At 56.1% G+C, this 115343-nt stretch carries 108 protein-coding genes (1 of these 108 running past the window's edge); 48 read left to right on the forward strand and 60 right to left on the reverse strand.

The window, feature by feature from the left end; genetic code table 11:
• A partial coding sequence (locus VFU50_02300) for a cysteine dioxygenase family protein (protein HEU5231662.1) occupies positions 1–465 on the reverse strand: 465 nt, incomplete at its 3' end.
• Between the two features lie 74 nt (positions 466–539).
• On the opposite strand from VFU50_02300, the gene VFU50_02305 reads away from it, so the two are divergent.
• A complete protein-coding gene (locus tag VFU50_02305) occupies positions 540–1121 on the forward strand; it encodes a hypothetical protein (GenBank protein ID HEU5231663.1) in 582 nt (193 codons plus the stop codon).
• A gap of 3 nt (positions 1122–1124) precedes the next feature.
• Here the strand turns inward: VFU50_02305 and VFU50_02310 are convergent, their stop codons facing one another.
• The 8 genes from VFU50_02310 to VFU50_02345 all read right to left on the reverse strand — a co-directional run bounded on the left by VFU50_02310 (position 1125) and on the right by VFU50_02345 (position 11211).
• The gene (locus tag VFU50_02310; protein HEU5231664.1) at positions 1125–1811 is read right to left on the reverse strand and encodes an HD-GYP domain-containing protein; all 687 of its coding nucleotides are present in this window, start codon (positions 1809–1811) and stop codon (positions 1125–1127) included.
• Between the two features lie 15 nt (positions 1812–1826).
• The gene (locus tag VFU50_02315; protein HEU5231665.1) at positions 1827–3254 is read right to left on the reverse strand and encodes a S8 family serine peptidase; all 1428 of its coding nucleotides are present in this window, start codon (positions 3252–3254) and stop codon (positions 1827–1829) included.
• 115 nt (positions 3255–3369) lie between these two features.
• Positions 3370–4017: a zf-HC2 domain-containing protein gene (locus VFU50_02320; GenBank protein HEU5231666.1), complete on the reverse strand. Its 648-nt coding sequence runs from the start codon at positions 4015–4017 to the stop codon at positions 3370–3372.
• A gap of 141 nt (positions 4018–4158) precedes the next feature.
• On the reverse strand, positions 4159–7020 hold the full coding sequence (locus tag VFU50_02325) for a CHAT domain-containing protein (protein HEU5231667.1): 2862 nt from the start codon (positions 7018–7020) through the stop codon (positions 4159–4161).
• Complete coding sequence (locus tag VFU50_02330; protein ID HEU5231668.1) at positions 7017–7616, reverse strand: sigma-70 family RNA polymerase sigma factor; 600 nt, start codon at positions 7614–7616, stop codon at positions 7017–7019. Before VFU50_02330 ends, VFU50_02325 begins: the two co-directional genes overlap by 4 nt.
• Before the next feature lie 63 nt (positions 7617–7679).
• A complete protein-coding gene (locus tag VFU50_02335) occupies positions 7680–8693 on the reverse strand; it encodes an ABC transporter permease (GenBank protein ID HEU5231669.1) in 1014 nt (337 codons plus the stop codon).
• Positions 8687–9637: an ABC transporter permease gene (locus VFU50_02340; protein HEU5231670.1), complete on the reverse strand. Its 951-nt coding sequence runs from the start codon at positions 9635–9637 to the stop codon at positions 8687–8689. The genes VFU50_02335 and VFU50_02340 overlap by 7 nt, the downstream gene beginning before the upstream one ends.
• Positions 9634–11211: an ABC transporter ATP-binding protein gene (locus VFU50_02345; protein ID HEU5231671.1), complete on the reverse strand. Its 1578-nt coding sequence runs from the start codon at positions 11209–11211 to the stop codon at positions 9634–9636. The genes VFU50_02340 and VFU50_02345 overlap by 4 nt, the downstream gene beginning before the upstream one ends.
• 227 nt (positions 11212–11438) lie before the next feature.
• Between VFU50_02345 and VFU50_02350 the strand changes: the two genes are divergently transcribed.
• The gene (locus VFU50_02350; GenBank protein ID HEU5231672.1) at positions 11439–11732 is read left to right on the forward strand and encodes a hypothetical protein; all 294 of its coding nucleotides are present in this window, start codon (positions 11439–11441) and stop codon (positions 11730–11732) included.
• An 877-nt stretch (positions 11733–12609) separates the two neighbouring features.
• Here VFU50_02350 and VFU50_02355 read toward each other — a convergent pair.
• The 11 genes from VFU50_02355 to VFU50_02405 form a co-directional block, all read right to left on the reverse strand.
• Positions 12610–14082 carry a response regulator gene (locus VFU50_02355; protein ID HEU5231673.1) on the reverse strand — a complete coding sequence of 491 codons (1473 nt, stop codon included), beginning with the start codon at positions 14080–14082 and terminating at the stop codon, positions 12610–12612.
• Positions 14075–16213 carry an ATP-binding protein gene (locus VFU50_02360; protein HEU5231674.1) on the reverse strand — a complete coding sequence of 713 codons (2139 nt, stop codon included), beginning with the start codon at positions 16211–16213 and terminating at the stop codon, positions 14075–14077. Before VFU50_02360 ends, VFU50_02355 begins: the two co-directional genes overlap by 8 nt.
• Positions 16210–17217: an ATP-binding SpoIIE family protein phosphatase gene (locus VFU50_02365; protein ID HEU5231675.1), complete on the reverse strand. Its 1008-nt coding sequence runs from the start codon at positions 17215–17217 to the stop codon at positions 16210–16212. Before VFU50_02365 ends, VFU50_02360 begins: the two co-directional genes overlap by 4 nt.
• A 6-nt stretch (positions 17218–17223) precedes the next feature.
• Positions 17224–17631, reverse strand: coding sequence for an anti-sigma regulatory factor (locus VFU50_02370; GenBank protein HEU5231676.1), 408 nt, complete (start codon positions 17629–17631; stop codon positions 17224–17226).
• Entirely contained in the window at positions 17609–18007 is a 399-nt protein-coding gene (locus VFU50_02375) for an STAS domain-containing protein (protein HEU5231677.1), read from the reverse strand. Before VFU50_02375 ends, VFU50_02370 begins: the two co-directional genes overlap by 23 nt.
• Before the next feature lie 3 nt (positions 18008–18010).
• Positions 18011–18925 (reverse strand): STAS domain-containing protein, encoded by a 915-nt coding sequence (locus VFU50_02380; GenBank protein ID HEU5231678.1) that lies wholly within the window; start codon positions 18923–18925, stop codon positions 18011–18013.
• A gap of 495 nt (positions 18926–19420) precedes the next feature.
• Positions 19421–19837: a response regulator gene (locus VFU50_02385; GenBank protein ID HEU5231679.1), complete on the reverse strand. Its 417-nt coding sequence runs from the start codon at positions 19835–19837 to the stop codon at positions 19421–19423.
• A gap of 270 nt (positions 19838–20107) precedes the next feature.
• Complete coding sequence (locus tag VFU50_02390) at positions 20108–21601, reverse strand: radical SAM protein (GenBank protein ID HEU5231680.1); 1494 nt, start codon at positions 21599–21601, stop codon at positions 20108–20110.
• Positions 21602–21956: 355 nt separating this feature from the next.
• Entirely contained in the window at positions 21957–22133 is a 177-nt protein-coding gene (locus VFU50_02395) for a hypothetical protein (GenBank protein ID HEU5231681.1), read from the reverse strand.
• A 4-nt stretch (positions 22134–22137) separates the two neighbouring features.
• Positions 22138–22554, reverse strand: coding sequence for a DUF6677 family protein (locus tag VFU50_02400; protein HEU5231682.1), 417 nt, complete (start codon positions 22552–22554; stop codon positions 22138–22140).
• A gap of 179 nt (positions 22555–22733) precedes the next feature.
• Entirely contained in the window at positions 22734–24008 is a 1275-nt protein-coding gene (locus tag VFU50_02405) for a cation:proton antiporter (GenBank protein ID HEU5231683.1), read from the reverse strand.
• A 324-nt stretch (positions 24009–24332) separates the two neighbouring features.
• On the opposite strand from VFU50_02405, the gene pyk reads away from it, so the two are divergent.
• The 3 genes from pyk (at position 24333) to VFU50_02420 (ending at position 27602) form a co-directional block, all read left to right on the forward strand.
• Positions 24333–25874, forward strand: coding sequence for a pyruvate kinase (gene pyk, locus VFU50_02410; GenBank protein HEU5231684.1), 1542 nt, complete (start codon positions 24333–24335; stop codon positions 25872–25874).
• A gap of 547 nt (positions 25875–26421) precedes the next feature.
• Complete coding sequence (locus VFU50_02415) at positions 26422–26805, forward strand: RidA family protein (GenBank protein HEU5231685.1); 384 nt, start codon at positions 26422–26424, stop codon at positions 26803–26805.
• Positions 26805–27602, forward strand: coding sequence for an SDR family NAD(P)-dependent oxidoreductase (locus tag VFU50_02420; protein HEU5231686.1), 798 nt, complete (start codon positions 26805–26807; stop codon positions 27600–27602). The genes VFU50_02415 and VFU50_02420 overlap by 1 nt, the downstream gene beginning before the upstream one ends.
• A 151-nt stretch (positions 27603–27753) precedes the next feature.
• On the opposite strand, the gene VFU50_02425 is transcribed toward VFU50_02420, so the two are convergent.
• Positions 27754–28692, reverse strand: coding sequence for an MBL fold metallo-hydrolase (locus VFU50_02425; GenBank protein ID HEU5231687.1), 939 nt, complete (start codon positions 28690–28692; stop codon positions 27754–27756).
• A gap of 160 nt (positions 28693–28852) precedes the next feature.
• Between VFU50_02425 and VFU50_02430 the strand changes: the two genes are divergently transcribed.
• The 4 genes from VFU50_02430 (at position 28853) to VFU50_02445 (ending at position 34087) form a co-directional block, all read left to right on the forward strand.
• Positions 28853–29050 (forward strand): hypothetical protein, encoded by a 198-nt coding sequence (locus tag VFU50_02430; protein HEU5231688.1) that lies wholly within the window; start codon positions 28853–28855, stop codon positions 29048–29050.
• 48 nt (positions 29051–29098) lie between these two features.
• The gene (locus tag VFU50_02435; GenBank protein HEU5231689.1) at positions 29099–30370 is read left to right on the forward strand and encodes an FtsX-like permease family protein; all 1272 of its coding nucleotides are present in this window, start codon (positions 29099–29101) and stop codon (positions 30368–30370) included.
• A 324-nt stretch (positions 30371–30694) separates the two neighbouring features.
• Positions 30695–31408, forward strand: a complete 714-nt coding sequence (locus VFU50_02440) for an ABC transporter ATP-binding protein (protein HEU5231690.1) — start codon at positions 30695–30697, stop codon at positions 31406–31408.
• A gap of 231 nt (positions 31409–31639) precedes the next feature.
• Complete coding sequence (locus VFU50_02445; GenBank protein ID HEU5231691.1) at positions 31640–34087, forward strand: ATP-dependent Clp protease ATP-binding subunit; 2448 nt, start codon at positions 31640–31642, stop codon at positions 34085–34087.
• A 102-nt stretch (positions 34088–34189) separates the two neighbouring features.
• Here VFU50_02445 and VFU50_02450 read toward each other — a convergent pair whose 3' ends face one another.
• Positions 34190–34381 carry a hypothetical protein gene (locus tag VFU50_02450; protein HEU5231692.1) on the reverse strand — a complete coding sequence of 64 codons (192 nt, stop codon included), beginning with the start codon at positions 34379–34381 and terminating at the stop codon, positions 34190–34192.
• 475 nt (positions 34382–34856) lie between these two features.
• Between VFU50_02450 and VFU50_02455 the strand changes: the two genes are divergently transcribed.
• Positions 34857–35168, forward strand: a complete 312-nt coding sequence (locus VFU50_02455; protein ID HEU5231693.1) for a hypothetical protein — start codon at positions 34857–34859, stop codon at positions 35166–35168.
• Positions 35159–35443, forward strand: coding sequence for a type II toxin-antitoxin system RelE/ParE family toxin (locus tag VFU50_02460; GenBank protein HEU5231694.1), 285 nt, complete (start codon positions 35159–35161; stop codon positions 35441–35443). Before VFU50_02455 ends, VFU50_02460 begins: the two co-directional genes overlap by 10 nt.
• Positions 35444–35451: 8 nt before the next feature.
• On the opposite strand, the gene VFU50_02465 is transcribed toward VFU50_02460, so the two are convergent.
• A complete protein-coding gene (locus VFU50_02465) occupies positions 35452–37080 on the reverse strand; it encodes a glycosyltransferase (GenBank protein HEU5231695.1) in 1629 nt (542 codons plus the stop codon).
• A gap of 135 nt (positions 37081–37215) precedes the next feature.
• Between VFU50_02465 and VFU50_02470 the strand changes: the two genes are divergently transcribed.
• The 3 genes from VFU50_02470 (at position 37216) to VFU50_02480 (ending at position 41186) form a co-directional block, all read left to right on the forward strand.
• Positions 37216–38055 carry a hypothetical protein gene (locus VFU50_02470; protein ID HEU5231696.1) on the forward strand — a complete coding sequence of 280 codons (840 nt, stop codon included), beginning with the start codon at positions 37216–37218 and terminating at the stop codon, positions 38053–38055.
• Between the two features lie 384 nt (positions 38056–38439).
• Positions 38440–39939: an L-arabinose isomerase gene (gene araA, locus VFU50_02475; protein HEU5231697.1), complete on the forward strand. Its 1500-nt coding sequence runs from the start codon at positions 38440–38442 to the stop codon at positions 39937–39939.
• A 212-nt stretch (positions 39940–40151) separates the two neighbouring features.
• Positions 40152–41186, forward strand: coding sequence for an aldo/keto reductase (locus VFU50_02480; GenBank protein HEU5231698.1), 1035 nt, complete (start codon positions 40152–40154; stop codon positions 41184–41186).
• A gap of 11 nt (positions 41187–41197) precedes the next feature.
• Here VFU50_02480 and VFU50_02485 read toward each other — a convergent pair whose 3' ends face one another.
• Entirely contained in the window at positions 41198–41380 is a 183-nt protein-coding gene (locus VFU50_02485) for a hypothetical protein (GenBank protein HEU5231699.1), read from the reverse strand.
• A gap of 296 nt (positions 41381–41676) precedes the next feature.
• On the opposite strand from VFU50_02485, the gene VFU50_02490 reads away from it, so the two are divergent.
• From VFU50_02490 to VFU50_02500, 3 genes are all read left to right on the forward strand, one after another.
• A complete protein-coding gene (locus tag VFU50_02490; protein ID HEU5231700.1) occupies positions 41677–42096 on the forward strand; it encodes a metalloregulator ArsR/SmtB family transcription factor in 420 nt (139 codons plus the stop codon).
• The gene (locus VFU50_02495; protein ID HEU5231701.1) at positions 42093–42563 is read left to right on the forward strand and encodes an SRPBCC domain-containing protein; all 471 of its coding nucleotides are present in this window, start codon (positions 42093–42095) and stop codon (positions 42561–42563) included. The genes VFU50_02490 and VFU50_02495 overlap by 4 nt, the downstream gene beginning before the upstream one ends.
• A gap of 241 nt (positions 42564–42804) precedes the next feature.
• Positions 42805–43965, forward strand: coding sequence for an MFS transporter (locus VFU50_02500; protein HEU5231702.1), 1161 nt, complete (start codon positions 42805–42807; stop codon positions 43963–43965).
• Positions 43966–44251: 286 nt separating this feature from the next.
• Here the strand turns inward: VFU50_02500 and VFU50_02505 are convergent, their stop codons facing one another.
• Positions 44252–45568, reverse strand: a complete 1317-nt coding sequence (locus tag VFU50_02505) for an ABC transporter permease (protein ID HEU5231703.1) — start codon at positions 45566–45568, stop codon at positions 44252–44254.
• 285 nt (positions 45569–45853) lie between these two features.
• Here VFU50_02505 and dinB point away from each other — a divergent pair, with 285 nt between their 5' ends.
• Positions 45854–47101: a DNA polymerase IV gene (gene dinB / locus VFU50_02510; GenBank protein ID HEU5231704.1), complete on the forward strand. Its 1248-nt coding sequence runs from the start codon at positions 45854–45856 to the stop codon at positions 47099–47101.
• 105 nt (positions 47102–47206) lie between these two features.
• Positions 47207–49150, forward strand: coding sequence for an ABC-F family ATP-binding cassette domain-containing protein (locus VFU50_02515; GenBank protein ID HEU5231705.1), 1944 nt, complete (start codon positions 47207–47209; stop codon positions 49148–49150).
• A gap of 100 nt (positions 49151–49250) precedes the next feature.
• Here VFU50_02515 and VFU50_02520 read toward each other — a convergent pair whose 3' ends face one another.
• The 6 genes from VFU50_02520 to VFU50_02545 all read right to left on the reverse strand — a co-directional run bounded on the left by VFU50_02520 (position 49251) and on the right by VFU50_02545 (position 53731).
• Positions 49251–49421, reverse strand: coding sequence for a hypothetical protein (locus tag VFU50_02520; GenBank protein HEU5231706.1), 171 nt, complete (start codon positions 49419–49421; stop codon positions 49251–49253).
• Between the two features lie 192 nt (positions 49422–49613).
• Positions 49614–50357 carry a DUF2461 domain-containing protein gene (locus VFU50_02525; GenBank protein HEU5231707.1) on the reverse strand — a complete coding sequence of 248 codons (744 nt, stop codon included), beginning with the start codon at positions 50355–50357 and terminating at the stop codon, positions 49614–49616.
• A 115-nt stretch (positions 50358–50472) separates the two neighbouring features.
• A complete protein-coding gene (moeB, locus tag VFU50_02530; protein HEU5231708.1) occupies positions 50473–51636 on the reverse strand; it encodes a molybdopterin-synthase adenylyltransferase MoeB in 1164 nt (387 codons plus the stop codon).
• Positions 51637–51743: 107 nt separating this feature from the next.
• On the reverse strand, positions 51744–52028 hold the full coding sequence (locus tag VFU50_02535; protein ID HEU5231709.1) for a ubiquitin-like small modifier protein 1: 285 nt from the start codon (positions 52026–52028) through the stop codon (positions 51744–51746).
• 121 nt (positions 52029–52149) lie between these two features.
• Positions 52150–52602 (reverse strand): M67 family metallopeptidase, encoded by a 453-nt coding sequence (locus VFU50_02540; GenBank protein HEU5231710.1) that lies wholly within the window; start codon positions 52600–52602, stop codon positions 52150–52152.
• 163 nt (positions 52603–52765) lie between these two features.
• Positions 52766–53731, reverse strand: coding sequence for a cysteine synthase family protein (locus VFU50_02545; GenBank protein ID HEU5231711.1), 966 nt, complete (start codon positions 53729–53731; stop codon positions 52766–52768).
• A gap of 203 nt (positions 53732–53934) precedes the next feature.
• On the opposite strand from VFU50_02545, the gene VFU50_02550 reads away from it, so the two are divergent.
• Positions 53935–54393 (forward strand): hypothetical protein, encoded by a 459-nt coding sequence (locus VFU50_02550; protein ID HEU5231712.1) that lies wholly within the window; start codon positions 53935–53937, stop codon positions 54391–54393.
• A gap of 192 nt (positions 54394–54585) precedes the next feature.
• Here VFU50_02550 and VFU50_02555 read toward each other — a convergent pair whose 3' ends face one another.
• Complete coding sequence (locus VFU50_02555) at positions 54586–55380, reverse strand: rhomboid family intramembrane serine protease (protein HEU5231713.1); 795 nt, start codon at positions 55378–55380, stop codon at positions 54586–54588.
• A 28-nt stretch (positions 55381–55408) separates the two neighbouring features.
• Positions 55409–56851, reverse strand: coding sequence for a M28 family metallopeptidase (locus VFU50_02560; protein HEU5231714.1), 1443 nt, complete (start codon positions 56849–56851; stop codon positions 55409–55411).
• Between the two features lie 182 nt (positions 56852–57033).
• Between VFU50_02560 and VFU50_02565 the strand changes: the two genes are divergently transcribed.
• From VFU50_02565 to VFU50_02575, 3 genes are all read left to right on the forward strand, one after another.
• A complete protein-coding gene (locus VFU50_02565; protein HEU5231715.1) occupies positions 57034–57237 on the forward strand; it encodes a hypothetical protein in 204 nt (67 codons plus the stop codon).
• Positions 57203–57601: a hypothetical protein gene (locus VFU50_02570; protein HEU5231716.1), complete on the forward strand. Its 399-nt coding sequence runs from the start codon at positions 57203–57205 to the stop codon at positions 57599–57601. Before VFU50_02565 ends, VFU50_02570 begins: the two co-directional genes overlap by 35 nt.
• Before the next feature lie 251 nt (positions 57602–57852).
• A complete protein-coding gene (locus VFU50_02575) occupies positions 57853–58167 on the forward strand; it encodes a GIY-YIG nuclease family protein (GenBank protein ID HEU5231717.1) in 315 nt (104 codons plus the stop codon).
• Between the two features lie 122 nt (positions 58168–58289).
• On the opposite strand, the gene VFU50_02580 is transcribed toward VFU50_02575, so the two are convergent.
• Positions 58290–58490 (reverse strand): hypothetical protein, encoded by a 201-nt coding sequence (locus VFU50_02580; protein ID HEU5231718.1) that lies wholly within the window; start codon positions 58488–58490, stop codon positions 58290–58292.
• A 485-nt stretch (positions 58491–58975) separates the two neighbouring features.
• Between VFU50_02580 and VFU50_02585 the strand changes: the two genes are divergently transcribed.
• From VFU50_02585 to VFU50_02635, 11 genes are all read left to right on the forward strand, one after another.
• Positions 58976–59302 (forward strand): type II toxin-antitoxin system prevent-host-death family antitoxin, encoded by a 327-nt coding sequence (locus tag VFU50_02585; GenBank protein HEU5231719.1) that lies wholly within the window; start codon positions 58976–58978, stop codon positions 59300–59302.
• Positions 59303–59342: 40 nt separating this feature from the next.
• Complete coding sequence (locus tag VFU50_02590) at positions 59343–60284, forward strand: polysaccharide deacetylase family protein (protein ID HEU5231720.1); 942 nt, start codon at positions 59343–59345, stop codon at positions 60282–60284.
• A gap of 63 nt (positions 60285–60347) precedes the next feature.
• Complete coding sequence (gene tsaA, locus VFU50_02595) at positions 60348–60794, forward strand: tRNA (N6-threonylcarbamoyladenosine(37)-N6)-methyltransferase TrmO (protein HEU5231721.1); 447 nt, start codon at positions 60348–60350, stop codon at positions 60792–60794.
• 54 nt (positions 60795–60848) lie between these two features.
• Positions 60849–61403 carry an inorganic diphosphatase gene (locus VFU50_02600; protein ID HEU5231722.1) on the forward strand — a complete coding sequence of 185 codons (555 nt, stop codon included), beginning with the start codon at positions 60849–60851 and terminating at the stop codon, positions 61401–61403.
• 22 nt (positions 61404–61425) lie between these two features.
• Positions 61426–62049, forward strand: a complete 624-nt coding sequence (gene rdgB, locus VFU50_02605; protein ID HEU5231723.1) for an RdgB/HAM1 family non-canonical purine NTP pyrophosphatase — start codon at positions 61426–61428, stop codon at positions 62047–62049.
• The gene (locus tag VFU50_02610) at positions 62042–62800 is read left to right on the forward strand and encodes an alpha/beta fold hydrolase (GenBank protein ID HEU5231724.1); all 759 of its coding nucleotides are present in this window, start codon (positions 62042–62044) and stop codon (positions 62798–62800) included. Before rdgB ends, VFU50_02610 begins: the two co-directional genes overlap by 8 nt.
• Before the next feature lie 67 nt (positions 62801–62867).
• Positions 62868–63938 (forward strand): alpha/beta fold hydrolase, encoded by a 1071-nt coding sequence (locus VFU50_02615; protein HEU5231725.1) that lies wholly within the window; start codon positions 62868–62870, stop codon positions 63936–63938.
• A 71-nt stretch (positions 63939–64009) separates the two neighbouring features.
• Positions 64010–65302, forward strand: a complete 1293-nt coding sequence (locus VFU50_02620) for an amidohydrolase family protein (GenBank protein ID HEU5231726.1) — start codon at positions 64010–64012, stop codon at positions 65300–65302.
• Positions 65303–65460: 158 nt separating this feature from the next.
• Positions 65461–65790, forward strand: coding sequence for a PadR family transcriptional regulator (locus VFU50_02625; protein ID HEU5231727.1), 330 nt, complete (start codon positions 65461–65463; stop codon positions 65788–65790).
• Between the two features lie 8 nt (positions 65791–65798).
• Positions 65799–68444 carry an ABC transporter permease gene (locus VFU50_02630; GenBank protein HEU5231728.1) on the forward strand — a complete coding sequence of 882 codons (2646 nt, stop codon included), beginning with the start codon at positions 65799–65801 and terminating at the stop codon, positions 68442–68444.
• Between the two features lie 33 nt (positions 68445–68477).
• Entirely contained in the window at positions 68478–71144 is a 2667-nt protein-coding gene (locus VFU50_02635; GenBank protein ID HEU5231729.1) for an ABC transporter permease, read from the forward strand.
• Between the two features lie 172 nt (positions 71145–71316).
• Here VFU50_02635 and VFU50_02640 read toward each other — a convergent pair whose 3' ends face one another.
• The 7 genes from VFU50_02640 to VFU50_02670 form a co-directional block, all read right to left on the reverse strand.
• Positions 71317–71880 carry a hypothetical protein gene (locus VFU50_02640; protein ID HEU5231730.1) on the reverse strand — a complete coding sequence of 188 codons (564 nt, stop codon included), beginning with the start codon at positions 71878–71880 and terminating at the stop codon, positions 71317–71319.
• Positions 71881–71952: 72 nt separating this feature from the next.
• Positions 71953–74487, reverse strand: coding sequence for an AsmA family protein (locus VFU50_02645; GenBank protein HEU5231731.1), 2535 nt, complete (start codon positions 74485–74487; stop codon positions 71953–71955).
• On the reverse strand, positions 74488–75285 hold the full coding sequence (lepB, locus tag VFU50_02650) for a signal peptidase I (protein ID HEU5231732.1): 798 nt from the start codon (positions 75283–75285) through the stop codon (positions 74488–74490).
• A gap of 27 nt (positions 75286–75312) precedes the next feature.
• Positions 75313–76218 carry a signal peptidase I gene (gene lepB / locus VFU50_02655; protein ID HEU5231733.1) on the reverse strand — a complete coding sequence of 302 codons (906 nt, stop codon included), beginning with the start codon at positions 76216–76218 and terminating at the stop codon, positions 75313–75315.
• Positions 76215–77012, reverse strand: coding sequence for a ribonuclease III (rnc, locus tag VFU50_02660; GenBank protein ID HEU5231734.1), 798 nt, complete (start codon positions 77010–77012; stop codon positions 76215–76217). Before rnc ends, lepB (VFU50_02655) begins: the two co-directional genes overlap by 4 nt.
• 25 nt (positions 77013–77037) lie before the next feature.
• A complete protein-coding gene (locus tag VFU50_02665) occupies positions 77038–78009 on the reverse strand; it encodes a hypothetical protein (GenBank protein ID HEU5231735.1) in 972 nt (323 codons plus the stop codon).
• Between the two features lie 13 nt (positions 78010–78022).
• Entirely contained in the window at positions 78023–79675 is a 1653-nt protein-coding gene (locus tag VFU50_02670) for a tetratricopeptide repeat protein (GenBank protein HEU5231736.1), read from the reverse strand.
• Positions 79676–80250: 575 nt separating this feature from the next.
• Between VFU50_02670 and VFU50_02675 the strand changes: the two genes are divergently transcribed.
• From VFU50_02675 to VFU50_02695, 5 genes are all read left to right on the forward strand, one after another.
• Entirely contained in the window at positions 80251–80586 is a 336-nt protein-coding gene (locus VFU50_02675) for a PadR family transcriptional regulator (protein HEU5231737.1), read from the forward strand.
• Between the two features lies 1 nt (position 80587).
• Positions 80588–83347, forward strand: coding sequence for an ABC transporter permease (locus tag VFU50_02680; GenBank protein ID HEU5231738.1), 2760 nt, complete (start codon positions 80588–80590; stop codon positions 83345–83347).
• 162 nt (positions 83348–83509) lie between these two features.
• A complete protein-coding gene (locus tag VFU50_02685) occupies positions 83510–84013 on the forward strand; it encodes a response regulator (protein HEU5231739.1) in 504 nt (167 codons plus the stop codon).
• A 13-nt stretch (positions 84014–84026) separates the two neighbouring features.
• Positions 84027–84266 carry a hypothetical protein gene (locus VFU50_02690; GenBank protein HEU5231740.1) on the forward strand — a complete coding sequence of 80 codons (240 nt, stop codon included), beginning with the start codon at positions 84027–84029 and terminating at the stop codon, positions 84264–84266.
• Positions 84267–84648: 382 nt separating this feature from the next.
• Positions 84649–86136, forward strand: coding sequence for a sialidase family protein (locus tag VFU50_02695; protein ID HEU5231741.1), 1488 nt, complete (start codon positions 84649–84651; stop codon positions 86134–86136).
• A 101-nt stretch (positions 86137–86237) separates the two neighbouring features.
• Here VFU50_02695 and VFU50_02700 read toward each other — a convergent pair whose 3' ends face one another.
• Together VFU50_02700 and VFU50_02705 are read right to left on the reverse strand one after the other, a co-directional pair.
• The gene (locus tag VFU50_02700) at positions 86238–86555 is read right to left on the reverse strand and encodes a PilZ domain-containing protein (GenBank protein ID HEU5231742.1); all 318 of its coding nucleotides are present in this window, start codon (positions 86553–86555) and stop codon (positions 86238–86240) included.
• Entirely contained in the window at positions 86542–86817 is a 276-nt protein-coding gene (locus tag VFU50_02705; protein HEU5231743.1) for a hypothetical protein, read from the reverse strand. The genes VFU50_02700 and VFU50_02705 overlap by 14 nt, the downstream gene beginning before the upstream one ends.
• A 632-nt stretch (positions 86818–87449) precedes the next feature.
• Here VFU50_02705 and VFU50_02710 point away from each other — a divergent pair.
• From VFU50_02710 to VFU50_02720, 3 genes are all read left to right on the forward strand, one after another.
• Positions 87450–88340, forward strand: a complete 891-nt coding sequence (locus VFU50_02710; protein HEU5231744.1) for a hypothetical protein — start codon at positions 87450–87452, stop codon at positions 88338–88340.
• Between the two features lie 242 nt (positions 88341–88582).
• Complete coding sequence (locus VFU50_02715; GenBank protein ID HEU5231745.1) at positions 88583–89995, forward strand: beta-propeller fold lactonase family protein; 1413 nt, start codon at positions 88583–88585, stop codon at positions 89993–89995.
• Between the two features lie 62 nt (positions 89996–90057).
• Positions 90058–90906, forward strand: a complete 849-nt coding sequence (locus tag VFU50_02720; protein HEU5231746.1) for a glycoside hydrolase family 16 protein — start codon at positions 90058–90060, stop codon at positions 90904–90906.
• A 63-nt stretch (positions 90907–90969) separates the two neighbouring features.
• On the opposite strand, the gene VFU50_02725 is transcribed toward VFU50_02720, so the two are convergent.
• From VFU50_02725 to VFU50_02805, 17 genes are all read right to left on the reverse strand, one after another.
• Positions 90970–91767: an MIP/aquaporin family protein gene (locus tag VFU50_02725; GenBank protein ID HEU5231747.1), complete on the reverse strand. Its 798-nt coding sequence runs from the start codon at positions 91765–91767 to the stop codon at positions 90970–90972.
• 74 nt (positions 91768–91841) lie between these two features.
• Positions 91842–92585 (reverse strand): response regulator, encoded by a 744-nt coding sequence (locus VFU50_02730; protein ID HEU5231748.1) that lies wholly within the window; start codon positions 92583–92585, stop codon positions 91842–91844.
• Positions 92586–93347 (reverse strand): DUF4388 domain-containing protein, encoded by a 762-nt coding sequence (locus tag VFU50_02735; protein HEU5231749.1) that lies wholly within the window; start codon positions 93345–93347, stop codon positions 92586–92588.
• Positions 93344–93790, reverse strand: coding sequence for a chemotaxis protein CheW (locus VFU50_02740; protein HEU5231750.1), 447 nt, complete (start codon positions 93788–93790; stop codon positions 93344–93346). The genes VFU50_02735 and VFU50_02740 overlap by 4 nt, the downstream gene beginning before the upstream one ends.
• A complete protein-coding gene (locus VFU50_02745; GenBank protein ID HEU5231751.1) occupies positions 93787–94317 on the reverse strand; it encodes a chemotaxis protein CheW in 531 nt (176 codons plus the stop codon). The genes VFU50_02740 and VFU50_02745 overlap by 4 nt, the downstream gene beginning before the upstream one ends.
• On the reverse strand, positions 94317–95450 hold the full coding sequence (locus VFU50_02750) for a chemotaxis response regulator protein-glutamate methylesterase (GenBank protein HEU5231752.1): 1134 nt from the start codon (positions 95448–95450) through the stop codon (positions 94317–94319). Before VFU50_02750 ends, VFU50_02745 begins: the two co-directional genes overlap by 1 nt.
• A 3-nt stretch (positions 95451–95453) precedes the next feature.
• The gene (locus tag VFU50_02755; GenBank protein ID HEU5231753.1) at positions 95454–98639 is read right to left on the reverse strand and encodes a response regulator; all 3186 of its coding nucleotides are present in this window, start codon (positions 98637–98639) and stop codon (positions 95454–95456) included.
• Positions 98636–99505 carry a protein-glutamate O-methyltransferase CheR gene (locus tag VFU50_02760; GenBank protein ID HEU5231754.1) on the reverse strand — a complete coding sequence of 290 codons (870 nt, stop codon included), beginning with the start codon at positions 99503–99505 and terminating at the stop codon, positions 98636–98638. Before VFU50_02760 ends, VFU50_02755 begins: the two co-directional genes overlap by 4 nt.
• A 26-nt stretch (positions 99506–99531) precedes the next feature.
• Positions 99532–100974, reverse strand: a complete 1443-nt coding sequence (locus tag VFU50_02765) for a methyl-accepting chemotaxis protein (GenBank protein HEU5231755.1) — start codon at positions 100972–100974, stop codon at positions 99532–99534.
• A gap of 40 nt (positions 100975–101014) precedes the next feature.
• Positions 101015–101542, reverse strand: a complete 528-nt coding sequence (locus tag VFU50_02770; GenBank protein ID HEU5231756.1) for a chemotaxis protein CheW — start codon at positions 101540–101542, stop codon at positions 101015–101017.
• On the reverse strand, positions 101543–101902 hold the full coding sequence (locus tag VFU50_02775) for a response regulator (GenBank protein HEU5231757.1): 360 nt from the start codon (positions 101900–101902) through the stop codon (positions 101543–101545).
• Between the two features lie 20 nt (positions 101903–101922).
• Positions 101923–102621, reverse strand: coding sequence for a hypothetical protein (locus tag VFU50_02780; GenBank protein HEU5231758.1), 699 nt, complete (start codon positions 102619–102621; stop codon positions 101923–101925).
• Complete coding sequence (locus tag VFU50_02785; protein HEU5231759.1) at positions 102621–103997, reverse strand: hypothetical protein; 1377 nt, start codon at positions 103995–103997, stop codon at positions 102621–102623. The genes VFU50_02780 and VFU50_02785 overlap by 1 nt, the downstream gene beginning before the upstream one ends.
• The gene (locus tag VFU50_02790) at positions 103994–104365 is read right to left on the reverse strand and encodes a hypothetical protein (GenBank protein HEU5231760.1); all 372 of its coding nucleotides are present in this window, start codon (positions 104363–104365) and stop codon (positions 103994–103996) included. Before VFU50_02790 ends, VFU50_02785 begins: the two co-directional genes overlap by 4 nt.
• A gap of 182 nt (positions 104366–104547) precedes the next feature.
• Positions 104548–105945, reverse strand: a complete 1398-nt coding sequence (locus VFU50_02795) for a sigma-54 dependent transcriptional regulator (protein HEU5231761.1) — start codon at positions 105943–105945, stop codon at positions 104548–104550.
• The gene (locus VFU50_02800) at positions 105942–106325 is read right to left on the reverse strand and encodes a response regulator (protein ID HEU5231762.1); all 384 of its coding nucleotides are present in this window, start codon (positions 106323–106325) and stop codon (positions 105942–105944) included. The genes VFU50_02795 and VFU50_02800 overlap by 4 nt, the downstream gene beginning before the upstream one ends.
• A gap of 27 nt (positions 106326–106352) precedes the next feature.
• On the reverse strand, positions 106353–108692 hold the full coding sequence (locus VFU50_02805) for a PAS domain-containing protein (GenBank protein ID HEU5231763.1): 2340 nt from the start codon (positions 108690–108692) through the stop codon (positions 106353–106355).
• Between the two features lie 332 nt (positions 108693–109024).
• Here VFU50_02805 and VFU50_02810 point away from each other — a divergent pair, with 332 nt between their 5' ends.
• The 6 genes from VFU50_02810 to VFU50_02835 form a co-directional block, all read left to right on the forward strand.
• Positions 109025–109360 carry an energy transducer TonB gene (locus VFU50_02810; GenBank protein HEU5231764.1) on the forward strand — a complete coding sequence of 112 codons (336 nt, stop codon included), beginning with the start codon at positions 109025–109027 and terminating at the stop codon, positions 109358–109360.
• Between the two features lie 31 nt (positions 109361–109391).
• On the forward strand, positions 109392–111392 hold the full coding sequence (locus tag VFU50_02815) for a methyl-accepting chemotaxis protein (GenBank protein HEU5231765.1): 2001 nt from the start codon (positions 109392–109394) through the stop codon (positions 111390–111392).
• A gap of 17 nt (positions 111393–111409) precedes the next feature.
• A complete protein-coding gene (locus VFU50_02820) occupies positions 111410–111880 on the forward strand; it encodes a chemotaxis protein CheW (GenBank protein HEU5231766.1) in 471 nt (156 codons plus the stop codon).
• A 68-nt stretch (positions 111881–111948) separates the two neighbouring features.
• Positions 111949–112854: a protein-glutamate O-methyltransferase CheR gene (locus VFU50_02825; GenBank protein HEU5231767.1), complete on the forward strand. Its 906-nt coding sequence runs from the start codon at positions 111949–111951 to the stop codon at positions 112852–112854.
• Positions 112851–114947, forward strand: coding sequence for a chemotaxis protein CheA (locus VFU50_02830; GenBank protein ID HEU5231768.1), 2097 nt, complete (start codon positions 112851–112853; stop codon positions 114945–114947). Before VFU50_02825 ends, VFU50_02830 begins: the two co-directional genes overlap by 4 nt.
• Positions 114944–115343 carry the 5' portion of a chemotaxis response regulator protein-glutamate methylesterase gene (locus VFU50_02835; GenBank protein HEU5231769.1) on the forward strand. Its footprint extends 689 nt past the window's final position, so only the first 400 of its 1089 coding nucleotides appear in the window; the start codon lies at positions 114944–114946; its stop codon lies beyond the right edge, outside the window. The genes VFU50_02830 and VFU50_02835 overlap by 4 nt, the downstream gene beginning before the upstream one ends.

The raw sequence follows: 115343 nt of genomic DNA on the forward strand, positions 1-115343 counted from the left end.
GTTTAGCTCGGCTGGATTGAAAACGCGATGAACCGGCTCGATAGGATCTACCGAAACGGGATTTTCCTGGTTCATTTCCAGAATGTCAGTGGGTTCGATATTGCACTTGCCTGCCGCCTCGTCCTGCCACAGCACGCGATAGTTCTGAACTTTCAGTCGTCCGATTGGCGCAGCCATCCAGCAGTTTTGATCACGATGGTTGTGGATTGAGCTTACTTGCCCGACTTCCCAGCAAATCGCAATGAGTTCGTAGAGAGGCGTCTTATCGATGAGATTTCGCGTGTAGTGCTGGCGATCCCAAACGAGATATGGAGAAAGCGTCTCCGGATTCACCGGATGCATTCGCAGGAAGTTATGCACATCGTCGACTTTGTCGAACGCCGGAGCTGGTAGCTTCCGCAGTTCAGATGTGAACTCTTGAATCGAGACCAGGCTATGGGCCTTGTGCGTTGTCGTCGCAACCATCGGATTCACCTCCTTTATCGTCGGATAGAAGAGCCAGGCTTGATTAAACTGCGCGCCAAGCTTATACCACAGCCATGCTCCGGCGTTATCGCCTTGCTCTTGGCCTTTGGGTTTGCGGCGTTGTCATGCTCTTTGTTGCGTTTATCAGCGCCTCGATAGTCCGGCGGGGCATCCCGGCTTATGAGGCAGGGGCTGGAGCATATTCCACGCAATGGGAGTCGCTCCCGCTTCCAATTCCCTTATTGGTCCTCGACACATGCATCTTGATCCTTAGCTGCCTATCGCTGGAACTGGCACGCCGGCGATCGGCAGTGGCCTCCTCGCAAGCGCCAGTCAGGCAGAGCACGTCGGCGTGGATTTATTCAGCTATTGCTCTCGGCGTGGCGTTTTTAGCTGGTCAGGCAATGATTTGGCGGCTGCTGCAAGCTCATGGACTGGCGATGAGCACGAGCGCGCGTGTCGCGTTCTTTTACCTGCTGACCGAAGCTCACGCTATCCAGATTGTCATCGGAGTGCTCGCGCTTATTTGGATCGGCGCCCGCCAGACAAAGTGGACAGCAGTGGGACGGTACATCTCCGTCGATCTTGCAACGTGGTATTTCGCTGCGATGACCGTCTTGTGGGTGCTTCTGTTTTGCTTCCTGGTGTTTGTGTGACGCTTAGATAACGGCGGTGATGCTCGTTCCGGTAGCGGCAAAGACACCAGCCACTTCGAGTTCGGCGATTTCAAGGAAGCAGCGCAGCACGTTGGGATCGAACTGCGTTCCGCTACCTGCATTCAGACGGCGAATCGCTTCTCCGTGATCGAGCCCTTTGCGGTAGCAGCGATTTGAGATCATCGCGTCAAATGCATCAACGATCGACACGATACGAGAGCCCAACGGGATTTCCTCTCCCTTGAGTCCTCCGGGATAGCCTGCGCCGTCGTACGACTCGTGATGATGCAGAGCGAACAGACTGGCTTCTTCCAATCCAGGAAACAGCCGCAAGATCGACCAGCTGTACTCCGGATGCTTATTCATGATGGTCCGCTCGTCGTCTGTGAGTTTACTGGGCTTTTTCAGGATCGCATCGGGCACGCCGATTTTTCCGATATCGTGAAGCAATGCTGCGACTTCGTATTGGTAGAGACTCTCTTCTTCGATTCCCAGCCTGCGGGCTACGCGTACTGCCCATTCCGCCAAGCGAGTGCTGTGGACTCCGGTGTTGAGGTCTTTCAAATCGAGCAGTTGATTCAAGGCGCAGATGACTGCCGTGCGCATGGTCACCTGCTGCTCTTCGAGCTCTTTCACCCGAAGGAGCAGCGGGGACCACGAATCAAACGCCTGATGGAGGCTCATTCCCATGGACTTGTTCCCAAATTAGAACAGCCCGAGACTGTTCCGCCAGGCCTTGACAGCCTGATACGTGTCCAACACACCCGCACCAAACTGTGAGTACGGAATCTGCTGCGCGTGGCTCAGAGCCTGTGCGGCAGTCTGCTTGTTCAAGAGCAGCGGGTTCGACTGTGCCATCATTGCTACCGTCCCCGAGACCAGCGGCGCGCTGAACGATGTGCCCCATCCAGCCGCATAGGTGTTGAACGGATAGGTCGTCATCACCGCCTCACCTGGGGCTGACAGCCACACGGGAGGCGCTCCATAGTTCGAGAACGCCGAGGGCGTGTTGTTGTTCGACGTGGAGGCCACGTCGATCACGTTCGACAAACTCGCCGGATACACCGTCTCCATGCTGCCGTCATTGCCAGCAGAGGCTACGCAGATTACGCCATGATTCGTGGCGTAGTTAATGGCTGTGGCCAATTCTTGTGACGGGCTAGTGAAGTCGAAGCTCATGCTGATGATCTTCGCTCCATGGTTGACTGCGTAATAGATGGCACGCAGCACGTCAGAAGCGTATCCCGTGCCGGCCGAGTTAAACGCTTTTAGCGGCATGATCTGCGCTTTAGGAGCAACCAGGTGTACGATGCCGGCGGTCATGGTTCCGTGTCCAAATGCCGCGAACTGCGAGCCGTCGAGAACGCCTACCGTCGACTGATCGAGTACTCCGACAGTCGATTGATTCACCTGCGCCGGTTGTTGCGAGCCGTCGAGCACTCCAACTGTGGACTGGTTGATGTCGGCCATTTCCGATCCACCGGTCTGATTACGAGTGAAGTCGTATCCGTACACCAATTGGCTCTTTAAAACCGTATTATTCGGGTCGACACCGGTGTCGATGATGGCGACCTTCACACCGCTTCCAGTGGCGGCAAATGCAGATTGCGTCTGCGCTGTGTGGATAATCTGATTAGGCGTCTGCAGAACATAGCCTTCCCACACCGTCGCGCCGTAATAGGAAACCGGTGTCTTGTCGGTTAGGTATCCAGGCGTTGATCCGACCGTCGTTCCCTGCGTGTTCACCGCCTGATCTGGCTCGGCGTTGGTAATACCGGCTCCAGACAAAAGCTGGGTGAGGAAGACAACCGGGCTAAGCAGACTCGATGTAGTCACGACGAACAACTGTCCATCAGGATCGCCGATACCCTCAAGCACCTTGCAGCCGAACACGAGGCACGTGAGGTTCAGGCCAAGCAAGCCTTTTGTATCGCGAACAATGTATCGACTCGTCGGCAGCAGTCCGCCGCTGCCCAATAGACCGCCGAGAAGTTGTGCGTTGGCTTTCGGCGCGGGCGACGCGATCGCGAAGCCCGGTTGAACATAAACCGTGAACAGCGCCAGTACCAGAATGATGGAAATCCCCGCTTTGGATCTGCTGTATTGCTGAGCGAGTTCTTTCGAGCTCTTCATTTGCTTCTCCAGAGACACGTGTCTCGGCAAATCTCGAATGGGGATTACAGCGGGGAGGAAACTAAAGTCTATGTCCCGTATCGGCTCTTCGGCCAATTACGAAAGTAACCGATTCCTAGTTCGGACCTCGGCTTGGGTCCGATGGCCGCTTCCGTTCGCTAATGCCTGTAATCGGCAGATAAACCGGCGCCAGATTGCCAACCGTAACCGACAGCCGCAAATTGCTCTTCAGAGCGAATTCCAGATGAAACTCGCCATTCGTGTTGCTGATCGTGCTGGCCACGTTCTTTCGGCCATCGAGCAGCACCACCGGCACGCCAGAAACCGGGTGATTCGGATGTGCGCTGTCGAGCATCTGCCCCACCAGCGCCGCGCGTTCGGAGTTGTTCTCAGAATCGACGCGCATATCTACGTAGACCGTTCCAACTCGGTACAGCAACTGCCGGGCCGACGCGACAGAAGCTGCACGCGCGCCAGCAGCAACGGGTTGTGCCAGGCTGTCGAAGAGCAATTCAAACGCGGTGGTTGACTGCGGAATTCGGTTCTGCTCGCTCGCGAAGTACGCTTTCGCTATTTGGATAATTCCCGCTGGCGGCTCGTACGCTAGTTCGCTACCGCCAACACGCAGGACGTCGCGAAATAGCGCTACAGTTTGCGAGCAATCCGAGCAGCCATTCAGATGTTCGCGAACGGCGGCTATCTCGGCCTGCGGCAAGACCTCTCGAACGAATTCAACCAATTTTTCCTGCGCGATATGCTTCATCGTTTCACCATCCGTCCCAGCAAGGCCCTCTTTTCCCAGAACGTCAGTCAGGGCAAATCAGGTTTTCACTTATTACTGCCCATAAGGGCTTCCAGCCAGAGCTGAAATATAGGGGCAGAACAAAAAGTTTTGTTCCCCATTTCAACCCGAATACTTGCCCATCAGCACGAATGGAGCCCATTGATACGGATGGGGGTAGCTCTTTCTCACCGCTAGCATGGCTTCCCGCATTGCTGCCGCTTTCTGTTCGCCGCTCTGATAGCGCCGATAGAACTCGGCCATGAAGTCGGCTGTACTCTGGTCGTGGACATCCCACAAGCTGAGCAGTAGCGACTGAGCACCAGCTTGAAATAAGCCACGAGCTAACCCGATTAACTCGTCGCCTGCTGCCACTACGTTTAGGCCAGTGGCGCAACCACTAAGCGTGACCAGTTCAACGGGCAAATGGAGTTGATAAAGATCGTAAAGACTCAGATACGACTTTCCCATGCGAATCGACGAGAACATAGGACTGTCTTGCCGGAAATATCCATGGGTGGCGATGTGGACGAGCCGCGCGCTCGGGCCGGCGCTCTTCAGGATGTACTCGCTCGCGGCATTTCCAACAAACAGCTTCGGATGTGGAACGATGCCGCTTAATGCTCGCAGCTCATCCAGGATCGATGGCGCATTTTGATCCGGAACTCCCATAAGCAGCGCGGCGCCTGAAGTATTTACCTGGTTGTTTGCGCAAACCGCGTAGATGCTTGCACTGGGTGCATACGACACCGTGTGATCATCAATCAGGTAATGCTCACCATCGAATAGCGCATGAAAAGGTACATAGTGCAGAGCTGCGTGCGGCACAAAGAGAAGGTGCTTCGCATCGAGCCGGTCGCGAACTGGAGCGAGCAACTCGTCGTACAGCGCCTTCAAATGCGCGTTCGTGGATTGAATCAGAGAATCACGAAATGCCGTCGCGTATTCACTCCCAAGACGGAACTTCGATAACTGGAACTGCAGCAATCGGAGAACATTGCCAATGCGCGAAGCCAGCGTCACGGGAACGATCTGCAGGCGATCCCGTCCGAGAAGGCACGCAAGAATGCGATCTCCGATTTGAAAAAACTCAACAATCAATGTTTCCGGCGCGATTGCCGCGCGTATCTCGTCGATGGAAAGAGTGTTGCCGGCTTGCAGCGGCGCGCTCTCACCTGCAAGATTCGATTCCTGCAGCACGCGAATCAGATCGGTTTCCCGCGCACGAGCTTGTTCTTCTAATCGCCTGATGTGTTCCGGCGAGCGTTGCTCGGGGCGTAACTGCTCCAGTTCAATCAGGCTGTAGTACCAATTCAGTTCATCGCGCAAATTGCGCATGCGGCGCACAAGATCGCTTTGCCCGTGATCTTCTCCCGCCGTGTAAACGGGCTGAAGCATCTGGTCCATTAGCGTGCGCGATTTCGCTTCTTCGATGTAACCAAAGGCTTCGGCCAGCGAATCGGCGCTGTACTGTCCTCGCAGGCAAGAGTCGACCAGCAGCTCATAGACTTCAAGACGGTTCTTGAGGAAGGCCATCTTGAGATCTTGCCCGCGCAGATTGCCGCGCAGCGTCTCCAGCGCCTCCCTCGAAGTGCGGAAGCTCTCATACGCTTCTTTCCGACTTCCCGAACTGGAATGAATCTGTCCCATCAGCAGAAACGCCTGGTGCTTCAGAATCGGCGCCTGAATGCCTTTCACCTTCTCGATTGCTGCAGAGCATTCGCGATATGCTCCGGCAAGATCGCTAGTGCGTTGTGCGATGCGCGCCAGCAGCAATCGGCAGAGAACTGCTTTTCCGGAAAGCAGGGATGTATCAAAGAATTGCAACGCTGCTTTGGCCAATCGCCGAGCTTCGAACAGACGAGCCTCGTTGAAGAGCACGAGCGCCTGGTAGAGATCAATCAGAGAAGGCCAGACCTCATTCTTCTCCTTGACGAACATTTCACGCGAGCGCGTGAATAGCTTCAGGCTTTGAAATGCCTGGCCCTGCTGGCCCATGGCAATGGCTTCGAAGGCCATGCACTTCGCCGCTTCGTAGCCCATGCCCAGCTTGTCAAATTCGGCATAGCCCAGCCGTGCAAGTTCCGCGGCCTCAGAGCTGAGATTCAGTTCGAGGTAAAGCTCGGAGAGATCAAGATTGCAGAGGCCATAGTGATAGCGGTCGCCAACTTCGTCGCAGCGCAGACGAGTCGAGCGCAGCATATCGATGGCTCGACTGTATTCTCCGCGCAGGAAATAGAGATATGCGATGTTGTAGTCCGCTTGCGCGACCAGCAGCGGCATGTTGTGCTTCGTGCAGTAATCGTGCGTGTGCTGATAGCTGTCGAGTGCTTGCTGGAATTCGCCGAGGCTAATGAGACACACCGACAAGTTGCTCAGAACAGCAGCGATGCCTTCCGTATTCCCATGCTTGAGAACCACGTCATATGCACGGCGATAGCAGGCGAGCGCCTCAGAAAACCGGTCCTGCCGGTAAAACACGGTGCCGACGTTAATTTCCAACCGAGCTAAACGCAGCTCATCGCCGGCGGCACTAAAGATTTTGCGTGCGCGGTCGGCAGCGGCAAACGCCTGTTCGTACTCCCCAGAGAGCGTGAGCGGAAGAATCGAGACACTGAGAGTGCGTCCAAGCTCGGCGTTTTCGCCTAACTTCTCCCAGGCTGCAATTGCATACTTGTGCAGCTCGATCGAATCTCGATACTGACCCATCGCATACAGCGCGTTCGCTTTGTTCCGGGTTGCATAGGCGAGTGATCGTTCGTCACTGACAATCTGAGCAACCGCGACGGCAGCTTCTGCGAGTGACAGCGCCTGCTGGGTGTTGACGCGTACGCGTTCTCGCGCGGCATCGGCGAGTTGAATCGCGAATTCGGGCGAGAGATCTGATCGATGCTGCTCGATCAATTCCTGGCGCCGCGTTGCATCGGACGATTCCGCAAGCGAGCGCAGCAACTCCTCGCGTGCGCTGAATGCGGTAGCGCTCACCGGCGCCTCTTTCGCGCGAATCCCAGCGCTTCGAGCTGCTTGCGAAGTTTATCGAGGCAGCGTCCCCGGATGAAGCCAATGGATCCGGTGGCGAGTCCAAGCTCGGCAGCGATTTCGTTGTAAGGCCGCGCGGGAGATTCGAAGAACAACATGCGAATCATTTGCGCACACCGCGCCGGCACACCGCCGATTGCATCACGAAGAACTTGCTCGCGCTCGACTTCTTCAAGGATCCGGTCGGCTCCTGGACCGAGCGGCATGAGATCATCCGTGATTTCGTCATCAACAAACCGGCTCTGCTTGTGTTTCAAGCGCGCGCATTTGTGCAGCGTGGTTTGAATCAGCCATTTCGGCAGAGCGCGGGGTTCGCGCAGGCGAGACAACTCCGAATAGAGATCGACGCAAACAGCTTGGAAGATATCGTTCGCATCGTCGCGGGAGAGATTCCACTTGACGGGAATGGAATAGATCAGCTTCTTATACTTGTCGATGAGCGCACACCACGCCTCTTCGTTGCCGCCAAGGCACTCGCGCACTAGCCGCTCGTCATTCCAGACGCTCTGCTGTTCCCTTTCGGGTTTTGCTGTTGCAATCACTTGCTGAGCTTACTCCTTGTCGCGACAAGCGCCGTCGGCAGCCGTAACAAATATCTAGGTTCTCTACGCATAGGTCTTTCCCGCCTCGATACGTTCGACATCCAATACATCGGCAAGTGCAAAGTAAGAACCTGACACCAGCACCAGGGCGATAATCGGCGCCGCCATCCACCAATAAGAACTCATCACCTGAACGTGTTGAAACGCAGACAGCATATTTCCCCAGCTGGGAACAACCTCGTTCATTCCCAATCCGAGAAACGACAACGTCGCTTCAGCAGTGATGAATTGAGGCACGAGAATAACCGCCTGCGTGATGATGATTCCCAATGCTTGCGGCAACACGTGACGGCGCAGAAGGTACCATTCGGAAGCGCCAAACCCGCGTGCTGATACGACGAAAGGACGCTCTCTCGCGCTGAGCACCACGCCTCGAACCAGGCGAGCGGGGCGTGCCCATCCCAAAGCTCCAATCACGGCTGAAATGAGCAGAAAAGTCTGTGCGGTACCGAGATGCAGCGGCAGAACGGCGCGCAGCGCAAGCAGCAGGTAAATCCAGGGCAGCGCCAGCGCGAGTTCTGCAGCCCGCATGACGCCGGCATCAGCGATCCCTCCGAAGTGACCTGCAATGGCACCCATAACCGCACCGATGGTCAGCGACAGCAAGGTCGCAAGCAATGCTGCTGCAATCGAGATTCTCCCGCCGTAAAGAACGCGCGAGAAGATATCGCGCCCAAATCCGTCGGTTCCAAACAGGAAAATGTTTACTGGGTCCCTAACCGCGAATGCCTGCAGTTCTGTAGCACGGCGAACAAAGAAGTGAATGGGATATGAGGTGCCCCGATCTTCCCGATATGAGAAAACGTCGCCATCCACCGCAACAGGTGAGTAGACAAACGGGCGTAGATGGAAGCGGCCGCTTGCGTCTACGAAATGAATCCGAGTCGGCGGAGCATAGGCAAAGTCGCGGTGCTGCTCTGCTGCCGGATAAGGCGCCAGGAATCCTGCGAGCAGTAAGCAAAGGTTCGCGGCTGCAAAGATCGCGAGTGCGATTGCGACTTTTCGCTGCCTCAGCATTCCGCCCTCATTCGCGGATCAGCAGCGTAGAGAAGCAAGTCGGCAATCAGATTCGCGATGACCAGGAATACCGAAAAGAGCATCACGACGGCCATTACGAGATGAAAATCACGGCTGTAGATTGCTTCCAGAAAGAGCGGCCCAACACCCGGCCATCCAGTAATCACTTCCACGAGGAACGATGCGCTCACCAGGCCCGCAAGAGACAATCCGAAAAGAGAAATCAATGGATTCGCAGCCGCAGGCAAAGAGTGTCGGAATAACAAACGCATGTTCCCGATTCCGTGACCTCTAGCTGCTTGAATGAACGGCGAGTGCCAAGTTTCGTTCACCGCCGAGCGGATGTGGCGAAAGAGAATCGGAAAGGCCGCCAGCGCGAGGACGACAGCCGGACTCCAAATCTCAGCAACAGCCGATGCGGCTGCCTGTTGGCTTGTTGGAGCATCGCTATTGGCATTCCTGAGATGGGCTGCAATCAACATAAACAGCAGGGCTAATGCTAATTCCGGCGTTCCCAGCAGCAGCGTGGAACACGCTACGAAGATGCGATCGATCCATCGATGGGCTTTGTAGGCACTCCAAATCCCACACGGCAGCGCCACAATCCACGCCAGCACCATCGCAGCCCCGCCAAGCAGCAAAGTGTTGCCGAGGCGATCCCAGATCAGCTTTTTGACTGGCATGTTATAGGCCACCGAATATCCGAAATCCCCAACGGCAACCGACTTAAGCCATCGAAAGTAACGGACGGGCAGCGGTTGATCGAGGCCAAACTGCGCACGCAGACCGGCGAGCGTCTGCGCCGAAATCTGCGGGTTAAGCCTCATCTCATCGAGAAAGCTGCCGGGCGCAAGCTGCGAGATCGTGAACGCCAAAGCAGAGATCGCGATCAGCAGCGCAGCCGAGTGCACCAGCCGACGCTCGAAATATCGTGCAGCTTTCATTCAGACTCCGCCAGCACCAATTCCTGTTTTGGCAGGGACTCGAGCTTGCTATCATCGCGCCAGTACTTGAATTGATCGAGGATTTCCTTCCCGTCCAAGTGATCGATTAGTTGTCCCTCGCGCATCGCTGCGACCTCGTCGGCAACGGACGACACGAGCTCCAGATCGTGCGAGATGAGCAATAGCGTGATCCCAAGCCGATCTTTAATTCCGCGCAGCAACGCAAGAATTCCGGCCTGCGTTTCCGGATCGAGTCCAGACAACGATTCGTCAAGAATGAGGAGCTTCGGTTGAAGCGTCAAAGCACGAGCTATGACCAGCCGATGCTTCTGTCCGCCGCTGAATTCGTGACAGGAGCGATCAGCGGTGGACGGATCCAGTCCCACGCGCTGCAGAAGCTGTTCAACGGTACTGCGGCGTTTTTTGTCATCGGAGATTCCTTGAATCAAGAGCGGCTCCCCGACCGCTTCCGCGGCTGACAACCGCGGATTCAGCGCCGCTGCGGGGTCCTGCGGAATGTACTGCAGCATCGGTCGCATCTTGCGTGCTTCACCGCGGGCCAGTTTGAGAAGGTTGTTGCCCTCAAAAAGCACTTCTCCGCTATCAGCGTCCTCGAGCAAAGCGAGGCAGCGGGCAAGAGTGGATTTCCCAGAGCCGGACGCGCCAACGAGGCCTGTCAGCGTGCCTCGGTGGAGGTCGAAATTCACACTATCGAGAGCCTGCTTCTCCGAGCGGCCGAAGGCAAATAGACCGCGTGTCCGATAGCGCTTGCACAAACTGCGCACAGTAACAAGAGGCTCTTCGTGTCGAACAATGCGCGCCGCCAAACTCTTCTCTGACACACTGCTCTGCGCACTGGCTGGCACTCTCTTCTGTTGATTGCATAGGTCGATCACACGATCGGCCCTCGAAACAACGCTGCGATCGTGGCTGATGAGAAGAAATGCAGTCCCGAACTCGGCTCGTAGGCTTTCTATCAACCGCAGAATTTCGCTCTTGAGCGATCCATCGAGGCTCGCTGTCGGCTCATCAGCAATCACCAACCGCGGCTTACAAATGAGCGCCTGCGCAAGCACCACGCGTTGACGCTCGCCACCGCTGAGTTCGTGCGGATAAGCAACGTAGTACCGCTCTGGTTCCAGGCCGACGCGGTGCAAGATCGCATTCACGTCTTCCTTTGCATCCCGTGAGCCGTGCGCGCGCGTGACCTCAGCAACCTGATCTCCAACTCTCATGACGGGATTCAGTGCGAGAGCAGGCTCCTGATAGATGATCGACATCTGTTTACCGCGAATTCGGCGCAATTCGCGCTCCGACAGTCGGATGAGATCATCGCCCTGAAACATCACAGACCCGCTCACGCGAGCTTCCGCCGGGAGCAGCTTGAGAATCGCCAGCGCGGTGCTCGTCTTGCCGCATCCCGAACGGCCCTGCATTCCCACGATTTCTCCAGGATCGACATCGAAGCTCAGATTGGATACCGCAGCTTCACCTTCGCCGCACGTACCTTTTCCATAAGACACACGAAGATCGCGCACCTCGAGCAACGGACGAGATGGGGACAGGACCGGCAAACGTGGACACTGCCTCCGCGCGAGCACACTACGGCGCCTCTGCGAGATGAGCTAAGTATTTCGAATCCAAGGGAAATTCGCTCAGTAGAAGCCAGATAGCTGAGTCACTTTAGTAATGTCGGGACGTGATGATTGCCAACTTGAGATGTTTTCGTCTCACTGCGCAATCAGTTTCCCGGGAACTACTTTGCTCGGCTCGGAGTCTGTACTCCAGGAGGAGCTTGTCTATGCAGCGCCAGCTTCACTTCACACCCGCGATCGCGGCGATCACCTTTGTCCTATGTTTGGCTGGATTCGCATTTGTGGTTCTGGTGTTATTGCCATCGCCATTTGCGCAGCAACTCGTGCCTGTCAAATCAATTGCAATCGCACACGGCGCGGCTCACTTGGGCAAAGCGGCTGTATATGTCGTTCTGATCGGTTATGCGGCTGGAATTGTGGGATGGCTTGCCACCTTCGGATTGCAATGCGATGGCATGCACAGACTGGCGTCTGTGCTCGAACATTTACGCTGCAAATAGATTTATTCAGCGCCGGCAACGGCGAGTCGAGTCGGAAGGAAACTCTGGTGCGAGAGTTCGCAGGTTGAGGTCGCGACCAGAAAAGCGTCTGAGGGAAATTCCCCGCTACTGGCTAGAGCCTTCTCAATACAACCCACATTGGCGGCGTGACGCTCACAGACAAATACATGCAGGCGGGAGTTATTGGAGAACTGGAATTCGACTCGGTGGGTGCGGCGACTCGAACAGGGCTGCGGTGGATTCACCAGATTCATCTGACAGATACTGGAAAATGCGTTCGACATGCCTGTTCGGCCCTCCTGCATTACAGCCTTAATTAAAACGTTTTAGCCGCGACACAGACTACTGGAGGTCGAAGGCTGTGTCAAGCGGTAATCGGAGTGGAAATTTCGGATATTCGGTCCAACCCACTCGCGCAGAACGCAACATAATCGCACAGCGAAACCGGAATGAACCGTTATTGCGGCAAATGAAACTGCGGTGATCCGCGTTCAGCTCTCACCAACGACATATCGGCAGCCTTTTGAGCTCATGCGAGCCGAGCGCACGGCTCCAGCGGGAACGTCGCACCGTTCTCCTCGACGATAGGTCTGCCTCTTTCCCTGTGAAGTCAATGTCATCTCGCCATCGAGAATAATGTGAGCTGTTTCCGTGGGATGAGTGTATCGGTCATAAAACGTGTCTGGCGAGTCCTGCCAGACATAAGTTCTCTTAAGACTCTGAGAGCGAAGCTGTGCCTGCAGAGCTTCTTCGTTTGCATGTTGATTCCTGCAGATGTCCACAGCGATTGGCAGTACGCAAATTCAAGCGGAGGCGGCTTAGGGCCGATCGCCTGCTACTTATCTCCTAATCCCGGCACTGTTTCCCCGTGACTCAATCATGCGACTGCGTTCTGTTTGCTCAGCGGTGCGGTCTGCTCTGCTTGCTTCGCGGGCAAAAAGATACAAAAACAACTTCCGCTCTTTCCGGAACTTGTCGTTGACCGCACCGTAATCCGTCCCCGGTGTTTGCTGACGATTCCCAAACTGAGCCACAATCCCAGGCCGGACCCCTTCAACTCTTTCGTCGTATAAAACGGCTCAAAGATGCTTCGCCGCACTTCCGGCGTCATTCCCGTCCCGGAATCGACAATGTAGATGCGCACGCCGCGCTGCGAAAGGTTTTTCCAGTCGAGGGACGGACGCACGTGCACGATCAAACTCCCGTTGGTCGGTGTAGCCTCCAGGGCGTTACGAAGAATGTTTGCGACCACCTGGCGCAATTCCCCGGGGAACGCAGACACAATCGGCGGCGCGTCATACTTCCGGACTACGTGCAGGCCCTTGCGATTAAATTCCGGCGAAAACAGCGTCACGACTCCATCAAGAAGTTCGGGCAACTCGACATCCACCGGTTCCTCGCTGTTGCGATTGAACGCGAGCGTCTGCTTGGTGATGCGAGCGATGCGCTCAAGCTCTGCCGAAGCCATGTGAACGTATTGCGTGCTGTCAGGATCGAGAGAACTGGTCTTCAGCAGATACAGCAGATTCGTGAGCGCCTCGAGTGGATTATTGATCTCATGCGCGATGCTGTTTGCTAAGCGACCCATGGCCGCGAGTCGCTCGGAGACGCGGAGGGCTTCTTCGGCCAGCTTGCGATCGGTAATCTCAGTAACGATCAAGATGGCGCCATGCGCAATCTCGTGATCCCGAATTGGATCGAGGCGCAGGGAGAACCAGCGCCGTCCGTGGTTGATGTCGGCTGCAACGCGCGGAAGATCGCGTTCATCGAGTTCGTAGTTCAGTTCGCGCTGAAGTAGAACCCTGACATTCTGGTTTTCAATCTGGCTGTACGTTTTGTCGAACAGAGACAGCATCGCGCGATTACAGCGCGCTACACGCCATTCTGAATCGATCAGAGCGATGCCTTCACTCAACGCGTCGAACGTCGACTGCCATTGCTTGGCAGATAAGCGAGACAGGGCTTCCGCTTCGCGCAGCCGCAGCAGAGCGCGGACAGTCGCAAGCAGCACCGCAGGTTCCATCGGTTGCGTGAGATATGCATCGGCCCCGCTGTCGAGCGCCTGCACGCGGCTCTCGCTTGATACGAAGGACGCTGAGATTTGCAGAACGGGAATGTTCGCCGTCTGCGGATTGGCTTTGATGCGGCGGCAAACCTCGTAACCGATAATGTCGGGCAGGCGGACGTCAAGAATAACCAGTGCCGGATTTTCGAGCACCTTCTGCAGCGCCTCACGGCCGCTGGTTGCTTCGGCAACGGGGTAGCCGGCATTCTTCAGAATGCGCGAAGAAATGTAGCGGTTGTCCTCACGATCGTCGACGATCAGGATCACCGCCCCACTCTCAGGCATGATGCCCCCCGAACATTTCAAGGTCGAACCCGACGTTCGCTAGCGCACGCGTTACATGAGCGAGCGCTTCGGGCCCGGAGGTATCGGTTTTGGCCAGCAGAGTTACGCGTGGAAGTCGCAGGCGAGCTTTCTCTTCATCGGTCAGATCTTTCGAGCTGTGAATGACGACAGGGATCTCCCGCGCTTCACGCTTCGTCCGCAATTCGTTCAGCACATCAAAGCCCGATATGTCCGGCATTAGCAAATCCAGGAAGATTGCATCCGGCTGCTCTTCCACCGCCATGCGCAGGCCTTCGCGCCCACTGCGCGCTTCCATAATCTCGACTTTCGCCGGACCTAGCAGTTCGCGCAAGGAATAGCGCGCGAGTTCACTGTCTTCCACAAGCAGAAGCTTGCGCACGGTGCCCCGATGGGTAATGGTGCGCAGCGCCTTCAACAGCGGTTCGCGAGAGACTGGTTTGTGCAGGAATGCGCTCGCGCCCATGGCGAATGCTTTTACTTCTTCGACATCCGTGATGCTCATGCTCAGTACAGGAATGTCGCGCGCTTTGATTTGATTCAACAGCTCCCATGAGCTTTCGCCATCGAGCAGGACGTCGAGGACGACTGCCGCCGGATGCGCACGCGTCACGAATTCAAGGCCAATTTCGGCATCATATGCGGACAGAACTTGAAATTCCGTGTTCTCGAGCAGCTTCGTAATCAGAAACGCGGTTTCCCGATTGTCTTCGATCAGCACAATCGGCACGCGGCCCCTTTCCAGGTCGGGGAGGTCACGCTGTCTTTGCGACTTCGTGCTCGGATAGGCCGCGGGAACGCGGACGGAGAAAGTGGAGCCCAAGCCTACCGTGCTTTCCAAACTGACCTTGCCGCCGAGCAGACGGGCAAGATTGCGGCACAGCGGCAAACCAAGCCCCGTGCCTTTCGTTTTCTTCTGGAGGTGAGTTTCTACCTGCACAAATTCGTCGAAGATGCGCTCGCGGTCTTCGGGAGCGATTCCGATTCCCGTATCGGAAACGGAGAAGACAATGCAGTTGCCTTCCTCCAGATGAGCCGAGACGCGCACTTCACCGCGCTCGGTAAATTTCAGCGCATTAGAAATGAAGTTGCGCAGAATCTGCGAAAGCTTGCCTTCATCGGTGTACATCGTGGGCAGCTCAGGAAGTTCATCGAACACCAGGTTCACCGATGACGTCTGCAGAATCGGTTTCAGCATTCCACGGAGCGCGCCAAACAAATCTTCGATTTCGAACTCGCGCGGTTTTACTTCCACCTTGCCGGCTTCCACCTTGGCGATGTCGAGCAGATCGTTCACCATCTCCTGCAGTCCCTGAGCCGAACGACGGATGAACGAGACCTGCTTTTCCTGTTCCGGCGTTAACTCGCCGTCGAGCCGCTGCATCAGCATTTGCGAGAGCGACAAGATGGAATTCAGCGGAGTCCGGAACTCGTGCGACATGTTTGACAGAAACGAGGTCTTTGCGTCGGACATGCGTCGCAGCGCATCGGCGCGGTCATCGAGCTCAGCGTAGAGTGCGACCACACCGCGATTTGTGTCCTCGAGTTCATGATTCAGGTCAACAAGCTCTTCCTGACGCCCGCGCAGGTCGGCAAGGGTTCGCAACAGCTCCTGGTTCTGGCGCTCCACCTCTTCATAAGGATTTTCCGGCCGCTTCTGCGCGATCTTCTGTGCGATCTCCTCTATGCGCATCGATGTGAGCGCACGAGTCGTACCGGAAATCAGCTTTGACATCTCAATCACCGTGCCGGAGCCGTCGGTCTGGATGTCGAAGAAGTCCATCAGCCGCCGGGTGCCGAGGATGCCTTTTCCCAATCCGGTACTCGACCGGTAGCGGCCGTCGAGAATCTCATCGAGATTCGTAATTCCCGGACCGGAATCGCTGATGCGAATGGTGAGCTTGGGCGGCGGGTCGCGATCGAGAAGAAATTCGACCCTTCCCGAGCGGGCATAACGAAATGCATTGCGTGCCATTTCCGACGTAGCAGTGGCAAGGCGGATTTGCTCGGAATGATCGAATCCGAGCAATTCGGCGATCTCCCGCGCGCGCTGGCGCGCCAGGACCACATCCTGCTCGAAGCGCAGATTGATTGTGACCAACGACTTTTTCATGCTGCGTTTCTGCCCTTGCTGATTACCACGGTCGCATCATCGCGTCCGCGTTTGAAGTCGCGATAGAGCACGGCCGCGATCAGCGTCGCCGGTTTGGCAGCAAGCCCGGGGTATTGCTCCAAACTGCACCGGGTATTGATTCCATCCGAATGCATGAGCAGCATGGCATCGGCCTGCCAGGGAAACGTGAACTCCTGAATCCTTGAAGTCTGATGGCCAACGATGCCGTTGTGGGAAATCATGCTGCGAGTTTTTCCCGTGCCTACGATCGCGCTGGCAATATTCCCAATTCCGGAATAACGGACCACCTGCCGCTCGAAATCGATTTCGGCGACTGCAACTGCGGCTCCACGAGTTTTCTGCAGGCGGGCATGGGCGGCTGCGATCATCTCTTCCGGATGGCGATGGGCATTGGCGCGAAATGCTGCGAGAGCTTCCTGCGCCGCGTCCGAGGCTGCTGCTCCGTGCCCAAGTCCATCGGCCACGATTACCACGCGCCTAGCCGACTCATCATGGTAATCCCATGCATCTCCCGATAAAGATTCTCCTGCCACCGGCACGCACACGGAACCAATGTCGGGCCAATCGAACTCACGTTTTCCACCGGCGTGTACTCTGGCCAGAATTGCTGTTCCCTGAGCTGAAGCGGTGTACGTCGCGCATTTCGACGTGAGTCTCTGCACCGCGCCAAATCCCGTGCCCGGCGTTCCTGCGGAAGAATATCCGTCCTGAAGCGCGAGTCCCATATCAGCAATGCCACGGCCCTGATCGACCGCAATGAGATCGATTGCCGGTACATCCGTGTGCTCGACGGGCTGGAGAACCATATCACCGCCTTCGCCGTGCAGAAGAACATTGCGGGCGAGTTCGGTGGCCACAATTGCCAGATTCCCTTCAGCAGTTGGGTCGAAGCCTAACTGCTGGGCCAGGCGTACGGCCGCCCGTCGTGCCTCGCTTACATGGGTGTTCTCCGAGATGGGGACTGCGATTTGTTCGCGGGACACGCGGCGCTATTTCCAACGAACTACAGTGACTCGAGTACCTTCTCCCGGCTTAGATGCAATTTGGAACTCATTCACCAGCCTTTTGCTGCCGCTCAGACCTAATCCCATTCCCGAGCCGGTGGAATATCCATCTTTCAGCGCAAGCTCGATGTCTGGAATGCCCGGTCCCTGATCTTCAAACGTGAGCTTCAGGCCGCTGCGGATGTCGTTGCTGATGACCTCCATCAGGCAGGCGCCGCCTCCACCATGGCTGACCGTGTTTCGCCCCAATTCGCTGGAAGCGGTGATCATCTTCGTCTGGTCGACCAGGCTAAACTTCAGCTCCGCAGTCCAGGCGCGGACCTTCTGGCGCAGCGTGACCACGTCAGCGGAGCTTCTGAGAGGAACCGACTCAGATTTGAGAGTCGTCATCATCCCCGGTCTCCAGGTGGTGCGCTTTCACCAACTCTCGCAGTAATTCCATGCCGGCTTCCACGTTCAGAGCTGTCCTCACTCCCGGCATCGACATGCCCAGCTCAACGAGTGTGATCGCCACAGCAGGCTGCATTCCTACAAGAACCGTTTGCGCGTCGAGAATCCTAGCCATCGCAGAGATGTTGGCCAGCATGCGTCCGATGAACGAATCGACGATCTCGAGCGAGGAGATATCGATCAGCACACCGCGCGAGCCGTGTTTCGAAATTGCACTAGTGAGATCGTCCTGCAGGGTGAGGGCTAGCTGGTCATGCATATCCACCTGAATCGTGACCAGCAGGAAATTGCCCATGCGGAGAATGGGGATGCGTTCCACGAGCTACGCTCCCTTCTTTTCCGTTAGTTCTTTATCGTCGACTCCGTCTTTGCGTTCGCCTGGTTTTTGATTCGCGCGATCGATTCTCACGACAGCTTTGCCGGTCTTCTGCAGAGCCAGCGCCAAAGCGTCGGCGAGAGACGCCTTTGTAATCACGTCGCTTAGATTGATGCCGAGGTGAACGATGGTCTGCGCAATCTGCGGACGGATGCCACTCAGGATGCACTCAGCTCCCATTAGCTTCGCGGCCGTGATGGTCTTGAGCAGATGCTGCGCGACGAGCGTATCTACGGCAGGCACGCCAGTGATGTCGATTACCGCGACCTTCGAATTTGTGGCCACGATCGTGCTCAGCAGCGATTCCATTACGACCTGCGTTCGATTGCTGTCGAGCGTGCCAATCAGAGGAATAGCAACGATCCCCTGCCACAGCTTTACCACCGGAGTGGAAAGTTCGAGCATCTCTTCCGCTTGCTTCGCGATCAACTGTTCTTTGGTTTTCACGTAAGCTTCGGTGGTCATAAGCCCAAGCTTGTCGATCATGACGTTCGCGTTCCAGATCTCCGCAAACAGGGCCTCGGGATCTTTTGCCAGGTCCGATCGAAGCCGCCTGAACAGTGGCTGCTTGAGCGAGAAGACAAATGTCGCTGTTTCCGACGGGCTGAACCCTTGTTTGGCACGCGATGACGAGATCTCAGTCAGCCGATCTCGCACGGGCGTCCACTCGCTACGCGAGAGTTCGGTAACGTTGCCGTTCTTCGCTGCCTGAGTGATAGCGCGCAGCAATTCGGCGGATTGCGCCTGCAGATCGACGTCATTCATCAAGTCGCGACGACGCACCGCCGCAAGCTGCTCGTTCATCCAGTCGGAAAGTAAATCAGACTCGTTCTTCTGAAGAATTTCTGCGAGTTTACTCATGGAACCCCCGGGGCGCAGGCTGGGTGTAGCCTTCTCTCGCGAATTAGAGAGCTTGAGGCAAAACAGTGATTATAAGCAAACAGCCGATCTTGCGTTCCTGGTACCCCTCCCCCCTCCCTCTTCGCACAGGATTGATAAGACAATCAAAGACTTAGCTGTTATTTGCAGCTCTTTTTCGCTGTTAGCACCACAATATGTTGTGATTTCAAAATTGGAATCAGAACATCTTGTAATTAGCCAAATCGGAGATCGTCCGCATCGCGTTCATCTTGGTCTTCCTCGTTCCATAACAGCGTCGACTCCCGGCCGTTTTACCGTCCCGTTCCCAAAATGAAACCAGAAATCTTCGGCGGAGTCAAAGACGATAAGTGTGGAAATTTCAACGAAGATTCAGTGACTTACATGGTGAAGAACGACGGTATTTTGCTCCGTCGCTCGCGGCAGATTTGGACCGCAAGAGCAGATTCATCCAGCAACGTCAGTAACTTGCGGAGCCTAGACGCGCTGGGCCGATTGTTTGTTTGCTTCCGGCGCAAGAAAAGCTGCGAGCGACTTCTTCAATGTCGTCGGTCCGCTGTTCTTAGAGATGAGTTTCTTCGCTCCCATCCATGTGGTCAGCTTCTGGTCGGTTTCACCGTCCATAACGGACCAAACAACGAGGGGAATCTCGTGGCAGTTAGGATGGGAGTGGTAGTACCTGAGGAGTTCGTATCCGCTCGAATTCGGCAGATTCAAGTCGACAATGATGAGCTTCGGCTTCTCCTTACCCTCTTGGAACGTCGACGAAAGATGCTCGACGGCCTGCGAGGCAGCACGATAGCTGCGCAGCTCAAAATCGCCAATTTCACGCAAAGCAGCTTGCAGTTCGCGCACGTCGCTGTCGAGGTCTTCGACCATCAAAACTTGGGACATAGGGTTTGTGAATATTGTGAACTGCCGCAAGGGAAATTACAACAGAACCGGCGGCGGTATCGGGGCCCCCAACAGACGCCGATTTTGCGGCCGTTGGGGTGAGGGTAGCCGCTGGGGCAGCCGCGCGGTTGCGGCTGCGCTCTCGATACTTCCAACATAGTCGTGTCACTCGGAGCTGGCCATTCGGCCATCTCCGACCCAGCGCCAATCCCACCCCAACAGCCGCAACACCGGCGTCTGTCGGGGACCCCGGTACCGGCGCCGGTTCTGTCACATATACACACGTTCCTGCATGCGAATAGCTCTGTAGCGCTCGAATGCCTTGCGCTCGTCTTCAAGGCCCAGGAGCGTGCGCCAGGTGCAGCCGCGGAAGGTGTGCAGCAGCATCTTGATCCCCTGCTTTAGAACAAACTTGGGATTCCGGACGAGCGCGATGGGGAAATGCGACAGCTTCATCCATCGCTCGGCGCGCCAGCGCAGGAATTCAATCTCTTCGGCCGGCAGCTTCTCCGAGCGTACGACTGCAGTGGTTCCGTCGTATTCCTCAACGCGTTCATTAATGATGAGATTGCGCTCCCGGAAATCTACCGTCATGGGAGTGCCGGGATACGGTGTGGGATGTTGAATGTACGGCCAATCGATGTAGCGTTGCGCAAAGCGCAGATTCGCTTCCACTGATTCACGAGTGTCACCGGGACTGCCCACGATCAAGCCACCGACTACATACATCTTGTTGCGATGAATATGCTCGATGGCGCGCATGGTGGCATTGCCGATCTTCTGCCCATTGTCCCGCAGGATGTTCTTCGAGCTGGCACGCAGAAATTGGAGATCGTCTTCAAGAATGTTCTCGATTCCCAAGAAGACATACTTGAATCCCGCCTTGCGCATGAGCGGCGCAAGCGTCTCGCCATGATTCGCAATCGCCGAGGTCATTCCCTGGATGATGTATTCGACATCGTTCAGGCCGGCAGCGACTACGGCTTTGCACAGCTCTTCGAAGCGATGCACGTTGAGAGTGATGTTGTCATCAACAAGGAAGATCGTCTGAGCGCCATGTTCGCGAGCGTCGCGAATGTCGGCGAGCACGCGGTCGAACGAGTATGTGTGGAAGTTTCGTCCGCGCATCTGGATAATCGAGCAGAAGCTGCAATCGAAGGTGCAGCCACGCGAGGTTTCGATTACATCAACTTGCCTTCCCAGCATCGTATAGCCGCGCAGAATCCGCGAGTCCCGATTCGGGAGTCGAATCTCGTCGCCTTCGAGGCTATGTACGCCGCGGGCAGGAGTCTCGTGCCACTCGCCACCTTCCCGAAATGACAGGCCAGCGATCTGCTCGAAGCATTCGCCATTCTCGATGGCGCGCACGAGCTCGCGAAACGTAATCTCCCCCTCGCCGCGAACGATAAAGTCCACATTGGAACCTGTGTACTCGTAGGCTTCGGGAGCGAGGCTGGGATCGTAACCGCCCATCACGATCTTTACCTCCGGCTTTAGCGAGCGCAGCAGGTCGGCAATCTTCAATGCAGTCTTGCGCTGAAAGGTCATTACCGAGAGCCCGACAATCTCGGGATCAAGTTCACCCATCAGCCTTTCAATCGTGGCGCGCACATTGTTCTGCACAAGAATCAAATCGGCCACAGCAACACGGTGATGGAAGTCAACATTTCCCGCGAGTGAAGCCAATGCGCCGTTGGGCATGCGAATGGCAACGGTAGGCATGTGCTCGAAGGAATCGGGCATGGAGAGCAGGAGGATGTTCATGCGCAGTCCTGACGAATGGAGCCCGGGCCGGGTTATCAGAAGTAAAGATACGCTTATTTCGCAAGCCGGAGGAGAGTGGAAAGGAGGTTGTGTGACGCGCCGGAAGAATGGACTCGCTTAGCTGCGCCTTTTCACCTCAAACACTGTCATCCCTGCGAGCGCTGCGACGCTGCAAGAATCGTCTAAAAGCTGCTGTTGCGCACGCGGGGACCTGCTGTCGGTGACCATGCGAGGAACAGCAGGTCCCCCTCAGCGCAAAAACAAATCTTGAAAAGTGAAAGCGTTTTCGCGGCGCTGAGAGGGATGACAGTGATTGTGGGCGTTGAATGCGAACTTAAAACGACAAAGCACCGGGCTAGTGCTTAATCACCCACATCACCCAACTAGCCACAATCGTACCCACAACGAAGAACGCAAAGCACTTGGCACCGTACTGGGCCATGTCGCGCGGAGTTGTGCGCTGGGTGATGCCGAAGACGATCGAAGCGAAGAAGGCGAAGATGAGCGCGGCGCTGAAGTGGGAGAGTTGCATCGTCCTATTCCTTCTTCCCGATGGCGATGTCGTAGGCGTCCACGGCACTGATAACGTTCAGAAGGCCGGCAACGATGATGTACTTGGTGCCGTAGTCGGCGGAGGCCAGCTGAATGGCTCCCTTGCCCCAGTCCATCATGTGCGTAACAAAGTAGAGAGCGCCGGCGCCGAGATCGCCGACGAAGCCGAGCATATCGAGCAGATCGCCGCCGTTCGGGCCATAGACTTTACCTTCCATCAGCACGCCGAGAACGAACATGGCGAATACGCACGCCATAAGAATGAGTCCGCGCACCCAGCGCCGCTGGATCAGATGACCGGCTCCGGGCACAAGCCAGCCGACCACCGGGGCCACAATCGCCATGGTATTCGGCTCCTGCTCAGCAAGAATGGCGTCAGCTTTCGATCGAGGATGGGGCATGTTTCTGGGTACGTAAGAGGCTTAAAGGAAGTTTATCAGCTTGGAAGCTTTCAGGGGGCGAGGGAGTCAGGACCTACGGCCGCCCTCGGCCGGGTTTCTGGTCGCGAGTCAATTTACCGGCCCCGAAACGAAAACCCGCGCGAGGGCGCGCGTCGGTCCGACAACTATCGCGCCTGAGATTATGCCGCCAGCACATCCGGCTGAGCTACCTTCACAACATCTTCTTCCGCACTCTCAGTCAACAGCGGCTTGCCTTTATGCAGGACGTGCTCGAGCCATGCTCCGGCTGCCTGAGAGGTGATTACGGCCAAAAGAATGAGGGTGGTGTAGAACGGCGCGTTGATGATGCCCGCTTCATACGCGACGCTGGCGAGCACGATGCCCGGACCTCCGCGCGCGTTCGTGGCAATTGCCAGATTAAGGCAGCTCGGGATAGAGAATCCTGCGAGCTTCGCACCAGCAAGCACCGAGATCAACTTGATCACGCAAGCCGCAACGAGAAATCCGGCGACCATCGTCAGATTGAAGGTCTTGCCCAGATCGAGCTTGTATCCCACCAGCGCGAAATACAGCGGAATAAAACAGCCAAAGGCGACGCCCTTCACTTCATCCAGAGATTTCGTCATGCGCAGCGAATCATTCGGCACCGCGAAGCCGGCAAGAAAGGCCGCGAGCACCAGGCTCACATTCATCGCCGCCGCGAGCGCTACATAAGCAAATAGCAGCAGGATCAGATATGCGGTGGTCGAATGCTGCGCAAAGATGTTCCAGCGCGCCTGATGCAGTTTTCGCGCGAGTCGAGGGAACAGCACAAGTCCGGCAGCGAAGTACAGAAGTGTAAGCGTCACGCGCTGGGCAATTACGTGCGTGGGCAGCGCCTTCGACTCTGCGAGGGCGGTCGCAATGGCCAGCACTGCCCAGAGCACTACGTCTTCCATTACGGCGACGCCCAGAATCAACTTCGCGAATCGCGTGTGCAGGATGTGCAAATCGTGGAAGATGCGCGAGATTACTGGAATCGAGGTCACTGCCGTGCCGATTCCGATCACCAGCACCAGGGCAAATCGATTCTGTGCCGTTCCCATTAAGGAATCGAGCTTCAGACGCATGCTCAAGAGCAGCGCAATGATGAACGGCAATCCTGTGCCGACAATTCCGATCCATGCGACCGGCTTGCGCTCTTCTCGGCGAAAGAGTCCTTGCGTCTCCGCCCCGGAGAGAAACATCAGCATGAGCAGCCCGATCCAGTAAAGAACATCGAGCGCAGGACGCGAGAGCGCGGTGCTTGTGCCCGCCTGCAGCTTCAACAGCGATGGACCGACCAGCAGTCCGCCCAGAATCTCGCCAATCACTCGCGGCTGCCGCAGGCGCGCGAACAAACCGCCAAAAAGATGAGCAGAAGCAAGAATGATGAGTACGAACAGGATAAGTTGACCAACAGCTAGTTCAGACATAGGGCCCGTGGATCGGCAGGCGAGGTGAGCACCTGCGCAAAATCATGAGATGAGAGTCAGAGCTGCTGTGCTGCCTACTAGCTTCTAGCTACCAGCTGCCAGCTACCAGCAAAAGCGGAAAGATAAACCTTCTGTAATTCTCTCGCGCAATCAGCGCGTTCCAGCATCCGCGAATCTTCTCGCCATGCTTTTTGGTGTTAGCTGGAAGCTGGCAGCTGGTAGCTGGCAGCTCCTTCTCAATCGATTTTCTTGCGTACTCCCGCAGACCCTACGATCTTCCATGCCTTGTGAAATGATTTAGGATAAAAATGATCCCAGAACGTAATGACAGCTTCTCCACTAGTCCCGCCACCCGCTACCACGAAACGCAAGGCCAAGATTGTTTGTACCTTAGGGCCGTCGAGCAGCTCAGCCTCGATGATTCGCGACCTGATCCGCAGCGGCATGGATGTTGCCCGCCTGAACTTCTCTCACGGAACACATGAAGAGAAGGCCCGCTTAATTGCGACTATCCGCGAGATCGCGACAGCAGAAAACAAACCCATCTGCATACTTCAGGATCTGCAAGGGCCAAAAATTCGTACGGGGCGTTTGAAGTACCGCACGCCGGTCGCTTTGAAAGCTGGTTCTCGCATCACCATCACTCCACGCGATGTTTCCGGAACATCCACCGTAATCTCCACAACATTTAAGACGCTTGGCCGCGAAGTTCAGCCCGGCGCTCGCATCCTGCTTTCGGACGGACTGATCGAGCTGCGTGTTCGTTCCATTCAGGGCGACGACGTGGAATGCGACGTGGTCAACGGTGGCATGCTCGGCGAGCACAAAGGAATCAATCTGCCGGGAACCATTGTCAGCGTTCCGTCGCTCACGGAAAAAGACGAAAAGGACCTTGAGTTTGGCCTCGCGCACGGCGTGGACATCATCGCGGTGTCATTCATTCGCACCGCCGCCGATGTACAGGCGGTTCGCGAAAAGATCCGTCTGGCGCACGCCGATGTGTGGGTGGTCGCGAAGCTGGAGAAACCGCAAGCGATTGAGCATCTCGAAGAGATTCTGGAGATTTCCGATGCGGTGATGGTGGCGCGCGGCGATCTCGGCGTGGAGATGCCGCCCGAGAAAGTTCCCATCATTCAGAAACACGTGATTCGCCGCGCGGCAGCCTGGCGCAAGCCGGTAATCACGGCGACGCAGATGCTGGAATCGATGATCGAGAATCCGCGCCCTACGCGCGCGGAAGCCAGCGACGTTGCTAATGCGATCTTCGACGGCAGCGATGCAGTGATGCTCTCCGCCGAAACGGCCAGCGGCAAATATCCGCGTGAGGCTGTCCGCATGATGGCCAAGATCGTCAGCGAAACTGAAGCTCAGGTTGCTGCTGAACCCGCGCATCGCCGCCGCTCCAACGGCAAGCTCTCGATTTCGGAAACGATTTGCGAATCCGTCGCGCACGCTGCCCAGGAACTCGATATGCGTGCTATCTCCGTCTATACCGAAACGGGGACCACGGCGCGACTCATCTCCAAGTACCGTCCCAAAACGGACATTTACGCCTTCTCTTACGTCCCCACAGTATGCAGCCGCGCGAACCTGCTCTGGGGAGTCACTCCGATTCAGTGCGATCACACGCCGGCAACCGAAGACATGGTGCGGGGCGCTGAGCGTCTGCTGTGGCAACGCGGAATCGTCCACAACGGCGACGTTATTGGCATCGTCGCCGGAACGCGTACTGCTAGTGGTTCGACGAACTTCCTACGTCTGCACGTCGTCGGCAGCATGGACTTCGCATTGGATGGTACGGGCGATCGTCGGCGGACACCGCGCGCTTCCACGGCGAAAGCCGGAGCTGAGAAACGGCGCAGCTAATCCCTTCCGCCTCCCCTTCTTTTAGCAAATAGCAGAAAACTCACATGCGGGGCGCGAGCTTCTCGATCGACTATCTCGGGCGAGTTCCAAAACGGGACTCCCGATGCGCGATGAATTCGCTTGACTTTCTTTCAGAAACGTCATAGCACAGTAAATAAGGCTGAAAAATGGATGCTTGGCATGATAATTCGGCTTACAGCTCCAGCAGGTTGGCTACGCTTCTTTCCGATCTGGCTGGCCCTGCTCTTGTGAGCCGGAGCGAATCGATGGATGAGATCTCATGGGATCAGATGAGATCGGATGAGATCAAAGGCATGAGATATGTCATCCGCTCCCATGAGATATCTGATGAGATCGCATGAGATTTGATGAGATCGGATGAGATCGTCGCAATGTTTGAGACCGGTATTCGCGCTTCGCTCAGTGCTTCCCTTGGCTCCTGTTTTGAGCGCAGGAAGTAAATCACCCTGGCGTGAGGTTTCAGCGCCGACAGTCGCTTTGAATCTCGATCGCTGGATGTAATCTTCCGAATGCTAATCTGGTTCGCATGAAAGAACAGGTACGCACACAACGCGCGCCGCAGGCGATTGGTCCTTACTCTCAGGCGGTGAAGTGCGGAGGATTTGTTTTCGCTTCCGGACAAGTGGCGCTCGATCCCAGCGGCAACATGATCAAAGGCGGCATCGTCGAGCAGACGGATCAGGTGCTGAAGAACATCTCTGCCGTCCTCGCGGCTGCGGGTACGAGCCTCGATAAGGTCGTCAAATCGACGGTCTTCCTGAAAGACATGAACGATTTCGCGAAGATGAACGAAGTCTACGCGCGATACCTGTCGGGCGACGGCAAGATCTCACCGGCTCGCTCCACGGTTGAAGTCGCACGCCTACCCAAGGACTCGCTGGTCGAGATCGAAGTGATCGCTCTCCTCTGATGGCAGATCGTTCCCATAATGGAATCCAGCTTTCGCTGGCCGGCAAAGTTGCGCTCATCACCGGAGGCTCGCGGGGCATTGGCGCCGCTGCGGTGAAAATGTTTTGCGCTGCCGGCGCGAAGGTCCTCTTCAATTATCGGAAGGCGAAGGATGCTGCCGAGCAGATTGTCTCCGAGTGCGGAGCGCAGGTCTGTGTTGCCGTGCAGCAGGAGTTGTCATCGGCGGAACAAGCGAAGCAGTTAGTCGAATTCGCGGTCAAGAAATTCGGAAGAATCGATTGTTTGGTTGCGAATCACGGCATCTGGCCGGTGAGCGATTTGCCCATCGATCAGATGGGTGACGACCACTGGCAGCGCACGATTGCCATCAATCTCGACAGCGTCTTCGGCCTCATCAAGTACAGCGTGGCGCAGATGAAGCGCCAGGGCCGGAGTGGCGGAGTTGCTGGACGAATCGTCATCGTCAGCTCAACCGCCGGTCAGCGAGGAGAAGCCTTCCATTGCGATTACGCCGCCAGCAAAGGTGCGGTGATCAGCATGGTGCGCGGTCTCAGCACCGAACTGGCGCGCGATGGAATTTATGTCAATTGCGTGGCGCCAGGCTGGGTGCAGACTGACATGTCGGAGCCAGCGCTGCAAGATCCAAAGACTCGCGATCGTGTCTTCGCAGCCATTCCTCTGGGACGCGTCGGCAAACCGGAGGAGATCGCAGCGCCCATTCTTTTCTTATGTACCGAACATGCTGGGTTTATGACTGGAAGTGTTGTGAGCGTGAACGGCGGCGCGGTGCTGGCGTAGGTTCTTCTGTTGTCATTCCGAAGGCCAGTGTTTCGGCCTGAGGAATCCATACAAACTGCTACACCTGAAGTTCATGGGAGATCGTAGGGATTCCTCACTCCTGCTCACGCAAACTGCGCGTGAGCCTCCGTTCGGAATGACAAGCGAAGTGCTAAGCGGCGTCTTCGAGTCTGTGTTCTTCTGAGCGGCTTGGCCAAGTCTTGCGCAGAATCACTCCAGCGGCAACTCCAACGCCTGCACCCGCGGCAATCCAGGCTCCAATTTTGACTGGATCAGCAGCCGGCGGCGGCAGGTACACGATTCCGCTTTCGTTGGTTCGCGCAGCTTCGCGCACGTAGCGTCCATCTTCCGGAATTGGGAAGTTGTTGGCGAGGGCGCGCAATTGCGTGGTCGCTGCGGCGCCGCGCATTGGAATGCCATGGCCGGCGGCGAGAACCTTAGGACGCAACTCGGCAAGCGTTCTCACGGAGCGCTCCGCAGCCTGCCAATCACAGGTGTAATACGGCGGCGGAATCGAGACGCTCTGCCGCTGCTGGAGCGTATCCACCATCGAGTTCTGATTGACGGTGCAGAAAGCATCGCCGGCGATAAGTACGGAATCCTCGCTACGGAAGTACGAGACATGTCCAGGCGAGTGCCCGGGGGTTTCGATGATTTCCCATTCTGGCAACGCAGGCACACGTCCGGCGCTGAACTCGCGCAGATTCGGGCCGACATCTATCTTCTTATTCGGCAGAAAGCGAATCACCTGCGACATGAATCCGCCGACGGTCGGATCCGGCGGCGGATATTTGCTGGTTCCATTCAGGAACGGGGTCTCGAGACGATGAGCGTAAATGGCCACGTCCCAGTGCTCGGCGAGTTCGCGCGCAGAGCCGGCATGATCGAAGTGTCCGTGGGTAAGAAAGATCGCCGCGGGAGGCATGTCACTCCCGATGTGGTCTTCCACAGCTTGCAGGATGTTCTTCGCGTTGCCCTCCGTTCCGGCGTCGATTAAGACCCATCGCTCACGCTTGCCGAGGATGTAGCAGTTGGCAATACCCGTCGGGACTCGCACCACTTTCGCGGCAATTAGTTCGGAGTTGCTCATGATTCACCTGAAAGCCGTGAGATGCGAGGCATTTGACTGGCGTTGCGGATGAACTGTTCACGCCTTTTATCTACGTGCACTGAATAGGAGGCGCAACTTGTCCCATCTACTCGGGCGAGCAGACGACTACTCTCGAACTGAACGGTTCTTGAGGCGCCCCATGGAACCCCTTCCACTCCGCGGTAAGTGTCCCATCTGCGGACAAGGCCCACTCCGTCCTCTTCCTATGGACTACCGCGTTCAGGTGACAAAACGGGATAACCCGCAGCAGGTGGGCGGACTAATCGTGTATCAGTGCGTGAAGGAAGGTCATGTCTTCTTTGTGATGGCGAAGGACGCAGAAGAAAACGTGGCGTGAGACTCGCCAGCTTACTCACAAGCAGGTTTTTAGTATTCTGCTCTGCGAGTGACTTTCGAGCTCTTCATCGCGGCGCGATATCTGCGGGCAAAACGCCGCCAGGCCGTTATTGGCGTCGTCACTGTCATTTCGATCATCGGCGTTGCTGCCGGTGTCGCGTCGTTGATCATTGCTCTCGCCATCAACACCGGCTTCCGCCAGGATCTTCAGGATCGTCTGCTTGGCTCCACTGCGCACATTGGATTGGAACGTGCTCAGGCCGATGGCATCCGCAACTGGCGTCCGCTGCTGGAAAAAGTTCGGCATCAGCCGCATGTTGTTGCCGCCGCGCCTGCGCTCTATGAGCAGGTCTTGGTTTCCCGCGGGGCTCGCGCCAGCGGATTGCTTCTTAAAGGCATTGTCCCTCGTTATGAGGTCCAGGTAAGTGACTTGCTGAAAGCCGTGAGTGTGGGTTCAGCTGACCCATTGAAAGCTAGTGAATCGTTCGTGAACGGATCGGGCTCGCCGACCGAGGCGACAGCATCGACGTATCCACCCATTGTTCTCGGTTCAGATGTCGCCGACAACATTGGAGCTACCGTGGGATCTGTAGTTCTGGTGACGAGCCCACAAAATAATCTGACTCCTTTCGGAATGGTTCCCGGCTTTCGACGCTTCAGAGTGGCAGGACTTTTCAAGTCGGGTTTTTACGACTATGACAGCTCCTGGGGACTTATCGCGCTCGAAGATGCGCAAGTCTTGTTTGGGCTCGGCGATGTAATTTCGGTAATTGAGGTCAAGGTAGACGACATCTACAAAGCTCCCCAGATCGGCACTGAGATCGAGAATGTCGCGGGGCCGGGATTCATGACTACGAACTGGGAAGAGCAGAACCGCTCCCTATTTCGAGCTCTGAAAACGGAAGGTGTCGTGACCTTTATCACTATCAGCCTGATCGTCTTCGTCGCCGCGCTGAACATCCTTATCTCACTAACCATGATGGTCATGGAAAAGACCAAAGACATCGCGGTGTTGATGTCGATGGGAACGCGCAAATCCCAAATCCGGCGAATCTTCACCTATCAAGGTCTGCTGATCGGAATCGTGGGAACAGCTATCGGCTTAGTGGTCGGATACGTGCTCTCGTATTTGGGCGGACACTATCACTGGATTCACCTCTCCGCTGAGGTCTATTCCATTGATTATGTGCCATTCGCTCCTAAGGCCGTGCATGGCGTAATCGTGGCAGGAACCGCCATCGCCGTTTCTTTGCTGGCAACGGTGTATCCGTCCTGGTCAGCAGCTAGGATTCTGCCTGCAGAGGCTTTGAGATATGAGTGAGGCGGTAATAAGCAATAGGCAATTGGCAATAGGCCAACGTTGGGAGGACCTGCGTGTCTCGTCGATTTTCATGGGGCGATCGCGAAACGGAAATAGGACGATCCATCATGCTCAGGTTTTGCCTATTGCCTATTGCCTATTGCCTATTGCCCGCTCCCGCACTGCAATTCCTTGCACAGTAACGCATCTGTACACTTCGGTAACCACACTGCCTCTTGTCGAAAGTGGTCTAATTATTGTAGGCAGAGCCATTGGCCGATGGGCTGAAACAGTGGCGAACCGCGGTTTTGGCTTGGCTGCGCATTGCTCCTTTCACGAGGGCATGTGCATCCAATAATCCAAGCTGAAGTTGTGCTTCAGGTCGAGAACCTGAAGAAGGAATACCGGACCGGCGAGAGCCCTCTGGTGGTCTTTGAAAATTTGTCCTTCCAGGTGAGGAAGGGAGAGATGTTGGCGATTGTCGGCGAGTCCGGCACTGGGAAGAGTTCGCTGCTGCATGTGCTGGGAACTCTTGATAGGGCTTCCGATGGTGACATATACTGCGCGCAACTCTCGTTGAAATCGTTATCCGACGAAGCGGCGGCGGACTTCCGCAACCGCAAAATCGGATTTGTTTGGCAGTTCCATTATCTTTTGCCGGAGTTCGACGCGCTGGAGAATGTTGCGATGCCGCTGTTAGCGCGCGGGGAAAATCCCAAGCAAGCTCAGGCACGGGCGGCCAACTGGCTGCGGGAAGTGGGACTGGCTGACCGGATGCATCATCGCGCAGGCGAGCTCTCCGGCGGAGAGCAGCAGCGAGTCGCGTTGGCGCGGGCCTTGGTCACAGAACCAAAGCTCCTTCTCGCCGACGAGCCCACAGGCGATCTCGATACCGCCACGGCAGAGCGCATTTTCGATCTCATTGCGCAATTGCATAGTCAACATCAACTCACCTCGATTATTGTTACTCACAACCTGGACTTCGCCCGACGCTGCGGACGAATTTTGCGTCTCCAGCGAGGCAGACTGGAGGAAGTCGCACCGGGCAAGGTGATGTGAGCTGAGGAAGCACAAAGATTCGGAAGCTCAAAATCGAGTACGAAGGACAGATGAACGAAAGAGAGCTGAGGTAATCGAAAACGATACTCTCAGAGATGTGTTAAATAGGAGTAAATAGAGGTAAGTTCTTCCCGAAGAGCAGGCCAGCGGGTCGGCACAGCGGTAGAAGACGCAACCAGGGCCGTTCAGCAATGGGGGCGGCAGTAACAGGGGACGTTCACAAGGGGGAACATGTTTGAACGCTACACAGAAAAGGCGCGGCGAGTAATCTTTTTTGCTCGTTACGAAGCCAGCCAGTTCGGCTCGCCTTACATCGAGACCGAACACCTTTTGCTGGGCTTGCTGCGCGAAGACAAAGCATTGACGAATCGGTTCTTGCGTTCGCATGCCTCGGTGGAGTCAATCCGCAAACAAATCGAAGGCCACACCACGATTCGGGAAAAAGTCTCGACCTCGGTGGACCTGCCGCTAAGTAACGAGTGCAAGCGCGTGCTCGCCTATGCCGCCGAAGAAGCCGAGCGGCTTTCACACAAACACATTGGAACGGAACATCTACTCCTCGGTCTGCTGCGCGAAGAAAAGTGCTTCGCCGCCGAGATTCTCCATGAACGTGGACTGCGCCTGAGCGCGATCCGCGAAGAACTCGCTCGCACCACACAGGAAAAAGCGCAGCCGCAGCGTTCGCGCGAATCTTCTTTACTCAGCGAATTCTCCCGCGACCTCACCCAGGCCGCCATGGACAACCAGCTCGATCCGCTGGTCGGACGTGAAGGTGAAGTCGAGCGTGTCATCCAGATTCTCTGCCGTCGCACAAAGAACAATCCTGTTCTGATCGGTGAGCCTGGAGTTGGAAAGACTGCAATCGTCGAAGGTCTTGCACAGCGCATCGCGGATGGCGATGTGCCTTCGTTCCTCGCTGAGAAACGCATTTTGGCGCTCGATCTCTCGCTGATCGTCGCCGGCACAAAATATCGCGGACAGTTTGAAGAGCGTCTAAAGACCATCATGAAAGAGCTGATGGAGAATCAGCAATCGATCATCTTCATCGATGAGCTGCACACGTTAGTTGGAGCAGGTTCAGCGGAAGGTTCGCTCGATGCCGCCAACATTCTCAAGCCGGCTCTCTCACGCGGCGAGATTCAGTGCATCGGCGCGACGACTCCTGGCGAGTATCGCAAGTCGATCGAAAAAGATCGTTCGCTCGAGCGCCGCTTCCAGTCCGTAAAAGTTCCACCGCCGAACGAGAGCGATGCGGTAAAAATCATCAACGGCATCAAGGATCGCTACGAGAAGTTCCACGCGGTCACTTACACGGAAGAAGCCATCGAGTTCTCGGTATCGCATTCCAACCGTTACATTCCAGACCGCTTCCTGCCGGACAAGGCTATTGACCTAATCGACGAAGCCGGCGCGCGCGTAAAGCTGCGCCAGACTTCGCTGCCTGACGAGATCACCGATGTGCAGAAGCGAATCAAGTTCATCGTGCATCGCATGGAGAACGCCATCGCGAGCCACGAGTTCGAGAAGGCGCGCTTCTACTCCGACGAAGAACGCAAAGAGCGCGAGAACCTGCGCGGTCTCCGCGAGAAATATCATCTCGACGAGTCGTCGACCGGTGTAGTCACGCGCGAAGACATCGAAGACGTAGTCTCTCGCTGGACCGGAGTACCGATCACTTCGATCAAAGAGGAAGAGACGCAGAAGCTGTTGCGCATCGAAGAAGAGCTGCATCGCCGCGTGATCTCGCAGGAGAAAGCTATCTCCGCGCTTGCACGCGCGATCCGCCGTTCGCGTGCCGGACTCAAGAGCCCGCACCGCCCCATTGGTTCGTTCCTGTTCCTCGGACCGACAGGCGTCGGAAAAACCGAAGTGGCCCGCACACTGGCTCAGTTCCTTTTCGGAAGCGAGAAGTCGCTGATCCGCTTTGACATGTCGGAGTTCATGGAGAAGCACTCGGTTTCGAAGCTGATCGGATCGCCCCCGGGATACGTTGGCTACGAAGAGGGCGGACAGCTCACTGAACGTGTGAAGCGCGCTCCGTACTCGGTGGTACTGCTCGACGAAATCGAGAAGGCGCATCCGGATGTCTTCAATATCCTGCTGCAGGTCTTCGAAGACGGACAGCTCACCGACGGCCTCGGCAACACGGTCGATTTTAAGAACACGATCATCGTGATGACGTCGAATATAGGGGCTCGTCATTTGATGAAGCGCACGGGCCTTGGCTTCCAGTCCGAGAAAGAAGACGTGGTCTCCACGAAGGTCGAGGACTTGGTAAAGAACGAAGTCAAGCGCACGTTCAACCCAGAGTTCCTGAACCGTATCGACGAGATCATTCTCTTCAACGCCCTGACGGATGCCGATCTGATCCAGATCGTCGAACTGATGGTTCAGCAGCTCAACGCGAACCTCGCGCAGAAGGCGATCACGATCTCGGTCACTGACGAAGCCAAGAAGTGGGTGCTCGACAAGACGCTAGGCGATCGCAGCTACGGCGCACGTCCGCTGCGCCGCGCACTGCAGCGCTACATCGAAGACCCGCTGTCAGAAGCAATGATCCAGGGCACAATCACCACGCGCCCGGCATTCATCGAAGTCTTCCTTGAAGGCGACAAACTCTTCTATCGCCCAGTCGGCGAAGAGAAGCAGGAAGGCGTGCTGCTGTATAGCAACGGATAAACGGTACCATTCAGCAAAATGGCCGCCGAAAGGCGGCCATTTGCATTTCCATGTGGACCGTGTGCATATTGGGAACGAAGGCATATGTCGGTTCCAAATCCACTAGTAACTCGGTGCAAAGACGTGATGAGCGGAGCGGTCGTGTTCGCGGGTACGCGAGTTCCCGTTCAGACGCTGATCGACTACATAGAAGAAGGCGACACCCTTGTTAGTTTTCTTGAGGATTTTCCGACCGTAACGCGCCACCACGCTTTGGCGGTCTTGGAAGCAGCAAAGGAACTCTTTTTCAGCCATGCGCATTCTTTTTGATGAATGCGTTCCACGCCGTTTACGAAAATCGCTTCTTGAACACGACGTACGAACCGTACCACAAATGGGCTGGACATCCCTTCTCAACGGTGCTCTGGTCACCTCGGCTCAGAACGAGTTTCAGGCGTTCGTTACTAATCGGCATTTACCGAGTCAGCAGAACCTTTCAAAGTTCACGATCTTCGTCGTTGTACTCGTGGCGAAGAGAAATAAGCTCGAATTCCTTTTGCCGTTGGTTCCAGAATTAAAACGGGCGCTCTCGGAATTCAAGTCGGGAGAAGCTCGTTTTGTTCGGGGACCCCAAGTCCCACCAGCGGGTTAGATTTGCCGAGATTCCGAAAGAAACTGGCCGTGCCCGATGGCACACGCGATCCGAGCGTTGTTCCCGTGCCGGATCGTCAGGTAGAGTCTCTGCATCGATCATGGCGCTACGCGGCCGACTTTATGTCACAATGTGTTCATGGCGAACACACGAAGTGCCACCCTCAGTGTGCGACTCAAACCTGAGATCAAGCGGAAGTTGGCGAAGATGGCGAAGGCATCCGGCAGGAGCGCGAATTTCTTGATTTCCGATGCTGTCGAATCTTATCTGCTCGACCAGGAACGTCTCATCAGCGAAGTCCGACAAGGCGAAGCGCAAGTCGTTTCGGGACACTATGTCTCACAAAAGGCAATGAAGGAGTGGCTTCTCTCCTGGGGCACAGATCAGGAATTGCCTCCACCGAAGTGTGCCTGCGGCAAAGAGCATAACGACGAGGAACTTTGCCGCTAGAGGTTGTCTGGTCAGCGTTGGCCAGACGAAGACTCCAAGAGATTCGGGATTATGTTGCCTTGGACAAGCCTCAAGCTGCCGCCAGACTGGCAACACGCTTAGTGGCGATCACGGAGTTGCTGCCGGCGAATCCGCATTTGGGAAGGCCTGGCGCGCACTCTGGAGTGCGCGAGCTGGTAGTTCCCGATACGCCATACATTCTGATTTACCGCCTTCAGAAGCGGCGTATTGTCATCAGCACAATCGTCCATGGAGCTCAACGCCGAAGACGTTGAGGCGGAACTTACACACCCACTGGGAAAGGCTTCGTGTGGGGCTCGCCCAAGCTCGTGAGCCGATCGAATCGTCCCTGCAGCAGTGACATCAGCCCCGTGTACCAATAGCCGATCACGAAGATGATCAGGAATGGGACGGTAATGTAGTTCTCGTTTGAAATCGCGTAGTACACGGCAGCAGCGAAGTACGTGCCGATGGCGAGTTCAATCCATGGCACTACGCCGAGTCTCTTGCGATATTTCCGAGCGGCGACCGACTTCTCGCCTTTCGCCTGCACGCGATACTTTGGCGTGCGCTTGAACGCCGATTGCACACCAAACAGCGCTTCTAGAACTGCCCGCGTATTCGTCACCGTCAACCCAATACCCAGCGCCATCAGAAATGGCAGGTACAAGAATGTCTTCGGCCAGCGCTTCGGAAACAACTCCTTCTGCGAGACGAGATAAAACGACGAGATCGAAAACGTCGACGCCATAAACAGCGGCAGATCGATCAGCAGCATCTGGAACCATCCTTGATAGAAGCGAATGATCATCGCCGGCAACAGCAACGTCGAGAGCACGACCATGAACGGATAGCTGATGTTGGCCGTCAAGTGGTACCAGGCTTCGAGCTTGATCCGGAATGGAACGTCAGAGCGCATTACCGCCGGCAGAATTTTCTTGGCGGTCTGGATCAGTCCCTTGGCCCAGCGCGCCTGTTGCGTCTTGAACGCCGTCATCTCGATTGGCAGTTCGGCAGGACACTCGACATTTTGCAGGTACTTAAATTTCCATCCTTTGAGCTGCGAACGATAAGAGAGATCGGTGTCTTCAGTAAGCGTGTCATGCTGCCACCCGCCGGCGTCTTCAATGGCCTGCCGACGCCACATGCCTGCCGTGCCGTTGAAATTGAAGAAGGCCCGGCTGCGGGAGCGGCCACCGTGTTCGAGGATGAAGTGCCCATCGAGCAGAATGGCTTCGACGTTGGTAAGGAATGAATAATCGCGGTTCAGGTGCGTCCATCGCGTCTGCACCATTCCAATTTCGGGATCGGCGAAATGATGCACCACACGCATGAGCCAATCGGGAGGGGGCACGAAGTCGGCGTCGAAGATGGCGATAAATTCGCCCTTCGCTGATTTCATTCCATCCTGCAAAGCGCCGGCCTTGAATCCATGCCGGTTTGTGCGGTGATGATACGAAATCGGATAACCCAGTGCGGCATAGCGCTGCACCACCGCATTTGCGACTTCGACGGTCTCGTCAGTCGAGTCGTCGAGTACCTGGATCTCCAGCTTCTCCCGCGGATACTCCATCTTGCAGACGGCATCGACCAATCGATCGATCACAAACTGCTCGTTGAAAATCGGAAGCTGAACTGTGACTCGCGGCAGCTCGGAAAAACGGTGGTCCGGCTCGTCCGCCCGGTTCCTGCGGTGCTTGTAATAGAGGTAAACCAGCACATACCGATGTATGCCGTACGAGGCGAGGATGATGAGAACGACGAAATAAGGGATTAACAACGCAAGGTCAAAAGCGTTTGGGACATACAGGCCCTTGAACGTCGTATCGCCAAAATGAGTCTTGAAATAGTGCGCGAGGCTATGCGGCGCCAGCACGGCAAAGCTCAACAAAGCAGGAAGGAAAGCGGGCATTCAGACAGGAATCCAACCAAGACATTGTAGCTGAATGGCTTGTCCTCCAACTTGCGTGCAGCCGTCGCGGGTCTAATGCTAATTTCCTGCATTCGCCGGCGTCTTCATGTCCGTATTTCTCTGAGGAGATTCGCCATGTTTCGCTTTGTTCTGTTCTTTGCTGCCTTCGCCAGTGGTTCTCTGGGCGCACAGACCAATCCACCTCTTACCGCCCACCAGATCATGCAGCAAGTCGGCACCAATCAGGACCGATCAGACGCGCTTCGGCGTACCTACGTGTATCGACAACACATTCGCGTCACCAGCCACAAAAGCAACGGCAAGCTGATGCGGGATGAAGCGGCCGATTATCTGGTCGTGCCTAACGCTGGAGGGTCGACCAAGAAACTCACGGCGTTAAGTGGCAAGTACTGGCAGAAAGACAGGTACGTCGATTACTCGGGCGAACAAACCGCCGACTATGATGGCTTGGACGGTGACCTGGTGAGCGATCTTCGCAATGATCTGGCCAATGAAAGCCGCACCAAAGACGGAATTGCCACCAACCTGTTTCCGCTCAGGTCGAAAGAGCAGGAAAAGTATGTTTTCAGACTCATGGGCGAGGAAAGCACAAACGGACGCAAAACATACCGCATTGCCTTCCGTCCCAAGGAGAAAGGCGACACAGTATGGAAGGGCGAGGCTCTAATCGATGCCGAGGAATTCCAACCAGTAACTGTCTTCACCAAACTCGCTCGTCGCGTTCCATTTTGGATTCGCACAAGTCTAGGCACAGACTTACCGGATGTAGGCTTCAGCGTAACTTACAAGCGACAACCAGACGGAGTCTGGTTCCCAGTCTCATTCGGAACCGAGTTCCACCTGCATGCAGTCTTCTTTATCAACCGCGAAATTACCGTCTCATTGCAGAACAGCGATTTCGAGAAGACACACGTGGATTCCATCGTTCATTACGAAAAATCGAGTCTGTACTGATTTCGGTCTGATCCGCCATTAGCCGCAATCAACGCTGCTCGCCTCATTCCTCTGGAAACACCGGCATGCGTTTCGCTCGGATGTCGCTCTTTTGCAGCACGGAATTTGATGATCCCGCCTTCAGACAACGCAGATTAGCGCAACGGCGTTCTTGACGAACCGCGACCTGCAGACTAGCCTGTCGCAGAAAACGTTTTCACAAAACCGGCAAACCGTGCCTGACTAGGCGCACTCACGAGCGCTCGACAAGTTTTCTGCTTTAAAACCCCGGCTAGTTCGGTTTTAGGAAAAATGAGGTTCTTACAAGGATTCAGACGCCTAGATTAGCCCGGCCTCTCTGAGGTGTTGAATACTCTTTGAAGAAGACGGAGTGCCTTCGACCGAATGATCGATCTTAAGAAGCTGGAAGCCTGGTTCGTTACTGGAAGTCAGCACCTCTATGGGGAAGAAACCCTGAAGCAAGTCGCTGCGCATTCTCAGCAGATCGCGCAATATCTTTCGCAATCGCCCTCAATTCCAGTGAAGGTTGTTTTCAAGCCGGTGCTCACGACACCGGAATCGATTTATCAACTTTGTCTTGAGGCGAACAACACGCCCAACTGTATCGGGCTGATCACGTGGATGCACACGTTTTCGCCAGCCAAGATGTGGATTTCCGGATTGAAAGCGCTGCAACGGCCATTCGCCCACCTCCACACGCAATTCAACCGCGACTTGCCGTGGTCTACGATCGACATGGATTTTATGAACCTGAATCAGTCAGCGCATGGTGATCGCGAGTTCGGGTTCCTGGGCAGCCGAGCGCGCAAGCGGCGAAAGGTGATTGTTGGCTTTTGGCGGGATCAGGAGGTTGCCACCGAACTGGCGACTTGGCTGAGGGCTGCCAGTGCATGGCACGACACTCAGCGCCTTAAAGTCGCCCGTTTCGGCGACAACATGCGGAAGGTCGCTGTCACCGAAGGTGACAAAGTAGAAGCGCAGATGCGCTTCGGATACTCGGTGAACGGATACGGAGTGGGTGACCTCGTCGATCGGTTCGGCAAAGTCTCGGACTCGGACATCGATAAGCTAATTTCCACCTACGAACAGTCCTATACCGTTGCCGAGCCGCTTCGCATCCGCGGCGAAAAACGCGCCTCACTTCGCGAAGCTGCGCGCATTGAGCTGAGCCTGCGAAATTTCCTCGAGGAGGGAGATTTCAAAGCCTTCACGGATACCTTTGAAGACCTGCACGGGCTCGCGCAGCTTCCAGGTATTGCCGTGCAACGCCTCATGGCGGACGGATACGGCTTCGGCGCGGAGGGCGACTGGAAGACCGCCGCGCTGGTCCGCGCTATGAAAGTTATGAGTGCCGGGCTCAAAGGCGGGACTTCCTTCATGGAGGACTACACCTACGATTTTGGCAATGGGGGCAAGGTTCTCGGCGCCCATATGCTCGAAATTTGCCTGTCGATTGCGGCCGACCGGCCTTCGATGGAAATTCATCCTCTCGGCATCGGCGGCAAGGCCGATCCCGTGCGACTCGTCTTCAACGCCCAGGCCGGACCGGCGGTAAACGCCTCCATTGTGGACATGGGCGACCGCTTTCGCATGATCGTCAACGAAGTCGATACGATCGCTCCCGAACATCCATTGCCCAAGCTGCCTGTGGCCCGCGCGGTCTGGATTCCCAGGCCGAACCTCAAAGTCGGCGCGGCAGCATGGATCCTGGCTGGGGGTGCACATCACACCGGTTTCAGCCATGCTCTGACGTCGCAGCATTTGGAAGACTTCGCCGCCATGGCCGACATTGAGTTCTTGTTAATCGACAGCGGCACGACGGTGCGTTCATTCGAAAACGAAATACGTTGGAATGACATGTACTACGGCGTGATGCGGCGCTAACAGCTTTTGGCTTCTGGATGGATCAGCCTCGCCTTCGGACTCTTCATCGCGTACCAAATCGGAATATTCCGACGGTCTGTTTACAGTCATCCGCAGTCGATGCCTCACTAATCTTCTAAAACGCTTGCACGGACAAGCTCCAGCGCTCACAACAGGTCTCTCGAATAGAATTCATGTGAATCGGCTCTGAAAGGGAGGGCATCTACTGCGCCATGGAATTCAGACAGCTCGGCAATTCTGGTTTGAAGGTTCCGGTTCTCAGCTTTGGCACCGGAACCTTTGGTGGGCGCGGCGAATTTTTCAAAGCCTGGGGCAGCACCGACGTGAAAGAGGCCACGCGATTGGTGGACATCTGTCTCGAAGCCGGAGTGAACTTCTTCGACACTGCAGACATTTACTCCCACGGTGCGTCGGAAGAGATTCTCGGCAAGGCGGTCGCTGGCCGCCGCGGTTCAGTGCTGATTTCCACCAAAGCGAGCTTCCGCATGGGAGAAGGTCCCAACGACCTCGGTTCTTCGCGCTATCACCTGATTCAAGCCTGCGAAGCCAGCCTGCGCCGACTCGGCACCGATTACATCGACGTCTACCACCTCCACGGCTTCGACCTCACGACTCCGATTGAAGAAACGCTCCAGACGCTGAATACTCTGGTGCAGTCCGGCAAAGTGCGCTACATCGCCTGTTCCAACTTTTCCGGATGGCATCTGATGAAATCGCTAGCCATTGCCGAGAGATATGGATGGCCGCGCTATGTCGCTCATCAGGCTTATTATTCGCTCATCGGACGCGAGTACGAATGGGAGCTCCTGCCGCTCGCCATCGATCAAAGGATAGGAACCATCGTGTGGAGTCCGCTCGGCTGGGGACGCCTCACCGGCAAAATCCGCCGCAACCAGCCGCTGCCCAAAGTCAGCCGCCTGCACTCAACCGCCGAACAAGGACCTCCAGTCGACGACGAATATCTCTACAAAGTTGTCGACGTGCTCGACGACATCGCGCGCGAAACCGGAAAGACCGTTCCCCAGATCGCGCTGAACTGGCTGCTGCAGCGCCCGACTGTGGCGAACGTGATCATCGGCGCACGCAACGAAGAACAACTCCGCCAGAACCTGGCTGCAGTCGGATGGAACCTGAGCACGGAACAAGTCGAACGGTTAAACGCAGCAAGCTATCGGGTGCCGATTTATCCATACTGGCATCAGGTGCAGTTCGTCGAACGAAATCCGCTCGCCGCCTTTGCTGCTTGATCGGCGGCTTCCTAAACTGCGCCTTGGATGCGCCAGGCGTACGTCTCCAGCTCCGGGCGATGCGCAAACCATCGCTCCATCATGGCAAGGCTCCAATTCGCGCCGGGCCGATCAATGCTGGCCCCGACATGGCTCTCCTCTTCTGTGAGAACCTCAAGCACTACCTGCCAAGCTCCTTCGCTGCCTTCGAACACGGGGATTCTCCTCGGGGGAGGATGCTCATGGTAGGGCAAGTACACAGCCAACCTAAGCTGCTGAAAATGTTGGACCACGTCTCTCTCCCCAGCTCGATACTGTGGAGTTTTTCCCTAATCGGCCGCAAGTAGAGTGTTTTTTGCCGATGACATTTTTTGTCGGCCTGTGCGCAGTTAGCCGGTAGCGGTGAGCTGGATCCTCCTTTAGCTCAAATCGCTCAGAAGCATAGAAGGCCAGCGATCCGCCTAGACATCCAGCTTGACCTCCACAACGTGTAGCCATATAGTTACGCATTATGCGTATCCGTTCGGTTACAGATTCGCGGGACGCTGTTTTCCAGGCACTGGCCGATCCCACGCGACGCGCCGTGCTTGACTTGCTTCGCTCTGGCAGCCAACCGGCCGGCCAGATCGCGCGGGCTTTTCCCATTTCGCGCCCAGCGATTTCCAAACACCTGCAGCTGCTCGGTCGTGCGCATCTCGTTACAGGAGAGCGCAGAGGACGCCACCGCTACTACGGGCTGAACGCCGCTCCGCTCGCGTCGGTTGACTCGTGGCTTAACGAATATCGAACGTTTTGGAAATCGAGCCTCGCAGGTCTCAGGACGTTCGTCGAAGCGGAGAACAAATCCAAAGCACAGGGCACGAGTACTGCACGCGACACAAATGCGCAGCGCAACGAACGTCCGCAGAACCACAGGGGAACCCGCCGATGACATCCAGCTCCGAACGTGCCCAGCAAGATGCCGTTACCGCAGAAATCGAGATCGCCGCTTCGCCCGAGCGCGTCTTCCAAGCCTTGATCGACCCGGCGCAGGTTCCGCAATGGTGGGGAGGAGAAGGAGCCGGACAGGTCTACCGCTGTACGAACTTTGAAGCCGACCTGCGTGTCGGAGGCAAATGGCGCAGCTCCGGCATCACCGGTAATGGGAACTTCGAGGTAAGCGGCGAATTCCTGGAACTCGATCCGCCGCGTGTTGTGTCGTATTCCTGGGTAGCGAGCTGGACGGGCACCGCCAAAACCACGGTCCGCTGGGAGCTCATCCCGATCCAAAATGGAACGTTAGTCAGACTCCGCCACAGTGGCTTGGCCGCTCACCCAGAGATCGCCCGCGCGTATCAAGGCTGGCCCCGAATGCTGCATTGGCTGCAGAGCTATTTAGAACCGAACCGTCCGCGATAGTGCGTTGGTGATTTTCATGTTTCGGGTCCCGCGAAATACCTCGCCTTGAATTCGGGGGCTGCGCTCACACAGGGGATGCTGGGCTTGCGTCTGGCTAGGGCAATCTCGTGCTAAAGTCGCGGTAAGAACCGTCGAAGTTGATTGATTGCGCTAGAGTCTACCCGGGAAGCGAAGTCGAGCAAGAAGAGCGACGCGCATCACTAAGCAGATACGCGACGCGAGCTCGGCGGCAGCAGTATCGATGTTTACTGAGGCACAAATCAGTCCGCGCAGCGTCTTGCCGATGCAGTTGGCCTTTAGCCTTACTGGCGTCGGGACGACGCTTCTCGGTTCCTTACTCCCGACGCTGAGCGTGAATTGCCGGCTCGATGACCGCCGCGCAGGATTTCTCTTTGCCGCCCAGTTCTGTGGATCGGCCCTGGGCGCTCTGCTGGTCGGCTCACGCTTTTTTCGAAGCGCCCTGCGCGGTTATCTGCTGCTGGTGATCAGCGCTCTCTCGATTGCATTCGTGCGCGGTCAGGCGCGGATGCTCCTGTTTTTTACCTTTGGCCTCGGTCTTGGGCTCGCCATGACGTCCACCAGCATGTGGATGGGCAAAGTGTTTCCGGCTCGTCGCGGCGCCGTGCTTTCTGTTCTCAACGCCTGGTGGTGCTTCGGCGCGGTGATCTCGGCCCCGCTTGCGTCCATCTGGGTCAGGCGATTTTCGCCTGAGTACTTCTATCCGGTATTGGGAGCCGCGATCATCGTCACGCTAATCCCGGTCTTCGGCCGACACCGAGCTGCCGTCGATGCGGAACCGGATCATGAGAGCCGTCTGAGCGAGATCGAATGGAAGCGGGTGGCAATTTTTGCCCTGATAGCGTTTCTGTACGTCGGAAGTGAGACCTCCGTGGGCGGGTGGTTGATGAGCTACGTTCATCGTCTTGCGGTCTCGAATACTCTTCTGGCTCCGCTTGCGACCTCGTGCTTCTGGCTGGCGCTTTTGTGTGGACGCACAGTGTCCCCGTGGCTACTGCGCCGCACGGATGAGCTGCAGCTGCTTACCGCCTCTATTCTGGGCGCCTTCCTGAGTGTCCTTATGTTTCTGCTGTTGCGAACACCTCTCGTAACGGTGTTCAGCGCGACGTGTACCGGGCTCATGCTTGGGCCGATCTTCCCTCTTTGCATGGCGAGGATTCTGGCCCTCATGCACGATTCGCCAAAATCGAAGTGGACTTTCTCGCTTTCAGGGATTGGAGCTGCCACTCTGCCGGCCCTGACCGGGGAAGTCTCCACACGCGCCGGGTCACTCCATTCCGGACTGCTCGTACCGGCATTTGCGTTATTGCTAATGAGCGTGATGGTGATGTTCGATCGCGCAGCCAGGCCGAAAGCAGTTGCAGCACAGGCCAAAGCGCGCTAGCAGCCATGCCTCTGGCATGCTCACCTGAATGCTTGTGTGATCGATGCGATTACAGAGACTGATGCCAATGCACCGCAGGCAAGGACGCGCGAAACAAAACAGCACAGAGGCCGGGGTCATCGGGTGAAGAAATCAAAACACGACGCGGACTCCGCGGATGCTTCGCCGCGGATCAACGCAGGATTCTTTTCTTAGATTTTGGGAAAGTAGCCTTCCGCGTTCATCCGCGTCCCATCCGCGCAATCCGCGTCTGGTTTGGATTTTCACTTGACCCGATGGCAGGCCGTTACTCGTACCTTAATGCCTCAACCGTGTCCATCTGCGCTGCGCGGGTGGCCGGTACCGTACCGAAGATAATGCCCACGCCCGAGGCCACAAGGATGGCGATGATTGCCGAGAGTCCCGAAATGGGGATTCTGTATTCGCTAAAGAAGCGGACCGAAAGAGGCACGCAGAGCCCGATGATAGTCCCCAGCAGCCCACCGGTGAGAGAGATGAATACTGCTTCGGTGAGGAACTGCAGTCGAATCTCCTGACGGGTAGCACCGACTGCTTTGCGAATGCCAATCTCGCGAATGCGCGAGCGCACATTCGCGAGCATGATGTTCATAATTCCCACGCCGCTTACAACCAGTGTGACCGTAGCAATCAGCAACAGCACGACCGTCAAAGCGTTTGCGGTCTGCGCAGCCACAGAAAGCAATTGTTGCAGGTTTTCGACGTGATACACCGATTGCGCACGATGGCGCGATTGCAGAACTCGGTGGATTTCCTGAGTCGCTCGATCTACTTCGCTGGCATCAGCCATCGAGAAGAACAGTTGCTTCACCGCGTCGGTTCCGGTGAAGTACTTGGCTACGGTGTACGGAATGAGAATGGTGTCTTCTGCAATTTCGGATTGACCAAATGTCTCTACGCGTTCTTTAAACGTTCCAATAATCGTGAACGGTAGATTGCTGATCTTAATGGTCTGTCCCACCGCAGAATCTTCATTGCCGTAGAGTCGCCGTGCAAGCTGGACAGTGACGCAGGCAACTTTGGTGCGCGTCTGCGATTCTTCGGAGTCAAAGAATCTACCAGAAGGAATCAGCAGATTACGCACTGTCTCGTATTCCGCCGAAACGCCAAGTACCAGCAGGTCGCGCTCTCTTCCCTCCCCCACGGAAATTCGATCGTGCAGTTCGATCATCGGAGAGGACGCAATGATGTCTGGAACTTCGTTGCGAACGGCGCGTTCGTCATCTTCCGTGAGCTCGTCTTTCTGAACTGTGCTGAAAGAAGAGTTGCTGCCGCCTTCGTAATAAGCGTAGATCATGTTGGCGCCGATCGCCTGAATTTGATTCAGGATGTACTGCTTTCCGGTAAGGCCGATGGTCACGACCAGAATCAGCGAGGCGGTGCCGATCACCATGCCGAGCGCGGTGAGCGCGAAGCGAACTTTGCTGGAGCGGAAGGAATCGACCGCCAGCTTGGCGATCTCTCCGAAGACCATCGTCTTGGTCGCGCTCTCCAGCGTCTGCTCGAACGAGCGGATGCGCTCCATCGTGCTCTGATGATGCTCAGCCGCCTTCTGCTCTTCGAGTTGCAGCTCTTCAGGGGACATTCAGGGGCTTGCGAAAGACAACAACTCCTTCAGTCCCATCCTAAACCGGGTTGAGACGAGAAGTTGCTTCTGGATTGGATGACAGGGATGACTGAGAAGCTTCACGGAGAGAAAGGCGTTTCGGGTTTCGAGTTTCAAGTTTCGGCAAAGCCGGACGCTTACACCAAGATAGAATGCGAACACGGTTTCGCCGCGACATATGACAAGGCAAAGGAGCGTCATCCAGCCGGAAGACTGGCTTTTGCCGAAACTTGAAACCTGAAACCCGAAACGCCTTTTGCCCCTATGGATCAGCGCATCATCTTCCACCTCGACATGGACGCCTTCTTCGTCTCGGTCGAAGAGCTGCTCGATCCATCGCTCAAGGGTAAACCCGTCATCGTAGGCGGAGCCAAGGATCAGCGCGGCGTTGTAGCAGCGGCTTCTTACGCTGCTCGCAAATTCGGCGTGCATTCTGCTATGCCGCTGCGTACTGCGGCGAAGCTCTGTCCTGATGGCATCTATCTTGACGGACATCCTCATCTTTATCGCGAGTATTCAGGTAAGGTGCACACGATCCTCTGCCGCTTCTCTCCCAAAGTGGAAATGGCCTCTGTAGACGAAGCTTATCTTGATATGACCGGCACCGCGCGACTGCTCGGTCCGCCATTGAGGTCGGCGGACGTTCTGCATCAGCAAATCAAAAGCGAGCTGAATCTGAACTGCTCGATCGGAATTGGCACTGCGCGAGTTGTTGCCAAAATTGCCTCTGACTTGGCGAAGCCGAACGGCGTGCTCTTCGTCTGGCCCGGACACGAGGCCCGGCTCTTTGCCGATCTGCCGGTGCGCAAGATGCCGGGAATCGGCAAAGTCTCAGAAGCGCGTTTACATGAACTCGGCATTCGCACTTTTGCCGATCTCACCGCACGCGAAGATCTCGATCATCACTTCGGCGCATACGGCGCCGCGATGGTGGGCAAAGCTCGCGGCGAAGACGCAGGCGGATGGTTCGACGAAGAAATCGGCGAGAGCACGGCAAAATCAATCAGCCACGAGCACACGTATGGCGAGGACACCGCGAACCTGCAAATCCTCGAAACCACGCTCGCTCGATTGACCGAAATGGTCTGCCGGCGCCTACGAGAACAGCAATTCGAAGCGCGCACTATTCAACTCAAACTGCGCTATTCCGACTTCACGACGATCACGCGCGCGCATTCAGTACCAGAGCCCACGAGCAGCGATCACGTAATCCTCACGAATATTCGCAAGCTCTTTCACGACAACTGGAAGCCTGGAGCCAAAGTGCGTCTGTTAGGAGTGCATGTTTCAGGCTTCGACAGCACTCCAGCATCGCTGTCCTTCGATTTCGCGACTCCCGATCGTTGGAATAAAGCCCTTTCAGCGGCCGATCGACTGCGCGATAAATTCGGAGACGCGGCCGTCCACCTCGGCAGCGCGCTGAAGGCAAACATCCGCGAACGCACGCACGAAAATCCCGCGGGCGTACCTGGAAAGAACAAAAAACAGAACGGCGAACACGAAGGTCACTAAGCTCGACTGAGAGAGGTCACGAAGATTTCTTTGTGGCCTCTTGTGTTCCCTTCGTGACCTTCGTGTTCGCCTTTCCCTCGGTTCTGCGAAAATTGATGTAGTCCCATGATTCAACTTTCCGGCGCGGGGAAGCGCTACGGCCACAAGCTGCTCTTTGAAGGTCTCGATTGGCTGATCACGCCGAACGACCGCGTCGGAGTTGTCGGAGCGAACGGGACTGGAAAATCCACGTTGCTGAAAGTGCTTGCCGGAATCGAGACCCTCGATTACGGAACGATTGTCCGCACGAAAGGCATCAGCGCCGGATATCTGCCACAGGACGGGCTTTCCCTAAGCGGGCGGACTGTTTTCGCTGAGTGCATGTCTGTATTCGCTGAATTGCAGAGCATGGAGCACGAGCTTGAGCAGCTCACAGCACAAATGTCGGAACTGGATCATGCTGGCGCGGACTACGCGCAAGTCGCCGAGCGCTTTCACTCGCTCGAAGCCCACTTTCGCGCACGCGATGGTTACGCACTCGAGGCTCAGGTTGGAACCGTTCTCGCCGGACTCGGATTCCGCAAGGATGATTGGCACCGAGCGACAGAAGAGTTCTCGGGCGGATGGCAGATGCGTATCGCACTCGCCAAGCTGTTGCTGCAAAAACCGAATCTTCTCCTGCTCGATGAGCCCACGAATCATCTCGATCTCGAAACCCGCAACTGGCTGGAAGAATATCTCGCGAATTATCCGAATGCCTTCGTCCTGATTTCTCACGACCGCTACTTCCTCGATGTGACCGTTAAGAAGACAATCGAAATCTGGAACAAGCGCGTGCAGTTCTATTCCGGGAACTACGAGAAGTATCTGGCACAGCGCGAAGAGCGCAAGACGCAGCTTGAATCCTCCTACCGCAATCAACGCGAAAAGATCGAGCAGCTTGAGGCATTCATCAATCGATTTCGTTATCAGGCGACGAAAGCCAAGCAGGTACAGAGCCGCATCAAGGAACTCGAACGCATGGAGCGCATCGAAGTTCCTCCGGAAGAAAAGACGATCCACTTTCGCTTTCCTCAGCCCAAGCCGAGCGGGCGCATCGTTGCCGAATTCAAAAATGTGGTTAAAAGCTACGGCGAGAAAGAAGTCTTCCGCGATGTGAACTTCATGATTGAGCGTGGAGACCGGGTTGCGCTGGTAGGCCTGAATGGTGCGGGAAAATCGACGCTCATCCGCATGCTGGCAAATGATGAACCGCTTACGGCAGGCGAGTACGCTCTCGGACACAACGCGCAGCCGGATTACTTCGCGCAAGATCAATACAAGGTTCTTGATCCCGAGCGCCGCATGTTGGACGACCTCGAAGAAGTCGCGCCGCGCGCAACCACAACGGAACTGCGGAACCTGCTGGGTTGTTTTCTGTTTTCAGATGATGAGGTCTTCAAGCAGCTCGGCGTCCTCTCCGGCGGAGAACGCAATCGCTACGCTCTCGCGCGAATGCTGCTGCATCCCTCGAACTTCCTCCTGCTCGACGAACCGACGAACCATCTGGACCTGCGCGCAAAAGACGTTCTCTTAAATGCGCTCCAGGACTTCAGCGGAACGGTTGTATTCGTTTCGCACGATCGCTATTTCATTGACAAGCTCGCAACTCGAATCTTCGAAGTCGGGAATGGCAAAGTCGAGGTGTTCCCAGGGAATTACGAAGATTATCTCTGGCGCAAGCAAGGCGGAGCCTCGCGGATCGCAGCCGGTGTGACTGAAGCCGCTCCGACGACCAGCACTCCTGAACCGGCGATCACGAACAACGGCGATTCTGCCCAGCCTGCCTCAGAGCCTAAGCAGGGACGAATGAACCCGATCAAGCTGCGTCAGATGAAAGAGCGAGTGGGCGAGATCGAGGAAGAAATCACGAAGCTCGAAACAGGAATTGCGGAATGCGAGCAGGCGCTACAAACATTTGTGAGTGCGCAAGAAACCGCTCGACTAACGCAGCTACTCGAAACCCGGCGCCACGATTTGGAATCGCTGATGAAAGAGTGGGCGGAGATTTCTTCGGCTATCGAAGGGTGACAGAGAAGAGCGAACGCGAAGGTCACAAAGGTTCAAAAGCAAGGTCACGGACAACGAAACCAAAGACTGAGCGCCTATTGCTTATTGCCTATTGCGGCCTTTACATCACGTGCAAACGAAAGATTGCGTCTTCGCGGCAGCGCCCCTTGCAGCGCGTGGCCAGAACAGCGCATACCACGAAAATGCTAACCGTAACCGCGGTTCCCAAATGTGAGAAGCCGGCGAGCAGGCTCGTGGCATCGAAGGCCGTGGCTGGAAATGTGAAGAGCATAACGATCTTTGTACGATTAGAAGGCGGGTCGCAGGGAAAGGCTGGCCAGAGATAAGAATTTTAAGTAGGGGTGCAAGTAATTGAAAAGGAAGCTAGCAATAGGCATGGCCATAGGCAATAGGCGAAAAAGCAGCCGCTAGATCGAACAGGCCCGCTGTCTGCTGCTTATTGCCGATTGCCTATTGCCGCTTTTCAAAACGCCATGAACGGCAGCTTGCGCGGGCGGGTTTGCTGCACGAAAGGCTGAGCGAGAAATTCGACAAACGGAGCTGCTGCTCGGAAGTGGCTCACGATTTCCGGCAACATTCGCGCAGTGTTTATGACTGATCCGTCTATGGTGTGCTCGAAGAACCATTGCTTTCCGCGAATCAGATCTTCTGCCGGATGCTCTTTGTCAAAGCCCTTCGGGATACGCGAGAGCTTCTCGCCTTGCAATTCTCCGAAGGCATTTCGCAGCGCTCGACCGCGCACAAGCGTGCGAAATTCTTCGTGGCGTTCCGCGAGCAAGCTGCGGATTTTCAACAGCTCGTCGCGCTCGGGCATATACACGCCGGCGAAGATCAGCAGCTCTTTGGGAGTGAAGTGAAAATAGAAACAAGGCCCGGCAGCCTTACACATACTTTGCAGGTAAAAGGTCGCGGCAATGTGGGTCTTGTACGGCCGCTTATCTTTCGAGAAGCGCGTGTCGCGGTAAATGCGGAAGACAGCCTTCTTAATCGGAGTCACATAGCGCGGAGCGAAATCAGCCAGTTCGGAATTGATCGCATTCACCAGCGCTTCAAGCGGAGTGCGAACTTGCTCCTCGTAGATGTGCTTGCGGGGCTGGAACCATTCCCGCTTGTTGTTGCGCTCGAGACCGCGAAGGAAGCTGATAGCCTCAGGCGAAAAGCCGGGAAAGCGTCTGGCGGTCAGGACGGCTTGCAATGCAGTTGACATAATTTAAGTTTGCCAGAAGAGCGAACACGAAGGTCACAAGGGACAACAAAAGAGGTCACAAAGAATTTTTCGTGACCTCCTCAGTTGCCTCCGTGACCTTCGTGTTCGCCGTTCCTCAGTATTTCGGCATTCGCGGGTCAACCCGATCGGCCCACGCCAGAATGCCTCCTGCGAGATTACGCACTTTCTTGAACCCCGCCTGCCTCAGGAAATCGACCGCCTTGCCACTGCGCACGCCGGAGCGGCAGTGCGCGACGATCTCTCGGCTGGAGTCGAGTTCGTTCATGCGCTTGGGCAGATCGCCGAGCGGAATCAAATATCCATTCAGGTTGCAAATCTGATATTCGTGCGGCTCGCGTACGTCGAGGACAAAGATGTCCTCTCCGGCATCGAGTCGCTGCTTCAGCTCTTCGGGTTGAATCTCGGGCACGTTGACGGTCACTGGCGCTTCTTCTCCGCGGATACCACAGAACTCCTGATAATCAATCAGCTCTGTGATTGTACGATTCGGACCGCAAATCGGGCACTCCGGATTCTTGCGCAGCTTCAATTCGCGGAAGCGCATGCCGAGCGCATCGACCAGCAGCAGACGTCCAACGAGCGGATCACCTTTGCCGAGGATCAGCTTGATCGTTTCGGTCGCCTGAATGATGCCAACGAGTCCTGGCAGAATTCCAAGCACTCCGCCTTCGGCGCACGATGGCACGAGGCCTGGTGGCGGCGGTTCGGGATACAAGCAGCGATAGCACGGGCCGTCTTTCAACCCGAACACGCTCGCCTGGCCTTCGAAGCGGAAGATCGATCCGTAGACGTTCGGCTTGCCGCTGAGCACGCAGGCATCGTTCACGAGGTAGCGTGTCGGAAAATTGTCGGTGCCATCGACGACGATGTCGAAGTCTTCGAAGATGCGCAGCGCGTTATCGCTGCTGAGCCGCGTTTCATAGCGAACGACTTCGACGTAGGGATTGATCGCCTCGATCTTGTCGGCAGCCGAGTCGAGCTTCTTGCGGCCAACATCAGAAGTCGAGTGGATGATCTGCCGCTGCAGATTCGTAAAGTCCACCACGTCGAAATCGACGAGGCCGAGCGTACCGATTCCAGCGGCGGCAAGATACATCGCGAGAGGCGAGCCAAGCCCGCCGGTACCAATGCAGAGCACGCGCGCGGCTTTCAGCTTTTGCTGACCTTCGAGTCCCACTTCGGGCATAATGAGATGCCGCGAATAGCGGAGAATTTCGTCTTTGCTGAGCGCGTTAGAGAGGAGTGTGGATGTAGCCATAAATTCGCCTTGTGATCGTCGACTGAATGCGTCAGTACCGTCCGCGGTACCGAATGGGGGAGTCGCCCGCTGACCCATCTGCTACCGCAGACGGTACTGACTTAATATCAGCCGATTTCGCTTCCGCCTGCGATCGAGGGAATGATCGACAACTGATCTCCGTCTTTCACCGGCGTCTGCTCTTTCGTCGCGAGATAGCGCACGTCTTCATCGTTCAAATAGACGTTTACGAATGCGCGCAGCTTGCCGTCATCCGTGTAAAGATGCCGTTTCAAATCAGGATGCGTGCTGGTGAGTTTTGATAACGCATCGTTCACTGTGGATGCATGAACTTCAACTGCATCCTGTTTACCTGCATACTGCCGGAGTGGTGTAGGTATGAAGATTTTCATATCAAAACAATTTCGCGATTTTCTGATTTCGCGATTTCGTGATTTGAAAAAACCGAATCACGAAATCACGCAATCGCGAAATTTCAAGCTCCTGTTTGATGTCCTAACTCGTAAACCCGCTTCATCCTGCTGCACGAGCCAAACCGTCTACGTTTACCGGCTCGTCTTCAAAATGCTTGTTCTCTTCGTCCGCACCTGCCAGCAGGAATGAATTCGTAATTTTTGCCGTTCCCTTTTCGACACTTGTGATCACATACGAACAGCCGATCCAATGGGCCTCTGCGAGATCGGTTTGCGACCAGCGCGCCGGATGGTCGGGGTGCGAATGATAGAAGCCGACGATCTCCAGTCCTGCTTCGCGCGCCTGCCGCTGAATGCGCACCAGCTCTTGCGGGGCAATGTGATAGCGGTTGTGTGGCGAGTCGGAACGCGTGTTACCGCATCGAACGGTTTGCTCAACCGTCCGCGAATCCTCGCCCGAGCGCCCGAGGAGCACTCCGCAGCATTCGTGCGGGTAGGTTTGCTCGCCATGCTGGCGAATCGCGGTGTAGTCGTGTTGGTTGATCTTCAGCATCGTTTTGCTAGTAAGCCTTGTCATTCCGAACCGCCGACTTTTGGCGGTGAGGAATCCCTATCGACTTCGAAAATCTCAATCTGGCACATGCAAACCTGTTAGAAGTCCCTAGGGATTCCTCCGGCCAAAAAACCCGGCCGTTCGGAATGACAGAGCGTTAAAGTCATTCCTCCCACAATCGATCACTCAAATACTTATCCGCCGAGTCGCACAGGATCGTCACAATCACGGCCTCGCCGTTTTCCTCAATCCAGCCGCTCTTCTCTAAATGTCGAGCTAATTCCACCGCTCCAACCACCGCCGCACCTGATGAAATCCCCACCAGCAAACCTTCCTCGCGTGCGAGCCGCTTGAGCATCGCATAGGCCGCCTCGGTGGAAATTCCATGATCTTCATCCGCCAGTGACGGATCGTAAATCCTGGGGACGATCGCCGTCGCCATGTGCTTGAGCCCCTCAAGGCCATGGAATGGCGAATCCGGCTGGAGCGAAATGCATTTGATATCCGGATTCAGCTCGCGCAATCTCCGCGTGCAGCCCACAAATGTTCCGCTGGTTCCGAGCGTGGCGACAAAGTGCGTAATCCGGCCGTCAGTCTGGTTCCAGATTTCGTTTGCGGTGGAATTGTAGTGCGCCCGCCAGTTGGCCTCGTTCGAGTATTGATCGGCGTAGAAGTATCTCTCCGGCTCAGCGGCAGCCAACTCGCGCGCTTTGCGGATCGCCCCATCGGAGCCATCATTCGGATCGGTAAAAACGATCTCGGCCCCATAAGCCTTCAAAATCCGCTTCCGTTCCAGCGAGACGTTGGAAGGCATGCATAGCTTCACCGGAAACCCTTTAGCCGCGCCAATCATCGCGTAAGCGATTCCCGTATTGCCACTGGTGGCATCCAGCAGCGTCTTCCCCGGACGAAGCTGCCCGTTCCGCTCCGCGTCGCGCACGATGTTGAACGCCGGACGGTCCTTCACCGATCCGCCCGGGTTCACCCACTCCGCCTTCCCCAGAATCTGAACTCCGCGCAGCCCGTCCGCGATTCGCCCGAGGCGCAACAGCGGAGTATTTCCGACACGCTCAAGTTGTGTGTTCCCAAGCAGTTGGCGAGCTGTCCTGGCACTGAATTGTGAAGTAATGGCACTCACGTAATTTGCTCTGATCCTCTCTCGTGTGCGAAAGTAGCCGCTTACCGTTGCTGAACGTATTTAGGAATGTGAAGCGGCGGACAACGAACCCGGCTGAATGGGCTATCTACAACAACAACACAGCAGCCGGAACCCCGAGCTCCCGTAGCTCGCGGGGTTGAGATGAGCAGGAGCAGGGAGCGATAACGAGATCGATGGCGACCAAAGTTGAATCCGTGACATACGACCAGGCGCTCGCTTGGTTACGAGATCACCAATTCGATGTTCTGGATGCACCTGGCGTTTCAAATCGTGTATTCCTGAAGAAATACGGGGTCTCAGCAGCCATCCAGCGCGACGATGAAGGCGGCATCCGTCTGTTTGCCAAGCCCGGATACCTCATCGGCGGCGAAATAGCACGCCTCGTGGACAAAGGGTACCAGAAGTTCCTCAAGACCACAAAAACAGAGATTCCGGCCTCGGCCGACCACCTTAAGGCTATCCACAACTTCTCCGAGGAGCTGAAGGAAGCCACCGGCTCGATCAGCCTCTACAATGAGAGCCTGGGAACAGTGAGCGACCGCTACATGTATGACCGCGTGGAAGACCGCGACGAGCCGAGCTCGGTGCGTCCGGCAAGGCCGTGGGAAAAGAAGAAGGGCAGTAAGCAATAGGCGGCAGGCACTAGGCAATAGGCTCAAAAACAAGAATCCGGCCCTCGGCCGGATTTCGCTTTTAATACGCATATCACTCCTCGGGCGGCGTCCACTCCGTCCACCAAGTCCACTGAGTCCACTACAAACTCAGTGGACACAGTGGACTTGGTGGTCGCCGTGGACACCGAAAACTACGTGCCTACCATCGCTCTAGTTCACCCACCCGCCGCGTCCATCATCGCGCTTATCGTCCGGCGGCTTGTAATTGCCGTACTCGTCGAAATACACGTTGCGGTCGTGCTTGCGCATATACACCTGAAACTTTTTCGCCGCACGGCGACGCTTCCAGCGATAGTACGCGTTGCGCATTCCGTAGAGTCGCTCTGAAATTCCTGGCGAAACCCGCCTGCGCGCAAATATCGCAAACCACACGTAACCCCCGAGCAAACCGAGCAGGATCACGCAGAACTGCAAAGCAAAGTGCGAGAGCAGCAGATACGCAGTTTCAAGCGCGGCGATTCCAACCACAATCCACTTCACCGGAATCTGGATTGGAATCGGAAACAGCATGATTGGCGCGTTGCGATTGAAGAGGTAGAAGACCATCAGGATCGCGTCTGCAGCAGCCCCTGAGCCCATTGCCGGCCCCTGTGCGATCACGCCGGTCAATGAGAGCCCATAACCAACAACTCCGGCAAAGACGAGGCTGCCGAAGAAGAGACCATAGAACCTTCCCCAGCCAATCTGGTCTTCGACTGCGCCGCCGATGAAGTAAATACCCACCAGCGACAGTACGAAATCCAGCGGATCCTGATACATGAACGCATAGGTCACGAACTGCCAGAGCCAACCCTCGTGAATGCGCTGCGGCTGCAGCACTCCCAACGCGAAGACCAAATTGCCGATGTTCGGCGCAAACGAGAGAAGGAGCAGCAGCACGATGTAGATCGCGGTGCTGGCAAGGATGATCTGCTTTACGGCGCCGCGAAAGGGAGGCAGACCCATTTCAAAAGACGTATTACGAGGCATAAGCTCACATTCCGGACGAAGACGGCGCCTGACTTCTGCCCGGTATTCCGATTCTACCGCTCGGAGTGGGCACAACCGCCAAACTGATGTGCCCTTTTGCGTCAATCGCGCGCAAAGCGAAAAAGACGTTGTCTTTCGAGATCGGCAGTGTGATTGTCGTGCTGCTTGCAGGCACGCTCATCGCATGTTGCCAATACGGCTGATCGCCATCGCGCCACAGCACCTGATATCCAGTAGCCAGGCCGCCCGGCGAGGCTTCCCACGTGAGTGTCGTGTCGTTTGTGAGCCCGCGCGTCTCGATGTGCACATTCGCCGGCGGAGCCGGAGCCGACGCCAGTGAAGCCAGCGTTGCTGCATTCGTTCGCGCCACATTCGCGACATAGTTGAAATCGACGAACTTCACCAGATCGCCGTACTCGATTCCATCTTCGGTGCGTAGATTTTGATGCTGATGATGGAAGTCCTCGCGGTACTCGGTCACGCGCACGGCAGCGAATCCTTCTTCGTTGAACGACGTGTGATCGCCGCCACGCAGGAAGCGATCGCGACGAAAGATGAGCGTTGGTTGAAATTTCGGCAGGTACTCTTTCGACGTAGTCCGCACATAGCGAGCCAACTCGCGAGAAGTCGAATCGTTCTCCAGTCCGAGGTTGCGAAAGCGATTCAGTTCCTCAGGCTTGAGCGTCGCGGGAACGCCTTCCGAGAAGATGCGCACGGTGTCCTTGCGCTGGAGCGTGTCGCCAGGCGTAGTGTTGCCGCCGACGATATCGTTGTTCAGCGCTCCCTGAATGTCCCATCCTTGTTCATGTGCCATCTGCGCGAAGTGCTTCGACCCGTCAAGGCCCTGCTCTTCACCGGCGACGGTCAGAAAAATAATGGTCGCGGGGAACTTGTGTTTGCTCAGCACGCGCGCGCATTCAATGCTCACCGAGGTGCCGCTGGCATCGTCATTAGCTCCAGGCGCAGGATCTTTCGTGTTCAAAACGTCGGTGTTGCGGGAATCATAATGTCCGGTGACAAGGTAAATCCGTTTCGCGTTCTCTTGATCGGTGCCGCGCAGAATTGCGTAAACATTCGTCAGCGGAGTCGGCGTAGGCACGCGCGGACCCACGGGCTGAGTGAAGGAATCGGTCTTCACCTCCAGACATCCACCACATGCTTTCGAATAACTCTCGAACTGCTCCTGAATCCACTTGGCCGCAGCCGTCACGCCGAGCCCCTGCGAGATCATCTCCTGATCGTTCGAGGACAGCGTGTTGCGGTTCTTGAAAGAAACCAGCTTCTCGTCGATGGCGCGGATGTGCTCAGGAGAAATCTCTTTCAGCGCCGCCACTATCTGCGGATCGAGCTTCGTAGGTTGTGGGTTGACCTCCACAACAGCCACCGGCTTCGGAGGCGGCGTGCGCTGCGGATTTTCCTGAGCAACGCTGGTGAAAGAGCAAAACATCAGAGGGAGAACGAGCGCGAGAGAACGGGATGTTATAAGCACCTTGAGTGCAGGCTCCTTGCGGCAGACGCGTTGACTTGACTGCGAAAACCCATAGATTCTAAAACTACGACAGCAATAATCACCACCCGGCCCTCCGGAAGGGCGGGATAATTTGGGAGTGATTCCCGGAGGCAAGCGAAATGGTTCTCTGTCCTGAATGCGAAACCGACCTGGACATCGAAGAAGATGACATGGAAGAAGGCGACGTAGTCTCGTGCTCGGAGTGTGGCAGCGACTTTGAGGTCGTCACCACCAATCCTCTCGAGCTGAACAAGGTCGAAGACGAAGAAGAAGACGACGAAGACGAAGATGAAGACGAGGAAGACGAAGACGGTGATTACTGATCGCCGTTCCATAGTCCGAACTCTCGCGCTCGTTCTCGCAATCGCGAACGTAGCCGTATGCGTGCGCGCCGACTCCAGGCAGCATGCCCGCGATCCCTACGCCCTGCTCTTCGGCACCGTCTATGGACCGGATCAACGACCTGAGTACGGCGTCCATATCAAAATCCGCCGTGCCGACCAGAAAAGACCAAAATGGGAATTGATGTCAGACCATCAAGGCGAATTCGCGCAGCGCGTCCCTGCAGGCAAGGCGGATTACATCATCACCGCCGACGTAAAAACTCCCAAAGGCCAACCCAAACCCGAACTCACCATCCATGTAGATAACGACGAGCGCAAGGATTTCGTGCTGCACTTGAAATAGGTGTCAGGGCATTTCACGCGCAGTAAATCTGTCATCCTCAAGATTGCGCTCCACCCACCTGTCATCCTGAAGGCCCTCTTTTGGCCGAAGGATCTCCCGCGATGTTTCATTCTTAATCGCCGCCGGTAAGGCTCCTCCAGCATGCAGAGTACAATGCTCCGCCGAATGCGAGAGCACCTCTATTCCGTGTACATCATGGCGAGCCTCTCCGGTGTGCTCTACATCGGCGTAACCAGCGACTTCAAACGCGCGTGCGCGAGCACAAAGCAGGCACATTCGAAGGCTTCTCCAAAAAATATCGGTGCCACCGGCTCGTCTATTACGAACGCTATGACTACATCCAGGCGGCTATCGGACGTGAGAAACAACTGAAGGGCATCACTCGAAAGAAGAAGATCGCATTGATCGAATCCATGAATCCGCGGTGGCAGGATTTGAGCGAGACCTGGGAACGGGAGCATCTGGTCCCGCGGCAATCGATGAAAGAGGCAGATGAAGCCAGCGCCCGCCGAATCAAACTCTCCATCGACGGTTCTAAGCCGAAGAGCCTTGTTGACGGCAATTAAGTCCGAAAGATTACGGGAGATCCTTCGACCAAAGGAGGGCCTCAGGATGACAGTTCTTGAGTGTGTAGGTTCAATTCAATGAGAGTAGTGCACGATAGCCAGAATTCAAGGCGCGAAGTGCGTCAAATCTCGCGACTCTTGCCGGCCCGATGATCCGCCAGAGATTTCTCGAAGAGTTTTTCCAACTTTCCTGACGCCGCATCCGCATCCAGCTCTTTGTCCCATTGTTCGGCGTCTCGTTCCAGGAACCACTCACGGAGCTGCCCGAGCTCTTCCGGCGAGAGCTTCTTGATCTCTTCTTCGATAAGTTGAACCTTAGTCATAGGGCGTTAGATCATGCTACTCAACAAGCGATGCAAGCTTCTTGCGGACGGCGAAGTTGCAACGGAGGTGACGCGGGCAGTCCACAGACATCGTTGCAGTGAAACTCAACCTCATAGCTCAAGTTGTTAGACGAAGTCCCGCCAATCGGCGGGACGCATGGAAGTAGCCCGCCATGCAGCGAAGCGGAATGGCGGGTGAAATGACAGAACGGGATCGAGTCCGGCTTTCAGCCGGACGATTGAGAATCTCGGTTCCGAGGCGGGAATGAGATTAACCCAAAAGTCTCATTCGTCCGGCTAGAAGCCGGACTCGGACTTGTAACCATCGTTACCCACCATTCTGCTTCGCTGCATGGTGGGCTATTTTCATTCGTCCCCCACAAAACGCGGGACTCGGAATGTGGAGACATACCAGTCCACGTATGTCTACACTAACAACAAAAATGCTCTAGTCTGACTACCCGGTAAGAAAGGTGCGGAGGTCGATGACGAAAACTGCTAAAAAGCGAAGGACTCGAGATCCTTTTTCTAAATCGAGCTTCCAAAAGAGTCCCGAAAAAGCATGGCAGATTCAGACTGCCAAAGCGCAATTTAGCGAGATATTTCACTTGGCGCGAACTGCTGGACCGCAACGTATCACGCTGCGGGGAAAAGAGGGTGTAGTGATGATTTCGGACGAGCAGTATGAGCAGCTCGTGGGCCGTTCTCATCAACGAAAGAATCTAGTCGAGTTTTTTCGGGAATCACCGCTGGTTGGCATTGAACTGAAGCTCGAACGCCCCAAAGGCGGAGTGCGCGATATCGACCTATGAGCGCTTCTTGCTCGATCCAAATTGTATTTGTGAAATTGTATTGATCCAGTTGTTCGGCGCAATCGGCGAGATTCGAAAGGCGCAGATGAAATTTGCAGTGATCTTCTTCTTTCTTTGCATTATCCCCTGTTTCGCTCAGAAGGTTGCGATCACATTCGATGACCTGCCTCTGAACGGCGATCTGCCGCCGGGAGTCACCCGAGTTCAAATTGCGCGCGATACGATCGCAATTCTGAAGGCTCGGCGCCTTCCTCCGGCGTATGGATTCATCAATGGCAAGAAGCTGGAAGGCAATGAGGATGCTTCAAACGCTTTGAAGATGTGGGCTGCCTCCGAGCCGTTTGGAAATCACACCTATCGACATCTGGATCTAAACGCGAATCCCGTTGAAAGCTTCGAGCAGGAAATTGCCGAGAACGAACCGGTTCTGGAACTGCTCGGAAGACCTGGCGCGAACTGGCGTTGGCTCCGCTATCCATTCCTGCGGGAAGGAGACACTGTCGAGAAGCGGCGCGCCGTTCGCGCTTATCTTCACGCGCATGGATACCGAGTGGCGCAGGTGACGCTCGACTGGGAAGACTATCTCTGGAACAGCGCCTACGCACACTGTGTCGCTAAGAACGACGCACAATCGATGGCGTGGTTGCATTCGAGCTACTTGCAAGTTGAATCCTCATACCTCGATCTTGATCGTCAACTGGCGCAATTGGTGTATGGGCACGATATCAATCACGTTCTGCTGCTTCACCTCGGCGCTTTCAGCAGCACGATATTGCCGGATGCACTCGACATGCTGGAGAAGAAAGGATTCAAGCCCGTCACGTTAGAAGAAGCAGAGAGTGACCCGGCGGACGAGAGTGATCCGGACGTGGGATCAAAGTATGGTGGAACACTGCTGGAGTTGTGGATGCAGGCGAAGCAGATCAAATTTCCACCGGCAATGGAAAAGCCGTATAAACGTCTGCAAGAGATTTGTAGGTAAACCTAACCAGATCTTACGCTGTGAGCAGCGAAAGCAGGCTTTCAAGCTCAAACGGAGTAGTCGATGTTCACCTCGCGTCCGATTGGATTCGTGCGCAGCCAGTACACGGCGACCAACGAAGTTCCCAAAGGCCTGGGCGCGAAGCACGAGGTAGACGGCGTACTCAGTATTCTGCCGGAATTCGGTACGGGACTGACCGATGTCGAAGGTTTCTCTCACTTGTACGTTCTGTGGGAGTTTGACCGGAGTAGCGGGTTTGAGCTGCTCGGCAGTCCGCCTTCCGACAATCGTCCGCACGGAGTATTTGCCACGCGATCACCGCGGCGTCCGAATCCGATTGCGCTGACTGTGGTCGAGCTGCGGCGGCGAGATGGTCTTGAGCTGCACGTGCGCGGGGTCGACATGCTCGACGGAACGCCGATTCTCGACATCAAGCCATACCTCTCCAGCATTCCTGCTGAGAAGCTGCGGCGTGGATGGCTCGCTGAGGCCGAAGCGCGGCAGAAGTGAGCCCCAGCTCGGGTTCAATCCAACCCGCGGGCAGAGACAATCTTCTATGCTGATGTGAAGAACTCGACTATTTCCAGTCTGCCCGCCCGCAATTCGAATGGCGAAGTCACGGTTGTGATCGAGACGCCAAAAGGTCATCGCAATAAGTTCAAGTACGACGAAGAGAAGAACGTCTTCACACTCAGTGGCGTTCTGCCCGTCGGCAGCAGCTTTCCGTACGACTTTGGCTTCATTCCATCGACGAAAGCTCCCGATGGCGATCCAATCGACGTTCTGCTGCTGATGGATGAGCCCGCATTTCCTGGCTGTCTGATCGACGCGCGGCTCGTCGGCGTGATCGAGGCCGAGCAGACGGAAGATGGCAAGACCACACGTAACGATCGGCTGATTGCGGTCGCCGCACATTCTAATGACTATTCAGACTTGCGGTCGTTGCGCGACGTGAATCCGCATTTGATCGAAGAAATTCAGCACTTTTTCGTCAGCTACAACCAGGTTCGCGGAAAGCAGTTCAATCCGCTTGGCGTACATGGCCCAAAACGGGCTATGAAGCTGCTGGAACAATGCATGAAAGATGCTGGCGACCACAGGAAGAAACGCGCAGCCTGAACCGCATTTATGATGAGCAGCGATGACTCGCGTGCTCGTCGCCAGTTCCAATCCCGGCAAGCTGGCTGACTTCGCTGCCGCCGCCCGGGTATTCGAAATAGACGTTGCGCCGCTGCCCGGCATCAAGCAAATCCAACCTCCCGAAGAGACTGGAACTACGTTCGAGGAGAATGCCCGTCTCAAAGCCGAGTACTACAGCCGGCATGCGCCCGGTGAAATTCTGATCGCGGACGATTCCGGGTTAGTAGTTGACGCACTCGGAGGCGAACCGGGCGTGCGCTCTGCCCGATACGCCGAAGATGCAGGAATCTCCACCCACGATCCCGATGCTGCCAACAATGCTTTACTGCTGAGAAACGCCGAACGAATTTCCGATCCGCAGCGTCAATGCGCGTTCGTGTGCGCCATCGCAGCGGCCCAGAATGGAACTACTCTTCGTACCTTCACAGCACGCGCCAACGGTATGCTGCTGCGTGAGGCTCGAGGCAGGAACGGCTTTGGCTATGATCCGCTGTTTTTCTTTCCGCAGCTCAGCAAGTCGTTCGCGGAGCTCTCGCGAGAGGAAAAGCTAATGGTGAGTCATCGCGGAGCGGCTTTTCGTATGTTTCTCGAGTGGATGAACGCGCGCAAGCACGCCCATGTTTAGAACGAGAATCGGCAAAGACATCGTCGTGGAGTTTCTTCCGCCTGCGCGTCGATCGCGAAAAGAAAAGGTCATCGTCTTGTGCGACGGCATGCCGTCGATTCCACGCAAGCAGGGCCTGGCGAACTTTCTCGCTGACAAGGGCTTTTGGGTGTTCTATCCGCGCTATCGCGGAGCTTGGGAGAGCGGAGGACAGTTTCTGGCGCTCTCTCCCCATGAAGACATTCTGGATGTTATCGACGCTCTCAAGAAACCAATCTGCGAAGTCACGTTCGGCAAGCGATTTCGCGTGAATGCAGGCGAGATATTCGTGATCGGCGGCAGCTTTGGCGGAGCGGCTGCGATTCTATGCTCGCTTGATCCGAGAGTGAAAAAAGTCGTCGCGAATTGTCCGGTCGTGGATTGGTCGATTCTTTCCCATTCGGAACGCGCGGAGACTTCCAATCCCAGTTACGTTGCGTACATTCAAGAAGCATTCGGCACCGCTTACAGACTCACCCAACGAAATTGGAACAAATTGCGATCGGGAACCTTTTACAATCCCGCCCATCACATTGAAGAGATTACGTCCACAAAAATACTGATCTTCCATGCCAAAGATGATCCATACGTCCCATACATTTCAGTGAAACGTTTTGCCGACAATACCAGCGTGGCCCTAAAATCCTTCGCGCGAGGAGGACACATTGGAACTGAATACATCGTGCGGCGGCGCTGGCGACAGATCGAACGCTTCTTCAACAAGGAGGATTGAAACAACTGCGAGCCTCTGCTCTCCGGCCGATCCTTTTAGAACCTGTTTCTGGACCGCCTTACTTCTTTTGCTGCCGCTCTTGTGCTTCGGTCAGCAGTCAACTCCGCCCAGCAACCTCCCTGCTCCGCAGGAAGGCGATTACATCGCCCACGACTTCCATTTTCGTTCCGGCGAAACTCTACAAGAACTGAGACTGCATTACACGACCTTCGGCAAACCGCACCGCAACGCCAATGGTCTCGTCGACAATGCGGTGCTGATCCTGCATGGTACCGGAGGAAGTGGACACCAGTTCCTGGCGCCGCAATTCGCAGGCGTGCTGTTCGGGCCAGGACAACTGCTCGACGTGAATCGCTACTTCATCGTCCTTCCCGACAACGTCGGCCACGGAAAATCGAGCAAGCCGAGCGACGGTATGCACGCGCATTTTCCCCAATACGATTACGACGACATGATTGCCGCACAGCACGAGATGCTGGAAAAAGGCCTTGGCGTGAACCATCTGCGTCTCGTAATGGGAACATCGATGGGCTGCATGCATTCGTGGGTGTGGGGAGAGACATATCCGGACTTTATGGATGCACTCATGCCGCTTGCGTGCCAACCAGTGCAGATCGCCGGCCGCAATCGCATCTGGCGCAAGATGGTGATCGACGGCATCCGCAACGATCCGGATTGGAAGAATGGCGACTACACGACCGAACCTCGCGCGGCTCTGGAGATCGCAACCGACTTCCTGCTGATCGCCGGCAGCGCACCGCTGCCAATGCAGATCCAGTACCCCACGCGCGATGCCGCGGACCAGTACTTGGAAAACTATCGCAAGCGCGTCACACACACGCTCGATGCAAACGACCTCCTCTACGCGGTGAACTCTTCGCGCAACTACGATCCATCGCCCAATCTTGAGAAGATCACGGTCCCAGTGATGTACATTAACTCCGCCGACGATTTCATCAATCCTCCCGAATTAGGAATCGCACAGCGCGAGATCAAGCGCGTCAAGCGCGGGCACTTTGTCCTTATTCCCGCCTCGGCTCAGACTCACGGACATGGGACTCATACCTGGGCGATCTTCTGGCAGCAGTACCTGAAGCAATTATTGGAGGAATCGGCGCCACCCGCCGGAGCTCCTTAACGAGTGGCGAAAGAGAAGTTCGAAGCTGATACATTTATTTGCGCTTTCCATTCATCTCTTGAGGCGATTCCATGAAGCGGATCGGCTTTGTGCTGCGCTCGTCTGTCCTGTTATGGCTTGTTCCTGCCCTCTATTCTCAAACCATTGTGCGTTGCAGCAAGCTGCTGGACGTACGCCAAGGGAAATACATCGACAACGCCGTGGTCACGATCGAGAACGACCGCATTGCGGATGTCGGGACAGCAGGGCGAACGGACGTTGCCGGCAGAGCGCGCGTCCTTGACGTTCATGGTGCCTGCCTGCCCGGGCTCATCGATGTCCACGTGCACCTCACCTCCGATCCTGAGGAGGGAGGCTTTGGCTATTCCGAGCTGGGCATTTCCATTCCGCGCCAGGCAATCTTCGGCGCAAAGAATGCGCGCAGAACCCTGATGTCTGGATTCACGAGCGTGCGCAACGTAGGAGCGGATGGATTCACCGATGTCGCGTTGCGTGACGGCATTAACGCAGGCGACGTGCCCGGACCGCGAATGCAAGTGTCTGGCCCGGCGCTGACCATCACCGGCGGACACGGCGATGACAATCTGCTGCCCTGGGAGTTTCATCATTACGGAGACGGCGTGGCCAACGGTCCGTGGGCAGCCCGGGAAAAAGTTCGCGAAAACGTGAAGTATGGAGCTGACGTAATCAAGGTACTTGCCTCCGGCGGGGTTCTCTCCAAAGGCGATCTGCCGGGTGCGCCGCAGTTTACGCTCGAAGAACTGCGAGCCATCACTGAAGAAGCTCACAAGCTCGGAAGAAAAGTAGCGGCTCACGCGCACGGAACACAGTCGATCAAAGATTCCATTCTCGCCGGCATCGACAGCATCGAACACTGCAGCCTCATTGACGATGAAGGCATCGCTCTTGCCAAGCAGCACCACACTTACCTCGACTTCGACATCTACAACGACGACTACATCCTTTCCGAAGGCGCAAAGCACGGCATGCTGCCGGAATCAATCGCGAAGGAACGCCAGGTCGGACGAACGCAACGCGAGAACTTTCGAAAGGCCTTTCAGGCGGGAGCGCTGATGGGATTTGCAACGGACGCAGGGGTCTATCCCCACGGAGACAACTGGAAGCAGTTTCCCAAAATGGTCGAATGGGGAATGAAACCGATCGATGCAATTCGTGCCGCGACTGTTAATGGAGCGGACATAATGGGCTGGTCCGATCGAGTGGGCTCAATCGAGAAAGGCTTCTACGCCGACATCATCGGGATCGATGGCGACCCGATTGCCGACATCAGTGCTATGGGACGCGTGAAGATGGTGATCAAAGGCGGCGAGGTCGTTCGCAATGACTTCGGTTCGCGACAATAAGCCCAAGAAGAGCGAACACGAAGGTCGCGAAGACAAAACAGGAGGTCACGGACAAATCACTCTTTGTGACCTCTTATATCGCCTTCGTGACCTTCGTGTTCGCCTCTCCCGGGGGTGGCCCCTTGACAGCCTATACATAGACAGCCTATACATCGTCCATGGCGAATAAGCCCGATCTTCTCCCCGGCACGCTCGACATGCTCATTCTCAAAACTCTCACCCGTGCACCGCTGCACGGCTATGGCATTGCGCAGGCGATTAAACAGCTTTCCGATGAGGTGCTCACGGTTGAGGAGGGCTCTCTTTACCCCGCGCTGCAGCGACTGCTGCTGCAAGGCTGGGTGAAAGCCGAATGGAAGATGACGGAAACGAACCGTCGCGCTCGCTATTACACGCTCACAAGCTCTGGGCGGAAGCAGTTGGGAGTTGAGCTCTCTGAATTTCAGCAGATGATCGCCGCGATCACTCGCGTGTTGCAGAACGCATAGGAGCCGTTGTGACCGCCCTTTTTCGTCTTTTCCGCAAGCTCCGGTTCTTCATCTCGCGCGAGCGGTTTGAGCGCGAACTAACCGAAGAAATGGCTTTCCATTGCGAACAACAGGAAGAGCAGCTTCGATCGGCGGGAGTAGGTCCCGACTCAGCGCGTTACGCCGCGACTCTTCAATTCGGGAATTCAGTGCGTCTCAGAGAACGCAGTCATGAAGTAATTGAGTTTCAATTTGAGACTGCGCTGCAGGATCTCAAGTATTCGCTACGGCAGTTACGGAAAAACCCGGCGTTCGCAATCACGGCCATTCTGGTGTTGTCTCTCGGCATCGGGGCGACAGTCTCAATCTTCGCGTTTGTCGATGCCGTCCTCATTCGCCCCCTGCCGTATCACGATCCAAACCGTCTGGCCGATGTGACCGAAAGCATCGCCATGATTCCTCGCGCGGATCTTTCCTATCTCGATTATCTGGATTGGAAGCGTCTGAACAGCGTCTTCAGCTCTTTGGACGTCTATGACGGAACCGGCTACTTACTGCGAACTGACACCGGAGCGGAGCCCGTCCTTGGCACCAGAGTGAGCGATGGTTTCTTCCGCACCATCGGCGTCACTCCCATTTTGGGACGCGATTTCTATGCCGGAGAAGACCTCCCCGCAGCGCCTCACACCGTGATTCTGAGCTATGGAACCTGGCAAAGCCGTTTTGGCGGCAAAAAAGACGTGGTCGGTCAAACGGTTTCTCTCAGCGGTGTCGATTATGTGATTGTTGGAGTTCTGCCTCGCGATTTCCAGTTTCCACCTCGCGGTGGCACTGCATTCTGGACCACGCTGCACGCTGCGGATTCGTGCAGCACGCGTCGTAGCTGCCATAACATGAACGGCATCGGACGGCTGAAAGACGGCGTTTCCTTCCAAACGGCGCTTGCAGAAATGAAGGTGATTGCCGCTCAGTTGGAGAAGCAGTATCCAGATTCCAATCGCGGCCAAGGTGCGACAGTTCTTCCCTTCTCGGAAGTTGTGGTGGGAAAGGTGCGTCCTATCCTGCTGGCGTTGCTGTCAGCCGCGGGGCTGCTTCTGCTCATTGCTTGCGTTAATATCGCCAGCTTACTGCTCGTCCGCTCCGAGAGCCGCCAGCGCGAAATTGCTGTGCGCGGCGCGCTCGGAGCATCGCGTTCTCGGCTGATGAGGCAGTTTATCGTCGAAGCTTCCGTGTTGGTCTGCATGGGAAGTCTCACAGGACTATTGTTCGCCTATGCCGCCACGCAAGGGCTGGTGAAGTTGATTCCACCACAAGTTGCGATGAACATGCCGCAACTGAAAGCGCTTGGGTTGCACTCGCACGCGATCGTCTTTGTGGCGGCGGTGGCCGCGTTGTGCGTGCTGTTGTTCTCCGTCACTCCACTTGTGCGCCTCCCTCTGTCGGAAATCAGGAACGGGCTTAACGAAGCAGGCCGCGCGTCCGCCGGACTGGCGTGGCGGCGTCTGGGATCGAATTTGGTTGTTGTCGAGTTGGCACTCGCGATGGTGTTACTGACCGGCGCAGGCCTTCTGGGCAAGAGCCTATATCGCTTGCTGCACGTTGATCTGGGATTCGAGCCCGATCATCTCGCGACCGTAACCGTGGCTGGTGATGATGTGAAGTACTCAAAAGACGAGCAGTCGATTGCGCTCGGCCGCGAGATTCTTCGCCGCGTGTCCGCTCTTCCCGGCGTGGAGTCTGCTGCGCTGGCGACACGACCTCCGGTGAGCTTCAATGGAAACACTACGTGGATTCGGATTCTAGGACACCCCTATAACGGCGAGCACAACGAAGTGAATTTGCGACACGTAAGCGGCGACTTCTTCACCACGCTTAGGGCGAAATTGCTCGCCGGGCGCTACTTCGACGATTCTGAAGATGAGTCCAAACCAAATGTCGTCATTATCAACCACGCGTTAGCAGAGAAATACTTCCCCGGAGAGGACCCAATCGGGAAAAAGATTGGGGACACTTCGCTTTCACCGAAATCCTTACAGGAAGTGATTGGCGTTGTTGACGACGTCCGTGATGGACCGCTCGATGCGGAAATATGGCCGGCGGTTTATGTTCCTTTCAATCAAGCCCCTGACGATTACTTCACCGTCCTTGCCCGCACCGCTGGAGATGAACACAGTCTGCTGCCCGAGATGAGCGCGGCCATTCGTCGCGTCGATCCCGGTCTCGGCATTCTCGATCAGATCTCAATGATGGACCGGATCAATTCGTCGGAGTCTGCATATCTGCATCGTTCGTCGACCTGGGTGATTGCGGGCTTTGCCGGCTTGGCACTGCTATTGGGTGTCGTAGGGCTCTATGGCGTAATCGCCTATTCGGTGAGCCGCAGAACGCGCGAGATCGGCATCCGCATGGCCTTGGGTGCGGAACGCGTGGCTGTATACCGCATGGTTTTACAGGAAGCAGGTGGGCTTACATTTTGGGGAATCGCTGCCGGATTGGCCTTTTCCGCCTTTGCAGCCTCTCTAATGCGCAAGCTACTGTTCGGAGTCAGCTCGTGGGACTTGACCACGCTTTTGTCTGTCGCGCTGGTACTTGGGGTAGCTGCCATGCTGGCCAGCTTTCTTCCGGCCCACCGCGCAGCATCGGTAAATCCGACAGAAGCATTGCGAACAGAATGACGCGGTCGGTGTGATCAGAGGGAGAGGAGTTCTATGGACGCGGTTCTTCGGCTCGGTAGAAAGATCTGGAGCTTTTTTCATCGCGAACAATTCCAGCACGATCTTGCCGAGGAGGTAGATTTTCACCGCGAACAGCTCGAGGCGCAGCTTCGCACGAATGGCATGTCGGCGCAGGCTGCACAGGCAAGAGCTGCCCGCCAATTCGGCAACGAACTGCGCGTCAGAGAAAACAGTATCGAGCGCGTAGAATTCCGTTTCGAAACTACCGTTCAGGACATTCGATACGGAATTCGTCAACTGCGGAAGAATCCGGGCTTTGCTGCCACGGCCATCCTCATTCTTGGCCTCGGGATCGGCGCTACTACGGCGATTTTCAGCGCAGTAAATCCGATTCTCTTCAAATCACTGCCATATCCCCACCCCGACCGCATCATGTCCGTCTTCGAAACGAAGGACGGCGGATCGCGTTTGCCGAGCTTTGCCACCTTTCGGGGAATAGCGGAGCGAAGCCAATCGTTCGAAGCCATGGCGGTGACGAAGGTCTGGCGACCCGCAATGGTAGGAGTTGGTGAACCAGAGTTCTTCTGGGGACAGCGCGTCAGCGTCGGCTACTTTCGCTCGCTGGGTGTCGTTCCGGCATTGGGCCGCGATTTTCAGCCGCAGGATGATCAGTTCCATGGGCCGAATGTCCTGACCATCAGCGATCGTCTGTGGCGTCGCCGTTTTTCGGCGGATCCACACATTATCGGACGCGCGATCACACTGGAGACAAGCCGGGGGTTTGACGCCACCAGCAGCTACACGGTCATTGGCGTAATGCCTCCAGGATTCGAGAATGTCCTCTCTCCCAATGCGGAAGTCTGGGCGCCGTTGCAGTACAACGCTTCACTTCCCCTGGGCGGTCCGGAATGGGGACATCACCTGACTATGATTGCTCGGCTGAAGCCCGGAGTCGGCGAGCAACAAGCTACGAGTGAACTCGATGCGTTACTGCCTCCATTCGGCAATGCACATGCCAAAGGCTTTGACACAGCAGGGGGAATCCCTGCTGGCGTGATTCTGACTTCTCTGCACGACAACCTAACTGCCGGCGTGAAACCGGCATTGCTCGCGATTCTCGGGGCGGTAGTACTCGTGCTGCTGATTGCCTGTGTAAATGTGACTAATCTTCTTCTCGCTCGCGCTGCTCAGCGCCGTGGAGAGTTTGCGATGCGGGCGGCGCTGGGCGCTGCGCAAAAGCGACTCATCCGTCAGTTGATCACGGAGAGCCTTTTGCTGGCGGTATTCGGTGGATTATTGGGAATCGCTATTGCCGAAATGGGAGTTCGAGCTTTAGTGGCTTTGAGTCCACCGGGATTGCCGAGGGTTGATGCCATTCGCGTCGATACTGCCGTACTGATCTTTGCGTTCATTGTCACCACCTGCATAGGAGTAATCGTTGGACTGTTTCCGGCAATTCAATCGGCGCGCAGCGATCCACAAGCAAGCCTGAAGCAGAGTGCACGTCAAACGGCAGCCGGCCATCAACTCGTGCGCCGTTCGCTGGTCGTCTCGGAAGTCGCGTTGGCGCTTGTTCTCCTCTGCAGCGCGGGATTGCTTTTGCGAAGTCTGCAGCGCTTGTTCTCAGTGGATCCGGGATTTGACGCGTCGCACTTGCTGACGATGGAAGTACAGGAATCGGGCAGTCGCTATGTCAAGGACAACGATCGTGCTCGCCTGTTCGACGAGGCGCGAGAAGCCGTGCGCCACATTCCCGGAGTGGAATCGGCGGCATTCGTCAACCAGTTACCCTTGAGCGGTGATTACGAAGTGTACGGAATCGAGTATGAAGCTTTCCCTCGCCAGGATGATGCTGCCTTCCGGTACGCAATGAGCCCCGATTATTTCCAGACTATGCGAATTCCACTTCGTCGCGGCCGTTTTCTGAATGAGCGAGATCGCACGACTGCTCCCGTTCCCGTGCTGATAAGCGAGTCGCTGGCCAAACGCCGATTCCACGGTCTGGATCCGATCGGGCAACGCGTGCGCATGGGTCCCGATATGGGACGCGCAGACGCGCCATGGGCGGAAATCGTCGGAGTCGTGGGCGACGTGAAGCAGTTGTCGCTGGCAGTGGGAGAAGCAGATGCGTTCTATACGACGCATTGGGCGTGGGTGGACAACGTACAAAGCCTCGTCGTGCGCGCAAAAGGCGACCCAACGGCGCTGGTGCCTGCGGTCCGAAACGCAATCTGGTCCATCGACAAAGATGTGCCGCTTCCTCGCATCGCCACGATGGAGAGTCTGGTTTCGGCTACCGAAGCGCAACGTCGCTTTGCTCTCATCCTTTTTGAAGTATTTGCATTGGTAGCGTTGCTTCTCGCTGCGACTGGAATTTACGGAGTTCTGTCGGGAACCGTCAACGAACGCACGCGAGAGATCGGCGTGCGCGCTGCGCTTGGTGCGACGCGCGGCGATATTCTCAACCTGATCGTCCGACAGGGAATGATGCTTACCATCGCAGGCGTCGCGACCGGTTTTCTCGGAGCCGTCGCTGCGAGCTATGCGCTGGTCACCCTGCTGTGGGGAATCTCTCATCTCGATCCGATCACTTACGGCGCCGTAATCGCGGTGCTGTTAACGATTTCAGCCATAGCTTGCTGCATTCCAGCGTGGAGGGCAGCCCAGGTGGATCCGGCGATCACGCTAAGAGCTGAGTGAACCAACGTGGAGCCGGCCACCCTCGGCCGGGGGTTGTTGCTTCAGCTTCGAAGATAACCTGCTGGGAGCACTTATCAGGACGAAAAACCCAACTTGGCCTTGCTACCAAAACCCGGCCGAGGGCGGCCGGCTCCACGTTGGTCCAGTGCTGCACCTGCGCAGAGTCGCGGAACTAATGCTGTGTCAGCAGCGCATAATCATGGCCGACTGTTGCAGAATCGATCCGGTCCGGCATCGCAAATGTGTTGTCGAGACCAACACCGGGATATTTCGGAGTGATGTACCTCTTCACAAACATCTCCAGCGCGAGATGCGGCACGCCGACTCCGTCGATCGAAACAGTCTGAATCGTGACGTGGCCTTGCCCATTTTGGGCCGAAGCCGTCGCGGTGACTTCGACATCATGAACTCCGCTGAAGACGGATAGCAGTGGATTGAGGTTGTGCTTGCCTTGCTTTACTTCATCGAAATCTACCGTGGCATTCGCAACGATCGTGTCTGGCTGGCTGTGAAAGACAACTTTCTGCACGCCCTGCGGCAGCTTGTATCCACCCTCGCGAAACCAGGCATTCGCTTCGTCGGCGTTGAGCTGTGTTGAGCGACGCTGCACCGGGCTGGCTTTTGCATTGCGCTCAAGATAGTCGAGCTTCTTCTGAAAGCTTTCTGCCGAGGGTGAGAAATGCTTCGCTCCGGATGAAGTCTTCTGCGACGAAGCTGGAACCGCGAAAATAACCAAAATGCCAGCAAACGTAGCGGCACCGAATAGTGATTGCGCCGATCTCGAATGGACACGAAACAAAAAACTACCTCATCGAGACTGATCGAGCTTTGCTTGTTCCCGCGCAGCACCCGGCTTCGGGCTGCTTTCGCTCGCAAGCACTCCTGCGCCTTGGCTCTTGACGAGCCTCAGGTTCAACGCGCGGTTTAGCGCAATTTCGCCGTTAACTTCACGCACACCTGATGGCGATAGCATTTTGGTACTTTCGAAGGTCACTCGTTGTTTTCCCAGCGCGAACTGTCCCGACCACAAGCCGAAGCTGAGCACAGAAGGAGCCTCTTGATCTGCCGCGGAGGCTGGAATACTTCCGTTGTGCCACAAAAAATTACCAGAGCCGGCAAGCGACGAAGTCAGTGCATCGGCGTTACTGCCGGACATGGAGAGGCGGTAATTCACATCCACATACCCGGAGGCGTGATCTTCAGAAGGCGCATGTTCGAGTTGATCGGCATGGACGTGCCGCAACGATCCCTGCGCCTTAATTGCGGGGGCTTTACCGGAGAAATCAAACGCCCATTCACCCGACGATTTTCCGCCGAACACATCCGCGGTCCATCGCTTCACCAGCACCGTGCCGCTCGCGACTTCCAGTTGTGCGCTTGCGTTACCTGCATGGATCTTTGCAAGGCTCAGGTGCTGTACAGAAATTGTGCCTGAGGAAGGCATATCGAGCAGCCATTTGGCTTCGAACTGCCTACCGGAACTGAAAAACGGCAGATTCATTCCCGAACTGGGAACCGACAGTACCTCTCTCACAGCCGCTTCACGCAACTGATCGGCCTGCAAGGTGAAATCCAAGTTGCACGCCAGATAACGTTCACATTTATGCGAGCCCGAGATCGAAGCGACAAGCTCCAGTTTTGCGTGAGGAAAGCTGGCCTGAAGCCCCTGGGCAGCGAAGCTGTCGCCGTCGAAGGTGAAGGTGCCTCCTCTTACGTGCAGCGGCTCGGAAAATCCGCGCAGCGCTACAGTTGCGGTGTGAATCTGCGCTTGCGCGCTGACGGTTGGAGCAGCGAAATGCCGCCACTCTCCCGAGTAGCGCGCGTCAATTTCTCCAGAACCTCTGAGATCCGCCGACGGTGGATGCAAACCGACACACCGCGCAATCTGAGTCAAGCGCTGCCAATTCACGTTTCCGTGCAACTCGATGCTGTACTCACTGGGATCGATGGCGGCTGATAGAGTTGCGTCACCACCCAAATCGAGTGCGACCGGTTCCAGCACCGCGCGCGAGTATGGAATTGTCACCTCGGCGTGGCGCACTGTCAGGTTTGTGTTCTGCGCAGGCTCGAAATTGACTACAACTTTTCGTGGGAACAGGAGAGCGTGCTCAAGAACATGAGAACGCACTACAGCATTGGTCGCCGTGAATGTGCCGTTCCATATTGTGGGAGAACCTGCAGAGCCTTCGATCGTCCAGCTCCCGTCGAGAGTGCCGTCGGCATTCAAATCGCTTGGCAGCGTGCTCTTGGCGTGCAGCGCCATTCGCACCAGAGACGCGAGAGGAACTTCGCTGGCCACGAGCCGCGCAGAATATTCCGAAGCCGTGCCGAGCGGATGAAGCTCGCCTTGGGCATTGAGCACTCCGGAGCCTAGCGGAGCCTTGCAATCGAAATCGAGTTGATCTTTTGCGCTAGTCTCCACAATGTTCGCCCGGAAGCGCTGCTCACAGTTGATATGCAGATTGAAAGGAGTCGAGCGCGCGATGTCATAGCGGCGAAATTCCTCAATATCGGCATTGAGACGAGTCGCGAAGTCAGCCGGCGTGCCCTTGAGCTCGGCATTCAGATCGACCGCACCGCGCCAGCCCGGATCGTGTCCATGAACAATCTGCGCGATTGCGTTCACTTCGGGCTGCTCCCATGTGAACTGAAAATGGAATGGCGTCTTGGCAAATTCTGAGGCTCGATCAAACGAGCCGGAAATCTTGATTGTGCCCGTGTCGGTGACGCTCTCATCCGTTCGCAGCGGGATAGCTTTCAGCCGTACGTTCCACCGGTTTTCAGCAGCAAGCCACAAGGCAAACTGCGCGTCAGAAAGCGCAAACGGTTTTTTCTCCGGACCGAATTTAAAGTTGATTCGGCTTTCGGTGATTTCAATGTAGGGGAATCGCGGTCTCCACTCGGGCTTTTTCCTGGCTGTGGGAGCTGTCGGCACTTGAGCGGCTCGGTTTACCAGACGCTCCATGTTCCAGTGGCCACTCGCATCGCGGACCAGATTCAGGCTTGCCTGCGTGAGCGACACGCTGGCGATCTCCAGTCTTCCGCGCCAGAGCGAGGAGATGCGCAGTGTCGCTACGCCATTCTCGTCCCCAGTCTGCAAAATAGGCTCGGCGCTGAATTCGTCGTCGCTGATTCTCAGCTGGCGAAACGTAAATCCAGGAAGCGGGAGCAGACGAAGCCGAACATCCTGCACGCTGACCTGCCGCCCGAGTGATCGCGAGAGCGATTCGGACAGCTTCGCGCGAAAGCGATTGAGATTGATGCTTGGAGGGACAAGAAATCCCAGCGCAATCACAATCGCAATCGCGAGATAAATGCGGGTTCGCTTGCTCCGCAGCGACATTTAGTGCACCAGGTGGAACATGCGCTTCCAGCGGGTCTGATCGAAGAAGTGGAGAGCCACGTGTCCCAGGAACGCGATCCGATCTCCCATATCGGTCTTTTGCCATTGATCGGCTGGAGTTTCAAACGACCAATATACGAACAGGGGGCGTCCGATGATGTTCTCGCGCGGGACAAAGCCCCAGTAGCGACTGTCGTAGCTGACGTCGCGGTTGTCGCCCATACCGAAATAGCTGTCGGGAGGCACGACGATGTCATCTCCGTCGCGCATCACACCGGCCATCACCGGCCATCCGGAAGCGACACGAATGCCCGATTCGGAAGCCGGAACCGCCGGGAAATTATCGCGATATGGATCGTAATTGCCTTGAGTATGAATTACGTATGGCTCTTTCAGTGCCACTCCATTGCGATACACCACACCATCGCGAAGATGGATCTTGTCTCCTGGAATCCCAATCACGCGCTTCACCACATAGAGGCCGGGAGTCTCGGGCGAGAGAAAGACGATAATGTCCCCGTGCTGAATCGGCCGATAGTGCTCGAAAGCTGCCCAATGCGTGGGTGGGGCGATGGTGATGCGATCGACGAAAACGTGGTCGCCGATCAGCAGAGTGTTCTCCATTGAGCTGGAGGGAATCTCGAAAGCCTGGATGTTGAATGTAATGATGAAGAGCCCAGTGACGAGCACCACCGCCATGGAAGAGAGGAACTCCATCGGAGTTTCTTTTTTCTTTTCCTGACGGGCAGACTCAACTGCCGTCTTCTTTTCTTTCGATACAAGTACGTCAGTTTTCACGGTTGGATATTCCAGACCAGGCAGAAATCAGCGGACCAGGTGAAATGTCCGGTCCCAACGAGCGTCCTCTGGCAGGTGGACGAGCGTGTACAGCAGACGTTCTAGTCTACCATCCGAGGCAGCGGTCTCCTCGCGCTGGACCGACCAGTAGATAAGGAACGGCCGCCCAGTGATATTCTCGCGCGGCACGAATCCCCAATAACGGCTGTCGAGGCTGTCGTCGCGATTGTCGCCGAGCACGAAGAAATTGCCCGGCGGTACAACGATCTCGCCATTGTGCAGCACGTTGTGCATCTCTACCCACCAGCTCGAATTCACCTCGGGACTGATGTAATTGCCAGAGGGAAAATTGTCGCGATACGAATCAAACTGCAGGCCTCTGTGGATGGCGAAAGCCGAATCGTCCAAAGCTTTGTCATTGACGAAGACCTTTCCACGAAAGAGATGCACGCGATCTCCGGGAACTCCGACGACGCGCTTCACAAAATGCTGCTGCGGATGCACTGGATAGCGGAAAACGATGATGTCGCCGCGATGAATGGGCGAGTACGGCATCAGCCAATTCCACATCCCGCTCTCGCTGTAATGAACCTTATCGACGAGCAGGTAATCCCCGACAAGCAGCGTATTTTCCATCGAGTCCGAGGGAATCTGGAAAGCCTGGGCGAGGAATGTGATCACAAAAACCGCCAGAACGACCGTCGAGCAGAGCCACTGGATGCCGCCCATCCACTCGCCCACTTCTTTTCTGCCTCGTGCTTTGGGCGCACCTGCAGCGGCAGCGGCGGGAGTCGGCGAGCAATTCGCCTCAGTTGTAACGAATTCTGAGCCGTTCGATGCCGCCGCCGGAGCATAGTTCACCTCATGCTCGGCTGGCTCGCTAACGGCGGCATCAGTCACCGGCTCGACCGGAAAATCGGTGTGCTCATTCATGCAGATTCTGCCGGAACTGGTTGCTGCGAGCGCAAATAGTCCAACGCCACCCGAGCGGCCTGCTGCTCGGCCTTCTTCTTGGTTGAGTCCTCTCCCGACGCCACGTAGATCGCCTCTTCGGCTCCCTGCTCCTGGATACGCACCTGCATCGTGAACAGTTTCCGATGCTCTGGGCCGCTCTCGTTCAGCACCGAATAGACCGGCTGCGCCAATCCCTTGGCCTGGACCCACTCCTGCAATGCCGACTTAAAGTCGGTGAAGTGGTCGTCCACATTAGGACTAGACTCCAAGCGCTTCAATTCCGGCTCTAAAATCGTGTTGATAATCACCTTTTTTGCCGGTTCCATGCCGCCATCGAGGTAGACGGCGGCAATCAGAGCCTCTAAGGCGTCGGCCAGCAGGGCTGGTTTGGATCGTCCACCGCTGTGCTCCTCGCCTCGTCCCAGCAGCAGGTAGCGCCCGAGATGCAAAGCGCGCGCGACCTTCACCAAATGTCTGGCGCTCACGAGATGAGCCCGCATCTTCGATAGACGGCCCTCGCGGAAGTCTGGAAAGCGCTGAAATAGCAGCTCGCTGGTGACTAATCCCAGAACTGCATCGCCCAAAAACTCAAACTGTTCGTTGTCGGCGGATGGTGGACGCTCCGTTTCCGGCGGATCACCGCCTTCAACCACGGCTTTCATCTCCATTTCATGCGCGAGCGAGCTGTGAGTGAGCGCCTGCCGGAGCAGATCCGGATTGCCGAACTTGTAGTCGAGCGCCGATTCGAGATGGGAGAAGTCTTCGGGTTTCATCGGCGCAGACAGGCAAAAGCCTCTTCTATTTAGGAGATGAAGTTCCCTGAGGCTGGGTTGGGGCAGGTTCGGTGGTTCCACTACCCTGCAATTTCGACAATCGATCGACTTCCTGCTTCGCCAGCATCGCCACCGGAGAGTTTGCCGGAGAGCTCCCGACGGCCTTATTCGCGGAAGTCAACGCGTCGGCATATTGCTTCAGGTGGTCCTGCGCGAGTGCCAAGCGAAGGTAGGTGAGAGGCTCCACCTGCCCTGGAGTGCTTAAGCTGATCGACTGCTGAAACTCCTGCACCGCTGCGGCATCATTTTTACGGTTTAAATCAACCATTCCGAGCGCCGAATGCGCCATCGAAAGCAACACCTTTTCCGCTGACTCGATTTGTTGAGCGGTGGCATTCGCCGGCACCATCAGATCGGTTTTGGACGTCTCCAGCGCTCTCTGTGCATACTTCACCGCTTCGTCGTAGCGCTCTTCGCGATCTAAGTCGCCCTCACGAGTACGTTCGGCAAGCACGGTGGCGGCCATTACGAGCGCGACGGGATCGTTGGGTTCGTATGTGAGGACCCTGCGCGCCATCTCCAGCGTCTTGTCCGAGTCGTTTGCCTGCTGATAGCGGCGCATTATGTTCGAGTAAAGCAGCCCGCGCAGATCGCTCTGGTTGTATTTCGTGGCGAAATCGTCAGCAGCTTTCTCCGCGGCCGCTGTATCGGGATTACTCGCCGCGGCGTTATATGCCGCAAACTCGTCGGCGGTCTTGGCCGAAGGGGGCGCCTTGTGTGGCGGAAGGGCTGGAGCTTGAGGCGTAGCGGGTGCGGCAGGAGCCTGGGGCGGATTCTGCACCGGCACGGAAGTTACCTCGGGCGCCGAAGTTGACGGCGTCTGCGTCGTTTGCGGCGTAGTTCCGGTCTGGCACACAGCACTGCCGCTAAGCGCAATCGCGCATAGCAGGGAAACCAAGCCGCGTTTACGGATCAAAGAAAAGGATGATTTCGTCATCAGCTAAAGAATATTACTTGTTCTTTGGAGGCTCGTACGGCTTTTGCAGTCCGCGTTCGGCAGCAGCCAGGGTGTCGGGTGCCTTGTCTCCGGTATTTAGGGCTGCGTTGTAGTGCCTCAGCGCATCCTCACGATCTTCCCGGATGTCAAAAATGCGTGCCAGGTAAATATGCGACCACGCCAGCATGCGCGGATCGCTGGCAAGCTGCAACGTCTTCTGGAAGTTGTCGATCGCATCCTGCATGCGCCCCTGCATCGACGAAGCGCGCGCCAGGATGAACGCCGCGCGGCCTTGATCGCCTGAGCCGCTGCTGAGCGTGTTCTCGGCGATCTCCTGCGCCGACTTCGCGTCGCCGGCGGCGAGACTTTCCTCCGCTGCATCAAGTGTGTCGCCTTGCGGACGAATCGTGGCACGAATCAAATCAGGAGCGCCTTGCTGGGCGAACTTGACCTCGCGCGCACGCTTCTCTTCCCTGCCTACGGTCAAGCTCAGATTGGTGAGCATGGGTCCAAAAGCCTGCTCGAATCCGACTTCGCCTTTCTCGAAATCTCCGAACTGCTCGTAGAAGTAATGAGTGAGGACGAATCCCTCCTGCATGGCTTCCTCGACTTCATGCGTCCGGACCGCATCAATTCTTTTCTCGCGTTCCTTCTTGTCCTCATTTGGTACGCGAATCATCGGTTCGGTGCGAATCTCGACTGCACGAATTACGGATTCGGTGACAAGCAGAGCGATGTCCGTCTTAAATTTCTCGTCGAGCGGAGCATTCTGTACTGTCTGCAAGATCGGCTTTAACGGCTGCATCCGATTGAACCGTTTCAGCACCAGCGGATCGAGCACATAATGAAGATATGTGTGCCGCACTGGCTGCAGCTTCAGAGCGCCCTGGTCGGGCGCCATCAGCATCATGTAGTTCACACCATAATTACGCGAGTTGATCTCTCCGGGCGCGACCAGCGGCTCTATGAATAAAGAGAAGGCACGCGCACCCGGCAAACTGATCGGCAGCCGCAGATAACTGTCAGTGCTCAGAATCATCTGCGCCACTTCATCATGGAATCGATCGACATACGCCTGATACTGCGGCTGATATTTCTTCCACAGTTGGTGCAGGTGGGCAGCATCGTAGAACTTCTGCAGCACCGGCAGGTATCCGAGGACGTTTTGCGAATCCGGCGGCAGGTCCGACTCGCGAATCGTGGTTTTGAATTGCGGAGGCTCGCTGGTGTAGAAGGCCAGCGAAACGTACTGCGAAATGTTGTGCGAAGGCTCGGGCGCCGGATGATCGTGAACAAAGGCGCAAAGCTGCTTGCGCTGGAACTGCGCGTCCTCGGAAGCGGCAACGGCGCGAATGACATCCGCGCGAATCTGATCGCGGACCGGATCGGAACTCGCAAGCTCCTGGTCATATCCACAAGAGTTCAACCCGGCAAAGAACGAGAAGAAGGTCTCGCTCACGTCCAGAGTGATTTTGGTCGCAGCGGGCTCAGCGACGCGGTTCGGCACGGGAGCCGTTGACGTCTGCTGCGCGAATAGAACCGATGATGAAGAAATCAGCAGGAGCGCCAGAACGAAGAACGATCGGCGGAGATAATGCAGACCCAGAAACAGCCTCCTAAACGGTTGGACGGGAATGCTCGATTTTACCGCAGCTCGGGGCTTCATTTGGGTACCCCCTCCCCCCTCCCCTTTTTCGCAAAATACGTCAATTGCAAGGGTTAGCTCTCATTCCGGCCATTTTCGCCAATTTTCAATACAACATCTTGGGATTCCGAAACTCGAAATACCAAGATCTTGGTATCAGGTCAGTGAAAATGCTGGAAATTTGCACTTTTCGCAAGCTCATACCGTGCATTACTCCTGCACACCTCACCCCCTTGGCTTCGGCGCCAGTAGAACGCGCCGAGAGTGCTTCAACCAGCAAACATTTTTCTCTCTTTGTTCGCCTGAGCATAATTCCATAATGGAACGACTTGGGGCGATGAGTCAAGCAGAAAAGCTGTGAAATTTACGGCTGGGACTTATCAGGTGAACAAGCGGGAAGGGCGAACGGCGGTATTTTTTCCGTCGCTCGTACTGTTCAATCGCCGCGGTGCATCGGGACATTTATGGGCGCAATGTCGCTGGAAGTGCGCACATCTTCTCATCCGTAGAAGCCGGAACACTAGAGTATTCCACTTCCACTTGCTAACCGAGAGGAGTAGCCTACGTCTAATCTCGGTAACCGAGGAGAAGCATTCTTGAGCAAACCTTCCGATCTGGTTCAGGGCACGCTTGATCTGCTGCTACTGAAGATCCTGGCACTCGAACCGCTACATGGCTGGGCAATCAGCCAGCGACTCACGCAAATTTCCGGCGATGTACTTCAGGTAAGTGATGGATCGCTTTATCCGGCACTGCACAAGCTGGAGCAGGAAGGCTGGATCAAGTCGGAATGGAAGCCAAGCGAGAATAACCGTCGCGCCAAGTTCTATTCCCTAACTCGGCTCGGCCGCCATCAGCTCGAGAAAGAGACTGCCAACTGGAACCGGCTCTCATCGGCGATATCGCACGTCATCCAGCTTCGGGAGGCCTGAAATGGGACTGGAACACTGGCTGTACAAGCTACCGCTGCGGCTGCGGTCACTGTTGCGCCGCTCCAGAGTTGAGCAGGAGCTGCGCGAGGAGTTTGAGTATCACCTTGAGCGCAAGATCGAGTACCTCAAGGCGCAAGGCATGCCTGCAACCGAGGCGCGCAACCAGGCATTGCGAGCGATGAGGGGCATGGAGCAGCAGAAGGAAAAATGCCGCGAGGCGCGCGGCGTGAACTGGATCGAAGACCTCATCACGGATATGCGCTACGCCTTGCGCACGTTCCGGAAGCATCCATCACTTGCGCTGGTCATCACCATCTCACTTGCGCTCGGCATCGGCGCAAATACAGCAATCTTCAGTCTGATCAATGCCGTGAGTCTGAAGATGCTGCCGGTACAGGAACCCGCACGGCTCATGCTTTTGAGCTGGTCTGCGAAGGACTGGCCTGGGATGTTCCTCAACAACCTCGAAGGGAATGGTGGAAAAGACGTCGGCGATGTCGTGTCTAGCAACTCATTTGCTTCGGATGACTACGCCCAGTTCAAGAAACAGAACGACGTCTTCGAGCAAACCTTTTCTTTCGCCGCAAACGACCATAACGTAAACGTCGCCGTGAGCGGCAACTCCGAATCGGCGCACCTGCAGGCGGTGTCGGGAAATTTTTTTACTGGTCTTGGAGTCACTCCCTTTGGGGGACGAATGTTGCTGCCCAGCGACGACTCCAACTCTCCCTCGCCCGTCGCGGTCGTCTCCTATGATTTTTGGCGCAAGCACTTCAGCGACGATAACAGCGTTGATGGCAAGACGATTACGATGAATGGCCAGGCGTTAACGATTCTGGGTGTAGCTCCTCCAGAATTCTTCGGCATTCTTCCGGGCAATCCGGTTGATATTTACATTCCGTTGAGTCTCTATCGAGACGAGTGGACACGCATCTACGACGACAATCTCGATTCGCCCAAGACTTGGTGGCTGCAGGTGATCGGGCGATTGAAACCAGGAATCAGTGAACAGGCTGCGCGCTCAGAATTACAGGTAATCTTCGATCGGACGCTCAGAGCGCGAGCGCAGACAACAGCGAGCACGGCAATTCCCAAAATAGGACTTACTCCGGCTGGCCGCGGATTAAATGATCTGCGGCGCCGATTCTCCACCTCGCTGCTCCTGCTCATGGGCATGGTCGGCCTGGTCTTGCTGGTTGCCTGCGCGAATGTCGCCGGCTTGCTCATGGCTCGGGCTTCGGCGCGTCAAAAGGAAATCGCGGTACGCCTGAGTCTCGGCGCCTCGCGCGGACGGATCGTCCGTCAGCTTCTGGCCGAAAGCGTCCTGCTGGCCCTTGCTGGTGGAATCGCCGGATTGGTGGTTTCTGCCTGGGCGAGTTCCGCTTTGGTACGCCTGCTCGGCTCCGGACGAAATCCGCTCAACCTCTCTGCTGGAATCGACTGGCATGTCCTGGCCTTTACTGCGGCCGTTTCCATCCTCTGCGGAATTGTCTTCGGACTGATGCCTGCGCTAGCGGCCACGCGTGTAAGTGTCGCTCCGACACTCAAGGAAACGGGGAGGCAGTCTTCATCAGCTGGAAGTAAGCTCCCAATTGGGAAAACTCTCGTCAGCGGACAGGTAGCACTTTCCCTATTGCTGCTCGTCGGCTCCGGACTGCTGCTGCGCACGCTGAATCGGCTGCAGCATGTGAGCCTTGGTTTCGATCAGAATGCGCTGCTCACCTTCGAGGTTCGCCCTGGACTCAACGGATACAAAGACCATCGCCTGATCGACTATTACCAGGAATTGCAACTCCGTCTGCAATCCCTTGCCGGCGTGCGCTCCGTTACGCTTACTCAACATGGACCAATCGACTCCGGATACAGCAACGACACACCGGAAATTCCCGGCTACACAGCTCCCGGACAGCCGGTGGACGTATATCAGCACATGGTTGGTCCAGATTACTTTGCGACTCTCAATGTGCCCATCCTCCTCGGCAGAGCGATCGGCGAGCAAGACATGCCCACCGCTCCGAAGGCACTTGTCGTGAATGAAACGCTTGTGCGCAAATATTTTCACGGCGACAATCCCCTTGGTAAACACCTAGTTTATGGGCGCGCCGGGAAGCTCGTTCCGTTTGAAATAGTCGGCGTCGCCGGCGACGTGAAGTATGGCAACCTTCGCAAGGATCCGCCGCCAACCGCCTACTGGTCGTATCAGCAGGCCAGGCTGATCTCCCCGCAGATGGTCTTCCTGGTCCGCACTGAGGGAAACCCACAGTCCATTGAGAACTCAGTGCGGCAAGTGTGTCTCGACCTTGATAGAGGCGTCCCGGTCGTGCGCATGAAGACAGAAGAAGATGTGGTCGAAGGTTCCCTGCTGCTGGAGCGAACCTTCGCGCTCCTAAGCGGCGCGTTTGCCGGGCTGGCTCTCTTACTGGCATGCGTAGGACTCTACGGCACGATCGGCTATTCAGTAACGCAAAGAACCGCAGAGATCGGCGTGCGCATGGCACTGGGCGCGGAGCGGGGACGCATCCTGCTCATGGTCCTGGCGGAGGTCTCGCTTCTCGTGATTGCGGGAATCGCATTCGGCCTTCCGCTGGCTTGGATGGCGGCCAGGCTGCTGAGCCATCAGCTCTACGAACTTTCACCGCACGATCCTCTGACCATAGGCGGAGCAGTTGCCGCAATCATCGCGATTACATTGCTCGCCGGTTATGCCCCAGCAAGACGCGCGGCAAAAGTCGATCCGATGGTGGCGCTGAGATATGAGTAGAAAAAGACCCGCTTGAGGTCGGCCGCCTCATTCATAGTGCTGTTCGACTAGCGGCTCTGCGTGCCCAATGAGCGTCCGCGAGTTAGAAATTATCAATTTCGCGAACGAGCACTCTGAATTTGTCTGATATGATTTCGACCGAAATTCAACACTCTACGGGCCATGGGACTCTCTTCTTCTTCTGCTACGTTTCCTGGCGAAGCTGCGCTAATTCTGTTTTGGGATCGTCCGCGCCTTTGTAGCGACGAAAGCGGAAGCACTCCTCCCAGTCCGGAACAGAGGCACAAGGAGCATCGGGAAGATCGCAAAACCGGCGGTCGGCGGGTCCTGCTGATCGGCAAATTCCGCGAGCTGGCGCTTTATCGCGCCGAGGTCCTGCGCATGCACGGATTCCGGGTGAGCACTCCAGCTACTGTGGCAGCGGCCATGGAGGCCATCCGGCGACGAGAGTTCGACATCGTGGTGCTCAGCTACACTCTCGCCAGCGACGTGGTAGAAGAACTTGCCGAGCAAGTCCGGCAGTATTGTCCAAGCTGCCCGCTGATCGCCATCTCAGACACCCGCAGCATCGATAGGAAGATCTTCCCCGACGCGACCGCTTTTGCCCAAGACGGTCCGGCCGCTTTGATAGCAGCTCTGCACCGCGTTTCTCGCGATGTAAACTGACGGGCAAGCGTCGGTGGGAAAACGGTTTCTCACGTACAATTTCGGCGTGGACCAGCCGGTAAAGATTCACATCGAACGCATTCAGCGGCAGATTGGAGAATTGACGGCGGAGCTTCCGGCTGAATCTGAGCCCATAGCGCGCCAGGAAGCCGAATCTCTCATTCGCTCGCTTCGCCTCGCTCTCGCCCACTTTGAACTTGCTTTGCAAATCGAACAAGAGGTTCAGCGCGCCCGGAGCAAAGCAAAAGGTTAACAGCGACTTATTCTGGAGCTTTGCCTCGCTTTTTACGTGAACTTCTGCTTTTTGCGTGCCGTTGGCGGCCGGACCCAGGCGCAAAGCATCCACTCTTGAAATGGCAAGATCACAATCCTGATGGTGGAACCAGAGCCGCAACGAAGCGCTCTCGGTTCGCAAGCTGGTGGTAGAGACAGCGAAATTCAATGTCACTACTCCTACAGCACGAAAGAAGCAGACGAGTTGCTGCGCAAGGAAGCATCGCAATGACGGTCGTCTATAACTTCAACTCTATAAACTATCCCCACTGAGCCGCTGATTCCTCCAACCTGCAGACCTTGCGCATTGGAGCCGAGTTGTGGTCAGATGCTTCCCCGATTCTTACGCGAGGGGAGTCTCTATGAGTGCTTCAAAATGGCACGTTTCCACATTTATAGCTCTATTTGCCTTAACGGCAATGGGACAGACCAACACGCCGAATAACCCGACCTGGTGGAACAAATACCAGTATCTCTCGACGCATTCCGCAAATGGGAATGCTGGACCGAGTAATTCCGCGTCGGTCGGAGCAAACGTTGACGTCTCGAACGAGTGCGGACCGCAAAGCGAGACTTTCATCACTGTGAATACCAGCAAGACGAAGAACCTTGCCGGCGGATCGAACGAGATCTTTCGTCTTCCCATGCGGGCCTACGCCAGCTTCGACGGCGGCTCCTCCTGGACCGGCGCCGATGCGCCGCTCCCGCCGGCTAAAGGCGCCAACGGCGTCGACTTCGGCTCCGATCCCAGTCTGGTGTTCGATACTCAGGGAAATCTCTTCTACAGCTACATCGTTGTTTTCTTCGGCGGAGGCAACGGCATCAACGGCACAGAGATGGCGGTCGCGAAATCGACCGATGGCGGCAGGAGCTTCCCGGGTGCAACGTTCTTCAGCTTCTCCGGCGGCAGCGATCATTTCAACGATAAACCGATGATCACCGCCGATCGCAATCCTCGCAGCCCATTTCGGGACAACATCTATGTCGCCTGGGATGCGGCCAGTGGCGGATCCACCGGAGGCGGGATCCGAGTCGCAACGTCTACCGATCACGGCGCCAGCTTCACCGTAACGCGGGCCGACGATCCTTCAGGACCGGGCAGATCGATTGGAGCGGTGCCATTCGTCGGTCCGAATGGCGAGCTCTACGTAGCCTGGAATGATTACGCCGCAAACGCAATCATGTTCAATCGTTCGTTCGACGGAGGTGCGACCTGGGGCACTCCGGTCGTCGTCTCGACCAAGACGCTTCCCTTCGACATCGCGATTCCAGCGATCTCATTCCGCGGCGCACTGCTCTATCCTGCATGCGATACCGACCGCAGTGGAGGCAAACAGAATGGACGACTCTACTGCACCTGGATGGACCTCACGCCGGGCGGTGTAACCGATATCTTCGCTTCGTTCTCAGACGACAATGGCGCGACGTGGGCTCCGCGGCAGGCGGTAACCGATCCCTTAGGTTTCGCAGTCGATCGCTTCTATCCCTGGCTCTCAGTTGATCCAACGAATGGCGCCGTGAACATCTCGTTCTACGACACGCGGAACGACATCACGGGCGCGCGTTACATGACAGACGTTTACTTCACGCAATCGACGGATGGAGGATCTACGTGGCGTCAGCCGAATACCCGTGTTTCGTCAGCCAGCTCGAACGAGCATGATTGCAATGGCGTGGTTCCATGTTCGGCAATCGATTACGGGAACCAGTACGGCGACTACACGGGCCTGGTTTCCTACAACGGCGTCTCTCACCCAATTTGGACCGACAGCCGCAACAATCAGCAGCCTGCAACCGGCTGCCGCACAAATCAATTAATGGAGGAGGTCTTCACCGCCGGAGTCCGTTAACCTGCCGAAGAACTGAAAGAGAGGGTGTGCATTTTCTATTCCCAAAATAGGAATGCCTGCCCTCTCTTCACCCTTCTCGAACATCTTTGTGCGCCGATCTTCTACTCCTGCCAATCTGCCGGCGGCAGTGAGATACCCCAGATGTTTTGCGGAGTATCAAGTCCAATGCCGAATTCTAAGGGGCGCTCGCGACTGGCAAACACAACGCGAGCATCGGCTGATTTTCCCGTAAGCTGCACATGGACGCTGATTCGCGCTCCCAGCTCGAGTCGGCTCGTCGTTCTTACTAAGGCTCCGTGCAAGTTCACAACGATAGTTTCGCCGTCGCATGACAATCCTGTGGCGTGGACCTCGATGCGCACCCGGATCGGAACGCGCGTGCTTCGCCGAAGATCTTTGCGGCGATCAGCGTTTCCCATTCACGTCGCTGGATTGATCGTCGAGTTGAGTAGAGTCGTCATCGGGGTGGTCAGTGATTTCTTGATCGCGCAGGGCTTGCTCGCCGAGAGTCATCCAGTGCCGCATCTTCGCATTTTCAGGACGTCGCCGGTCAGGCGCGCTCGTAGGCCAATACTGGCTTATCTGCGGTTGTTTAGGATGTGACTCCCAGATTTCCACTTTTTGAGAGTTCTCGTCCGTTGGAGGATTCTTGGAGAGTGGATCGGAGTTGTCACTGGCCATGACCCTATGATGCCAGAAACCGCTGGCGTCGTCGCACATATTGATAAGCAACCTTCGATGGGACTCCTCACCCGAACTCATGCACGCCTGCGGGAATGCTAACGGGAGAGTTATTGCCGGAGCAGAAAGGCGGCGGAATTTGTTCGCGCAGCCCTATCCAAGGCTAACAGTCATCGCCATTAGGATTCGCCTCACGCCGAAACCGTGGCAGCCTTTTCAACGGCAGGCATGGCCGTTTTTTCCTGCTTGGGCTCGCGATAGAAGATGTACGGTAAGACCTCAAAAAGCCTGAGCACCAGCAATGCAGCCATAAATACCCTGTGGAGATACCCAAAATGGAACTGGCGACCCAGATGGCTGCGGCGGCAATCACGAGAACACCGAATTGCAGCTTGAGGCCGAGCAGCTCGCGCGGCTTCTTGCAAGTGACCTCGCCGATCTGAGGCTCGGGTAATGCTTCGAGATTTGCGGGAGCTGCTGTGGATGACTTGTCAGTCCGGAGTTGTTGAATTTTGGAAATCGCCATGGGAGGTGAGTTATCGTTCAGCTACTCTCGCAACTGTGCCCTAGTCACTCCGGATTACGACGCGATTCTTCTCGGCGCTGCTCGATCTAAATTCTAAACTTGGGAAATGCGTTCCGTTCCCCTTTTGGTATTAAAGGCTGCCTTTTTGGGCACACTTTCCGTGGTGATTGTCGGATGTGGCGGCACGACCTTCACGTCAGGCAATGGCACGACGGCCGTTACTGCGCCTGCGATTGCATCGAATTCCGCGCCCGCCGGCTCGACTAATTCCTCTGCGTCCAATCCAGGATCTTCAGGCTCAACTGCCCCACCGCCGAGTTCCTCAAGTCCGACTTCAAATCCAGCTCCGAGCCCAGCGCCTGGTCAGACGGGCACGACCATCAGCGGAATCGAGCAGATGTCCGGCTGGGATTCGTGTGACACCTGCGCGGGAGGTGGCACGATAGCGTACTCGATGACGCCGGGACTCAGCTATCCTCAGCCTGCCACCACGCAGTTCTCGCTGGGCCAAGGAACGCCGTGGGCGAATGCGCTGTGGTGGAAACGATTGGGTAACGATCCGAATCCCTCGCACTTCGTTCTCACTCTCGACGAATACATCGAAAATCCCAGCGCGTCATTTGGGATTGAGTATGAGGCGAATCAACTTGTGGATGGCCAATGGTACGATTTCGCGACTCAATGCTCGTTCGGATATGGCATCTGGCAACTGTGGGACCCGGCCAATCAGAAGTGGGTTCCCACTTCGGTACCATGCTTGCGGCCTGCCCCTTCAACTCATACGCAGATCCGACTGGAGTTTCAACGTAGCAACGGCCACGTGCTGTTTGTCTCGATTGGGACCAACGGAAATATCGTGCCGGTAAACATGGCATTCAATCCCCAACTGTTAAACGGGCTCAGCGGCGATTTCGGTGTACACATTCAACTCAACGCTAATGCCAATCCCGATCCCTATTCAGTGTGGGTGCATGATATGGCGCTGAATTACTGGTGAGGAGCTCTGTGGCGGCTCAGCTTCTAGGCTGCTGAGCTTCTCAGCTTCCGAGTTCCAGGCAAAATAGGAGTACTTGTGCATCGTTAGATAAAAGCCTGGCGGGATCCATCAATTCGGCACCCGATTCATCCGGTGAACTTGTCAGCTTTGGTGCCAGATTTCTAAATTTGAAGGGAAACACCGCAAGCAGCCGCTCCATCCAAATCTGCAGAATCCCCAACATTCCCTTCGGAGCGGTTTCCATGTATTCGCGCCTTTCACGCAATTCCGTTTACTTGGCGATAGCCTATTTTGGGTTAGTTCTTGCTCTTCTTTTTTGGGCTGGCTGCGGTGGCACAAGCGCAAGTAGCTCCTCGACGCCCAGCGCAGGCAACAATCCTTCCACGGGAGGATCTCAACCGGGAAGCGGCAGCAGCGGCTCTGGCGGGAGTAGTGGAACGGGAGGTACAAGCGCGGGCTCCGGCGGAAGCGGCGGAACTTCCGGGAGCTCTGGCGGCAGTGCAAGCTCCGGCGGCAGTGGAGGCTCGGGCGGGACTGGGGGGTCCAATGCGGGAGCGAGTGGCGCAACATTTTTCTATGTTTCGGTTGCAACGGATAGTGCGCGCATTGGAGGGTACAAAGTCGATTACAACGGCGCAACTCTGACAGAAGTTCCAGGATCGCCTTTCAACGAGCAGGGCGGAACAACACCCGGTGTGCTGGTCGTGAGCAAGAAGTTTGTCTTCGGATCGGAAGCACACATCTCGACCACCTCCTCTTCAAACAGTTCGGCGATCATCACTAGTTTTCGCCCGGATGCAGCCAGTGGCACTCTGACCCAGGTGGGAACGCTGACTCTGCCCAATAACGGTCAAGCTGCGCTGTTCACCGAGCCGACCGGTCACAATCTTTATGTCATTGACAGCTCCAATAACATTCTGACTCTCGTGATCAATCCTGACGGAACGCTCACGAACACGGGATCAAGCCTTCACCTGGCCGACGGTATCAGTTCGCTGGCGGTGAGTCCAAACGGGCAACTGGCCTATGTGGTTGCATACAACGGTACTTTCACAACGGGATTTACTGACGAGCTAATTGTCCTCAACCGCGACCCAAACTCCGGCAAGCTGACAGTTAACCATCAGGTAAATAGCAAGCAGCATCTCGATGAGGTGCAATTTGATACCTCGGGCAGGTATCTTCTGATCCTTTCCAGCTCCTCGGATCACATGAACGTCTATTCGGTCGACTACTCGACCGGAGACGCGACTCCTGTTCCGGGCTCTCCATTCGCGACAACCCGCGGTACATCGGTTCCGAATTCATCTGACTTCACCAGAGACTTCCGCATGGATCCCTCGGGCAAGTTTCTTTACGTGCTAAATGCCAACGCCGCAAATCAAAAACCGGAATACGTCTCGGTGTTCTCCTTTGCGGAGGCAACCGGAACGCTGGCGCCGGTGCAACAGTTTGATATGCCGCCGGGGACAACTCCGGTGACTCTCGTCGTCGATCCATTGGCTGTTTTTGTTGTGAATACCAATTCGGGATTCAATCCGAGCAACATCGACGTGCTGCGACGAGATGCGAATACCGGCATGCTGAGCGCAGGCGGAAGTCCCACGATCGTGCAGCGGAGCGGTCTTGGCCAGGCGGGTGAGGTGCAGTTCTAGGATTTATAAAGCAAACTGGGAATCACCACCCGCTACCGCAGGTGGTTCTGTATATTTACCGGGTGATCGACAGGCGTTCTGGCGCTTTTGCGGCACTACTTGCTTTCTTTCTTTTCGTCAGCGGCTCGGCGCAACCAAGCTCCCATTCCAAATGGATTCTCACCTGGCACGACGAATTCAACGCTGCCGACGGCACTTCCGTCGATTCCCAAAAGTGGACAGCTGAGATTGGCGGCAATGGCTGGGGAAATAATGAACTCGAGTACTACACAGCCAGCCCGCGCAATGCTCGCCAGAAGCACGGCTCGCTAGTCATTGAAGCGATTCGAGAGCCCTTCAGGGGCACCGACGGTGTGAAGAGGAATTACACGTCAGCTCGCCTCAAAACTGAAGGTAAGTTTTCGCAGGCTTACGGCCGCTTTGAAGCTCGGATAAAAATGCCTAAGGGTAAGGGAATGTGGCCTGCGTTCTGGCTGCTGGGCGACGACATCGGCTCGGTGCACTGGCCCAACTGCGGCGAGATTGACATCGTCGAGAACATCGGAATTGAACCATCAACGATTCACGGAACCATTCATGGTCCCGGTTATTCCGGAGCGCACGGCATCGGCTCACCTTTTACGTTGCCGGACAACAAACACTTCAGCGATCACTTCCACCTGTTTGCAATTGAATGGGAGCCGACGGAGATTCGCTTCTATGTCGATGATCATCTGTATGCAACGCGACGCCCTGCCGATCTTCCGGCTGGAACGAAGTGGGTGTATGACCATCCTTTTTTCATCATCCTGAATCTCGCAGTCGGCGGAAATTGGCCCGGCAATCCGGATGAGACCACGCAGTTTCCGCAGAAGATGCTAGTGGATTACGTTCGTGTTTATCGCCGAGCTGAAGCGAACGCTGCGAAGTGAGCAGCAAAGAGATCAATCAAGCGTCTGCTCGTTGTGGCGTTGTTCATCCAGCCGGGAAACAACTCAGATTGCCGCAGCGCGCTCCTTCTCGCGATGCAGGAACCTGCGAATTCCCCAGTCGTATAGCCCTGCGCCAATCAAGCCTCCTAACAGCGGACCCGCGATGGGAACAATCCAATCCCAACTGCCGTCGGTGAGGCCGTTGTTGCGAAATCCGACTGCGACAGTGAGCAATCGTGGGCCAAAGTCGCGCGCAGGATTGATTGCGTATCCGTGCATGCCGCCGAAGCTCATGCCGATCGCGACGACTACCAGACCAACCATCAGCGGAGTCATGTTCGCGCCCGGAGGCATATTGAATTCGTCGATGATGGCGAAAATCAGCAGGAGCAGCAGCGCGGTGCCGACTACCTGGTCGAAGAATCCTGCCGAAAGAATTGCGGGAAATGCTGGAAACGTAGTGAAGACTCCGGCCGTCTTCTCCAGCGTCGGATCGACCTGATGAAAAGCCGGAAGATAGTTGCGATAGACGACCGCCGCCGCAGCAAATGCTCCGGCTGTCTGCGCGATGGAGTAAGGAATGACTTTGCGCCAGGAGAATCCACGAAAGACAGCAAAGGCGAGCGTGACCGCAGGATTCAAATGGGCTCCGGAGATTTTCCCGGCGACGTAGATGCCCATTGTGACCGCGAGTCCCCAGCCGATGGTGATGTTGGTGAATCCGCCATGAACGACTTCGCCGGGAATTTTGGTTGGGAAGAGCACCGTCATGGCAACGACGCCGGTGCCAAAAAGGATAAGAACAAATGTTCCGAGAAATTCCGCGATCAGTTCAGCGGCCAGCCCAGGTTTCCGCTCCACGCTTCAGGTCCCTCCGCGTCGGCATTGCCGAAGCGAAGTAGTGTATCAGCGAAATGCGCGTGTGCAGCTTCTATTCACTGCTGCTGGACGGTCTTGAAATGCTCTTCCAGCGAGCGCACGTACTCGCGTTCTGCAGCCAACTCCGATTGAAGCTTCTTTACCAATCCTTCGAGGCGAGCAATCTCGACTCTGAGTTTTGTCACGTCAGAAGAAGCGCTTGCTGAAATCTTCGGTGCGCCGTTTGCGGGAGCAGGAGTTGGACTTGGCATAGGTACCGCCGCGGAAGTGGATGGCGTCGGAGGAGCCGGGAAATCCGCCACAGCAGTAGCTTGCGGCGCGGCTATAGGTTTGGGCTTTGCGGCGCTTCCATTGGCAGCGGGAGCCGCGAAAATGCTGCTTAATGCTGCTGCGGCATTCGTGGGAGCAGGGGCGGGGGGTTCGTTGTCGCTTTTTAGCAAGTGCTTCACACGCGTGATCAGATCTTGCGGCTGGAACGGTTTGCGAATAAGTTCGTCGGCTTTCACCGAGAAGGCTTTTTCAGCGACGGCGCGATTCACTACACCAGACATCAAAATCACAGGCGTGCCATTCAGCTTCGGATGCTGCTTGATGCTTTGGCAAACTTCGTAGCCGTCTTTGTCGGGCATGATCACGTCGGTGATCACGACATCGGGTTTGCTCTGCTCGATGCTGGTCAGAGCGGTGGCCGCGTCGGGATAGGCGACTACGTCGATGTTCTCGCGCCGAAACGCGATCTTGATTACCTCGCGCATGGTGGCGCTGTCGTCGATGAATACAACGGTTGGGGTGGTTGACATTTAGACCTCTCCCTCGAGCAAGTTGGCGCCCTCGTCGAGTTCGCGCAACGCATCCAGCATCAACTCCGTCGCCGAACGCAGTACTGTCCGAGTGGTTGCGCTAGCGCCTGGGACAAATTTGTAAACTCCGTTTTCGATTCCGTTCGTCCGCTTGACGATCTCAATTACAGCATCATCGCCAATCAGTTCACCGGCTTCCGCATGCGAGATATCACCGCCGTCGAAGAACATGACGCCGTCGAGATCGGCAGCATTGATATGCAGCGCTCCAGATTGCCTGGATTGCGCGAGCATCTGCACAACTCCAAGCAGATCAAGATGGGAAAGATTGCCGCTGAGCGCCGTCTCGGATCCGCCCAGCATCTGCGTCGGCTGGAAGCCTTCGTCGTGGCTCTTCAGGAACGTCCGCACGTGCGCAGCGATGTGATCCGGACCAAGCTTGCGATCGACGTAGTCGTCGCATCCAGCGCGGAACGCCGCCATAAGTGCGTGATCCCCGCCTTCGCCGAGTGCAATGATGGGAATGTGCGACGTCTTCTGATCACCATGGACGATGCGTGGCAGATCGAGCGCGCTCATCTCGCGCAAGTTGGTGGCACAAAGGATTGCGGAGGGCGTGTCCCATTCCAGCATGGTCAGCGCGTACGCTGCCTGCGTGCTATGCGTGACTTCCATGCCTTCCTGCTTGAGCGCGTCTGTGAGGCGCTTCGCGAAGAAGACATTGCTATCGATAAGCAGCAGCTTTGCCGAGGATTCGCTCATGCCTGAGCCTCCATGGGCATGAGCCGCTCAATGTCGAGAACCTCGATGATTTCGTCGCTCAGGGACAGTAATCCGCAAATGTATTCCGGAAGCTTGCCTGTCCCAGGCTGCTGCGTCGCCTCAGCAAGCTCGCATTCTCCCGTTACGGGAATCGCAATACGCGCTGACCTGCCCTGAACCTCGCGCTCGATCACCAAATAGAACTTTCGCTCCGGAGCATCCGGGCCGACGAGCAGAGGCGCAACGTCGGCAACTGGAACAATCTGATTTCTGCGCAGAATAACTCCGGTGAGGAGCGGCGTCGTGTGAGGGAACGATTGCATCTGCTCTTGCGCCTGGCCTCGCGGACGAGCAAGCTCGCTCACCTGCTCTGCAGGCAAGGCAAAGCGCTTCTTTCCCATGGGAAAGAGAATGTACGATCGTCGCTCGTTGAAAATGCTCATCGCGCCACTATGGCAAACTTACTTTCTTTTCTTTCCGCGGGACATGCTGCTGCAAGCAGCGCAGTCTCCGCCTTGCTCAGAAATGCTTCAGCACGCACCACGGGTACGACGCGGGCTTCGATAAGCGTGAGTCCGCGATACCAGTTGCGCTCTTCGCCGGTGAATGCAACCGGGAGCTTGTGAATCGCATAGATCTCTTTCATGCCGTCAATCGATTCCACTGCTAAAGCTGCAGGAGCATGACGAAGGATCATCACTCGCGCCGGCTGCCTCTCTGGAATGCGGAAATGCGTGCACGCATCCACAACGAAGGTGGTTTTACCCTGCCGTTCCAGCGTGTGCTTCACCTTCGCAAATCTGTCTTGAAATGCATACGAAACAAAATTCTTCAGTGCTGCGGTCTCGCGAATCTCTTCCACGGCTGGCGCGGCGATTGCGAAGTGCGCGCCGCCCGCAGAAAACAAAATCACTGTCTCTTGGGCACGCCGTGGCGTACTGGCCTGCGCTCGTGATTGCGAAATCTTCACTACGCACCTGCCTTCGCACCGTGCACCTGCAGAACCCGCTTTTCGATTGCAGCAAAGATGTTCTCGATGGGCAGCACCTGATCGACAACACCATTTCGGATTGCTTCGGCGTTCATTCCGAATATCACGGAGGTCGCTTCGTCCTGCGCGATGATGTACCCGCCGGCGCTCTTCATGGCCTGCGCTCCACGAACTCCATCATTTCCCATTCCGGTCATCACGACTCCGATCGAGAGCGGACCGGCATATTCCGCCGTGCTTTCCAAAGTCACATCCGCGCATGGCCGGTAACCGAGGATCCGTGGGCCATCGTCGAGGGTCACGCGCCCGGTCGCGGACACCCGCATGTGGTGCGAGCCCGGGCAGATGTACGCAGTGCCGGGTGCAAGAATGTCTCCGGCTTCTGCTTCCTTCACGCGAATCGCGCATGCGTCCGACAGCTGCTGGCTGAACTGCGATGTAAACGTGCCCGGCATGTGCTGCACGATCAGCAATGCTCCCGGAAATTCACGTGGGAATGCCGGCAAGAATTTCATCAGCGTTGCAGGCCCACCGGTTGAAGCCGCAATCACTACCAGCGGGAACTTGCCATTCGATTTTGCGGCTTGCGTGGCCGCCCGCGGCGATTCCGTTTTCGCAGCAGGAGCCACTCCGGGTTCGGTCCGAGGAGCTGAACTCGCAACCTCGTGCGCGACTTTCGTTCGCGATGCCGTGCGTACTACGCGCACTTTGGCCGCAACGCGGAGCTTGCGCACGAGTTCGTCGCGCACGCTGCTCATATCGAGGTCTACGCCGCTGTTCGGCTTGGCTACAAAATCGATGGCCCCGAGCTGAAGCGCTTTGAGCGTGATCTCCGCTCCTTCTTTCGATTCCGAGCTCACGACCACAATCGGACGCGGATTCGTGGACATGATCTGCTCAGTCGCCTGCAGCCCATCGAGATGGGGCATGTTGATATCCATCGTGATCACATCGGGCTTCAGCGATTCCGACTGGCTCACTGCCTCGCGTCCGTCGCGAGCCTCTCCCGCGACTTCGAATCCCGGCTCAGCAAGCAAGATGCTGTGCAGCACCTTGCGCATGAAAGCCGAGTCGTCGGCAATGAGCACCCGAATTTTGCCTTGAGCCGCCATCGCTTAAACCGCCGGTAGAGACGCGGCGTGCGTCTCCCCTTTCATCACCGGTCCGTGTGCCGGACCGATCAAATTCGTTACCGCTGCAATCAACTGCTCATCCTGCACTGGCTTCGTCAGGAATCCTGCTGCGCCTTCTTTTTCTGCGCGCTCACGATGCTTTGCTCCTGCGCGCGACGTCACGACCATCACGGGAATGCCTTTGGTCTCGGCATTCTGGCGTAGGTGCATCATCAGCTCGTAGCCGTTGGTGCGCGGCATTTCCAGATCGGTAATGATCAGATCGCAGCGAGTCTGCAGCGCGATTTCCAGAGCTTCAAGACCATCGGCGGCCAGGCGCACGCGATAACCGGCTTTTTCCAGCATGCGTCCGACGAACTTGCGCACGCTGATCGAATCGTCGGCAAGAATGACAACCTTTTCCTGACGCAAAGGCTCCATTGCCGCTTCGGGAATCTCGCCGGCTGCGAGCGCAGCCGCGCCGGGCGCAAAGATGCGGGCTGCAGTGGCGTTCGTCATCAACGGACGGCGTTCAATGGCCTCGCCAGCGACCAGACGATTCACGTCGATTAAGAGAATAAGGCTGCCGTCGGGTGCAATCGTCGCTCCCGGAAAGAGCTTTACATTACGCAGATACTCGCCGAGGTTCTTGATCACGATTTCGTCCTTGCGCAGAACCTCGTCGATGATCACGCCGACGGAACGCCCGGCGACGCTGACGATCACCAGATGATAAAAACCATTTACCGGCTCGACGTGAGCAAGCCCAAGCTGGGAATCGAGGCGCACAACCTCGGTCACTACATCGCGAACTTTCGTGAGCAGCTTGCCGCCGACTTCTTCAATCGTGCTCGCCGGTACACGGCGGATTTCTTCAACGAATGAAAGTGGGAATGCAAAGGAAATGTCGCTGCAACGCACGAACAGCGCTTGCGAAATGATCAGCGTGAGCGGGACCTTCAATGTGAAGCGTGTGCCGAGGTCCTTCTGTGTATCGACATCGATTTCGCCGTTCAACGTGGTGAGGTTGGCGCGAACCACGTCGAGTCCGACTCCGCGTCCCGCGAGTTCGGTCTTGCGCTGGGCGGTCGAAAAGCCTGGATGGAAGAGCAGTTCCAGCAGATCTCGTTCTGCCAGGCGCTCCGCTTGCTCCTCCGAGTAGATGCCCTGATCCACCGCCGTCTTGCGAACCTTCTCGTAGTCGATGCCTTTTCCGTCATCTTCAACTTCGATGTAGATGTGATTGCCGCGATGGTACGCGCGAACGGCAACGTTGCCGTGGTCGGTCTTGCCGGCGTTGTATCTCTCCTCAGAGCTTTCGAGACCATGCGCGACGGCATTGCGCACGAGATGAATCAGCGGATCCGATATTTGTTGAATAATGCTGTTATCAAGTTCCGTTTCGGCGCCGCTGAGAGTCAGTTCAACCTGTTTGCCTGCGGCTTTAGCGGCATCGCGAACCGTTCGCGAAATACGTGTGTAGAGGTTCCCAATTGGAACCATTCGCGCCTGAGTAATTTCATCCTGCAGACGATGAGCAAGCTTTGTGAACTCATCGATGTCAGAATCGACGCGACGAACGAAGCCATCGAGCTGCGTGAGGACTTCGGTCACGTCGGCCGAGATTTCCGTCAGAGAGCGCGAAAGGATGCTGTAGTCATCGTAACGATCCCACTCCAGTTCGCTAAATTCTGAAGAATCGCTAAATCCACCGACCAAGCCATGAGAGCCGGTTGAGGAGAACGAGGAGGTAAACATTCCCGTCAACCGGCTGAATTCGTGCTTCTCCTGGAAGTCGGAGATCTTCTCTGACATTCTTCCCTTGGAGAAGTTCAGCACTTCGGCGAGCCGCTGCAGCTCTGTGAGACGGCCCAGCATTCGCGTACGGTTAATCACCAGTTCGCCGACGGCGTTCATCATGCTGTCGAGGCGCTCGAGAGCGATGCGAACCGATTTCGACTGCGGCAGCGCTGCAGGCTCCTTGCTGCGCAGCCCGGCGATGATCTCCGGCTCTTGCTCCGAGTCGGAACTGTCTTCGAAGACGTTCTTTGCTGGTGTGGCGGTGGCTTCGGACTTCGTCTGAACAGGTAGCGGCGCAGGCACAACGGTAGTTTCTTTTGCACGCTCAACGGGCTGATCTGACTCTTCAGCGGGCGCGAGCGCGCGCAGCCTGCTCAGCAGCGACTTTACTGTAACTTGCAAAGTTGCTTCGTCCGGCCACTGGCGATAGACGAATTTCTTGATTGCATCAACGGCTTCGAAGCAGAGATCGATGACCTTTTGACTCGGCTTGATCTCTCCGTCGCGGACGTGACCGATCAGGTCTTCGGCACGATGCGCCACATGCGAAATTCTCTGCAGGCCCACCTGCGCGGCGGAGCCTTTGATCGTGTGCATCGAGCGGAAAAGGCGATTTACCGTTTCAGGATCGGCCGAGCTTTCCAAGGTCAGCAGGCAATCTTGCACGATTTGAAGGTGCTCTTCCGCTTCCGGAACAAAGAATTCCAGAATCTCCGCAGGCACGTCGCCGTCGGGTTCCAGATCTGGAATATCAGCGCCTGGACTCGCGGCAGCAGCAGCGACGACTGGCCGGGGCGCCGACTGTGGCTGCGCAATTTCAGTCCGCGCAGGCACATCGATCTTTGCTGCGGGCTCGGGCTGCAGAGCAGCTTCGGGCTTTACTTCAGTCTTATTCTCAGCTTTTGCACTGCTCTCGGCGGCAAGCGGCAGATCTGCCTTTTGATGCAGATTCACCGGTGCAACGTAATCTTCCACGGGCTGCGGTGCTTGCACCGCAGGCTCGAAGGCGAAAGCATAACGCAGCTTAAACGCGCTGATCTCTTCTTCGCTCTCGATTCCGTTGGCGCTGATCATCAGCAAATCGGATTCAAGAACGGCGATGCCTTCAGAAATAAACTCAGTGATCGGTCCGGTCGCATCTGCAGCGATGGTTGCGTTCATCGCGTACTGAAAGATGTGACTCAGCTTGCTGGCGACTTCGCGAAAAAGGGGAAATCCATAGGAACCGGAGCTGCCCTCAAGCGTGTGAGCGGAAATATAGAGACGCTGAATGTCTTCCGGAACCGGATAGGGATCCTGGAGAATGCCGGAGTACTCCCGCAGAAACTGCAGGTGCTCGGAGGCTTCCTGAAGAAAGACCTCGACGAATTCTGCTCCCGGCGTGCTCACAAACTCTCCTGTGCAGCGCTTCGCGCCAGCGCCGACTTGCGATAGATGAGCGAGTCCGCAATGACAATCGGCTCGAGTTCCACTTTGGCTTTGGCTACCGACTCCGCATGGCCCAAAAATAGATATCCATCCGGCTCGAGGTACTCATGAAAACGCCGGATCAAATTCGCCCGCAGATCGTCGGAAAAATAAATGAGGACGTTCATGCAAAAAATGCAGTCGAAGCGTCCCATATAGACCATCTGCGCCAGATTCATTTGCGCGAAGGTGATCATGTTGCGGACCTTCGGCTTCACCTGGAATTCATCTTTGCTGGATCGACTGAAGTACGCCTCGATCTGCTCGGGCGCGAGCGATTCCAGATCGCGCTTCGTGTAGCATCCGCGCTCGGCGACATTCAATGCATTGCGGCTGATGTCCGTCGCCAGAATCTCGATTGTCCATGCATCCGGAAGTTCGAGTGCATCGAGTACGCTGATCGCGATTGAGTAAGGCTCTTCGCCAGTCGAACAGCCGGCGCTCCATATCCGCAGGGTTCGTGGATTGCTCCAGAACTTCTTTGCATGAATCTCGGGTAACACTTTTTCCGCGAGTGCCTGATACACGGCTGGGTAGCGGAAAAAAGAAGTTTCCTGTGTAAGAAGCCGTTCCAGCAGCGATTCATATTCCGCGTTCGAACCATTAATGGCTCGCAGCAACTCGGAAGCCCGCCCGAGCTGTTTCTGAATCAGATGTTCACGGACGTGCTTGGACAGGAACCGAGTGCGCGACTCGTCAAACAAAATTCCAGAACGACGTTCGATGAACGAACGCAGTTCGCCGAGCTCATGCTCGGTTACCAGCACCGAATTGGAATTCTCGCCCACAGTCCTAATCAGCTATTTCTGTTTGACTACCGTCTTGCGACTGCCGCAGCCGCCGAACTGAGTTCCTTGATCTCAACCGGCCCGCTCGAGCTGATGCGGAACTGCGAGAGCGCCTCGTTCAACTGCTCTGACAGCTTCACCATGTTCTCGACCGTGCGTGCCGTCTGACGCGCGCCTTGCGAAGTCTGACGCGTGATGTTCGAAATGATCTGCATCGCGTTCGCCACACCTTCCGTACCACGCACCTGTTGCTTCGATGCCAGCGAAATTTCCTGAACAAGTTCTGCCGACTGTCGGACGACGCTCGAAATCGCTTCCAGCGCTTTACCGGCTTGGTCTGCGAGTCGGGCTCCGACTTCCACTTCTTTGGTTCCTTCTTCCATGACTACGACGGCTTCGTTGGTTTCGGCCTGAATGGCTTTGATCAGACCTGCGATGTCCTTCGTAGCAGTTCGCGAGTGTTCAGCGAGTTTGCGGACTTCGTCGGCGACGACTGCGAATCCGCGTCCGGCTTCGCCTGCTCGGGCCGCCTCGATAGCAGCGTTGAGGGCGAGCAAGTTGGTTTGCTCGGTGATGTCGTTAATCACATTGATGATTTCGGAAATTTCCAGCGAACGATCGCCGAGCGACTTAATCTTCTTTGCAGTCGCCTGCACCGAAGCACGGATGCGCTGCATACCTTCCAGTGTGTCGCGAACGGAGCGGTTGCCCTGTTCGGCGGCGTCGAGAGCACGTCGCGCAGCTTCTGCCGAAGCTTCGGCGTTGTTCGACACCTGCTTCATCGAGACCGTCAGCTCTTCGACAGCAGACGAGGTGTTTGTGATTTCCTGGTCCTGCTGCACGGCGCCACTGGCCATGTCTTCAGAAGAAAGCAGAATCTCATTGGCGCTGGACGATACGTCCACGGCAGCCTTGCGCACGCGTTCGAGCACCTTGGCGAAGTTATCGAGCATGTAGTTCACTGAATCGACAACGTTTCCCAAGGCATCGTTCGTGACTCTTCCACGCAGGGTCAAATCACCACGAGCAATTTGGCTGACGACCGTCAGAAAGTCCGTCACGCTCTTCTGGAGGGCTTCCTGCGCTTCGTGATTGTGAACGGCGCGGCTGATGCGCTCCGAGCTGCGCGTGAAGTTCTCCGCAATTACGGTGAAGTCGTCATCGCCTTCGATATGCGGACGGCTGTTGTACTCGCCATTGGCGAACTTCTGTGAGTAGTTCACCAGCTCGTTCACAGGCTTCGCTATCTTGTTCGAGAGCCGGAAGAGAACGAACATCGCCGCAGACAGCCCGACGAGCACCGCAGCCAGAAACAGCTTCGGCGTCTCGCCCGGCGCGGACATCGCGTCGCCGATGCCAAGTCCGTTGGCGTGCGAGCCTGCCGAGTATGCAAAATAGAGAACGGCCAACAGCGCAGCGGCGTTGATCGCTCCCAATGTCCAGATGGCTTGATTCAGCCGACCTTTCATAACTGCCTCCGAAAACTTGAACTCCGAATTCCTATTTTGGTCATATCACCGGAACCGGAAATGCTTCCACTAATCTCTTCAAATCCAGCGTGAGCGCCAGCCGATCCTCCTGGCGCAGCATCCCACAACAATGCGGAACGTCGCGGGGGATGTCCGCCAGAATCAACGGGTCCGAGGTACTGTAGGTTCCGAACACCTCGTCTGCCGCAATTCCGATGCGGAGATGATCGCGGTCGCCTTCTGCCGGAAGATACGCCACGACAACTTGCCGCGGCGGCAGATCCGGGCGCCGCCCTTCGCTGAACGCAATGTCCACGATTGGCACAATCGATCCGCGCAAGTTGAAAATGCCCATGAGGAAGCTGGGGGCCAGCGGCATGCGCGTTAACGATGGCCAATCTACTACTTCCTCCACTTCCAACACCGACAGGCAGAAACGCTCGCGCCCTGCGCGAAAAACGCAGTACTGACGCAGCGGCTCCTGTGGTCCGAGTGCCAGATCGGGAACTTCGATCTGATCCGGTGAGATCGGCTCGAGCTGCTGCGGAATTGGCGTTTCTTCCGTCACCTATACAAACCTCTGCACTGCCCCGAGAAGCTCGGCGGGAGTGAACGGTTTAATCACGTAGCCGTCCGCACCCTGCTGCTGAGCCCAGAACTTGTCACTCTCCGTGTTCTTCGAACTCACGATCACCACTGGAATCGAGCTGAACTCCGCACTGCCCTTCAATTCACGACAGGCCTGAAAACCGTTGCGTTCCGGCATGACGACATCCATCAAAATCAGACTCGGCCTCTCCGCCGCGATGGTGGCTTCGAGCTTGCGGGGATCGTGAATCGCCACGGGCCAATACCCCGCCTTTTGAAGCACAGATTCCATGAGCTTCACTTCTGCGAGCGAATCGTCGACGATGAGAATCTTTTTCACGGGGTCTCTATAACTCCATCTCAAGCTCTAGCCGCATACGTGAGTGACTCCAAATTCTTCTCCGACCGCGCGGTTTTCTCCGCGCACTGCATTTCGAGCTCTAGCGAGGTAAAGCGCTGCATCATTTCATGTAGACGAAGTGTCATCGCATGCAGCGTCTCCAGTTGCTCGCGCATGTTTGGCTCAAGGCCGGCCGATTGCAGCATCAGTAACTCCGCATTTCCCAACACAGAGGTAAGTGCGTTATTGAAACCGTGACGCATCTCCGCCATGTATTTACCCAGCGTCGCATGGGCCTCCTGCGACCGCGCGTTCTGCTCGAGCCGCTGAATATGCGCAAAGATCTCGCGACGCTTCAAGATTTCCTCTGTGACCAAAACCAGCGTATCGAGCCACGCGTCATGTCGCGGAATCACGGTTAATCGCGGATATGCGCGCCGCAAGCCGTGAACAGATTCTCCCGCGGTAGACACATAAACAGCCGGCGCAGCTCCTCGATTCAGCAGCGTACGGATTTCATTTGCTCGGGGCGCTTGCATGTCTCCGGCAATCGCAATATCGAAAGCCGAAGCACTCGTGCTCCGCAATAAATCGCTATTAACCGCGGTGAACTCCGGCACCTGCGATTGCATCTGCCACCGGGCAACCAGATCACGGAAAAATCCAGCCTGATCGGATACCACGAGCACTTTTGGACTCTGATTGGCAATCTGACTCATTACTTCAGCTTCTCCGTCGCGTCGATTACCGCCAACAGTCTCTTTGCGGTTGCCGCCAGGCTTACTGCCGCATCGATATCGCCGCGCTCTTTCGCTTTCGCGACCTGCTCCTGAATGGCCGCAGCCTGATGGTGCGAGCAATCCAGCGCCTCTGCCAATCCGCTCTTGTTTCCTTCTTTCGCCATGGCGGCGGCATTCGCGAGCAGACAGCGAGCGGCAACTGCTTTCTGGATTGCCCCGCAGCTCGCGTCACCAGCTTGCACGTAAGCTTTCACTTCCCAAGATGCGAGCACTTCTTTTGCGTGGCCGACGATCACCGTGCACACGGTGCTCTTTTGTTTCGAAGCGAAGAGTTGTTCTGAGATCGTCTCCACTACTTTTTCGAGCGTTGCTTCGGCACGAGATTCAGCCGGCACCGCGTCGGGCGCCATCACCGCAAACTCCGGAAGGCCCGCTTGAGATGGCACCGGTGTCGCTCCGTTCTTGGCGGCTCCTATGGTTTGAATTTTCTTTGTGAGAATATTGCGAACCTGTCCCAGCTGACGGAACGATTGGCCTGCTCGATACGCTTCCCGAAATGGTTTTTTCCATTGGTGGCAAAGAGTCCGCAGCGTGGCCAGAGGCTCTTCGGAGCCAAGTCCGGCTTCGCGGCAATCGACGCTGCTTACGCCGGCGCTCTCGAGTTGCTGGATCGCGGTGCGGATCGCCTGGAGATCCGAGTGCATGAGGCGGAAGAATCCGAGGCGCAAGCGGAAGTTGAATCTTGTGATCTGAACCAGTGCTTCCGGAGAGAAGTACTGAGCGCCCAACGCTTTCTTCTTATTCCTGCCAAGCTCGACCAATCCGCTATCAAGCAGTTCGGAAAGCGTCGAGCAGCGATCGACGCTGTTCGCGATCTCGTCGAACTGCTTCATCCAAAGGAATTCGCGGGGAGCGACGGCGCCAAGCACAGGTCGAAGCGCCTGCGCAACTTCAGACGAAGTCACCTGACTGTCATGAGGATGATGCGGTGCGACTGCCGCGAAGTACTGCACCAGGAGGTAATCCAGCTTGTCGCGGAGTGCCTCATCGCGCTGCTGTTGCGGGAGATGCCGCAGGAGCAACGCTCGCAGCAACTGCTCCTCGCCAAAGCGATCGCTCTGCAGGAGTTGTCGCATCTGCGCGACCTGCACCTGGCGGTCAACCTGACTGAACCATTTGTGGACTTTGTCTAAGACTTCGCGTTCTGCGCGGTCCACAGGATTTTCGAGCTCTTTGCAGTGTGGAACTTCGAGCTGGAACTCGCGAATGAGGGCCGAGTAAAACGAATAAAGACGACGCGCGCTACGCCATTCGGCGGCGATTTCGATCAGCGATGCGGTAGCAGTGCTCATCATTTAATAATCCAGTTATGCACTTCGGCGGTGAAGCGAGCCGCCACCAAAGTTTCCGAGGCGCTGACCTGTACCGCCATTACCTCCGCCTCCGCGTCCAGAGAGCCGTCGCGGTTGGTAAGCCGCAGTCGGTCACCGAACTCCATTGGCAGGGCGCAGCGAAAAATCACTTCGTGCGCAGTCCCGTATTCCAGAACGGTACGCACCGGTTCGGACGAACTTCCACTCACGCGCGAAACTTCCACGGGCATCTTTACTCTCGTGCCGTCAGGGAAAAATTGTGCCAGTCGCTCCAAATCCGGTGGTTGCGCGGAGGTCCGATTGCCAATTTTTGCCAGTTCCTGTCTCAGCGAGTCCCGTGCAATCGTCATCGCGCGCCTTTCCCGTCGAACACACAGAGTGCGACGGTACAAGATGTGCAAAGCGGGTGCCAAATCGCGGCAGCTTCTAAGCTGTTGATAACTGGTCAGAAATGCGCTTCGAAAGCCCTGAAACGCAGTGGAATGTCTCAGAATGAAACCGCTGTCTCACCTGCTCAGGCAGGGCTAAAGGTTCATTTTGGGACTCCTACCGCGGCCCCCATCTGGGAAGACTGACCGATGTTATAGCGTTTCAATTTGCGATACAGCGTCGCACGGCTGATACCAAGCATCTGTCCGGTGAGCGTTTTGTCGCCCTTTGTCTGTTCAAACACGCGTCGGATGGTTTCTCGCTCCAGCTCTGCAAGGTCGCTCGACTTCACCGGTGTTGCTTCGATTTGAGCCTCCGGCGGTTCCGAGAACCGACGAATCGCGGGTGGCAAGTCGTGAACATCAATCGCGTTTTGGCTGCCTAATGCGACCGCACGCTCAATGCAATTCTCCAATTCGCGGACATTGCCGGGCCACTCATACTGCAACAGATCCTGCATGGCAGCCTGAGTGATGTGGATGTTCTGCCCAGGAACAAACCTGTTTAGAAACCAGTGAACCAAAGCGGGAATGTCGGCCTTGCGCTCCCGTAATGGCGGAAGATGCAGGGTGACGACATTCAGACGGAAGTAAAGGTCTTTGCGGAATGTTCCTTCTTTGTAGGCGGCTTCGAGATCGCGATTGGTGGCCGCGATGACTCTCACATCGACTTTTACCCGAGTGTTGCTACCTACAGGCCTAACCTCTTTCTCCTGGAGAACTCTGAGAAGTTTCGCCTGCATTTCCAGCGGCAACTCGCCGATCTCATCGAGGAAGATCGTTCCCCCATTGGCACTTTCGAAAAGGCCTTCCTTGTTCCGCGCCGCTCCGGTAAATGCACCTTTCTCGTACCCGAAAAGTTCACTCTCGATCAGTGTAGGAACCAGCGAACCACAATCGACGGCAACGAATGGACGTTTCGCATATTGGCCGCGGAAATGAATGGCGCGGGCAACCAGTTCCTTTCCCGTTCCGCTTTCGCCGGTGATGAGCACCGGAGTACGCGTGTCCTTCAAGCGCGCAATCATGCGCAGCACGTCCTGAATTTTGACGGAGGAGCCAACGATGCCGCTGAGGTCCGTCTCGGTATTCACGCGCTCCCGTAGAAAGGTGTTTTCATTTACGAGCTGCACCTTCTCCCGCATCCGCTCCAGCAGAAGTTTCAACTCTTCGATTCGAAAGGGCTTTGTAATGTAGTCGTAAGCGCCGAGGCGCATCGCCTGCACCGCACTCTCAATCGAACCATGGCCCGTCATGATCGCGATCTCGGCATGCGCCATTGAGCTCTTTACTTCCGTTAGAAAATCGAGCCCAGACATATTCGGCATCATCAGGTCGGCCAGAATCATATCGGGAGCATCGGAATCAAGTTCTGCGAGCGCAGCTTCGGCGCTCTCAGCTTGCGTGCAACGCAACCCGAGTGATGCTCCGACGGTGGCGCAGAGCTTACGAATGCTCTCTTGATCGTCCACGACGAGCAGATGAAGAGTCTCCTGGCTCATCGCGCCTCACCTGCCATAAGCGTTTCAATACTGCGCAACAACTGCGCAACTCGGAACGGCTTTTCGATACATGGCGCGCCGGTCTTCTCGAGAATGTCCATGGTTTCGCGATTCACCGTGTCACCAGTAATGAACAGAATGCGCCGCGAGAGTTCCGGACGATTTGCGCGAATCCATGCGTGAACGTCCGCCCCACTGATGCCTCCCGGCGTGCGCATATCGGAGATCACTCCCATGTATGCGCCGCTCTCCAGCAGCTTCAATCCTTCGGCACCCGACGATGCGCTCACGATAGAGTAGCCATTGCGCTCCAGTGCCGTCCGCAGAAACGACATCACCGCAGCTTCGTCTTCGATTACCAGCAGAGGTAATTTACTCATCGTGATCTCTTCGCGCGTCATTTCCTTTCAGTCGCTTGAGGCCTTTGCAGCCTTCGCCAACCCACGTGCCGCATTCAGGAGTGGCAAACGGACGGAAAAAGTTGCTCCAGACATGTTCTGATTGTTGAAGCACACAATCTCGCCTCCGTGCTCCCTGACGATTCCATAGCAAATACTCAGGCCAAGACCTGTTCCCTTTCCGACTTCTTTCGTTGTGTAGAAGGGATCAAAGATTTTCTCCGGATTTGAGATTCCTGTGCCCGTATCGATAAAGCTGACGTCCACAGAGTCTCGCAAACGCGAAGTTGCAATGCTAATGCGACCCCGGCTGCCAGTCTCGCGGACAGCATCGAACGCATTGTTCAAGATGTTGAGAAATACCTGCTGAAGCTGATGCGCGTCTCCGGTTACCTTCGGCAGAGTCGAATCGAAGTTCTCCACCAGCTCAACACCTTCGTTGCTCAAGTCATATGCGCGCAACGAAACTGTTCGCCGCAGCACCTGATGCAGATCGACGGCCTGCTTCTGCGGCGGAGTCTGCCGCGCAAAACTAAGCAGGTTACGGACAATTTCGCGCGTGCGCTGAGCTTCGTGCACAATGACCCGCAAGTCCTCCTTTGCTTCGATTGATAGCTCCGGACTATCGATCAGAAGATCGGCAAACCCCATGATCGCTGTCAGCGGATTGTTCACCTCGTGAGCCACGCCAGAAACGAGCTGGCCAACGGCTGCCATTTTCTCTGTGTGCATGAGTTTCGCCCGCAGCATGGCCACATCCGTGATGTCTGTCATTACCGCGACAAGACTGTTTACCTCGCCGGAAGGGCTGCGCATGGGACTCAGATTCACAGAAAAGCTCCCGATGCTCTGACGATCGCGAACCAGCGCAAGTTCGAGGTTATTTACAACCTTTCCTTCGAGAACCGACTCGATGGCGTTGCGCAGCATGCCCCGATGGCTGGGAGCAACCATGGTTTCAATTCGGGAACCGACCAGGTCTCCTCCGGAACCCATCACTACTTCACAGCAACGACGGTTGGCGTAGCTCACCAGGCCGGCTGTATCGGCAACAGCAATGAGACTCTGCGTGTGGTTTAGGATCTGCGTGTTAAAGTCGTGCTCGCGCAGCAGCTGCGATTGCACGTGTTTCATTTCGGTAATGTCGAGCAGCACGCCTCGATATTCGACTACCCTGCCGGCATCGTCGCGGACGACGAAGCTGTTTTCGAGAACATAGATAATCGAACCCTCGCGACGGAGCAAAGCCAGCTCATGGTTGCGGAGCCGCCCAAACTGGTCCAGCGCTCGCTTAACCACGTTCCGATGCCCCGGGTCGACGTAGAGCTTTTCCGCACTGACGGCAAGCAGTTGCTCGCGGCTGTCGTAACCGAGCATACGGACCAGAGCGTCATTTACTTCCAGTAGCTGACCATCTGGCGCAGAGAAGTAGGCGCCTTCCTGGATGTTGTCGAAGAGTTCGCGATAGAGTCGCTCCGCGCGACGGCTGGCAGTCACGTCCTTCAGCACGTGGACGGTTTGCGGAGAATCGTCTCCGGGACTTCGCAGTCGTGAAGATGAAATCAAATAGACGTTGCCTGTCTTTGCTTCGCGGAACTCTTCCCGGAAGTGTTCACCGGAGAGGTCCAGGCAAAACGGGCATGTTTGACTGGAGAAGCTCGGCGCGAATAATTCCCGAGCCGGGATCCCCAACAATTGCGCAGGCTCTTTTTTCAGCTTTTCCGCTAGGGAGCGATTTACCCGTAGTACGCGATGCCGTTCATCGTGCACCAGCATGAGATCAGAAATGGAATCAAATATCTCTGCCCACTGCCGGCTCGCACGGGTAATACGCGCAAACAGCTGCGAGGCCTGCAAAGAGGCGGCGGCATGTACCGCCATCGCTTGCAGTAGTTCTACGTCTCCGGCGGAGTGAGCCTTGCAATCAACCAATCCCAGGGCGGCGAGCAGCTCCCTGCCGGCACCATACAGCGGCGTAACGATCAGTTGCTTCCATCCGTGTTCCCGCGCCAGTTCCGAATCAAATCGGTCCGCCGCGAGCACGATGCCCTTCGCCGAGGACCGGGCGGTCAATTCTTCGATTGCACGATTTAAGCGGACGAACGAAAGCTGACGAACAGCTTCTGGTTGGAATAGTACAGTCTGAGCCCGACCATTTTTGATAAGCGCCAGAAAACCACATTTGGCTCCGACGACTTCCATAGTGCGACCGGTGAACTTTTTCGCGAGGTCATCCAGCTCGATTGCGCCTCCTACTTCCAAAGCAAACGAGACGAGCGTCTCAGCCCGCAGACGATGACGTTCGGAGTGCGCAACATCATCACGCAACTCTGGAGAAGTAGGGTTCATGTTCGGGGAATCTGTCTCAAAACGAGCCTGATCCGAACTGCGACGGTAGCGTGCAATCTCATTTTGAGTCAACGCGAATCAGAATCGCCGTGCATCGTCGGTAACCAGTTACTCCCCTGAGAAGTTCTCAGCTTGAGACGTGAGAAACGCCAGATTCCGGCTCGATGAGACAGCTTGGTTTCAGCGAGGCGCTGGATGCGCTCTCACCGCTGCGGGAATTCCATCGAGGAATCAATAACTTGCGCGTGCCTTGATTACCGAGGTCATGACTCGCCTAACGCTGGCACCCTCCGTGCACATTTCAGGCTGAATTTATCCCTAAGGAGAAGACTGTGCGCAGCTTCTTTCAGAAATCCCGCTGGTTTGTGGTGGTAATCGGACTTGTACTCGGGCTGGCAGTACTTACACATGGTGAAGACTCCACACGAAAGATCAAATCAAAAGTTTCCCCTCAATACCCGGAGTTGGCAAAAAAGATGAATGTAACCGGGGCAGTCAAACTCGAACTTATCGTGGGCGCAAACGGGCAAGTTAAGTCGGTAAGGCCGTTGGGCGGACATCCGCTGTTAATCGACGCAGCCGAAGCCGCCGTAAAACAGTGGCGTTATGAACCCGGCTCAGAAGGTACTGAGGTGGTAGAGATCCGGTTTACGAACAGCAACAACTAGGCTCCGGCGCCTGGAAACGCAGGTATAGGCAATGACAATCGCAAAAAAGCTTCGCGTTGGCTTTGGCATCATGACCGGCTTGGTATTCGTACTCGGCCTGTTCAATGTGGGAGCTCTCATCCGCGAGCACTCGGCGAAGAAGCACACGCAACGATCGTTCCAATTGTTGCGCGACACCTCTGCTCTGCAGTATCAACTCAGCCAAAATCAGATCCATCTGGACAATTACTTGTTGAGCGGCGATCCCGCCGAGGCTGACAAGGTTGTGAGCGGGGCGTCTCATCTCGATGAAGCCATTCACGAAACCAAAGCCAGAGCAACCGAAGAGGAACGTGTTCCGCTTGACCGTCTGAATGAGGCAGAGCACGAATGGCTCGACCGTTTTGCACGTCCGCTAATGGACAAACGCAAACAGGTTGATTCGGGCAATTCGACGGTGGCGGAACTGCAGATCTTTTATCTCCAGCAAAATCCCAGCGATTGGCTGAAGAGCGTGAAAGATCCCGTCGATCAGACCATGGCAGCCACCGAGCAGGTGCTGCAAGACCAACAGCAGGGTGACGCCATATTGGGAACGATGATGACCTGGCTGGCCAGCATTCTTGCCCTCGTGGCGTTGAGTGGGGGCATCACGGTTGCGCGTCGAGTTCCCAAGTCGATCACAGATCCGCTCTTCCATCTGATGTTGGTGGCGCGTGAGATCGGCGACTCGGGTGATCTCGATCAGAAGATCGATATCGAGCGGGAAGATGAGATCGGCGAGCTTAGCAAGAGCTTCAACAAAATGATCGCCTATCTGAAAGAGATGGCGGGATTCTCCGAGGCGATTGCCGGCGGAGATCTGAGCGTGCAAGTACAGCCCCGCTCGCAGCGTGACACGCTGGGTCGAGCGTTCTCTGAAATGACGATCGGGCTGCGCGCGCTGGTTAAGAGCACTCGCGACAGCGCGTCGCAGGTTGCCGGCGGATCGAACGAAGTCGCCAGCGCTTCAGACGAATCGGCAAAGATCAACGTCCAGGCTGCATCGGCTATTGATGAAGTCACCAGCACCATGCACGAGATGAGTATCAACGTACAGAACATGGTGAAGAACACGCAGACGCAGGCATCGAGCGTGAGCGAAACGTCAGCATCGATCGATCAGATGGTCGCTTCCATTCAACGCGTCGCCGATACCGCCAAGGTTCTGCTCGAGATTTCGCAGCGCTCACGCGAAGAGGTGCAGAGCGGAATCCAGACGATGGAGAAGACGACCGATGGATTGAACAAGATCAATGGTTCCATTCAGGCATCGTCCGGAATTATCCGCGCTCTGGGCACTCGCGCCGACGACATCGGCAAGATCATCGAAGTAATCGATGATCTCGCAGAGCAGACGAACCTGCTTGCTCTGAATGCCGCTATCGAAGCTGCGCGTGCCGGCGAACACGGACTCGGTTTCGCCGTCGTAGCCGACGAAGTACGCAAGCTGGCAGAAAAATCGGCGCAATCTACGCGGGAAATTTCCGATCTGATCGAGAGCATCCAGAAAGAGGCCCGCAAAGCGGTTGAGAATATGGACAAGAGCACCACCATCGTCAACGACGGTCTGGTGCAAGGTACGGAACTCAGCACTGCTCTCAAGAAGATCTCAAACGTCGTCACCGAAGTCTACAAGTTTGCTCAGGAAATCGGCGCAGCTACCAACGAGCAGTCGCACGGTTCTTCGCAGATTGCCCGCGCTACTACGCGATTGAATGAAATCACGCACGAAATCAATTCGTCGGTTGAGGAACAGGCATCGGGCGCGCAAGCTGTGGTTCGCGCCATGGAAAAGATGCGCGAGCTGATCCAGCGTTCCACTTCGGGATCGACTGAACTTGCTGCCTCTGCCGAGCAGATGAATAAGATGTCGCGGGCCATGCTCGAATCCATGGACCGCTTTGTGCTCGAAGCTCTGCAGGCGAACGCCAATGGGCATCGCAAAGGCGCAAACGGCCACTGGCAAGAAGATCAGAAGCCGCAGACCCGGTACGCAACGACGGTGAATTAACCGATTCCGAGGAGCACATGGCGAAGGACCTACAACTCGTCGGTTTCCGGATCGGGAAAGAAACGTTCGGTGTTCCGATTCACCTTGTTCACGAAATCGTTCGCGTTCCCGAGATTACTGCCGTGCCGGATGCGCCGGAGTACGTCGAGGGCGTCATCAACTTGCGCGGAAAAATCGTTTCGGTCATCGATCTGCGAAAGCGTTTTGGAGAAAAAAGGATCGAACGCACTCGGAAAAACCGAATCCTGGTGGCGGAGATCGAACGCAAGATGGTTGGCCTCATCGTTGACACTGCTTCTGAAGTGCTGCGGATTTGTCCAAACGAGATCGAGGATCCACCCGATGTTCTCAATGATGCTGAACTTAAATACGTCACCGGTGTGGGCAAATTGAACGGTCGACTCATCATTTTGGTCGACTTAGCAAAAATCATGCAAAAGGGTGAGTTACGAAGGCTGGGAGAGATGACAGTTCCCGCAATGGCGTAATACGAAGTATCTGCTGCGGACTTCCCCCGGTTCGTCGCGATATTGAACAGCGGTTTAAAGAGAGCTCCATGGCTACTTTCACTGTTCCAATCAACATTAGCGACGCCGAACTCAAGCTGCTGCAGACCTTGATCTATCAGGAATGCGGAATGCATTTTGACGAGCGCCGCGTTCACTTTCTGCAGGACCGGTTGCAGCGCCGCCTGAAAGCCTGCAACCTCGACAGCTTTTACAGCTACTACCGCTTGCTTACGAGCCGGGACGGAAAAGGAGAGCTCAGCGCACTGCTCGAAAACCTCACGGTCAACGAGACTAGCTTCTTCCGCAATCGCGCGCAGCTCGACCTCTTCCAAAAAACAATTCTCGAAGAAATCCTGCATCGCAAGCAGGGACGGCGTGATTGGACGCTGCGCTGCTGGAGCGCTGGCTGCTCCACCGGCCAGGAGCCATACACGATGGGCATGCAGATTTCCGATGCACTGGCCTACTACTATCTGCGCAATCCACTGCCGTTTGACATGCCCTCCCCCAAGCCACTGATTCCACCTCCGTGGAAAGTAGAGATTCTGGCTTCAGACATCAGTTATTCGGCGTTGCGAGCAGCACAGGAAGGCTCCTACACGGATTCCCAAATGGAAGCCGTCGATTACAGCTTCCGCCTGCGCTACTTCGACAAGCTCGGCGACCGTTACGTAGTGAAAAAGGCGCTCAAAGAACTCGTACACTTCGATTTTCACAATCTCAAAACGGAATTCCTGCCCCAGCGCAACGACGTAATCTTCTGCCGCAACGTGATGATTTATTTCGACGAAGCCGAGCAGAAGCGCCTGATCGACAAGTTCTATCGCTGTTTGAATCCTGAAGGTTATTTGCTCGTTGGGCATGCAGAGAGTCTGTTTGGACTCACAGACAAGTTCCGCATGATTCACGAGAACAACGGCACGGCGTATCAACGCATCGAGGCGACGGTTTGAGCTTCTTCTCGGAAGAACAACAATTCGAAATGCGCGAGCTGTTCTTTGAGACCGCCTCGGAGCTTTTGCAGGCGCTGAATGAGCAGGGCCTCCGTCTTGAACAGAACCCGCAAAACGCTGAACTCGTACGTGAAGTGCGTAGAACTGTCCACACTCTGAAGGGCGACTCGGCTGCCTGCGGATTCGAAGAACTGAGTAGCCTCGCTCATCAGCTTGAAGACGTGCTTACGCCCGAAATTGCTGCGTCGAGCAAAGGCAAGCTGGTGGAAGCGGTACTGAGTGCCGCAGACATTTTTGTAGCCTTACTTACCTGCTATCGCGAGGGAACGCAGCCGCCAACCGCTGCTACAGTTCGTGCTGTCGCGACAGTTCGTGAACGGATTCGTGAACTGGTTGTCACTCCTGAGCCGCGCCACATTGTTCCCTATAAGCTGACGGGCCGGTTTGCCTGGACCGAGTATGAGCAAATCGCCATCGAGCGTGAACTCAGCAAGGGACGCGCCGTGTACAACATCGCGCTGGCAATTGACCCACATTGCCCGATGAAGGCTGCCGCGGTTCAGCTGGTCAAGAATGCGCTGACTCAGTTCGGTGACATTCTGGCTGCTTTTCCTGAAGAGGGCTCCCTCTCCGAGCAGATCGATGTACTGGAATTTGCGCTCGCCTCGTCCGCACCTGCCGAGAGCATCGAGGGCAAGTGCCGGATCCCATCGATTATCTCCACTGTTGTGATACATCCTGTTTCCCTCAATGGGAATCAGGAGGCGCAGCTATGCACCGACGTTTTTTCTTCCGATGACGCGGACGTTCTCGGAATATCGGAACGAGAGGCCGAACCAACCACGGAAGAAAGCACAGCTGCCGCCGCCGCAAACTCGCTCGCGAACGCAAAGCTGCGCGTCGACGCAGAACGGATCGACGCGGTTCTCAACCTGGTTGGAGAACTCGTCATCGGCAAGTCCATGCTGATGCAGACTGCCGGAGAATTCGAAAAACGGTTCCCCAAAGATCCTCTGCGCACGAAGTTCTCTGACGCGATGGCATTCCAGGCACGCGTGCTCAACGACCTGCAGAAATCGGTAATGAAGATTCGTATGGTGCCGGTCGAGCAGCTCTTTCGGCGCTTTCCCCGCCTCGTTCGCGATGTGGCAAAGACCTGCGGCAAAGACGTTGTCCTGCAGGTTTCCGGACAAGAGACCGATCTCGACAAGAGCATTCTTGATGGGCTTGCCGAGCCGCTATCGCACCTCCTTCGCAATGCGGTCGATCACGGGATTGAGACTGCCGAAGAGCGAGTTGCTGCCGGCAAGGCGGCCCACGGAACGATCAAGCTCAACGCATTCCATCAAGGCAATCAGATCGTGATTGAATGCTCCGATGATGGCGGCGGAATCGACAGGCTCAAGCTCGTCACCAAAGCGGTGGAACGAGGCGTGCTCTCGCATGAAGAAGCAGAGCACCTTTCAGATGCTGACGCGCTCCATCTCGTCTTCCACCCAGGCCTGAGCACTGCAGAGCAAATCACGGAGATCTCCGGACGCGGCATGGGAATGGACATCGTGAAATCGGTCATCGAGCGGTTGAAAGGTTCTGTGACCATCGATTCCAAATCGGGACAGGGGACGAGTTTTCTGCTGAAAGTTCCACTGACTTTGGCGATCATCAAAGCGCTGATGTTCCGCGTCTCGGACCGGCTGTATGCCGTACCACTCGCGTCGGTGCTGGAGATCGCCCGCGCATCAGCTTCCGATTTGCACCGCGTGGATCAGCGTGAAGTCATGCAGCTTCGCGATCAGGTGCTGACCCTCGTCCGCATGGACCAGCTGGTGAAGCACGGCCCGATGCCGGTATCAAAGAGGATTTTTGTGGTCGTTGTAGCCATTGCCGATCGCAAGTTCGGATTAATCGTTGATCGTCTTGTGGGCGAAGAAGAGCTTGTGATCAAAGCGCTCGACAACGACATCGCTGCTACTGAATTGGTGAGCGGAGCGTCGATCCTCGGCGATGGCAGTGTAGTTCTGATTTTGAATCTTTCTGCGGTAGTGGCGAGGCTCGGACGAGCGCCGCTGGCCATGGAGGCGGTCACGGCGTGAGTGACGGGTCAAAGGTACGGGTTCTGGTAATCGATGATTCGGCTCTGATGCGCAAGCTGATTCCGCGAATTCTCGCGCGCGATCCGGAGATTGAAGTAGTAGGTACGGCCATGGATGGCAGCTTTGGATTGAAAAAAATCGAAGAGCTCAGGCCGCACGTGATCACGCTCGACCTGGAGATGCCGCGCATGGACGGCATGGAGGCGCTGCGTCAGATCACGCGCAGCTATCGCCTTCCTGTGGTCGTGGTGAGTGCACATAGTGTGAACGGCGCGGCGGCTACTTTTAAAGCGCTGCAACTCGGAGCCTTCGATTTCGTTCCGAAACCCTTCGATGCTTCGCAGGCAAAGATGGAAGGCGTCGCTGAGGCTCTTGTTGAAAAAGTCAAAATTGCTG

Source organism: Terriglobales bacterium (assembly GCA_035764005.1).
Classification (GTDB): Bacteria; Acidobacteriota; Terriglobia; order Terriglobales; family Acidobacteriaceae; genus Gp1-AA112.

Excerpts from the sequence above, each read along its gene's own strand:
- VFU50_02305 (HEU5231663.1), top strand. The coding sequence starts at position 540 with ATGCTCCGGCGTTATCGCCTTGCTCTTGGCCTTTGGGTTTGCGGCGTT.
- VFU50_02310 (HEU5231664.1), bottom strand. The coding sequence starts at position 1,811 with ATGGGAATGAGCCTCCATCAGGCGTTTGATTCGTGGTCCCCGCTGCTC.
- VFU50_02315 (HEU5231665.1), bottom strand. The coding sequence starts at position 3,254 with ATGAAGAGCTCGAAAGAACTCGCTCAGCAATACAGCAGATCCAAAGCG.
- VFU50_02320 (HEU5231666.1), bottom strand. The coding sequence starts at position 4,017 with ATGAAGCATATCGCGCAGGAAAAATTGGTTGAATTCGTTCGAGAGGTC.
- VFU50_02335 (HEU5231669.1), bottom strand. The coding sequence starts at position 8,693 with ATGCTGAGGCAGCGAAAAGTCGCAATCGCACTCGCGATCTTTGCAGCC.
- VFU50_02340 (HEU5231670.1), bottom strand. The coding sequence starts at position 9,637 with ATGAAAGCTGCACGATATTTCGAGCGTCGGCTGGTGCACTCGGCTGCG.
- VFU50_02350 (HEU5231672.1), top strand. The coding sequence starts at position 11,439 with ATGCAGCGCCAGCTTCACTTCACACCCGCGATCGCGGCGATCACCTTT.
- VFU50_02355 (HEU5231673.1), bottom strand. The coding sequence starts at position 14,082 with ATGCCTGAGAGTGGGGCGGTGATCCTGATCGTCGACGATCGTGAGGAC.
- VFU50_02360 (HEU5231674.1), bottom strand. The coding sequence starts at position 16,213 with ATGAAAAAGTCGTTGGTCACAATCAATCTGCGCTTCGAGCAGGATGTG.
- VFU50_02370 (HEU5231676.1), bottom strand. The coding sequence starts at position 17,631 with ATGATGACGACTCTCAAATCTGAGTCGGTTCCTCTCAGAAGCTCCGCT.
- VFU50_02380 (HEU5231678.1), bottom strand. The coding sequence starts at position 18,925 with ATGAGTAAACTCGCAGAAATTCTTCAGAAGAACGAGTCTGATTTACTT.
- VFU50_02385 (HEU5231679.1), bottom strand. The coding sequence starts at position 19,837 with ATGTCCCAAGTTTTGATGGTCGAAGACCTCGACAGCGACGTGCGCGAA.
- VFU50_02390 (HEU5231680.1), bottom strand. The coding sequence starts at position 21,601 with ATGAACATCCTCCTGCTCTCCATGCCCGATTCCTTCGAGCACATGCCT.
- VFU50_02395 (HEU5231681.1), bottom strand. The coding sequence starts at position 22,133 with ATGCAACTCTCCCACTTCAGCGCCGCGCTCATCTTCGCCTTCTTCGCT.
- VFU50_02400 (HEU5231682.1), bottom strand. The coding sequence starts at position 22,554 with ATGCCCCATCCTCGATCGAAAGCTGACGCCATTCTTGCTGAGCAGGAG.
- VFU50_02405 (HEU5231683.1), bottom strand. The coding sequence starts at position 24,008 with ATGTCTGAACTAGCTGTTGGTCAACTTATCCTGTTCGTACTCATCATT.
- pyk (HEU5231684.1), top strand. The coding sequence starts at position 24,333 with ATGACAGCTTCTCCACTAGTCCCGCCACCCGCTACCACGAAACGCAAG.
- VFU50_02415 (HEU5231685.1), top strand. The coding sequence starts at position 26,422 with ATGAAAGAACAGGTACGCACACAACGCGCGCCGCAGGCGATTGGTCCT.
- VFU50_02420 (HEU5231686.1), top strand. The coding sequence starts at position 26,805 with ATGGCAGATCGTTCCCATAATGGAATCCAGCTTTCGCTGGCCGGCAAA.
- VFU50_02425 (HEU5231687.1), bottom strand. The coding sequence starts at position 28,692 with ATGAGCAACTCCGAACTAATTGCCGCGAAAGTGGTGCGAGTCCCGACG.
- VFU50_02430 (HEU5231688.1), top strand. The coding sequence starts at position 28,853 with ATGGAACCCCTTCCACTCCGCGGTAAGTGTCCCATCTGCGGACAAGGC.
- VFU50_02445 (HEU5231691.1), top strand. The coding sequence starts at position 31,640 with ATGTTTGAACGCTACACAGAAAAGGCGCGGCGAGTAATCTTTTTTGCT.
- VFU50_02450 (HEU5231692.1), bottom strand. The coding sequence starts at position 34,381 with ATGGCTGAAAAAGAGTTCCTTTGCTGCTTCCAAGACCGCCAAAGCGTG.
- VFU50_02455 (HEU5231693.1), top strand. The coding sequence starts at position 34,857 with ATGGCGAACACACGAAGTGCCACCCTCAGTGTGCGACTCAAACCTGAG.
- VFU50_02465 (HEU5231695.1), bottom strand. The coding sequence starts at position 37,080 with ATGCCCGCTTTCCTTCCTGCTTTGTTGAGCTTTGCCGTGCTGGCGCCG.
- VFU50_02470 (HEU5231696.1), top strand. The coding sequence starts at position 37,216 with ATGTTTCGCTTTGTTCTGTTCTTTGCTGCCTTCGCCAGTGGTTCTCTG.
- araA (HEU5231697.1), top strand. The coding sequence starts at position 38,440 with ATGATCGATCTTAAGAAGCTGGAAGCCTGGTTCGTTACTGGAAGTCAG.
- VFU50_02480 (HEU5231698.1), top strand. The coding sequence starts at position 40,152 with ATGGAATTCAGACAGCTCGGCAATTCTGGTTTGAAGGTTCCGGTTCTC.
- VFU50_02490 (HEU5231700.1), top strand. The coding sequence starts at position 41,677 with ATGCGTATCCGTTCGGTTACAGATTCGCGGGACGCTGTTTTCCAGGCA.
- VFU50_02495 (HEU5231701.1), top strand. The coding sequence starts at position 42,093 with ATGACATCCAGCTCCGAACGTGCCCAGCAAGATGCCGTTACCGCAGAA.
- VFU50_02500 (HEU5231702.1), top strand. The coding sequence starts at position 42,805 with ATGTTTACTGAGGCACAAATCAGTCCGCGCAGCGTCTTGCCGATGCAG.
- VFU50_02505 (HEU5231703.1), bottom strand. The coding sequence starts at position 45,568 with ATGTCCCCTGAAGAGCTGCAACTCGAAGAGCAGAAGGCGGCTGAGCAT.
- dinB (HEU5231704.1), top strand. The coding sequence starts at position 45,854 with ATGGATCAGCGCATCATCTTCCACCTCGACATGGACGCCTTCTTCGTC.
- VFU50_02515 (HEU5231705.1), top strand. The coding sequence starts at position 47,207 with ATGATTCAACTTTCCGGCGCGGGGAAGCGCTACGGCCACAAGCTGCTC.
- VFU50_02520 (HEU5231706.1), bottom strand. The coding sequence starts at position 49,421 with ATGCTCTTCACATTTCCAGCCACGGCCTTCGATGCCACGAGCCTGCTC.
- VFU50_02525 (HEU5231707.1), bottom strand. The coding sequence starts at position 50,357 with ATGTCAACTGCATTGCAAGCCGTCCTGACCGCCAGACGCTTTCCCGGC.
- moeB (HEU5231708.1), bottom strand. The coding sequence starts at position 51,636 with ATGGCTACATCCACACTCCTCTCTAACGCGCTCAGCAAAGACGAAATT.
- VFU50_02535 (HEU5231709.1), bottom strand. The coding sequence starts at position 52,028 with ATGAAAATCTTCATACCTACACCACTCCGGCAGTATGCAGGTAAACAG.
- VFU50_02540 (HEU5231710.1), bottom strand. The coding sequence starts at position 52,602 with ATGCTGAAGATCAACCAACACGACTACACCGCGATTCGCCAGCATGGC.
- VFU50_02550 (HEU5231712.1), top strand. The coding sequence starts at position 53,935 with ATGGCGACCAAAGTTGAATCCGTGACATACGACCAGGCGCTCGCTTGG.
- VFU50_02555 (HEU5231713.1), bottom strand. The coding sequence starts at position 55,380 with ATGGGTCTGCCTCCCTTTCGCGGCGCCGTAAAGCAGATCATCCTTGCC.
- VFU50_02560 (HEU5231714.1), bottom strand. The coding sequence starts at position 56,851 with ATGTTTTGCTCTTTCACCAGCGTTGCTCAGGAAAATCCGCAGCGCACG.
- VFU50_02565 (HEU5231715.1), top strand. The coding sequence starts at position 57,034 with ATGGTTCTCTGTCCTGAATGCGAAACCGACCTGGACATCGAAGAAGAT.
- VFU50_02570 (HEU5231716.1), top strand. The coding sequence starts at position 57,203 with ATGAAGACGAGGAAGACGAAGACGGTGATTACTGATCGCCGTTCCATA.
- VFU50_02580 (HEU5231718.1), bottom strand. The coding sequence starts at position 58,490 with ATGACTAAGGTTCAACTTATCGAAGAAGAGATCAAGAAGCTCTCGCCG.
- VFU50_02585 (HEU5231719.1), top strand. The coding sequence starts at position 58,976 with ATGACGAAAACTGCTAAAAAGCGAAGGACTCGAGATCCTTTTTCTAAA.
- tsaA (HEU5231721.1), top strand. The coding sequence starts at position 60,348 with ATGTTCACCTCGCGTCCGATTGGATTCGTGCGCAGCCAGTACACGGCG.
- rdgB (HEU5231723.1), top strand. The coding sequence starts at position 61,426 with ATGACTCGCGTGCTCGTCGCCAGTTCCAATCCCGGCAAGCTGGCTGAC.
- VFU50_02610 (HEU5231724.1), top strand. The coding sequence starts at position 62,042 with ATGTTTAGAACGAGAATCGGCAAAGACATCGTCGTGGAGTTTCTTCCG.
- VFU50_02620 (HEU5231726.1), top strand. The coding sequence starts at position 64,010 with ATGAAGCGGATCGGCTTTGTGCTGCGCTCGTCTGTCCTGTTATGGCTT.
- VFU50_02625 (HEU5231727.1), top strand. The coding sequence starts at position 65,461 with ATGGCGAATAAGCCCGATCTTCTCCCCGGCACGCTCGACATGCTCATT.
- VFU50_02635 (HEU5231729.1), top strand. The coding sequence starts at position 68,478 with ATGGACGCGGTTCTTCGGCTCGGTAGAAAGATCTGGAGCTTTTTTCAT.
- VFU50_02645 (HEU5231731.1), bottom strand. The coding sequence starts at position 74,487 with ATGTCGCTGCGGAGCAAGCGAACCCGCATTTATCTCGCGATTGCGATT.
- lepB (HEU5231733.1), bottom strand. The coding sequence starts at position 76,218 with ATGAATGAGCACACCGATTTTCCGGTCGAGCCGGTGACTGATGCCGCC.
- rnc (HEU5231734.1), bottom strand. The coding sequence starts at position 77,012 with ATGAAACCCGAAGACTTCTCCCATCTCGAATCGGCGCTCGACTACAAG.
- VFU50_02665 (HEU5231735.1), bottom strand. The coding sequence starts at position 78,009 with ATGACGAAATCATCCTTTTCTTTGATCCGTAAACGCGGCTTGGTTTCC.
- VFU50_02670 (HEU5231736.1), bottom strand. The coding sequence starts at position 79,675 with ATGAAGCCCCGAGCTGCGGTAAAATCGAGCATTCCCGTCCAACCGTTT.
- VFU50_02680 (HEU5231738.1), top strand. The coding sequence starts at position 80,588 with ATGGGACTGGAACACTGGCTGTACAAGCTACCGCTGCGGCTGCGGTCA.
- VFU50_02685 (HEU5231739.1), top strand. The coding sequence starts at position 83,510 with ATGGGACTCTCTTCTTCTTCTGCTACGTTTCCTGGCGAAGCTGCGCTA.
- VFU50_02695 (HEU5231741.1), top strand. The coding sequence starts at position 84,649 with ATGAGTGCTTCAAAATGGCACGTTTCCACATTTATAGCTCTATTTGCC.
- VFU50_02700 (HEU5231742.1), bottom strand. The coding sequence starts at position 86,555 with ATGGGAAACGCTGATCGCCGCAAAGATCTTCGGCGAAGCACGCGCGTT.
- VFU50_02705 (HEU5231743.1), bottom strand. The coding sequence starts at position 86,817 with ATGGCCAGTGACAACTCCGATCCACTCTCCAAGAATCCTCCAACGGAC.
- VFU50_02710 (HEU5231744.1), top strand. The coding sequence starts at position 87,450 with ATGCGTTCCGTTCCCCTTTTGGTATTAAAGGCTGCCTTTTTGGGCACA.
- VFU50_02715 (HEU5231745.1), top strand. The coding sequence starts at position 88,583 with ATGTATTCGCGCCTTTCACGCAATTCCGTTTACTTGGCGATAGCCTAT.
- VFU50_02730 (HEU5231748.1), bottom strand. The coding sequence starts at position 92,585 with ATGTCAACCACCCCAACCGTTGTATTCATCGACGACAGCGCCACCATG.
- VFU50_02735 (HEU5231749.1), bottom strand. The coding sequence starts at position 93,347 with ATGAGCGAATCCTCGGCAAAGCTGCTGCTTATCGATAGCAATGTCTTC.
- VFU50_02740 (HEU5231750.1), bottom strand. The coding sequence starts at position 93,790 with ATGAGCATTTTCAACGAGCGACGATCGTACATTCTCTTTCCCATGGGA.
- VFU50_02750 (HEU5231752.1), bottom strand. The coding sequence starts at position 95,450 with ATGGCGGCTCAAGGCAAAATTCGGGTGCTCATTGCCGACGACTCGGCT.
- VFU50_02765 (HEU5231755.1), bottom strand. The coding sequence starts at position 100,974 with ATGAAAGGTCGGCTGAATCAAGCCATCTGGACATTGGGAGCGATCAAC.
- VFU50_02780 (HEU5231758.1), bottom strand. The coding sequence starts at position 102,621 with ATGAGTCAGATTGCCAATCAGAGTCCAAAAGTGCTCGTGGTATCCGAT.
- VFU50_02785 (HEU5231759.1), bottom strand. The coding sequence starts at position 103,997 with ATGATGAGCACTGCTACCGCATCGCTGATCGAAATCGCCGCCGAATGG.
- VFU50_02790 (HEU5231760.1), bottom strand. The coding sequence starts at position 104,365 with ATGACGATTGCACGGGACTCGCTGAGACAGGAACTGGCAAAAATTGGC.
- VFU50_02795 (HEU5231761.1), bottom strand. The coding sequence starts at position 105,945 with ATGAGCCAGGAGACTCTTCATCTGCTCGTCGTGGACGATCAAGAGAGC.
- VFU50_02800 (HEU5231762.1), bottom strand. The coding sequence starts at position 106,325 with ATGAGTAAATTACCTCTGCTGGTAATCGAAGACGAAGCTGCGGTGATG.
- VFU50_02805 (HEU5231763.1), bottom strand. The coding sequence starts at position 108,692 with ATGAACCCTACTTCTCCAGAGTTGCGTGATGATGTTGCGCACTCCGAA.
- VFU50_02815 (HEU5231765.1), top strand. The coding sequence starts at position 109,392 with ATGACAATCGCAAAAAAGCTTCGCGTTGGCTTTGGCATCATGACCGGC.
- VFU50_02820 (HEU5231766.1), top strand. The coding sequence starts at position 111,410 with ATGGCGAAGGACCTACAACTCGTCGGTTTCCGGATCGGGAAAGAAACG.
- VFU50_02825 (HEU5231767.1), top strand. The coding sequence starts at position 111,949 with ATGGCTACTTTCACTGTTCCAATCAACATTAGCGACGCCGAACTCAAG.